Here is a 115,343-nt window from a genome sequence, read left to right on the forward strand (position 1 = left end):
TCACCGGGAACGCCTCCACCTTCGCGGCCGGCCGACTGTCGTACTGGCTCGGCCTGAACGGCCCCAGCCTGTCCGTCGACACCGCCTGCTCCTCCTCCCTGGTCGGCGTGCATCTGGCATGCCGGAGCCTGCGCTCGGGGGAGACCGGCCTGGCCCTGGCCGGCGGCGTGAACGTGCTGCTGGCGCCGGAGTGGTTCGTCGTCGCCTCCAAAGCGCACATGCTCGCGGCGGACGGCCGGTGCAAGACGTTCGACGCGAGCGCGGACGGCTACGTACGCAGTGAGGGCTGCGGCATCGTCGTACTGAAGCGGCTGTCCGACGCCCGCGCGGCCGGGGACCGGATCCTCGCCGTGATCCGGGGCTCCGCCGTCAACCAGGACGGACGCAGCAGCGGCGTCACCGTCCCGAACTCCGCCGCGCAACAAGCAGTGATCCGTCAGGCCCTGCAGTCGGCGTCCGTCGAACCGGCCCAGGTCGGCTACGTCGAGGCGCACGGCACGGGCACGCCTCTCGGCGACCCGCTGGAGCTACGTGCCCTGGACGCCGTGCTCGGCGGGCGCGGGGAGGCGGGTCCGCTGCTCGTGGGGTCGGTCAAGACCAACGTCGGCCACCTGGAACCGGCCGCCGGTGTCGCCGGGCTGATCAAGGTCATCCTGTCCCTCCAGCACGAGCGCATACCCCCGCACCTCCACCTGTCCGAGGTCAATCCGGAGATAGGCATCGAGGACCTCGCCGTCGAGATCCCGGCCGAAGGCCGGCCCTGGCCGCGCGGAGCCGCGCCCCGGATCGCCGGTGTCAGCTCGTTCGGCGCCAGCGGAACCAACGCGCATCTGATCGTCGAGGAGGCCCCCGCGGAAGCCGGCCCCGACGTCACCGCCCCGGAGCGCACCGCACACCTGCTGACACTGTCCGCGAAGAACCCCGAGGCGCTCACCGCCCTTGCCGGGCGGTACCGCGACCGGCTCGCCGCGGCGACGGACGCCGAACTCGGCGACATCTGCTTCACCGCCGCCACCGGCCGGTCCCACTTCGCCCACCGGCTGGCCGTGACGGCCTCCTCCGCCACCGAGATGGGGCGGCGGCTGGCCGAGCACGCCGAGGGCGGGCGGCCCGCCGGCAGCCACCGGGGCCACGCGAGGGCCGGCACCCGCCCGCAGGTCGTGTTCCTGTTCACCGGCCAGGGAGCGCAGTACCCCGGCATGGCCCGCGCCCTCTACGCCACGGAGCCCGTGTTCCGCCAGGTCCTCGATGCGTGCGACGAGGTGCTGCGCCCGCTGACCGGACGCCCGCTGACGACCGTCCTCGACCCCGCGCCCGAGGACGCCGCGCTCCTCCACGACACCTCATGGACGCAGCCGGCCCTGTTCGCCGTCGAGTACGCGCTCGCCCAACTGTGGCGGTCCTGGGGCGTGGAGCCCGCGGCCGTGCTGGGGCACAGCGTCGGCGAGCTGGTGGCGGCCTGCGTGGCGGGAGCGATGGACCTCGCCGACGGCCTGCGGCTCGTCGCGCGGCGCGGGCGGCTCATGCACGACCTCACCGACGGGGGCGCCATGGCCGCGGTCTTCGCGTCCGAGGACCGCGTCGCGGCGCTGCTCGAGCGCCATGCCGCCGAGCTGTCCGTCGCGGCGGTCAACGGCCCGGAGAACATCGTCCTGTCGGGCAGCGAGAGCGCCCTGGACGCCGTCCTCGCCGAGCTGTCCGAGCAGGGGGTGCGCGCCAAGCGGATGACCGTGACGCGCGCCTTCCACTCACCGCTGATGGATCCCGCGCTCGACGCGTTCGAACGCGAGGCCGCCGGTGTGACGTTCCGGGCGCCCAGGATCCCCGTCGTCTCCAACCTCACCGGAGAGATCCTGACCGGAGAGGGGGCGTTCACCGCCCGCTCTCTGCGCGAGCACGCCCGCGAGGCCGTACGGTTCCACGAGGGCATGACCACGCTGTACCGGGAGGGGTACCGCGTCTTCCTCGAGGTGGGACCCGCTCCCACGCTGACGGGGCTGGCCAAGCGGTCCCTCACGGCCGACGCGGGGCCGGGAGAGCAGCCGGAGCCCGACGAGCAGCCGGTGTTCCTGCCGTCCCTGCGCCCCCGCCGCGACGACTGGCAGGTTCTCCTGGACAGCCTGGGCGCCCTCTACACGCGGGGCGTGGCCGTCGACTGGGAGCGGTACGACGCCGGCCGTGGCCGCCGTCGCACCGAACTGCCCACGTACGCCTTTCAGCGGGCCCGCCACTGGTTCCGGCCCAGCGCCCGGCCCGAAGCCACCGCCGAAACGGCACCCGCGGGCGGGCTGTCCCGTACGCTGCTCGGCGCGCGGGTCGCCTCTCCGCTTCCCACCGCGCAGTTCGCCGCCACGGTCGGCGCCGAGGCGCATCCCTGCCTGGGCGACTGCGTCATGGACGGGCTGCCGGTGGTCAACATCGGGGTCTACCTGGAGACCGCCCTGGAGGCGAGCCGGGAGCTGTACGGCGCCGGCCCGGTCCTGGTCGAGGACTGCACAGTCCTGCAGAGCATGGTCCTCGACCCGGGCGACCGCGCCGAGGTGCAGCTCCTGGTCGACGAGTCGACGGCGGGCCCGGGGCGCGGCGCCTTCCGCTACTTCGCCGCCCGCCCGGGCGACCACGACGACCAGGGCGCACCGCGCTGGACCCTGCACGCACAGGGCCGGGTCGGCCCGTCCTCCGCGGCCCCGTCGGCCGAGGACCTCGACGCCCTGCGGGCCCGGCTCACCACGAAGATCTCCGGCGACGAGTTCCACCGCGGCATGTGGCGGCGGAAGCTGTACCTCGGGCCCTCCGCGCAGTGGGTCGAGCACATCCACGCGGGCGAGGGCGAGGCGCTGGCCCGGATGCGCCCGGCGCGCCCCGAGGAGAGCGGCACCTACCTGCTGCACCCGGGCCTCACCGACGCGCTGTTCCAGACCCTGTTCGCGTGCCTGCCCCCGGACGGCCCGCCGGACGCCACGTACATGCTCGTCAGTATCGACCGCTTCCTGCTGCACGGTCCCGCCGGCGGCGCGACTCACTGCCGGGTACGGCTGCTTCCGTCCTCCGGCCCGGCCACGATGCTGCTGGCCGAGGCCCGGCTGTACGACGACCGGGGACGCACCCTGGTCGAGGCGGACGGGGTGTGCCTGCGACGGGCCGAACGCGAGCAGCTGCTGCGCGCGGAACCCCAGGACCCGGCCGTCACCCGCCGGGCCGTCGCCGCGCGGCCCGCCGATGCGGCCCCGGCAGCCGCAGTCCCGGCACCGCGTGACCCCGACGCCGTGCGGGACCTCCTGGCGCGCACCGTCGCCACGGCCCTCGGCAGCGACCGGGCCGGCCTGGATGTCCACGAGCCGCTGCAGAACCTCGGCCTGGACTCGCTCATGGCCCTGGAGGTCAAAGAGACCCTCGCCGCCCGGCTCGGCGTCTCCCTGCCTCTCGTGATCTTCCTCGACGGCCGCAGCGTGCACACGCTCGGCACGGAGATCCTCGGCCTGCTCGGGGCCGACGACGCCGGCGAGGAGCCCGGCACGGCCGGCGCGTCCCGGGTGGAGAGCGGCGCCCTGCCGGTCTTCCTGCCCGACGCCCAGGCACGCCACGAGCCGTTTCCGCTGACCGATCTCCAGCAGGCCTATCTGGTGGGCCGGTCCAGCGCCTTCGAACTCGGCAATGTCTCGACGTACTTCTTCATCGAGGTCGACGTGGAGGACGTGGACCTCACCCGCCTCACCGAGTCGCTGCGGCTGATGATCGCACGCCACGACATGCTGCGGGCCGTCATGACCGAGGACGGCCACCAGCGGGTGCTCGCCGATGTCCCGCCGTACGAGATCCGGACCACGGATCTGCGCGCGTGCGACGAGGGCGAACGGGACCGGCTGCTGCGGGACCTCCATGAGGAGGTGCGCGACCAGGTCTTCGACACCACGCGCTGGCCGCTGTTCGACGTGCGGGCCACGTTGCTCGACGAGCGGCACACCCGCCTGCACATCGGCCTGGACGCCCTGATCATCGATGCGTGGAGCACGTCCCTGCTGTTCAGCGAGTGGGCGGCGGCCTACCGCGGCGAAGCGGCCTCGCTTCCCGAACTGCCCTTGACCTACCGGGACTACGTCGTCACCGCCCGCTCCATCGAGGGCACCCCCCTGCACACCGCCTCGCTGGAGTACTGGCGCGGGCGCGTCGACTCGCTGCCGCCCGCCCCCGAGCTGCCGCTCGCCAAGAACCCGGCCTCGCTCGACCGCCCCGTGTTCACGCACCGCTCGCACCGTATCGAGGCGGAGGACTGGGCCCGGTTCAAGCAGCAGGCGGCCGCTCTCGGCGTCACGCCCTCGGCGGCCCTGTGTACCGCCTATGCCCAGGTGCTGGCCGCATGGAGCAAGTCCAGCCGGTTCACCCTCAACCTGCTGTTCTTCAACCGGCTGCCGTTGCACCCGGACGTCGGCAAGGTGGTCGGCAACTTCAGCGCCACCACCCTGCTGGAGATCGACAGTTCGGCCTTGGACGGCTTCGCCGTGCGCGCCGACCGCATCCAGAAGCAGTTGTGGAACGACCTGGAGCACAGCCACGTCAGCGGCGTCGAGGTCCTGCGCGAACTGCACCGGGCCCGTGGCGGAGGCGGCCGGGCCTCCATGCCCGTGGTCTTCGCCAGCACGGTCAACTTCGCCGCCAAGGAGGACTCCGCGGCGGCCACCGGCCTCGCCCAGCACCTGACCGCGCTCGGAAGCGCCGGCCGTGAGGTCTCCACCTCCATCCGCACTCCGCAGGTGTGGCTGGACCACCAGGTCGTCGAGGACGCGGGCGCCCTGATGGTGAACTGGGACGTCGTCGAGGAGATCTTCCCCGAGGGAATGATCGACGCGATGTTCGCGGCCTATGTGGACCTCCTGCGCGGCCTCTGCCACGACCCGCAGGCCTGGCACCGCCCCGCCCCGGTCCTGGTGCCGGACGCCGACCTGGCCGTGCGCCGCGAGGTCAACGCCACGGCCGCGCCGCTGCCCGCCGGGCTGCTGCACGAACCGTTCACGGAGCGTGCCGCGGCGCACCCCGACCGCACCGCGGTCATCGCGGCGGACCGCACCCTGACGTACGGCGAACTCGACGCCCGCACCGACCGGCTGGGCCGCCGGCTGCGCGAACACGGAGCACAGCCGGGCAGCTTGGTCGGCGTCGTGATGGAGAAAGGCTGGGAGCAGGTCGCCGCGACGATCGGCGTGCTGAAGTCCGGAGCGGCCTACGTGCCCATCGACGCGGCCGTCCCGCCCGAACGGCTGCGGCTGCTCATGGAGAAGGCCGGCATCTCACTCGTCCTGACACAGGCCCGCGTGGAGGAGCGCATCGCCTGGCCGGACGGTACCGTGCGGCTCAGCGTCGACACGACCACCGCCGAAGCGCCGGACGCCGCACCGCTGACGCCGTCCCCGGCCCGCCCCGACGACCTGGCGTACGTCATCTTCACCTCCGGGTCCACCGGCACGCCGAAGGGCGTGATGATCGAGCACACCGGTGCCCTGAACACCTGCCTCGACATCAACGAGCGCTTCGGCATCACCGAGGACGACCGGGTGCTCGCCCTGTCCGCACTCAACTTCGACCTCTCCGTCTACGACGTCTTCGGCGTCCTGGCCGCCGGCGGCGCGATCGTACTGCCGGAGCCGGGCGCACAGCGGGAACCGGCGCGCTGGGCGCACCTCGTCACCGAGCACGGCGTCACGCTGTGGAACAGCGTGCCCACGCTGATGGAGATGTTCACCGAACACGCCCTCGGCGAGGGCCTGGCCGGCACTCTCCCGCTGCGGACGGTGATGATGAGCGGCGACTGGATCCCGGTCACCCTCCCCGACCGCATCCGGGCACTGGTGCCCGACGCGGCCGTGTGGAGCCTGGGCGGAGCCACCGAGGCGTCGATCTGGTCGATCCTTCACCCCATCGGCGACGTCGATCCCGACTGGGCGAGCATCCCGTACGGCACGCCGATGCGCAGCCAGCAGTTCCATGTGCTGAACGACGCGATGCAGCCCTGCCCCGTGTGGGTGCCCGGCCGGCTCTGCATCGGCGGCGCTGGACTCGCCCGCGGCTACCTCGGCGACGAGGCCAAGACCCGGGCCGCCTTCCTGCGCCATCCGTCCACCGGGGAACGGCTCTACCGGACCGGTGACCTCGGCCGCTACCTGCCCGACGGGAGCATCGAGTTCCTGGGCCGCGAGGACTTCCAGGTGAAGGTCCAGGGCTACCGGATCGAGCTGGGAGAGATCGAGGCGGCCCTCGCACAGTGCGCCGGCGTGCGGGCCTCGGTGGTGTCCGCCGTGGGCGAGAGGCAGGGAGCCAAGCAACTCGTCGCGTACGCCGTGCTGGACGAGGGGCACGATCCCGCGGGCGCGCCCGAGCGACTGCGCGAGGCACTGGGCAAGACGCTGCCCGCGTACATGGTGCCGCACCACGTCCTCCTGATGGACGCGCTGCCTCTGACCGCCAACGGAAAGGTCGACCGGACGGCACTGCCGGTACCCGGCACCTACGCGGACGACGACGGTGCCGCGGTCGCTCCTCGCGACGAGGTCGAGGCGGAACTCGCCGCCATCTGGGCCGAGTTCTTCCCCGACGCCCATGTCGGCGTGCATACCGACTTCTTCGCGCTCGGCGGCAACTCGCTGCTCGCCGTCCGTCTCATGGCCGGGATAAGCGCGCGCCTGCACTGCTCGCTGCCCCTGTCCACCCTGTTCGCACAGCCGACGATCGCCTCGCTCGCGGAGGCCGTCCGGGACGCCGGCAGCGGCCTGAAGCGCACGGCGCTCGTCCCGGTCCGCACCGACGGCAACAGGCCCCCGCTGTTCTTCGTGCACCCCGTGGGCGGCGACGTGCTCTGCTACGCCGAACTCGCGTCGCTGCTCGGCGAGGAGCAGCCGTTCTACGCCCTCCAGGTGCCGGACGGCCCCGAGCTGACGACGGTCGCCGAACTGGCCGCCCACTACGCCGGGGCCATCACGGAGGCAAGCCCCGACGGCCCGTTGCGACTGGGTGGCTGGTCCATGGGCGGTGTGGTGGCCCTGGAGATCGCCCAGCAGCTCACCCGGGCCGGACGCACCGTGGAGAGCCTCGCGGTCGTCGACCTGCTGGAACCGCCGGGGCCGGCGGACCACGCGCACGTCGACGACGCCGTCCTGCTGTCCTGGTTCGCCCGTGACCTCGCAGGTCTCGCCGGCGAATCCTGGGCGCCCGAGCCGGACACCTTCCGCGGGGCCGGTGCCCTGCCCGACGCGCTGGGCGTGCTCCACACCGAGGCCCGCCGGCGATCGGTACTGCCGCCTGACCTGGACGCCGGGACCCTCGGCGCCATCTTCGACCGGTTCGCACGCAACTTCCGGGCCCTGCTGTCCTACGAGCCGCAGCCTTACGCGGGCCCGGTCCGCTTCTTCCGGGCGCGAGAAGGCGCCCCGGACGCGGTGGCGGCCGCCTGGCAGGCCCACTTCCCCAGCGACACGCAGGTCGTCGACCTGCCCGGCGACCACTACACCGTCATGCAGCAACCCCAACTGCGCCGCCTGGCGGACGAACTGACCACCTGGCTCGACGACTCCCGCCCGCAGTCACGACACGACAACGAAGGAAGCCAGCGATGACTCTCCGCTTCGGCGCTTTCATCCCGCCTTTCCATTCGCTCGACGAGGACCCCACCACCGCCTTCTGGCGCGACCTGGACCTCATCGACTGGCTGGACGTGCTCGGCATGGACGAGGCCTGGGTGGGCGAGCACCACTCCGGCGGCTGGTCCACCGTCAGCTCACCGGAACTCTTCCTGGCCGCCGCGGCCGAACGGACCCGCCGGATCAAGCTGGGCACCGGCGTCGTCAGCCTGCCGTACCACCACCCCCTCACCACCGCCAACCGCATCGTGCAACTGGACCACCAGAGCCGGGGGCGCGCCATGTTCGGCATGGGCGCCGGGGTCTCGCCGGCGGACGCCCACATGATGGGCATCGCCGCGGGCGACCAGCGGCGGATGATGGCCGAGTCGCTCGACGCCCTGGTGCGGCTGCTGCACGGGGACGAGCCAGTGACGGCCAAGACCGACTGGTTCGAACTGCGCGACGCACGCCCGCACCTGAAGCCCTGCACCAAGCCGTGCTTCGACATGGCCGTGGCCGGCGCGGGCTCGGAGCGGGGCATGCGCCTGGCAGGCCGGTACGGGCTGGACTCGCTGACCTTCGCCGGGCGGCCCGGCATGGAGGAGCCGCCGCTGGCGCGGCTGTGGGCGGCGGCGGAAGACGAAGCGGCCAAGCACGGCAAGACCGTGGACCGTTCGAAGTGGCGGGTCGCCATCTGCGTGCACGTCGCGGAGACACGGGAGGAGGCCCTGAGCCAGGTCCGGGACGGCATGACCCGCTGGTTCCGGGAGTACGTCCGGGACACGGTCGGCGCTCAGGCGAAGCTGCCCGAGGGGCGCGAGGCCGAGGTGGCGGTCGAGACGCGGACCGCCATCATCGGCTCGGTCGACGATGCCATAGCGGCGATCCAGCGCATGCTCGACGAGAGCGGAGGGTTCGGAACCCTGCTGGTCAACACCCAGGACTGGGCCACGCGGGAGCAGACCAAGCGCAGCTACGAACTGCTCGCCCGCTACGTGGCTCCGTACTTCACCGGTGCGCTGGAGAGCCGGCGCGCGTCGCAGCGATGGGTTGCGGAGCAAAGGGACGACTTCGCAGCCCAGGCGCGCGAGGCCGCCCGGCAGTCCTCGGCCGGCCGATAGCTCTCAGCGGGAGGTGCACCATGGTGAGCACACAGGTCGGAGACAGTCCGCCGGCTTCGGGCAGTACGGAGTTCCGCGAGGCGATGTCGTTCCTCGCGGCTCCACTGACCGTCATCACGGCACGGGACGCCGATGGGCGTTTGTGGGGGTTCACCGCCAGTTCCGTGACGTCCGTATCGCTGGAGCCCCCGCTTGTGCTCGTAGGGATAGCGCATACGTCCAGCTGCTTCGGGGCGCTGTCCGAGGTCACCGAATTCAGCATCAACATCCTCGGAAGCGACCATCGGGATCTGGCCCGGACCTTCGCCACCCGCGGGGTGGACCGGTTCTCCGGAGTGCGCCTGGCGGACTGGCCCGACTCGACCGTGCCGTACCTCGCTGACATCACCGTCGCTCTGCGGTGCGCTGTGACCAGTCGCATACCAGTCGGCGACCACACGCTGCTGATCGGGGAGCTTTCCGGAATGCACAGGCAAGGGACGGCGGCCTCACCCCTGGTGTGGTACCGGCGCGACTTCCGGACACCTCTGTGAACGGCTGGTAGACCCCTTCTCCCGGAACTTCCGGTTCGGTGCGCAGCCGCACCTTGACCCGGAAGGCGTACCTCTCCGCCGGACAGGACCCCCTGATGGAGGGGACCGGTCGCCGATCACGACTCGGCGGCCATGACGCCGCTGATCCCCGGCCGGGCTCCCTCCTATCCGAGGGGCCCGGCCGGGGGGGACAGGCAGCGCCTGCGTTACCGACTTCGGCTCGAAGTCCCTGACGGGCCCGGAGCGGTGCCCGTATCCCGTGGTGTGGGGCATGCGGAGGGAGACGGACTGACTCCTGCAAGGAGGCGACCTGGGCGGCCGAGGTAGCCGAGGTAAAAGAGTCCGGGCGGCCCGCGGAGGCTGCATCGGCTTCGAGGACGAAGCCGGGTCCCGCCGGCCGCCCACAGGACGCACCTGAGGTCGGTGCGGCCGTACCGCGATCGTGAGCGTCAGCGGCCGCCGCACAGGGCGCCTGTCGGTGACCGGACCGATAGCCGTGCGGCCCGGCTCCCGCACCCGGCTGTGCTCCCAGGCATGGGCGATGGACACCCGCTTCCGGCCTTCGACCGGAGCGGGTATTTGTCGTTGCGGTGCCTTACGCCTGGCTCCTTCCTCCGGTGGCGGTTCGGTGGGCTTCGGCCGGCTGACGGTGATCCTTTCCGCCTGGGCCGTGTCCGCGGTCAGGGTCCTGGTCGCGGGGTCGAGGAGGCCGTGGTCGGCGCGTTGGCGGTTTTGGACCTGCCGGCCGGCCCGACCTCTTGCGGCACCCGGCCGCGGGCCGGTGGGAGTACGCGGCGTGTGGGTGCCCCGTTTCCCTTTACGGGGTGCCTCGCAGGTGCCGCAGCAGCGTCTCGAAGACGGTCCAGCCCTGCGCCGACTCGCCGTCCCCCAACGGGTAGTAGTAGCCCGGTCTGGCCGCGGTGCCGAGTCGTACCGGGGTGGCGGGAAGCGGCGGGCGGGCGGCGAGGCCGGTGCCCGCCTCGGCGACTTCGGCGGGGCCCAGGGCGAAACCGAACGGCACGGGCGGCTTTTCGAAGTGCGGCGGCACGGTGAGGTCCGCGCGGGCCTCGCGCAGTCGCGCGAGAAGGGTGCGCAGGCCGTGCCGCGCGGTGAGCTCGGCGGCCAGGTCCGCGACAGCGGACACCGGCGGCTTCTCGCCATCGCGGAAGCCGACGGCGAGGGTGACGTCCTCCTCCACCCCCTCCGGCGTGCGCAGCACGCGCAAGGTGGCCAGGGCGGGCCGGTCGGCCGAGCCGACGACGACGGTCCAGGTGGGCCGGGGCGCGCGCTCGTACGCCAAGTCGGTGAGGCGGTGCCGCGACCACGGCAGGTTGGCCGGTTCGGCGGTGCCCCAGCCGGTGGGGGGTTCGCCGGCGAGGGCCTGCCAGGCGGCCTCCAGGGCGCCGCCGAGGACCAAGTGGGCGTCGGGCCGGTGGACCGTGCGGAAGCCGAGGAGGAGCTGGCGCTCCCCGGTGCGGGCGACGTCCGTGAAGGCGGGGGCGACCGGTGCCTCGCCGTCGGCGTCCTTGACGGCCTGGAAGGCGCCGTCCCGCCAGCGCAGGACGGCGCCGGTGAGGCCGTCGTAGTAGCCGCAGTCGGGGTCCTGGACGACCCAGCGCGTGGGCGGGCCGGTGAGCGCCGTGCTGGTGGGGAGGGAGAGCCGGCAGTGGCGCGGCGTGACGATCTGGAGGGCGCGTTCGCTCTCCAGGGCGGCGCGCAGGGCCTCGGAGAGCCAGCTGGTCATGCCGATGACCGGCCGGTCCTGGAGGACCACGGCGACCTTGTCGGTGAGCACGTCGACGGCGGGCTGTGCGGCGGCCGGGGTGGGAACGGCCGTGATGTCGGAGGTGTCGACGGGGTGGGCCGGGTCGTCGGCGCCGGGCGCGTCCGGCGGCCAGACGGTACCGCCGAGCAGGGTCGCAAGGCGCGCGGCGAAGACTCCCGCCAGCCGTTCGGCCCCGGGCACCGCGGTGGAGGCGCGGGCCTCGGTCCACCACTTCTGCTCGTCGACGGCACCCGTGGCGCCGAGCAGCCGCTGCGCCTCCCCCGGCACATGGAGCAGCAGCGGGGCCTCGATCGAGACCAGGGGGCGGCCCTGCGCGTCGCAGAGCTGGATGACCGCTCCTTCGGCGGCGGACCGCACATGGAGGTCGGGACCGCCGGCGAGGAGGCCGGCCAGAACGCTCCAGGCGTCCGGCATGCGGTCGGTCAGTGCGATCACGTCTTTGGTCATGCGGTGCCCCCGTGTCTTCCCCGTGGTCGGTCGTCGATTCTTTGGCCAGCGCCGCCCGGACGAGCCTGCTCACCTCGCTGCGACGGACGAGCGTGCTGCGGCCGGGCGGCCGTGCTCGCATGAACGCCGGATTGTCGAAGGAATCCCTCAGGGGCTTTGAGAGGGTGAATCACGCCGTAATCTCTCGAAGCCCCGCGAGCGGGTCCCGTCCATTCTCCTTTACGTATTCTTCCCAGTGGGAGGCGATATTTGTGGGGCGCGCCAGCGCGTAATAGTCCCAGAAGTCAAGCAGGACCGCCAACGTCGTGTCCAGTGGGAATTCACCCTGTACGTGCTCCACGAAGTTGTTTTCAATGGTCACGCCCTGGGGACTGAAGGTGGCGGTGTGGGCGTTTCCATCCATTTCCTCCGGAGGGAAATCCGGGTCGGCCTGCGCCATTCTTACCAGATCGATCGCTTCCAGAATAGAAAGCGCGGAGAGTTGGATGTCGGCAGTCACCCATTGCCCCAGAACCTTGAGCTCTGCAGGGCCATTGAAGCGCGGTGTCCTGAATTCGTCCTGTGTATAATACTTGGTGCGGATCACGCGCTGTTCTCCTTCTGGTGCTTACTCACGGGGCATGATCGGGTAGACGGTCGTCGCGTCACCCGTGACGGGGTCGAAATAGCCTTCAAAAGTGATTCCCTTGTATTCGCCTTTCCACATATGAGCTTCGGGGTCGATCACCCGGCTGTTCTCGAATGCTTTGACCATCGCCCGCCGAACTTCGCGCTCCGTCCACGTCGGCGGGAAGAAAGTCGACTTGGCCCGCTTCATCACCCAGATGCCAGTACGCGGGTCGCGCATCCACACGTTGCCTGTCGTCAGCCCCGTTTTGTGATCGATTTCAAGAATTTTCGGAACCTTTACGCCGTAGGGATCGCGACCGCCTGGACGGAAATGATATCCGACGACCCGGGGCTGGCCGTTCTTGCCATACTTCAGCTCTCCCTTGAGCACGTGGTCGAAGGTGTGCTCGGGGATGTGACCGCTCGGCTTAGGGGCGGGCGGTTCCTCGACGTGGTCCGTTGGCTGCTGGCCATGCTGGCCGTGGTGGAGATCTCCACCGCCGCCGTGCCCCGTTCCGGAATCGGCGGGGCCGTGGTAACCGCCGTGGCCTGCGGCGTCGTGGTCCCCGGACCCGTGGCCGGAGCCGTGGTCACCGCTGTTCGCGCCGTGTCCGGCGTCGCCTCCTGCGTGAGCGGCGCCGTGGGGTGACCCGGACAGGGCGCCGTGGCCACTCGCGTGGGAGGCGGCCTCGGCCCCGGTGCCGCCGCCCACATGCGTCGGCACCGGTTGGTCCGCGTGGGCCGGCGTGTGCGGCGGCGAGATCTCGTGCCGTGCCAGGCGGTCCGCGGCCGAGGACTCGACCGGAATGGGGTTCTGGTGCGGCTTGCCCTCCGGGGAGACCATGGTGCCGTCTTCGTGGAGGATCGAGCCGTCCGGGTAGCGGACGGACTTGTCCGAGACGGTGACGGGGGCGTGCGTGTCCGGGATCTCGGGCGAACCGGCGCCGTGGAGGAAGTCGTCGGCGGCACCGGAGTGGAGCCCCTTCAGGCCCGCCATCAGGTCGCCGACCTTGAGCTTGGCGAAGCTCGCGCCCTTGCCGACGTAGGTCATGGGGTCGACGAGCCGGCCCGCCTTGCCGAAGGCGTTCGCGACCTTGGCGACGCGGCTGACCGCAGAGGCCGCCCCGCCCGCCTCACCCGCCTCGCCGGCCTTGGCGGCCAAACCGGCCTTGCCGAGCTTGAGGAAGGCGCCGGAGCCGAGGGTGAGGAGGTTGAAGGCGGCGGTGCCGCCCGCGCGGGCGGGGTTCTCGCCCCACTCGTCGTAGGCGACGAGAGACTTGCCGAAATCGCGCAGGGCCTTCTTCTGGCGGTCGGTGTCGCTGTGGTCGGCCGGGCCGAACATCTTGTCCATGGCCCAGTCGTAGGGCGTCATGATGTACGCGCTGACACCGCCGAAGATGTCGCCGATGCCCTTCCACGTCTTCGTGAAGGTGTCCCAGTCGAAGACGTTGACCATGTGGCCGAGGCCCTTGAGGGCGCCCCAGACGCCGTCGACGAAGAAGCCCTCCTCGGCAGCGGTTTCCGGCCGAGGCCCCTGCAGGCGGTTTGAAATGAAGTGGCGTCGCTGGTGCCCTGTTGCTTGGATACCCGGCGTGACCTCTGCTGATTTTGACGATCACCCTGAGCGGGCATTGCTGGACCGGCTTGAGGACTACTACGACGCGGTTCCGCGCCACGGCGCCCGAGTCGAGGACCACGGGCCGCTGACTCTGTTCGTGCGAGAGGGCCAGGGCTGGCCGTTCTACGCACGTCCCGCACGGGGATGGACCGGACCGCTGGAGGCCACCGATGTGCAGAAGGTCCGTTCCCGCCAGCGGGAACTGGGGATCCCGGAGAGTTTCGAATGGGTCGCGGAGACCACGCCCACGTTGCGGGCAGCAGTCGAGGAGTCGGGACTCGTGGTCCGCGAACATCCGCTGATGGTGCTCGATCCCGGTACTCCCGCAGCGCCATTGGAGGGGTTGTCCGGCAACCTATCCGTGCGAATCGTAGGGGCGGACGATCCGATACTGCCCAGCGCGCTGGCCGTTCCTCACCTCGCCTTCGCCGAGCCTGGAACCCACGTCGGTCTCGCGGGAACACCACAACTGGCGGAAGCGATCGACGCTCGTGTCGCCGACGGATCGGTGGAACGCACGATCGTGCGTATCCGGGCAGGTCTGACGGCGGTCGCCGCAGCTGTCGAGCATGGATCAGCGCTGTCCGCGGGCCAGCACCAACCGCTCGCAGGAATCAGCGAGATCGTCGGCGTCGGAACGCTCCCCGCAGCTCGCCGTCGTGGTCTCGCACTCGCGGTCACCGCGGTACTGGTGGCCGACGCCCGATCGCGGGGTGCGGCAACCGTCTTTCTGTCGGCAAGTGACGACGACGTCGCGCGGGTCTACGCCCGACTCGGCTTCCGCAAGATCGGTACGGCGCTGATCGCCGAACCCGCCGAATAAGCCGGCCCCGTCCACTTCGCAGTGGTATCACTTCTCATCTCACCGACATTTTCGGGCTCTGGGATTGACGAATGGTGGCCGAACTCGGATACCGACGGTGTCCTTTTCGCCTACGAAGCCAGAGGTCCTGGGCCCCGTCGATGACGACGTGCCGACAGCATGACCCCCGCCCGGTCGGCAGGTCGGTGGCCTCCACGCAGGTGCCGAGGCAGGTGCGCAGCCCGTCCTCGGTGCTCCTTGGGGGTTTTCCGGTCCGCGTACGGGGCTGGTTGACTTCTTCCGCGCGGGCTGCCGGCGGCGGGCCTTCCAGCCGGGCGGTCCGTGCGCCGACAGACCGCTGGGACTCACTGAGGGAAGGGAACGTGGAGCAGTTCGCCGCGGGCAAGGTTCTGCGCAGCAGGTACCGGCTGGACCGGATTCTGGGCAGAGGGGCGATGGGACACGTCTGGCAGGGGACGGACGTGTATCTGGAGCGTCCCGTCGCGGTCAAGACCGTCGCCGCGGATCTTCTGGCCCTGCCCGACTGGCGCCCCACCGCCCTGGCACGTTTCGAGAGGGAGGCCAAGGCCGCCGCTCGTCTGGACCACCCCAACATCACCACCGTGTACGACGCGGCCGTCACCGAGGACGTCTGCTGCCTGGTGATGCAGCTCGTCGACGGGACGACCCTCGACAACGTCATCGACGGCGCCGACGAAGGACGCCTGCCCGTGCCCGCCGCGGTCTCCGTGGCCGCGCAACTGTGCTCGGGGCTGTCCGCCGCGCACGCGGCCGGCCTCGTGCACCGTGACCTGAAACCCCAGAACGTCATGGTCCGCACCAGCGGTCTGGTGAAGATCCTCGACTTCGGTCTGGTGAAGGTCCTCTCGGACACGGACCCGCAGCTCACCATGACGGGCGAGACACTCGGCAACGTGGCCTACGCCTCGCCCGAACTCCTGGCCGGCGAGAAGCCGCTGGACGGCCGCAGCGACCTGTACGCGGTGGGGTGCCTGCTGCACCACATGCTCACCGGCCGCCCTCCCTTCCACGGTGAGAGCCCCGCCGAACTGGTGACCCGGCACCTCACCGCGCCCCCGCCCCGGCCGGCCGACCACGGTGCCGATGTCCCGGCCGCGCTCCAGGAACTGCTGCACGCGCTGCTCGCCAAGCGCCGCGAGGACCGTCCCGGCAGTGCGGCGGAGGTGTACGCGGCCCTCGCCCCGTACCTGCCGGCCCCCGATCCGGCCCTCGCGACCCGCAGGATGCCGCCGGAGGATCCCCGGCGGCCGTTCCTCGTGCCCCAAGGGCCGGTGGTGCCGCGCTAGAAGGCTCGTGAAGATCCGGGGCGCACCGCGGCACGATGCCGGCGGCCGCTCATGCCGCGACCGGCGGCCGGACTTTGATCAGTTCCTTGAGGAACGGGCTCGGCTCCCCGTGCCAGAAGATGTCCAGGCTGTCCCGGGCGCGGGTGGCCGCCACGAAGAGCAGGGACCGGGCGCGCTGCATCTCCGTCCGGTAGCGGGCCGGGTCCGTGGTCCGCCGCTGCCGGACGCTCGCACGCGGCACCAGGCCGTCGGTCACCCCGGCGATGATCATGCGCTGGTACTCGAGCCCCTTGAAACGGAACATCGTGCCGACGTGGACGCCGCTGTCGCCGCGGGGGCCGTCCGGCCCGATCTCCAGCGCCCGGATGCCGTGCTGGGCCAGAGTCTTCATGACCTCGCTCACCATCAGGTTGGTCGGCACGGCGATGGCGATCTGCTCGTGCGGCATCTGGCCCCAGGACTCGATCAGCGCGGCGATCGCCTCGCGCTCCTCCTCCCAGTCGTTCAGCCTGTGCAGGTCCGGGACGGCCCCGCTGAGCACGGACCGGTACCCGGCCAGCGTCTCGGAGCTGCCGTCGAGGTCGTCGTACGTCTCGTCGCCGAGCAGGGTCAGCGCGGAGCGCAGGATCTGCCGGGTGGTGCGGTAGCTCAGCGACAGCTTCGACGACCGGCCGCGGATGTTGATGCCGAGGCTGCCGAGGGTCACCTGGTTCTTGTAGATGCGCTGGTGGGTGTCACCGACCAGGAAGAGGTCGTTGCGGTCCGGGGCGGTCATCGCGCGCAGCATCTTCCAGTGTGCGGGCCGCAGGTCCTGGGCCTCGTCGACGACGATGTGCCGGTACCGGTAGCGCAGCCAGCCTCCCGAACCGTCGGCCACGTGGATGTTGTCCAGGCCGCCCGCTTCCTCCCGCCGGCGGTCGAGGGCCTGGATGCGCCGGGCGCGTGCCACCTCCAACTGCGCCGCGCGCTCCGCGATCTGGTCCCACGTCTGGACTCCGAGCCGGTCCAGCCGCTGGGTGAACCGCTCGACGAGCTGCCAGATCTCGGCGCGCTCGGCACGGGTGACCGTGCCTCCGCGTCCGGCGCGGCGCGCCCGGAAGTATTCCGTGCGGGAGGTGACGGCCTGTCCGAGGATCACCTGCGTCCACTCGTCGTTCAGGAACTCCGCGTCCCAGCGGTCCTCGCCGAGTTCGTCCAGGAGCGAGCGCCATTCGCGCACCGCCTGCGCCTCGTCGATGATCCGCTTGCGGTTGCCCGGCTCCGCCTCGCGGACGGTGCGCAGCGCGAGCTGGTCGACGTGGCTGATCTCGACGCGGGACAGCAGCGTCTCGCCGCCCAGGGCGAGCAGCCGCGACCGCAGGTCCGCAGCGAGGTTCTTGTTGTACGTGGTCAGCAGAACCGGCTTGTTCCGGCCGGCCGGGAGCCGCTCGACCAGGTGCTTGACCCGGTGCAGCGCCACGATTGTCTTGCCGGTGCCGGGTCCGCCGCCCACGCGCGCCGGACCGCTGTAGTCCCGCGTGACCAGCTTGGCCTGGGTGGGGTGCAGGAACACCTTCCAGCGGCCGAAGTCCTCGCCCTCCAGCGCCTCGCGCAGTGCTTCGTCGGTCGTGGTGACGATGGTGGCGGGACGTTCGGCGGCGGCCCGGAAGTCCTCGGGGTCCACGGGTTCCGGCGCCGCGACGGGGGCGGTGACCTGCTCGAGGACGTCGTCGTACGCCTTGCCGTCGTACAGGGCCAGCAGCACCTCACCGGTGAGCTGGGGGGCGTACTCGACGAGTCCGAGGAGCTGGTCCTCGGTGGTCAGCGCGGCGACGACCGGGATCAGGGACGGGGCCACACCCAGGTCGGTGAGCTGTTGTTCCGACCACTTCGCGAACAGCGGCTCCGGGGCGGCCGGTTCGGCGGGACGGGCGGGCTCGACCGGCTCGGCGGGAGCGGCGGGCTCGGCGGGAGCGGCGGGCTCGGCGGGAGCGGCGGCCCGCGAGACCGGGGAGTTGAGCACTTCCTCCTGCACGACCTGCAGGTCCACGTACTCGATGCCGCCGGTGACGCGGTTGACCGAGTAGGTGAGCCGGTCCAGGTGCGCGTATACGTCCTTGCGGTGCTTGACCGAGACGATCAGCCAGTCGTCGTCGGCCAGGCGCAGCAGCAGCGCCCGGTACTCGTCGTTGACGCGTGCCGAGTACAGCTTGTCGTGCCCCTGCAACTGCTTGAGGCGCAGGCCGGCGGAGTCGGGGTTGGTCTTGAACTTGTGCTGGAAGTCGTAGATCGCGCCCTTGACCGGGCGGGGGAGCTTGAGGATCTCCCGGTCCGCCTTGTCGAGCAGGCGCAGCGTCACGTTCTTGCCGGTCACGGTTGCTCTTTCTCCCCGTTCTCCGTGGTGGTGCCGTCGGGCAGGTCACGATGCCGCCGGTCGCCGGACGGCGGTGCGCCGTTCAGGCGGGCCATGATCTCCTCCGCGGTCCAGGCGGCGGCGGGCCGTACCTCCCAGCCGGCCGCGGCGAACGCGCGGTCGCGGTCGGCGGCCTCGGGGTCCTCGTCCTCGCCCTCCGGCGGGCGGGGGGCGAGAACGACACCGACGCGTGCCTCCCGCCACGCCAGTTCGGCCAGCCAGCCGTTCTCGTCGAGCTCGTAGCCGTCCTCGGGGACCGGGGCACCGCGCGCGGCGAGGGTCTCGGCGAGCGCGAGCAGGCCGGGCTCGTCCGGGTCGAGATACTCGATGACCCGGTCCCACGCGGGGTTTCGGACAGGCGTGGCGGCGCCCGCCGCGGGCTCCTCCGCGGCGGCCGGGGCCTGCGGCGCAGGAGCGACGATCCCGGTCGGCGCCGGCGTGCCGCCGGCGGGCACGGTGGTGGCGAGCGTGGCGCGGACGCTCTCCAGGCGGACGCTCTCCAGGACGCCGCCCCCGCCCGTGACCGCGAGGGTCTCGACGGGGAATGCGTCGAGACGGCTGGTCGTGAGCTGGACGGCGTCACCGCCGCCGCTGTCCAGGAACTGCAGCAGGTTGGACCAGTACAGCCAGGCCCGCCAACGGCGCTTGTGCGCCTCCTCCTGGGCGTGGACGCCGGGCGCGTCGTCGAGGAGGGCGATGCCGGTCCACACCGGGGGCCTGGCCCGGCCGTCCGCGGCGAGGACCAGCGGCAGCCCCGAGCCGTCGGTGACCGTGAACAGCTGCACCGGGCCGCGGGGCCCCGCGGGCGCCGTGCCGCGCAGTGCCGCCGTGATCTGCTCGCCGAGCACCTCCGGCGCCAGCGCGACGGGGCGGGCCCCGGCGCCCATGAAGCCGGCCAGGGCTGCCTCCGCCCGCCACTGCCAGCGCTTCGCGTCCGGCAGGCGCAGGTACTCGACGAGCTGCACGGCCGGGTTGACCCACACCGTCTCCGCGAGTTCACCGGGCAGGGCGCTTCGCACCTTGGCGTAGTAGTCGCGGGCCTTGCCGCGGGCCTGGTCGCCGTACGGCTCCCACACCGGGCGGGCCGGGCCGGCGCCCGCGTGGCCGGTGTCCCGGACGCGGCGCTGCCACTCCTTGACGTCGCCGTAGGTGAGCTGGAAGACCCGCAGCCCTTCCGCGCGCAGCCGGGTGCGCTTGTCGGCGTCGTCGCCGGCCCGGTTGTGCTCGCGGCCGGCGTGGAACTCGTAGCCGTCCAGGTAGACCGCCACGCGCGGGCCGGGCGCGTCGACCCGTTCGAACAGGACGTCGGGGCGGGTGCCGTCCAGGGCGCGCTGCTGCGACACCCGCCAGCTCAGCGTGGTGCCGTCGGCCGCGGTCAGCCGCAGGTCCAGCGCGTGGGTGCCGGCCGGCGTGATGTAGGCGTCGCCGCTGGCACGGCTCTCCGGGAGGGCCGCCCACTCGCGCAGCGTGTCGATGAACAGCACCTCGAGGTCGCTCTCGGCCTGCCGGTGCATCGGGATGTGCTGGGTGGTGGCGACGGGCGAGGTGCGCCAGCGCTCGCCGTCCGCGCCGAGCAGCTCGTCGAGCATCTGCCGGACCTCGTTGCGGCTGACCTTGTCGTAGTCGGCCGGCGGCACGCGGAGCAGCAGGCAGCGGTGGCAGCCGTCGAGCCCTTTCCTCAGGCAGTCGCAGTTCTCGATCACCTCGCGGGCCTTCAGCAGGACCTCGCGGAAGCCGTCGGAGGTCGCCAGGCGGTGCAGGTACCCGGTGCCGCCGGGCAGCCGGTCGTACACCACGAGGAACCGGCGCGGCCATTCGCGGTCCTCGCCGTCCGGCATGGAGGCGGCGGTGATGTCGATGTGGTCGGGGTCGCCGCCGTAGCGGGCCGCTATGCCCGCGAACAACGCGGCGGTGAACGAGGCGAGCCGCTCCTTGGCACGCGCCACGGACGCCGGCAGCAGGATGCGCACGGCCTCCGTCGTCAGCTCGTGCGCCAGCAGCAGCGGTACGTCCAGTCCGGCGCCCTGCTCCTCCCCGCTGCCGCGCAGCCGCCGGCGCGGGCACCACAGCTGGTGGTGGGCGCTGGCGCGGGTGGAGCGGGCGAGCGAGGCGGTGAGGGCGTGCTGCGACTGGTCGACGACCGGCTGCCCGTCGGCCGTCGCCCCGCCGCAACTGGCGCACACGTAGAACGGGTTCAGGCGCACGTCGGCCCCGGCCAGCGGGACCGTGCTGCTGCCGTCCTGCCGGTCGATCCCCAGGTTCAGGGTGCGGACGACGGCCTTGCGGGTGAAGTCGGCGCCGAAGACCGCGGTGTCGTGCCGCCACGATCCGGCCGCCAGGTGCGCCGGGGCGATGTCGACGGTGGTGAGGACCGCGTACCGCTTCCGGTCCCGTTCCTCGCGGTCGTCCCGCACCCGGGCGTCGTCCCGTTTGTCCCGGGACATCACCCGCCGGGGCTTCAGCACGCGGTGCACGCAGCCCGCGTCGGCGATCTCCCGCGAACCGCACCGCGGGCACGGCGAGGTGTCGTGCTGCGGGTCGCCGTGCGTGCGCGCGTACCCGCAGGCCGGGCAGAGGCGCCACACCTCCCAGGCGCGCCGCTCGGGGCTGCCGATGTCCAGGGCGCGCACGACGTGCCGGTAGCCGTTGACGTAGAAGCTGTTGCCGGGCGCGAGTTCGGTCAGGGCCAGTTTGCGGGAGCGGTCGTAGTCGCGCACCTCGCTGCGGTACACCCAGTCCCGGCGCTCGTCGTCGCCCTCCGGGGCCGGGGCGTCCTCGTCGTCCCCGGGCGCCTCCTTCCAGTAGAGGGTGGCCTCCAGCGAGGTGGTGGTGTCGGTGAGGCTGTAGTTGGGCAGCAGGCCCAGTTCGACGAGGGCGTTGTGCGCGCTGGTCTGGCTCAGCTCGCGCAGCAGCTCGACCGTGGCGCGCCGCTCCGCGAGCAGTTCGCGCCGCTCCGCGCCCTGTTCGCGGTCCTCGGCGAGCAGCCCGTCCACGGCGGTGTCGATGGCGGCGATGCGGCGGCGCAGCTCCTCGCGGCGCGCCGTCCACTCCTCCTCGGCCTCCTGCAGGGCGCGCGCGATGCCGCCGGTGGCGTACGCGCGCAGCTCGTCCGCGGCGTGCGCGGACACCCCCCGGTCGTCGTCCGGGCCGCCGCCGGCCTGCGGGAACAGCGCCAGGAACTCCTCCACCAGCCGCGCCCCGTGGGTGAGCGCCGCGTCGGCCAGGTCCTGGCACCAGCCGGTCGTGCCGAACAGCGCCGACGACAGGCGCGGCACCGGCATGAGCGGCTCGCCGTCGGAGGTGGTCAGCTCGCCGCGGGCCGCCCGGTCCAGCAGGTGCGCCGTGTACTGGCGGCGCAGGATCTCGACGGCCGACAGGTAGCAGCCCGGCGGCACGATGTCACCGGCGATCATCTCGGTCGGGTCGTCCAGGTAGTACCGGTCGCGCGCCCGGCGCCCGCCGAAGGCGACCACCAGGGCGTTGCCGGTCCGGCGCCCGGCCCGCCCGGCCCGCTGCACGTAGTTCGCCGGGCCGCCGGGCAGCGAGCCGAGCAGCACCGCGGAGAGGTCGCCGATGTCGATGCCCAGTTCCAGGGTGGGCGTGCAGGACAGCACGTTGGGGTCGGTGTAGTGGGCGCCCTGCCGGAACGCCCGCTCCACGCGCTCGCGTTCGGGCCGGGTCAGCATGCCGGTGTGCTCGGCCGTGACGACCCGGTAGGTGCCGCCGGTCAGGTACAGGCGGCGGTAGTAGTCGGCGCGGTAGTCGCGTTCGAGCCTTCCGCCGAAACCGTCGCCGCCCGCCCCGGCCGAGGAGGTGTCGTGCTGCGGCGGGGTGAGGATGCCGGTGCAGCGCCAGCGCGGGCAGGGGTGCCCGTACCAGCGGGTGCGCCGCTCGGGCGGCACCACCTGCTGCCAGCCGCACTCCTCGCAGGCCACGAACGCCTTGTTGACCAGGTCGTCGGTGAGCAGCCGCACGTGGATATGGCCCGGCTGCAGCCCGTAGACGCGCGTCGTGCGGTCCTTGGCGGTGCGCACCGACAGCACGCCCTCGTCCGCGAGGACCGGCAGCAGCCTGCGCAGGTACTCGGTCGCCTGCGCCGCGTCCAGGCCGAGGCAGCGCCGCGTCCAGTCCTGGTACCAGTTGTTCCGGCCGGTGATGGTGTCGAACTTCGTCTTCTCCTTGGGCCCGTCGAGCAGGAACCTCGGCGGCGCCACCCGCCCTTCGGGGAAGGCGGGCATCCCCTCCGGGCGCCGGCCGGAGATCAGGTACTGGTTGACGCCGGCTTCCCTGATCCAGGTGTCCAGCCACCGGTGCCGCACGCCGCCGCGCAGCCGCAGCCGCTCCAGCAGCCCCCGCACGTACGCCAGGTACCGGTCGGGCGTGGGCAGGCCGCCGTCCAGCCCCAGCTGCCCGGGCAGCGCGAGGTGGAGGTCGCGGGCGAGCGCGGCGATCCGGTCCGGGTCGGCGATCACCACCTCCGCGGCCGTGGTCCGGGTCAGCTCCAGGGTGCGCCCGAGCCGGGAGCGCAGCCCGAACTCCATGACGGTGGCGAAGGCGAGCCGTTCCCCGATGAGTTTCCAGGTCCGCGCGTCCCCGGTGCCGCGCCCCGACAGCAGCCGGTCCACGCCCGGTTCGTCGTGCAGGTCCGGCGGCACGACCGCGGCCAGCGTCTGCGGGTCGTCCACGGAGTCCAGGACGTCGCCGATGAGGTCGTTGAGCGGCAGCGGCGCGCCGGTGTCGTCCAGTTGGTGCGCCAGCAGCGAGCGCAGCGAGAACTTGTAGGAGGCGTTGGCGACGTACCCGGCCCGGTGCGCGGCGTCCTGCGTGGAGTCGTTGAACAGCAGCGTCTTGCGTTCCTCCGGCGCCAGCGCGATCTCGTGGCCGCCGGTGAAGAGCTGGGTGACCGTGGCGGAGGCCAGCGCGGCGAGCGCGGTGCCGAGGAACCTGATGCCGTTGTCGGTGTTGCACGCCGGGCAGGTGTCGTCCAGGGCGGCCTGGTCGGCGGTCTTCTTGTCCAGGACGGCCCGCGCGAACCAGGCGTCCTGCAGCCCGTCGGCGTCCTCGGCGACGGGCATGCGGTAGGTGCCCTGCGCCCCGTCCAGCACCACCACGGACTGCGGGTCGACGCCGCCCGCCTGCTTCGGCGCGGTGCCGGTGAGCGCGGCGAGGGCGTCCCGCGCCTCGGCGGGCGTCGCCGAGATGAAGTACCGCAGCCGCCGCTTGTCCCGTCCCACGGAGGCCTGCCAGATCCGCGTCGGGCTGGTCTCCAGCTTCTGCGGGTCGGCCTCCGGGGACAGGGCCGCCCAGCCCGAGCGGCCGCACACGCGGCAGTAGACCGCGGGCAGGTGGGCCTGGGCCGGCCGCTGCACGGTGTCCGCGCCGGGCAGCGCCTCGGGCCGCCGGGAGTCCGCCGTGGGCCACGCGTCGTCGTCGGCCGGGTCCTCGGACGCGGACGCCGCGGTGAGCGCGGAGCGCCGCGCGACGGTCCGCTCGTCCTCGTACCAGCGGAACTCCGGCCGGGCGCCCACCCCGCTCAGGATCCGTCCCACCGGCCGGATCCACAGGTGCGCCTCGATGTGCAGCAGCGGGCGCGGCCGGCGCTCGTCGGAGGCCGGATCCCGCGCGGACGACAGCAGCGCCACGAACCGCGACAGCGCCTCCAGCGCGAGCCGCGGGTTCTCCCGCGCGGTGCGCGCCCACGCGTACCCGAAGCGGGCCATGCGGTCCCGCAGCCCCCACTCGTCGAGCGGCTCGCCGTTGAGCAGCGCGAGCACGCCGTGGGTGAAGTCGTGCTTCTTCAGCAGCCGGCCGATCTGGAAGGCGTCCAGGCCGCGCCGCCCCAGCAGCCGCTCGGCGAGCCCGTCCAGGTCGAGCCGGTCCGGGTCGGACTCCACGCCCGGTCCGCCCGAGACGTCGATGACCTCCTTGGGGCTCGGGGGTTCGGGCAGCTCGTAGTCGATGTCGCCGACGAATTCGTCGGCGCTCAGCCGCTCCTCGCCGATCACCGCGTCCGGACCGAACGGCACGCCGAACACCTGCTCGGCGACGGTGAGGATGCCCCCGGTGTCGCCCCCGCCCTCGCCGAGGGTCGCCGAGGTCGCCACCGGGCAGATCGAGCCCAGCGGCCGCCCCGGCTTCGCGGCGCCCACGGCCGCCGCCAGCCGCCGCAGCAGCATCGCCACGTCGGTGCCCTGCGCGCCGTCGTAGGTGTGGAACTCGTCCAGCACGACGTACGCCGGGTCCGCGCCCTCCCACAGGGGCCGGTCCTCGCCCCGCTGCAGCAGCAGGTCCAGCATCTTGTAGTTGGTGATCAGCACGTCCGGGGGCGACTGGCGCATCTCCTCGCGCCGCGTCATCACCCGCCGGAAGTCCGTGTCCGGTTTGTCGCCGATGTAGAGGCCGGCCGTCACCTGGGCCAGTTCCGGCTGGGCCAGGTAGTCGCCGATGCGGCCGGCCTGGTCGGTGGCGAGCGCGTTCATCGGGTACAGCAGCACGGCCTTCACCCCGCGCCGGCCCATCGCCTTCTGCCTGCGGCAGTGGTCGAGCACGGGGATCAGGAACGACTCGGTCTTGCCGGACCCGGTGCCGGTCGTCACAAGCGTCGGCTCGGCCGGCCCGTTGAAGGTGCTCAGCCGCTCCCAGGCCTTCGCCTGGTGCCGCCACGGCGTGAACGACGGATGCCATTCGAGCGCCGACCGCCACCCGTCGCCGGCGGGGTGGAACGGCGTCCTGATCCGCAGGTACGGCCCCCGGAAGATGCCCGTCTCCGGATCCCCGAGGAACCGCTCCAGCGCGAGCCGCGTGTCCTCGTCGGCCAGCGCGTACGTCGTCGTGAGGTACTGCGTCAGACTGCCGCGGAGCTGCGCGGCGGCCAGGGTGGGCTTCACGAGGACCTTTCGGGCAGGACGGGTACCGGAACCGCCCGGTGCGCAGCGCCGTGACAGCCGGCGAGGGCACCGTGACGATCAGCGTCAAAAATAGCGCCCACCTCGGACATTGGTACCCGCGCGGCCGGATCCCGGACTCCGGCCGCGCGGTGCGGACGAGACTCGGGTGCCCGGTGATGTCCGTGGCCGACATCGTCTGCCCGCCGGTTGCCCTCCTCGGGGCCGTCGTCGGCCTCGCGGAAGCGCGCGGATAGGATCACTCAGGATCACTGCGCGCACGAGCTTGTCACGCTGAGGTCACGGGGGCAGAGATAAGAGCAGTGGGCGTACGTGGTGCAGGCGCGGGCCGGGAGGGCGGCGCCGATCTGAGGGTGTCGAGTCAGGACCTCGCCAAACTGGCTGATGACCTCCACGCCATGCAGGACTACCTGAACAAGCAGGTCAGGCGGATGGACGCGATCGTCGACCGTATCGAAGCGGGGTGGCGAGGACCGGCGGCGACGGCGTACCGCGCCTTCCACCGGGCGGCGGCCGAGGACGCCGTGCGCATCCGTGAAGTGATCCGGCACCTCGAGCAGGCCGTGCGCCTGAGCCGGGACGGCTTCACGGAACGGGAACTGGATGTGGTGGCCCGGCTGCAGAGCGTTCCGGTGGACGTCGACAGCGAGGTCGACAAGTTGTCGACATCGCATCCGGAGACGGCCGGGCCCGCCCGTCCGCGCAGCAGCCTCGACTCCCTCTGACGACCTCTCCGAGGCTGCCTGCCGCCACCGCGACGACACCTACGGAACGGGGAACCATGCCGAACGGGAGCACGGACGACGGCCGCATAACCGTCTCCTTCGCCACCCTCCGCGAACTCGCCACCGAACTGGAGGACATCCTCAAGAAGCTCAACGGCAGTCTGGACGACCTCCGCGACCGGGTCGTGCCGGTCGTGCTGTCCTGGGAGGGGGAGGCCCGCGAGGTCTTCGTCGAGAAGCTCGACGAGTGGGACCGCTCGGCCCAGGACCTCCAGGCGGCCCAGAAGTGGTTGCATGAGTGCGCGACCACGAGCCACCTCAACTACGCGGCGGCGCACCAGGCCGTGCTGCGCGGCTGGGGGGTCGGCTGATGGGGACGCCACCGCCGGGTCAGGGCGGCACCATCGACGTCAAGCCGACCGACCTTTACCGAGTCTCCGGCGGTGTGGCGAGTCAGCAGACGGTGATGGACAAGGGCGCCAGGACCCTGCTCGAGGATCTGCACAAGTACCCGGACGCCGGTGGTTACGGCACCTCGCCCCAGGCGTTCGCGACGTCGTACGCCAAGGTGGGCAATCGCTTCCTCGAGGTGTGGGCCAAGAGCGTCGTCAGCATCGGGGGCGCGGCGGTCGGCTTCACCTCGACGGCCAACACCTACGCGAAGGCGGAGGCGGCCAACGACCCCACGGGGAAGACGAAGCCGGTCGTCCAGCCGTTGCCGGAGGTCATCGAGAAGCCGCCCGCCTACGGTTCCGTGCCGAACCTGAAGTGGGGCGACGACGACGGCGGCGACGACTTCGTCCGCAGGCTCCTCGAGTGGGTGCCCGAGCCGGTCCGGGACGTGCTGAGACCGGTGGTGAAGCACGCCTTCCGGATGGGCAAGGTCGCCGAGGTCTATCCGTTTCCACAGCAGCACTACCTGAACTCGCTGTCCAAGGCGTGGATGGCGACGACCACCACGCTCTCCACGGTGGAGAGCGGGCTGTCCGGGAACATCAGCAGCATCACGCAGCAGACCAACAGCGAGTGGTACGACGCGATGCGCCAGTTCTGCAGTTCGCTGTGGGGCACGACGGCGTGGGGCGGGAACCGCGAGAACTACAACTGGAAACACGACCGCGCCTCCTCGCAGACCGCCACCCATCCCGTGATGACCGTGCTGTTCGACACGGCCCGGAAGGTCAGTGATCTCCTCTACGATTTCGCGGAGGCGGCCGTCTACCTCAACGGCGAGGTCTGGAACGTCTACATCGAGGCCGTGCGCGACGCGATCCCCAAGGTGGAGATCGACCTCAAGGACGGCGTCGGTATGGACGACGTCAAGGGCCTGCTGAAAGGCGTGGCCAAGGGGGTCGCCAAGGGCGCGAGCCAGCTGGGCTGGGGCATCGTCCTGAACATGGACACCGCCAGGCTGAACGCGATCGTCACCGAGTACAACCGACGGGTCGACGCGCTCGTCCCGCAGCTCGACGCGCTCATGGGGCCGTTGGACGAGGCGTACCTGAGCGCCCCGAAGTTCGAGGCCCAGGAGGCGCGGGCGGAGGGCTTCGGCATGAGGTCCCTGGAGGAGTTCAAGGACTCGCAGGTCTGGCTGAGGGTCGACTCGGCCGGCAAGTACGATCTCAACCTCGCCGCCAACGAGTACCTGGAGAACGGTCACACCCTGGACAAGCACGTCGGCAAGACGGACGAGCAGTTGGCGCAGCGCCTGCGCGACCAGCAGACGAACCCGAACCCGACCACGGCCTGGCCGTACGGCAAGCCGTACCCCGGCGCCGCGTCCGCCTTCCCGAACTACCGGCGGGCAGAGGAACTGACCGAGTACAACCTCAACCGGAACAAGGCCGCCATCGAGGCGTGGATCAAAGGCCCGCCGCCGCCGGAAGAAGGAAGCGTCAAGGACTTTCATTCGGTCGCGCCGAATGGCGAGACCAGCGGCCGCAGCGTGTTCAAGCAGCCGGTGGACCCGAACGATCCGCTGTCCGGGTACAAACAGGGTGGCATGAACGCCAAGGCGTACGACGTGCACGGCATCGACACGCGGATCCGGTATGACAGCAGCCGGACCCCGCCGTTCACCGTCATGACGTCGATGCCCTCCCGGTCCTAGCGCCCGTTGAGAAAGGCCAGCACCACATGTCCGTCGACCAGACGTCCTGGGAAGCCGCGGTACGTCACCTGTTCGAGGACGCGTACCCGTACGACGCCACGGGTCCGCGGCGCCACGAGGACTGGGTCCTCGACGTCATCGCCTTGATGGCCCGGGCCGTCCCGGACCCCCGGGGCTGGAACGGCCTCGACGACGCGGCACAGAGCCCGGAGCACGACGGGTCCCCCACGTTCCCGTTCGCCGTCCACCCCCCGGAGTACATCGCGCAGCGTCTCCACGAGATCGACCGGGCCAGCGCCGAGAACCTGCTTCTGGCCCTCACGGATGATCGCTGCACCCTGTCCAACCTGAAGCGTTTCACGGAGAGCGAGGAGGAACTGCGAGCGATGGCACGCACGGTCCTCGCGCGGTACGGGGACGAGGCCACCTATCACACGAACGTCGACAGGCCCGGCACTGTGCCCGGCACACTCGACTTCACGACATCGCACTGGGGCTACGCCCCTCTGAGCGACGTCTACTCGGAGGATTGCGGCCTGATCGTCGTCTCGGACACCGAGGTGGGCATGTTCTGGAACTTCTCCGACTATTGATCCGTCAGAGCACAGCTTCTGACCGGATGATCTGATTTGAGAGGATGCTCCCGTGCTGACCCGTTCCGCCTCCTACCCCGACCGGGAGACCGCCCACTGGGCCACCCAGCAGGTGGTGACCGCCAACGAGCAGGTCATCCACCGCTGGCTCGCCCAGGGCACCCGGGCCCGTCTCACCATTGAGGCCGCCTGGCCGTCCCGCGAGGAGCCCGTGGGCCGGGTCCAGCTGGAGGGTGACCTGCTGGCCGGGCGCGGGCCCGTCGACGTCCGTGCGGCGCGCGTAGTGCTGCGTCGTGAGCCGTCGCGCCCGCACGGTTTCGTCGTCCACACGACCCTTCCGTTCTACCTGTAGGAGCCGCCCGCACGTGTCCATGAAGCCCCTCGAACACGACCGCCGGTACGGCGAGCTGGACCAGGTGATGCGCGCCTACCTGGGGCAGCCGGCCGACGACACCCCGGAGCGGCGCAGCCGCGCGCTGGACGCGTACCTCCGCCACACCTGGCACACCCGCCCCTGGGCCATCGCGGAGGCGGAGCGCCAGCTGCGCGAGTACAGCCGCAACCCTCCCGGCCGCATCCGGCAGCAGCTGGGCGAGTTCTACGCGATCCCGGACACCGGGATGCCCGAGTCCAGGATCGGCGACTGGCTGCTGGTACTGGCCGACCACCTGAGGAGGAGTGTCGAGGAAGGCGACGTCCCGGAACCGTCGTCCCCGCAGACGCACTGGGAGTGGCACGCGCGCTTCCCGGAAACGGCGCAACTGCTGGGCGGTTGGTTCTCGCAGGACATCGTCGACGAGTTCCCCGACCACGATGCCGCCGTCGCCGACTACGCCGCCACCACCGACCCCCACCTGGTCGCACGCCTCGTGGGCGAACTCCACGAGCTGCTCGCCCTCCCCCTGGACGAGGGGGACTACGCCTTGGCGGCCGCCGAACTCGGCATGGAGGTCGGCCCGCCCGAGCCGTTCTCCTACGGCGCCTGGTTCCGGTCACTGGCGACGACGCTGTCCGGTGTCTGATCCGCCCCCGGCCCGCCGTTCGTCGTTCCGGCGCCATGGTCGGAGCAGCCGCCGCTGCCCTGGCGACACCATGATCGGAGATGATCACCAGAGATCTGCCGACGAGCGGCGGCCTGGCGGAGTCGGAACGGGGACGGCCTGGTGGTCGGCCCGAGCGGGTGCCGAGGCCGGTCGGCTTCGGACTCTTCGACGGTCTCCTTCACCTCGTCGCCGCCGTCCGAGGGGCCGAGCCGGGGAAGCGTGGACAGGCCGCTGCTCAGCCGCCGGATGCCGAAGCTGCCGCTGTCCTCGCTCTGGCCGGCCCGCACGTCGAGGATGCGCGCTTCCTCACCCGAGATGGTGATGCGCCTGCCGCGTCCCTGCCTGCGTTTGAACGCGAAGCTCTCCTCGCGGGAGAGGGTGTACGCCATCGGTTCACCGGTCCGCTTGTAGCGCAGGGAGCGGCGCCGGATGGTGAGGCTGTACTCGTCCGGCGCGTTGAGGGTGGAGTTGGTCGTCCAGGTCGCCTTGAGCTGGATGCGCAGGAAGGTCGGCGGCCTATTGCCGCCCCAGAAGGCCACCTCGTCGAATCCGCCACGCGTGTCGAGCGCCGGCTGGAGGTCGGTGCGGATGATGTCGGCGAGGAAGTCGAACACCTTCAGCACGTTGGACTTGCCCGCCCCGTTCGGGCCCACTCACACCGTGAGCGGACCGAGCGGCACGGTCACGTCGCGCAGACTGCGGAAGTTCTCGACGTGGAGTTCGAGGAGACGGCCAGGCATGGTACGCAACCTATCGGCTCGATGATCGAGGTGTGGGGAGAGTGGGCCGAATGCGGTGCGCGCGCTGCTGCGTCCTTCCTCCGGTCCGCGCGGTTCCCGGTGCGAGATGAACGGGCGCGGGGAGCAGATCAGGTCGGGTCACTGACATCGCGCCCGGGCTCGCGACCTCCGGTGCACCGACGATTCGAGGGCCCGGCCGTCACCCCGCGGTGTCGAAAGCGGTCGTGCCTCGTGTTCGGGAGTGGACAAGACCGTACTGCGAGGGGACGGGACGTCAATTGCCGCCTAACCGAAGGCCGTCGAACCGTAGACTTCGCCGGCGAACGCCGACGACGCATGGTCGTTGCGCGCCCTCGTGGGGAGGAAACCGAATGCAGGCCCCTTCGGAATCGACAGAGATCGCCGAGCCCGAGCGGAACGGCCGGAGCAATGCCGCCGATTCACCTGGTGTGGACGAGCCGGCACCCGAGTCGGACATCGACTCGACGGGGGTATCGACGGTCCTGGCGGAGGTGCTCCCAGGGGTCGCCGTCGTCCTCGGCGAGGTCCCGGCGGAGCTCGAGCCCCATCTGGTCGACTTCGGGCTCGTGTCGGCCGCCGACCGTGAGCAGCTCTCCGCAGCCCTCGCCTCGGTCGGAAACACGGCGACCGCGGCCGGCAACCTCGCGAACGCGTTCGCCGGCGTGCAGGGGCTCTACCGGATCAACAGCGCGACACAGGCCCTGCTGAAGGCAGGCGGAACGCTCGCCGTCAAGGACGGTGCAAACCTCGGAGCGGTGTTCGTCAACGGCAAGATCGTCGCTCAGGCCCGCTTCATCCCCGTGACGTCGGTGAGCGCGGCGCAGACCGCGGCAGCGCTCGGGCCGGCGCTGGCCATGGTTGCCCTGCAGATGCAGCTGAGTGAGATCACGGGCCTCGTGAGGACCAACATCGCGCTGACGAGCCAGGTGCTCGCCACCCTCCGCAACGAGCAGTGGGCCGAACTGACAGGGCTCGTCACGACCGTGGATCGCGCAGTCGGGCAGGCACGGGAAGTCGGATCGGTCCCCGCCTCCTTGTGGGAGAACGTCGCGGGCAACGAGGCGTCGCTGCGCAAGCAGCTCGACCTGTACCGGCGGAACGTCCGCGGCCACATCGAGCAGATCGATCAGCCCGACACGCGTCGCCTCCGCGAGTATCTTCAGACGAACGCCGAGGCGATGATCTTCGACGCCCACGCCCTCCTGTCCTCCCTCAAGGCCTGGACCGGATACCAGGCGCTCCGCGCCGGGAAGGCAAGGACCGCCGGACGTGAAGACGCCGACGAAGCACGGCTCGTCGACGTCATCGCGCGCGACACGCGCACAGAACTCGACTCCGCTCTCGCCGAGACGACGCGCCTCGTCGACGCGCTGACGCGGGAGCTGCGCATCATCGCCGAACTTCCCGGAGGCGGGACACTGCCCCAGTCACTGCCGGGCAAGCGGAAGGATGCGAAGGCGGCCCGCCAGACCTCCGCCCGTCTTCTGGAGGCGATCGAGCCTCTTGCCGATGCTCTTCGTCCGCCGGCCCCTCCGCTCGGGACCCCGGACGTCGTCTGCGCACCCGAAGCGCTGGATCCCAAGCCGTACCTGCGCATCCTGCGATGGTTCGTCGAGGACGGGGAGACCCTTCGTGTCCTCGGCTTCGCCGACCAACTCGATGCCCTCGGCCCGATTTCCGCGATCATCGGCGGAGCGAAGGAGAAGCTGGCGGCAGCGAGGGACAAGGCTGCGGCGAAGACACTGGTCGCCGTCACGGACCGCCGCATCATCACCACCAGGACGAACGCGTTCCTTGAGCGGGGCGAGATTCGTCAGGTAATCCCGATCGACCGCGTGCGATACGTGCGAGCAGCGATCACACAGGACAGGGGCGCGCGTTCGACGATCGACCTCATCACGCGCGACGAGAACATCCGGTGGCTCTTCCACTCCGACATCGACACTGCTCAGGTGAACGCGCTCGCCGCCGTGCTCGCCGAGTCGATGAGGATTCCGGACGAGGAGCGCAATGAGCTGCAACGGCGGCGTCACCTCCCCATCGATGCGGGAAGGAAGAGCGAGAGCACCGGCAGGACGTCTGCGGAGCCGACTGGATCCGAGGCCACGAGCTATGAGGCCGGGTAGGCCTGGAGTCCATTGACGCGGGCCGCCCGACCGTGCGTACCGAGCTCGGTCATGTGCGAGGGCAGACACGAGCGCCCGATGGCTCGGCGGCAGGCCGAAGGGGCGCCGCAGTGGGTGTGCGTGCCCGCTGAGGGGCGTCGGGTCGACTGCTCGACGCGGTGTGCAGCACCGCCCACACCGTCTTGCCGGGACCGGGGCGGCGGTCGGTGACGCCCCAGTCGTCGGCCAGGGCGGCGACGAGGAGGAGGCCGCGGCCGGACTCGGACTCGGCATCGGGGGCCACGGGGGTGGTGACGGCGGGCCGGCGTTCCGCGCGGGTGTCGGAGACCTCCAAGCGCAGCTGCTTGCCGTCGGCTTCGGCGGACAGCCGGACGTGGAAGTCCCGTCCGGGAACGCGGCCGTGCCGTACGGCGTTGGCGCACAGTTCGGCGGTGATCAGGGCCAGCGTCTCGTTGACGTCGCTGTCGTAGGGGTGACCCCAGGAGTCCAGGCAGTGCGCGACGAACAGCCGGGCCAGGCGGGCACCGCGCGGGGTGGAGGTGAAGGACAGGGCGAATTCCGTCGGGGTCGCGGGTGCGGCGGGCGGGCAGGACCGGGATGAGGATGCGCTCATGCCGTCAGCGTCCCGACTGTGATCGGCGTGTCACCAGAGGTGACGTCTGTACGGCGGGCTGCTGTACGCGATGGGGAGCCCCCGTACACGGTCGGGTCATACGCCGGAGGGGACACCGCGGGCCGGGTGTGCTGTATCGGTCAGCCCAGGTCCGCACTGATGTAGGCCTGCGTTCCCCGGAACATCCGGCACCCGGCGAGGTGACGGGTGTTGTGCTCACCGCCGTCGTGCTCGAAACAACGCCACGCGCCCACGTCGGCGACAGCGCTGGTGTGGGCCGGGGGCGGGGACTGGTCCAGCCGGGCGAGGAAGTCGCCGGCGATCTGCCGGGCCGTTCCGCACGGCGTTGAGGTGTTCATGACGGTGATCACCGCCTTGCCGCCGTTCTTCCGGCGGATCGCGTCCGGGCAGGTGACCGCGCGCGGTGTGCCCACAGGGGATGGTGTGAACGATCGCGACCATGTGCGCGGTACGTCGCGGCAGGGGTGGGCGGCCTGTGCCCCGGGCAGTGCCGTCACCGTCCCCGCGCCGCTGAGAGCGCGCTCCGGGAGGCGCTGGTCGGGCAGCGCGCGAAAGGGGCCCACCACTGTCCTGCCCGTGCGGCCGTTGGCACGCCACATGATGGTGAGGCGCCAGTCCACGGCCTCGTCGCCGCATGCCAGCGGCATCACTGTCCAACTGTCGTCGGTCAACGGCAGACTTCCGGACGGGGCGCGGACGGTCGCTCTGCCTCCGCTGAAGGTCACCCAGGCATCGGCGTCGGAGCCCAGCCAACTCAGCGGGTCGGCACCGACCGGACAGGACGAGTTGTCCAACAGGTAGGTGCCGTCCTCCCGATAGGAGGGATAGGACGCGACGATCGAGGACTGACAGTGTGGATGTGATGACCTCGGACGGCCGGAGTCGCCTGCTGTCGGGCAGCGCCAGGCAACTCCGGCCACAACACACCGGTTATGGCGCGACCAGCTGGTGTTCCGGTCCGATGCCGGACGCATTGCCCTCGGTGTACAGGCTCAGCTCACCGTCGGACCAGCGGACGAGTGTGTCGTCCGGCCACGGGTTCTCGCTGAAGTCCCCGCCTGTCACGAGCATGGCGTGCTCCCACAGGTCGTTGGGGGCCTTCCACTTGTGCTCTCCCCAGGTGTCACCGGTGCCGGTGAAGTCGTCGTAGAGAGTGAGCTCTCCGTCGGACCAGCGCACCACGAGATCCCACGTGTCGCCCTGTGTGTAGTCGCCGGAGCCGATCTCGACGGCGTGGGTCCACAAGCGGTTCGGGTTGACGACCTTGATCTCCTTGCCAAGACTGGTGCCCGTGTTCTGGTACACGGTCAGTTCTCCGTCGGACCAGCGCACCACGAGGTCGTCCTGCCACTTGTTCCCGCCGTAACGGCCGGCGGTCATCGCCTCGGCGTGCTTCCACGTCGGGTTCGGTGCGAGGATCTGCTTCTCGCCGTGGAAGCCGTTCTCGTCCACCGACGGGTACAGCGTGACTTCGCCGTCCGACCAGAGCACGATGAGGTCGGAACCGTTGTCACCGGTGAAGTCACCGGCGACGACCTGCACGGCGTGATCCGCCCAGAGCTTGTTGGGCTTTTGGACCCTGATCTCCTTGTCGAAGTAGTTCAGGCTCTTGTCCGCTCCGCGATAGATCGTCAGCTCGCCGTCCGACCAGAGGACGAACATGTCCATGCGGTCTTCGGAGACGGGCCCGTCCAGTGCGAAGTAGCCGGAGGCGATGTCCTTGGCGTGCTTCCACGTCGAGGCGGCCGGCAGGACGATGGGGGCGGGCTTCCTCCCTGCCACCGCAGCGTCGTAAATCCGCTTGAGGTCGCTGTCGAAGTATGAGGAGTAGGACGTGTCGTCGCTGTGGCCGCCGGTCTGCCAGCCGCCTGTCACGCCGATGACCTTGGGATCGTCCCCGCCGATGATGAAGGGGCCGCCCGAGGTGCCACGTACGTAACCCTTGCAGTCGATCTGCGAGAAGGTTCCGCCCTTCCAGCCGCCGGAGGTGCCGGTGACGAACTTCTTCATCGGGGAGGTGCAGTCCAGCGGATCCTGGTGGGGCTTGTACTTGCCGTCGTCGTCCGGCAGCCACGGGTAGCCGATCACCCGGGTCTTGGGATGGTCGAAGCCCGTGCCGTAGCCGATCGGGATGGCTCCCACCACGTCCTGGACCTTCTTGCCGTCCGATCGTGGTTCGGTCTTCAGCAGGGCGAAGTCCAGATCGGTGTAGTCGTGGTCACCGCCCTTGCGCAGGTAGCGGGGGTCGGCATAGATCTGTCCGACGTTGATCGGGAAGAGACCGTACGGCTTGGGATCGGCCTGGTGGTGCTTGGGGACGAAGACCAGCTTCTTCCTCTGGTCGGTGCTGTCGAAGCAGTGCGCTGCGGTCAGTACCAGGTCCTTGTCCGGCGAAGGGACAACGGTGCCGGCGCAGAACCGGTACTTCAGATCGCTGTCCTGCCAGAAGAATGTGCCCACCTCCTTGATGCCCTCGAACGTGTGCGAGGGCGAAGTCCGGGCGACGGACCTGCTGCTCCCGGAAGCGGCCGTCTGTTCCGGCAGGGGCTGATCCTCCTGGACCGGGATGGCCTGTGCCATGCGCTCCGGGGTCCAGAACCTGTCCAGCTCCGTCGCCGGTTCCGTGTCCGCGGTGGTCGCGCTCGCGCCGGGGGACGTGCCGGGCGTGCCTTGCGCTCCGGACGCGGACGGCGAGGCCGTGGTGGCCTGCGGACTCGTGGAGGGCCTCGCCGATCCGTCCGGAGTGGTGGGTGACGCCTTGCTCGAAGGGGAGGCGGATGGTGAGGGGCTGAACGATGAGCTGGTCGGCCCCACCGTTCCCGAAGGTGTGGAATCGGCCCAAGCAGTCGTCGGGATGAAGGTAGCCGCTATCGCGGTGGCAGCGGCCAGGCTGTGTCTCAGCCTCAAAATTCCCCCTTGTTCAGATGTGCATGGGTCGATGGTCAGTTCGACCCGGTCTGTTGCGATCTTGGACCCTACCCTCATCCTCCTTGGGCGTAAAGGACGATCAATGAGGCAACCAAGGGATCGCGAAACCCCTCTAACCGGCTGGACAGCCAAGGCATCAAGAGGGGAAACGGGGCATGCGTGCACCCGCACAGAGGCGGCCGCTCAGGCTTGCCCTCACGGCGGCCTTGCTCGGCCTGATCACCGTGTCCTGCGGCAGCGGCGGCAGCGCCACACCGAAGTCACCCTCGCCCCGTACCACTGCTGAACCTGACTACAAAGCGGCGTACGACGCCGGATGGCGTGAAGGCAAACAGCTGTTCAAGGACGGTGGAAAGGGCGCTGCGATTCGCGAGGTGGTGTGGGGAGGTTGTGTCCGCCGGTCGCTCAAGGCGGAGCCGCGGGACGTCGTGGAGAAGGACCGCGGTGCCTGGGTGCTGGGCTGCAAGCAGGCCGTGGGATCGGGAACGGACCGCCATCCGCCGACCGGACGGGTGACACGCCGCGAACCGGACCCGGACCTTCTCGCCCGGTTCCGGTCCTGGGCCGCTGCGCACGGGGCGAAGCAGCTCATGCGGCATGCCAGTCAGGTGATCCTCGTCCACCTCGGAGAGTCCGACTACGACGTCGAACTCCTCACCGCCTACACCGACACCAGCGCGAAAGCCGAAGTGAAGCAGCTGGCCGACACCTTCGTGACCTGGTGGGACGCCGACGACGGCGACGATGCCAGGGCATGGAACCTCATCGTCCGCGCCCGGGACGGCAAGAAGATCATCACCCGCAGCCTCTGACAGCCGAGAGACCGACCTCGTTCGACCGAGTCCCTGCCGAACCGCTCCGGATGCGGCAGGGACTCAGTCCTCTCAAATGATCGAGCCTCCACCGAACCGGAGCGGTTCACATCGGCTCACCGATCCGCCACGGTCTCCTCCGCCGAGCGCCGGCCGCCTTGAGCGAAGCCCAGACGGTTTTGCCCGGTCCGCTACGGCAGTCCATGACGCCCCAGTCGTCGGCCAGGGCGGTGACGAGGAGCAGGCCGCGGCCGGGGGAGTGGCGGGCGCGCGATGGCGCAGGACGGCGTCAGCCCCGGCGGCACCGCTGCCGAAGCTCCGCGAGGACCGCCTTCTCACGGGAGTTGAGGTCACCGTCCACGGTGGCGACCCGCTCCGCCGCGTCGACGATGTCGCCGAGATCGCCCGGCTCGGCGTCCACGCGCCGCCACACCTCGGCCGGGTCGATGTCGACGACGTGCGCGAGCTGCTCGTCGGCCACCTCGTGCCGTTCCCGGACCAGCCGCACCAGGTGCCGCATCAGCAGCGCCTCGTCGTCGCTGATCCCGCCGTCCGCCATGATGACGAGCCACGCGACCCACAGCATCAGTTGCGGGTGCCGGCTGCGCCTGCTCAGCCCCTCGGCGAGCTCGATCACCCGCGCCTCGTTCCGGAACACGGCCCGCGCGTGCCGGCCGGCGAGCAGCGTGGTGTAGCGGTTCAGCAGGACGGCGAGGGGGACGCCGACCAGGGGAATGCCGATCTTGATGACGTTGCGCTGGAGGAGGTGTTTCCCGACGACGGGGAGCGCCTTCCCGGCGGTGAGCGCCGATCCGGAGTAGAAGCGCTTGACCAGCGGTCGCACCATGACCGGGACCGCTTTGACCACGGTCTTGTTGGCCGCTTCCCTGCTCTTGATGGTGAACGCCACGCGGATGAGCTTCCACAGGTCCTCGGGGTCGTGCACGTCGAGCGGGACCCGGTAGAGCACGGAGATGTCGTAGGCCAGGCGGAGCTGGAGCCGGGTGATGAACGCGACGTCGGCCATCATGGTCGCCACGGCCGCGGGGACGGTCGCCGGCGAGGCGCCCCCGAGGCTCCCGATGGTGGCGGCGACGGTCGCCGTGTAGGCCCCGGCGGAGAGCCCGCCTTCGAGCGCGGCGTACCGGGCCGCCATCTTGATCCGCTGATCCACGACGGCGTCCGCGGGCACGCCCGCGTACCGGTCCTGGAAGTACTGCCAGTCGACCTTCTCGGTGTACGCGTTCATGGCATGGGCGGCGAACTTGGTGAACCAGTTGCCCGACTTGATGTCGTCCGCGCTCAGGCTCTTGACGAAGTCCTTGATCTCGGCCTGCTCCTGCTCGACGACCTTCCGGTCGGCGGCGTCGCCGGCTTCGTCCGCGTCGATGTGGGCGGCGTCCGCGGGCGCGTCGGTCATGGTGAGTCCCCCCAGGCTGTTCCGCGAGTGACCGAGGTACGGGCGCGGACACCCCTGCTTCCCCGTCTCCGCGCGGTGATTCGGTGAGCGGCGCAACGGCCGCTCGATGTCCTCCCCTTGAGGCACAACTTGAGGCACAACTTGAGGCGCAACCCTAGCGTGTCGTCGGGCGGTCGGTGCCCTGGTGGGACACGCGGGTGCGGGTGTACAGGCGGGGGCTGTACGCGGGAGGGCGGGCGCTCGTACGGGGGAAGCGGGGCCAAGCGGCGGGAAAGCGACGAAGAGTGTCCCTACAGTGAGCCGTGAGTAACGGACGGGTGCGGCGCCTGCGGCGGGACGAGGAGCGGGCGCCTCCCTGAGGGCGGGTGAGGTGAGGGCACCATGGCGGCGCACGGGGAGAGCGAGACGGGCATCCTGCGGTGCTTCGGGCAGCAGGTGCGGTTGCTGCGGACGAGCCGGGGGCTGACGCGGGCGGAGTTGGGCGCGAAGCTCGGGTACAGCGAGGACATGATCGCCTCGGTGGAGCTGGGACGGCGCATTCCGAGACCCGAGTTCATCGACCGGGCGGATGAGGTGCTGGGGGCCGGCGGACTGCTGGTGGTGATGAAGGAGGAGGTGGCGCGGGCCAGGTATCCAGCCTTCTTCCGGGACGCGGCGAAGCTGGAGGCGGAGGCGGTCGAGCTGCATGTGTATGCCAACCAGGCGGTGCCGGGGTTGTTGCAGGTCGAGGAGTACGCACGGGTGGTGTTCGAGATGTGGCGCCCCCTGCTGGACGAGGAGACCGTGAACCAGCGCGTAGCCGCTCGGCTGGCCCGCCAGGAGCTGTTCTCACGCAGGCCCATGCCGACGATCAGCTTCGTCATCGAGGAGAGCACGCTGCGTCGGCCCCTCGGTGGGAGTGCGGTGATGCGCGCCCAGTTGGAGCAGATCCTTCTTTACGGTCAGCTGCGCAACGTCGAGATCCAGGTCATGCCGACCGACCGTCGCCAACATGCCGGAATGGGTGGCCCGTTCACCTTGATGGAGACGAGCAAGGCGCAGAGGATCGCCTACGTGGAGGTGAACGAGCACAGCCACCTCTACAGTGAGCGGCCGGTGGTCCGGGGGTTCGAGGAGCGGTACGGCATCCTGCGAGCGCAAGGCCTCACACCGTCGGAGTCACTGGCCTTCGTTCAGAAGCTGTTGGGAGACCTATGAACACGGAAGACGCGCGCTGCCGGCCCAGCTCAGAGCTGCACTGGTTCAAGAGCAGCTACAGCAGCGGCGCCGGCGGCGAGTGCGTTGAAGTCGCTGTTACGGCTGCGGGTGTGCATGTGCGTGACTCGAAGCGGGTCGCGCAGGGCGGTCCTGTGCTGAAGGTGGGCTCGGCGGCGTGGATAGCGCTGCTTGAGGCAGTCTGAGCTGAAGGATTTGCAATGGTGGGCGCTCCTCGCGGGGGAGCGCCCACCATCACTGCTGGGCACATGCATCAGCGCTTCGGCGGAGTCCAGCGCCCGGCAGTGATCTCCTCCTCCAAGCGAGCTTGGAAGTGCGCGTGCGCGGCGCGCATCTCCGCCTCGCGGTCCGCCTTGTAGAAGGGGGCCTTATAACCGGTCGGGGGTGGGGTGGTCTCCGGGCTCTCAAGGTGGGCCATGAGGTCGATGTAGTCCTGCTTGGTCTGGCCGTGTCCGTAGGTGTTGTGGTTCGCGGCGATCTTGCGGCCGTTGGCGTCGAAGTACATCTCCGATTCGTAGTCGGACAAGACCGGATAGCGGGACTTGTAGATTGCGACGAGCTGGTCAGCAGTGATACCGAGCCAGACGGAGACAAGCGCGTCAAGCTCGACGAGCGCGGCCCGACGTTCATACTCGGTGCGAAGGGGAGTTTCGTGTTCCCAAGTAGCGGTGAGCCCGGCGGCGAGAGGTTTCAGTAGCGGCCAGTCAGGATTGGCCCAATCCTCGTAGCCTGCCCAGCGAGGATCGTAGAGTTCCTCCCAGAGGGGGGAGTAGTGGATGGTAAGGGCGTTCAAGCGGAGGGTGCGGAGGAGGAGGGCGGAGGCAAGGGGATGGTCTGAACTGGCGGCGGGCATCCCAGTTACATCAGTGGAGTGGAGGTTCGCGCGACCCGTGATACGAAGGAGGTAGTCCAAAGGAAGGGATGCCCAAAATCCCGCGTTGAGTGTAGTGGCGCGATTGTCTGCCAGTGACATCGAAAAGACAGAGTCAATGTGAGCGGGGCCGGGCGGAATCAGCGCGGCAAAAAGACTCCGTTCAGTATCGAAGGGAATCATTTTTCGCCAGGCCAAGCGGAAGTAGTCCGTGTAGCGGAGTTCCTTGGCCTCGTCCCAAACGTCCTGCGCGGCGCGGTAGTCGGTCTCGGAACAGGCGCGGACATAGTTCGTGCGGGGGACGGCGTGCGCCGGGAGAACGCGTAGGTCTATGGCGGACCAGTCGCGGTTGGTTCGACAAGGATTGTTGGGTTGCTTGTTGAAGGGAAGCCCCACGCCTAGATGTGGTCCTTGAAGGATGAGATCTCGAGGATCGTTCAGATCTGATGTGTCCCAGCGATATAGACCGAGTTTCTTCGTCGCAAGATTCTCGAACATGCCCACGGTGATGTGCGGCCGGAATCGCTCCTCAGCGAGACGGCTGGGAAACGTGGAGAGCGCATTGATAGCTCCCTGCTCAGCGGATGTCACCGGATACAACATGGGGGCTTCTGCGTCCGGTATGTTGCTCTCGCCGGACAACCGGTTCCACTCGGCAAGACGAGATGCATCGACGTTGACGAGACGGGCACGGTGGGGACGGGTGTCCCACTTGCCATTGTGTTTGATGCCGGGCAATGGCCCCTTGCCGTCGTGATGGAGGGAAGCGGTGAGTGTGTCAGGCGAGAAGAGCCAACTCAAGTGGGTGAAGTCAACCGCAGACGGTGCGCCGTAGATGTTCACGCTGAACTCGGTGTTCGCGTGGATGTCGGGAAAGATGCCGGTGCGGTTATGGAAGTGGGCGTGGACCCGTAGGTGCCGGTAAGCCGCCCCGCGTAGCGGTCCTTCCTTTACGCCCCCGAAGTGTGTGTCCGGATGGATGAGCCCTGCCGTGCCCATCATGTTCGTGTGGCGCCAGACTTGGGTCATGAACGCGCGGTAGAGGTCCGGCCGGGTCTTGTTCAGTAGGGGGTACGTCGACTGAGAACTGAGCAATTCAGCCGTGGCGGTGATGCCTGCTAGATTATCTAGGACGAAGGCGACTGCCGCCTGGTCTTCCATGGCTTCAGACTTGCGTAGACGCCACTCTTGAGCGCTCGGCTTCTCCGACAGTTTGAACCATGGCTTAAGCTCAGCCAGTACAACATCCTCATTCCAGTCCGGCCGCACCCAAGGCGGATTCCCCACCTGCAAGTCAAACCCGCCCGCAGCGGCGAAAACGTGCCCGAACTCCAACTCCCAGTGGAAGAACCCCTGCCGCTCGGCCACATCCCGCGCGACCGCCGCCCACGGATACCGGGACTCCAGCGAGTAGAACCGCTCCATGCCCATCCACTCGGGCAGTTCGTCCTCGTACCGCTCCAGCTCATCGAGCGTGTCGAACTGGGCCACCAGGGAGTCCGCCGGCACGTCGTGCGTGCCCAGCAGGGATTCGGCGAAGTCGAGCCAGTCGTCCAGGGAGGCCAGCGGGATCACCGGGCGGCGTTCGCCCTTGATCCGCTCCTTGCGGCTGCCGCCCCGCGTGCCCTTGGACTTGACCTCGACGACCTGGACGTCGCCGAACAGGTCCGCCGCCTCGTACGTCTCCCGCGCAGGCGCGCCCGACTGGGCCGGGACCGGAGCCGAAGCCGAGGCCGAGGCCGGAGCCGAGGCCGGGGTCGTCGACACGACCCACTCGCCCGACTGCGAGGCGACCTGTGCCGCCCGCGCGTACGCCTCGTGGGAGCCGTCCAGCAGCGCGGCCTCCTGCACGGGCCAGAACCACAGGGCGCACCACGCGTCCATCAGCGTCTTCAGCCGCCAGTACGGGGTGTCGACAGCTTCCAGGTCGGCCTTGACCTTCTCCCTCGGCACGGCGACCTCGGGGGAGCGCAGCCAGCCGTTCTCCGCGCCCCACACGTCGATCCGCCGCGAGATCTCCCGCTCGGAGATCTCCAGCCGGCGCACGACCAGCCCCCACAGGTACTCGGCCCGCCGCGCGAGTCCTTGGAGCCGCTTGGTCTGGGTGGCGTTGGGGGACTTGGTGATCGCCTTGCGCCAGGCGGCGAGGGCCTTGGCCTCCTCCGGGGCCAGGGCTTTGGCCTCCTTCTCGGCGGCGACCGCGCCCCACTCCTTCGCCGGGAGGAGGAAGTGGTGCACCGCGCCCTCGGGGAGCGGGGCGCCGGACAGGGCCTCCGACAGGGGGAAGCGTTCCGGGGTGGTGCCCAGCCAGCCGCCCTTCTTCAGCTTCTCCGCCGGGTAGATCTCCCGCCGGCCGCCGATGAGGGAGTTGCCGCGCCGCAGGTGCAGGCCGAACCAGGGGGCCTCCATGCCGGGGTGCATGGTGTTCAGCCACAGCGACACCTCCGCCAGCTCCACGGCGGTGTCGTTGAGGTCGACGCCGTAGGAGTTGTGCAGGGCGATGTACGCCTTGACCTTCTGGAGTTCGACCGCGTACTTCTCGGTGTCGATGGCGGTGCCGAGTTCCTCCTGGCGGCGGCGCAGGTACTCCGCGGCGACCTGGTTGATCGCCTCGTTGAGGAACGCGCCCGAGCCGAGCGCCGGCTCGCAGATCTTCCACTCCAGCAGCTCGCGCGCCTCGGTCTTCGTGCCGTCCTGGTCCAGGCGGTGCTGCAGGGCGAGCTGGACCGTGACGCGGGTCAGGGACTCCGGCGTGTAGTAGGAGGCCGAGGTCTGGCGGTCGCGGCCCGACAGGCGGTACACGAACTGGCCCGGCGCGTACCGCACGCGCCGCTCCTCGCCGGTGTCCTCGTCCCTGTGCCGGACGAACACCTCGTCGGGGTACTCGTCGGCCTTGGACGCCGGGATCAGCCAGGAGCCGTCCTTCGGGTCGCCGTTCTTCGCGACCTCGTACAGCTCCTCGCCCGCGACGAAGCCGGTGTAGGACATCAGGCCCTCGTACACGGCGCCGAGCTGGTTGATGCCGAGCTGGGCGTAGGAGATGAAGCCGCCGCGCTCGCGCCTCTTGCCGCGGGTCAGCATCAGCAGGCGCAGCACCCGGTACAGGGTCTCGTTGCGCAGGCGGGTGTCGATGAAGCGCTCCCCGCCCTCGGCGCCGGCCTCGCCGTCGGCACCGGTGCCGTCCTCGGTGTCGACGCGCGGGTCGGGGACGGCGTAGCGGCCGATCAGCCGGATCGCGTCCGGTTCGAACAGCTTGGAGCGCAGCGGCTCGAAGCGCAGGCCCACGTCCTCGGACGTCTTGCCCGCCGCGGCGTCGGCCGGCTCCGCGTCCGCGCCGTGCGTGCGGCGCGGGCGGTGGCCCTCCTGGACCTTGCGGAACAGCAGGTCCAGCGACTCGTAGAGGTAGAAGCCCTTGCGGGACTTCTCGTCGACGAGGTCGCGCTCGGCGATCAGCTCGCCGAGGCGGCCCAGGCCGTAGCCCATCTGGTACTCGGGGTAGTCCGAGGGCAGGATGCCCAGTTCGGGGCGGGCCTCGGCGTACAGCAGGAACAGGATGCGGTACAGGTAGCGCAGCGACTCGCGGGTCAGCTGGCGGCCCAGTTCGGGGAGCTCCTTGACCTGCTCGGGGCGGACGCCGGCCTCGCGCAGCCGGTCCAGGACCTCGTTGGCGATCAGTTCGACGCTCAGCCGCAGGCCGTCGCGCAGCTCGCTGGAGACGCCCACCGCGTGCTTGGTCGACTTGTCCAGGAGCGCGGCGAGGGGGTTCTCGCCGCCCTCCTCGGGGGTGCGCAGCGAGTCGGCGCCGAACAGGGCGGCCACCGTGTCGAGTTCGCCGCCCGCCTTGGTGTCGTTGCGTTCCAGCGCCGTGTCCAGCGACACCGCCAGGTAGCGGCCCTCGCCCCAGGCGGCCCGGTCGGCGAGCACGACGACACCGCCGACCAGCAGCAGGACGTAGCGGGGGGCGTCCTCGCAGGCGAACAGGAAGGAGGCGAGCTTGGAGCCGGTGGTGATCGTGTGCTGCCCGTCCAGGCGCACCTCGTCCAGGAGGCGTCCGGCGCCGTCGGGGTCCAGGGCGTCGTCGGGCTCGGCGGACCAGCCGCAGTCCAGGGCGACGAGGTCCTTCTCCGCGTGCGCGACCGGCACCTCGTAGGACTGGTCGGCGCGCACGACGGTGAGCGTGCCCGGCTTGGCGTCGAAGCCGAGGGCGCGCAGCACCTGCGCGTTGAGCGCGCGGACGCGGTCGCGCCACTCGGGGGCGTCGTACGTCACGGCGTCGTCGCCGGTCGCCGCCTGCTCCTCGGCCATCGTGAAGTAGGAGCGGGCCGCGAAGTAGGGGCGGCGCAGCGCCCGCAGACCCGCGCGCGGGGTGACCGGCAGCGCGCCCTCGGGCCGCTCGGTGCCGGCGGCGTCCTCCTCGCGCTGCTTCCACTCGGCGAGCAGACCGGACTTGAGGTCCTTGGGGAGGACCTCGGCGAGGTAGTGCGCGGAGAAGTAGTCGCCGCGGTTGACCAGGCTGTCGTACGTCATCTTCAAGAACCTCTGGGGGATGCGGTCAGGCGGCGTGGGCCGTGGCGGGGGCCAGGACGGCGAGCAGGCGCAGCATCGGGCGGCCGGTGGTGAGCAGGGAGTCCGCGAGGGAGGCGAGGCGTTCGCGGGTGCCGGTGGACGCGCCGCCACCGCCGTCCGTCAGCGTCGGCTGCTCCCACGCGCCCAGGCGGGCCTTGTACTCCTCGATGGGCTTCCTGAGCGGTTCGTCCCACGCCTCGCGGTGGAGCTCCAGGAACGCCTCCGCGGTGTCCAGGACGCCGGGGATCGCCTCGGCGAGGCGGGCCGTGTCGTGGGCGAGGCCCGGGTTCGCCATCGTCGGGCCGACCTTCGCGCGGCGCAGTACCGCCACCATGTCGTCGTCGACCTCGCCGTCCGTGGTGACCGCCATCCACTTGACGACGGTCGGGCGGCCCAGCGCGTTGGAGTAGATGCCCTGCACGAGGTAGGTGGGCTGCGGCACGTCGGCGGTCAGCACCGGCGCCTCCTGGCGGTCCAGGCGGACCAGGACCTTGTCGGTGAGCCACTCCATGACCGGGTGCAGGTCGGTCAGCAGCGAGATGTCGGGCCAGCTCGAGGTCGCCGAGGCGCGGGCGCGCTGGAGGCTGTGCTCGGCCAGCCGCCGGTTGAAGGTGACCTTCAGGCGGTCGCGCAGGCCCTGCTCGCGGACGTAGTCCGGGGGCAGCGCCTTGAGGCGGTGCACCAGGTCGGGGGGCGGCACGAAGGAGAGCAGGCCGGTCTCGGGGTCGACGGACAGATCCAGCCGGTCGTGGGCGTCCGGGTAGACCTCGCGCAGCGCCTCGTCGAGGAACTCGCGGGCGGAGGCGAACAGCCGGGGCACGTGCGCCCTGGGCACCGTTCCGGTGCCGTCGCCGCCGCCCGCGTCCGTGGTGGCGGCGTCCTCCTCCGGGTCGTCGTGCACGGCGCCGAAGAAGTCGGCGAGGAAGTCGTCCATGCCGTCGTCGGCACCGTCGCCGTCGCCGGCGCCGGGGGTGCGCCGGGCGTCCAGGGACTCGTCCACGGTGCGGCCCCGCAGCAGGTCCTGGATGAGGGACTTCTCCTCGGCCTCCGCCCGGTACAGGCCGGACACCGCCTCCGCCGTGCCCAGCGCCCGGTGGGCCTGGGCCTCGCGCTCCAGCAGGCGCTCCGCGACGAGCGTGTCGTCCTTGGCGCCGTCGACGGAGCTGGTGAGGATCAGCGCCCGGAACTGCGGCTGGTGCGCCTGCCCGTAGCGGTCGATGCGGCCGTTGCGCTGCTCGATGCGGATCAGCGACCAGGGCACGTCGTAGTGGATGAGCTGGTGGCACTGGCGGTGCAGGTTGACGCCCTCGGAGGCCACGTCGCCGGTGAACAGGATGCGCACGGGCGTGTCCGCGAGACCGAAGTCCTCCACGCACTGCATCTGCTGCTCGTCCGACAGGCCGCCGTGCATGACCCGGGCCGCCTCCTGGGCGGCCTTCCCCTTGAAGCCGAGGGCCTGCGGCACGGTCCGCGCCAGCCACTCCAGGGTCTGCACCCGCTCGGAGAAGACCACCACCCGGGTGTCGGACCCCGGCCCGACCCCGATCTCCCGCAACTGCTCCAGCAGCGCGCCGAACTTGCCCGAGTCCTTCTCCGTCATGCCCGACGCCAGCTCCAGCAGCCGGTGCAGGGCCGCGAGCTCGGCGGCCGTCGCCCGGGGGTCGTCCTTCTTCTCCAGGGTCTTGATGCGCGTGGTGACCGTGGCCTTCAGCGCCGCGTGGGAGGAGAGGAAGGACTTCAGCAGCGTGTACGGGAACAGGGGGACGTCGCTGACCGACTTCGCACCGTCGGACGGCAGCCACACCGCGGCCAGCTCCTCGAAGATCCTCTCCTCGGCGGGCGTGGCCGCCACCCGGATCGAACGGGAGGGGCCGCGGTCCGCCCACTGCCCCTTCATCTGCTCCCGCACCTCGGGGCTGACCTTGGTGCGCCGGATGAACAGGTGCTTGATGTCCTCGGCGCGGTAGTGCTCCGGGTCGCGGATCGCGGCCGGGTCCAGCAGGGAGATCAACTCGGCGAAGGAGCGGGCGTCGCCGTTGTGCGGGGTCGCGGAGGCCAGCAGCAGGGCGTCCGTGTGCGGGGCCAGCGTACGGGCCAACTGGTTGCGCAGGGACCCCTTGTTGATGAGGTTGTGCGACTCGTCGATGACGACCGCGTCCCAGGTGATCCGCTCCAGGTGGTGCTTGTACTGGTCGGTGTTCTTCAGGGTGTCGATGGAGACGATGACGCGCTTGAAGTACGTGAACGGGTTGCGGCCCGCCGGGATCTCCCGCTGGATCCGCTCGATACCCACCGAGTCCAGGCGCACCAGCGGGATCGCGAACCGCGTCCACAACTCGTGCTGGAACTGCTCCAGGACGTGCTGCGGGGTGACGACCAGGATGCGCTCGCCGCGGCCGCGGCGGATCAGCTCGGCGAGGATGAGGCCGATCTCCAGGGTCTTGCCGAGGCCGACGACGTCCGCGATGAGCATGCGAGGGCGCAGGTTACGGCCCGACAGAGCCAGTTGCGCGGGGCGCTGCTGGTAGGGGAGCGGGTCCAGGAGGAAGGAGTCCGCGAGCGCCAGGCCCCGCTCGGACTGCGGCAGCGGCGTCTTGCGCAGCACCGCCTCCAGGAACAGGCGCGAGCGGCGGAAGTTCGGCGAGTCGTCCCGCACCAGGCGGGTCCGCCTCGGGTCGAGCAGTTCGATCCGGTCCAGAGCGGTGAAGAACACCGCCTCCTGGTCGCGCACGAAGTCCGACGCGCCCACCGCCTCGACCCGGATGCCGTCGTGCTCGGTCCGCGTCGCGTTGCGGACCAGCCACACCTCGTCCCGTACGAGGATCTGGGCGCCCGGCGGGAACAGGGCCTCCTCACCGCTCGTCGCGGGGGCGGTGCTCAAGTCGGCGGTCACGCGGATGCCTCCTGGGCTTTCGTGTCGGTGGACTGGGATGCGTCCTGTCGCTGTCGCCGGCGCTGTCGTCGGCGCTGTCGCCGGCGGTCGGCGGTCGGCGGTGGCGCCGGCGGAACGGCGGGACGCGTGGTCAGGGGGAGGGGTGGCCGTGCGGCTCGGCGCGCGCGGCGGCCGAGTTCCGGTGGGCCGGGTTTCAGAAGGGAGCCCCCGCCGCATACGCGGCGCGGAGGCGCTCCGCGGTCCTGCGGGCCTGCACGGAGTGCCGCAGCGTGGGCGTTCCCTCCTTGGGCCGCCGGGACGCCGCGGGCGGGCGGCCCGGCGCCGGCTGCTCGCGACGGGAACCGTCGGAGGAGTCCGGCCGGGCGGGGGGCGTGGGACCGGGGGAGTCCTGAACCGCCGGTCCGGTGGGGCCGGGGGCGGTCTCGGCCACGGTGGGGGAGGGTGCCGGGGAGCCGGGGCCGGGGCCGGAGCCGGGAGTGGCCGGGGACTCCTGGGCGGCCGGGGCGGTCTTCGCCTCCGGGGCGGTTTCCGTGTAGGGGACGGTCTTCGTGGCCGGGACGGTCTCCGCGCCCGGGGCGTCGCCCGCGGAGGCGGGCCAGGGGAAGGCGGGGGAGTCGTCGGCGGGCGCGGCCTGGTGCCGTTGCCCCGCGGTGTACGCGGTGAGCCTGCGACGCGCCTGGGCGATCCGCATGCCCTGGGCCTCGATCACCGAACGGCACCGCTGCACCACCTCGGTCAGCGAGGGCCGGTCCTCGGCGTCGTGGGCGAGCATGCCGGTCAGGAGCGGCACCAGCTCCTCGGGCGCACCGGACAGGTCCGGGGCCGTGTCCGGGTCGGTGACGAGGTGGAACACCATGTACGGGGTCGCCGCCTCGTGCGGGTAGTGACCTGTCGCGGCGAAGAGCAGCAGCGCGCCCAGCGCGTACACGTCCACGGCCGCCGTCAGCGGCTTCACGCCGGCGGCCTGCTCGGGAGCCATGCAGATCGGGGTGCCGACGACCTGGTGGGGGGCGGTGAGGGAGACGGTCGACTCGGTGAAGGCGGCCAGACCGAAGTCGATGATCTTCGGGCCGTTCGGTCCGAGCAGGACGTTGGCCGGCTTCAGGTCGCGGTGGAGCAGACCTTGCGTGTGCACGGCCGACAGCGCCTCGGCGAGGACCGCGCCGAGCGCCGCGGTCAGGACGGACGGCAGCGGTCCGTGCCGCTTCACGTGCCGGGCGAGGTCCGGACCGTCCACGTACTCGGTGGCCAGCCACGGCTGCTCCGCCTCCGCGTCGGCCCCCAGGAACGCCGCGATGCGCGGACCCCAGATGGTCTTGAGGACCTCGATCTCCTGCGCGAACCGCCGACGGGACGCGGAGTCCACGACCGACGGCTTGATCACCTTCACCGCGGCGGGCTCACCGCCGAGCGACTCTCCCAGGTAGACCTGGCCCATGCCTCCCTGGCCGATCCGGCCGAGAAGTTCGAAGTCGCCCAGCGAGGGCGGGTCCTCGGGGTTCAGGGGCGTGATCTGCACGTGTGTCCTCGAAATTCGGTCGTGGCGAGCGTCTGATCAGCGGCGATGCGCGCCTGGAGACACGGTAGTGGATGCGGTCGGGACGGGAACGGGGGTTGCGAAATGGAAATATCAGCCCCTTGGGACGGAAAACATGGGGCGGGTTCCGGCCGGGTGCGGGTCGGCGCGGCCAGGACGTCCGTCGTCTCCGCGTGAGGTCCACCGGGCCACTGGGAGTGGGCGCGCCTCGCCGCCCTCGTACGGCTGCTGCTCACCGAGGGGCTCCCCGGGTTCCTCCCGTGAGCGTTCGGCTCCTGTCGCGCGCCGTCGGCCGCACACATGTACCCCCCAAGTAGTGATGTGACGATACGCTGCCCTATATGGGCGAATTGTCGCCTGATGGCTGCGAAGTCACGTTCCGCGCGGCAGCAATTGGCCGCCCGTGAGTCCGCCCGACAGCAGCCGTGCCGTCTCCTCGGCCAAGTCCCGTGCGCGCCGCGCCTGTTCACGCAGCGTCTCGACGTGCCGGAAGGCCTCGCCGTACCGCCGCTGCTCCGCCAGCGGCAGCAGCGGTACGCGCAGCCGCCCCGGGCTGAGGTGGAGCGTGGAGCTGCCGGTCGAGGCGCCGGCCAGGTTGGCCTCGGAGCTGAGGAAGCCGAGGAGGAACCAGGAGTCCAGCCGCGCCGGGTCCGGCCGGAACAGGTGGACGCCGGCCCCCAGCAGGGCGCCGGCCTCCGCCTCGCCCGCGACCCGGGCCACGGCGCCGGCGCCGCCGACCAGGTTGCGGACCAGGACGTCGCCCACGGCGATCTCCGGCATCTGCTCGGCCCGCGCGTCCAGGACCTGCCCCGTCGGCCCGGTCCCGCCGGCGATGTCGTCGCCCGTCAGAACAGGCCGGCGTTCCCCGCCGTCGGCGCCCGCCTCCGCGTCCTCCGCCTCGGCGGCCATCGCCCGCGGTGGGACCGGGGCCGCGCGCAGCACCTTCAGCGCCCCGCCCCGGGCCAGGTCCGACACCGTGGCCGTGCGCCACTCGCGGGCCGAGGCCCCCGCGACGTCCCACGAGGCCGTGCCGGCCAGTTCGGCCACCGTCCGCACCGCCGCCGCCAGTTCTTCGCGGGCCGCCGCGGCCTCGCGGGCCAGTTCCCGCGGGTCGACGTCCGCCTGGGAGGCCCGGACCTGCCGGGCCGGGGTCACGTCGACCACCTCGTCGAGCAGGTCGACCACGCTCACCGCCCGCGCCACACCGGCCTGTGCCTCGAACCCGTCCGGGTCCTCGGCGTACGCCGTCCACGCGGAGAGGATCCGCTCGGTCACCCGCGCCCAGTCCACCGCGCCGGCACGGCTCCCGCCGCGCCCCGCAGGCGTGGGCTCGCCCGCGGTGTCGACGAAGAGCACCGTCTGGTACGCCGGCCGGGTCGGCTCCGGGCGCTGCAGCACCCACACCTGCAGGCCGATGTGGAGCGGGATCGCCGCACCCGGCGGCAGGGCCGCCACCGCCCGCAACGCGCCGCTGCGGATCAGCTCGGCGCGGATGCGGCGGCCGGAGGAGCGGGACGCCGTGGCCGGCGGGAGGAGCAGCACGGCGTGGCCGCCCGGTTCGAGGTGGGCCAGCGCGTGCTGGACCCAGGCCAGTTCGGACTCGGCGCGGGGCGGGAAGCCGTACGCCCAGCGCGGGTCGTAGGCCAGTTCGTCGTGGCCCCAGTCCCGGTCGCCGTAGGGCGGATTGCACAGCACGGCGTCGACGGTGAGGTCCGGGAAGGCGTCGGCGCGCAGGCTGTCGCCCGTGCGCACGGTGACGTCCGCGCCCTCCCCGGCCGTCAGGGTCAGGCCGACCGCGGTGCGCCGCGCCTGGACGGGAAGGCTGTCCTGCCCGTACAGCTCGCGCGCGCCGCGCGCCGCGGCGGCCGACAGCAGGGTGCCGCTGCCGCAGGCGGGGTCGAGGACGCGGGCGGGGGAGCCCGGGATCAGGCGGGCCAGCAGGTCGGCGAGCGGGGCCGGGGTGCGGTAGGCGCCGCTGGCGGCGCTGTCCTCCAGCTCCCGCTCCGCCAGTACGCCCAGCGCCGTCTGCGCGCCCTCGTCGCGGACGCAGAGCAGCAGGGCGCGCAGGACCGCGGCGTCGGCGGCGGTGAACCGGACGGACTCCGTGTCCGGCACCACGTCCGCGACCCCGGCGGCCGCGTCGTTCGCCTGCTTCACCAGGTCGTCGTCGGGCAGCGCGAGCAGGCCGGTGAGGCCGTCGGCGGGGCGGCGGGCGGCTGCCAGGACCAGCAGGAGCAGGTCGGACGCGCCGGCGCCGGCCGGTTCGCGCAGGCGCAGGGTGGTGCGCAGCTCCCCGCTGGGTGTGGCCGCGGTGCGCTGTCCGCGTGAGGCGAGCCAGGCGCGGACCTCCTCCAGGTCGTACAGCGGGCTGCTGTCCGTGCCGCCCGAGGGTGCGGGGAAGTCGTCGTGCCGGCGGCGCCAGTTGCTGACGGTGGCGCGCGTGACGCCCGCGATGCGGGAGATCTCGGCGGCTGTCACCTGGGCGGAGGGTGCGGGGGGCTGCGGCATGGGTGTGGTCCTGGCTCCGATGGTCGGCGTAGTCACACCCTACAGCGGGAGTCAACTCCTGAAAACTGTTGGACAGTGCTTTCACTGTCATGCTTTCATGTATTCGCTTCCGCTAGTGAGCGTCGCTCACCGGCGTGAAGTGTCGCTTCTCTTGCCACAGCCCTGTCCTCGAGCGCCCAGCCCCTCGTCCTGTCCCGATCTCTTTCTGCGGGATGCCGGGGGACAGGCGGCGCCTCGGGACCGGGCGATGGCCGGTCAACACCACCCAGGGGGGAATCCATGCGCCTGACCATGCCGAGCGGCACCCCGGAGGGAATCCCGCTCACCGTCATGCCGTTCCGCGAGGACGCGGTCATCGGCACCATGTCCCTCGCGACGCTGGTACGTCTCGTGCCGTCGCCGCGTCAGGAGGAGGACCCGCGCGCCCTCAAGACGGCGTCCGGGCACGACCGGCGCCACGCCGAGCTGCGCGCGACCGTGCAGCGGACGCTGAAGTCCCAGAAGGGCAAGAACATCCCGGACTACGCCGAGTACATCGCCGCCGGCATCCTCGGCAAGCACGGCTCCGCCTGGTCCACGCCCCCGATCACGCTCTGGCACGCGGGCGGGATCGCCGCGATGAGCGAGGAGCTGATCCCCGGCTCGGGCCTGCGGACGCTGACCGTCGCCCCGGACGCCATGGTGATCGCCATCGACGGCGAAACCCAGACCACCGCCTGGCACGACATCTACCAGGACCCGGAGTCCTTCGGCCTCACCTACACCGAGCTCGGCCGGCGGGTCCGCATCCCCTTCGAGCTCTACCTGGGGATCTCCCCGGCGGACGCGCGGCAGATCTTCTACGACCGCAACGTCAAGGGCGTCGACGTCGCCAAGAACCTGGCCATGTCCATGGACCAGCGCGACCTCGCCACCCGCCTCGCCCACACCGTCGGCGAGAAGCTCGAGGTCGAGTCGGACGGGCAGCGGATGCCGTTCGGCAAGCTGGTCAACGTCGGCAAGCGGCAGCTCACCAGGACCGACAAGGAGGTCGTGACGCTGTCCGCGCTGCGGGCGCTGATCGTCACCACCGTCTTCGGCGGCAAGGGGGTGCAGTACTCGGCGGCCACCGTCCACGAGGGCGACCTGCCGCCCCACACCGACGCCGACGAGGTGGAGACGGTCGTCGTCCGTCTGGTGTCCCGGCTGATCGAGGGCCACTTCCCCGACTTCGCCCGGCGCGGCGCGATCACCGCCCCGGCCGTGATGGCGGGCCTCGGCATCCTGCTGCACCGCGCGACCCCCTGGTGCGCCCCCGGCGACGCCATGAGCTACGAGACGGTCGAGCACCTGCTCGCCGACGTCCGCTGGGAACGCGAACCCGCCTACTGGGACGGAGTCTGCGCCAACGTCGGCTCCACCGGCCGGCTCAACTTCAGCGGCGGCGTGAAGGACTCCGCCGGCCGCGTCGCGGGCGCGCTCCTCGACCCGCACAGCGAGTTGGGCCGGAAGATCCGGGGGAGGCGGAGCTGAAGAAGTGCGCGGCGCGGGTTCTCCGACGCCGAGACCTTCTCAGCCGAACGTCCCTTCCCCGGACGAGATCCCACCCGCGGGTACGGCCCACGGCTCCCGCACTCGCGTGGCCGTGGCGTCCGAGCCGCGATGCCGCACCCGGGGGCGGCTCTGTCCGGCTCTGTCCGGCTCGGTCTTGCCGGTCCGGACCCGGGCGCGGCGGGGCGGCTTCGCCTCCGTCCGCTTCCGTCCGCATGCGCGCCCCCTCCTTCCGCCACCCGTCAGGCCCTTCCCTTGTCCCTCCACCTCCGTACAAGTCCCGTCATATCCGTATAAGGAGCGGTCTCATGAGCTACCCGAACATCTCCGGCACGCCGTCCTCCCCCTCCCCCTCCCCGTCCCCCTCCCCGTCGGCCGGGAGGAAGCCGTCGTGGCGCGCGGCGCGGCCCGCCCGCGGCGCCTCGACGCTCCTCGCGCCGATCGCGGCGCCCCCGACCCGCCCGCGCAGAACCGTCCTCGCCGTGGCCGCGACCGTCGTGGGCTGCTCCCTGGGCGCCTGCTCCACCACCGGCGGCACCCAGACCGACACCGCGCCGCCGGCGGCCACCGTGACCGCCTCGCGGGACACCCGGAACGCCGAGGACGCGCAGAACACCCAGGACGACTCCGACAGTTCCGACAGTGACACCTTCACCGTCGCGCTGGACAAGACCGCCACGTGGAAGAACGGCGTCAAGGCGCACCTGAGCGGCTTCAGCCGGGGCACCTCCGGCGAGTACGCCAGCCCGTCCGGCAAGGCCTACCTGGCCTTCTCCGTCACTCTGCAGAACGGCTCCAAGTCCGCGATCGACCTGAGCATGGTCGGCCTGTCCTGCCCGGACGGCGCCGAGGAGGTCTTCGACACGGACGCGGGCTTCGACGGCGCGCCGGACACGCACCTGCTGCCGGGCAAGTCCCAGACCTGGAAGGCGGCCTGCGTGTTCCCCAGGACGGCCAGGAACGTCCAGATCGAGATCACGCCGACCGACACCTCCGGCTCCGGCTGGTACCGCACGGCCATCTTCACCGGCCAGGTGCAGTAGCCCGGACCGCGGACGGGACCCTGCCGGGCGCCGCCGTCGTCTCCGTCGTCTCCGCACGGCGGCGGCTCACACCTCCGCTGGCCTCGGGCGCACCCCCGGCGCCCGGACCACGAGCCCGCCCGCACCCCCACCCGATCACCCACCCGTCGGCCCCGCCCACCACCACCCGCGACCTGGAAGGCCACCGTGACGATCACCGAGCACACCGAGCTGGTCCGCCGCCTCGCCGACGACTTCACCGCCCTGCAGGAGGCCGTCCTCGCCCGCATGAACGGGATCTGCGCCCCGGAGATCGCCGCGGCCCTGGACCACGCCTCGCTCACCGGTCCCCTCACCGTCGTCCTCGCCCACGCCGACGTCCTGGCGCGCGGGGCCGTCCGGCGCGCGGAACTCTCGGCTCGGCTCCCCGAGCGGCTGCGGCACCTGCGCGCCCACGCGCGCAAGGTGCGACGGGCCCGCTCGCAGGCGGAGTCCGTGTACAAGGAGCAGCGTGCCCGCCGCCTCGCCGGCCGCTCCCGGCCGGTGGACACGCTGGAGCTGAGGGTGGCGCGCAGGGCATTCCCGGCGGCCTACGCCGAGGCCCTGCGGCAGGAACTCCGCGCCAGAGGACTGCCGGACGGCACACCGCAGGCGCCGGAGAGCGACCTCGCCCGCTGGGCCTGGGAGCGGAAAACGGCCGGCGACGAACTGCCGGCACCGGTGCGTGCCCTGCGGGACTGCGACGACGACGCCTTCGTGCAGGCCCTCCTGCGCGACGCCCGGGAGGAAGAGAACCCGTACCTCCCGCACGACGCGGTGGTCGAACGGTGGAGCCGCCACGCCCGTGTCGCGCTGGCCTGGGGCCGCTACGCGATCGGCCAGGCCGAACGGGACGCACTCGCCTGCTCTCCCGCCGCGCGGCGCACCCGGCTCGACGCTCTGGACGACGCCTACCAGGACACCGCGGTGCTCGCCGCCCGCGCACGCGAAGCCCTGCTCCGGGCCACGGAACTCCACGACCGGATGCAGGCCTGCCTGACCGCGGGGCCTTTCGCGGAACTCATCGCGCAGTGCCGCGCCGCGGCTCTGGCGCGCTTCGCCGACACCGAGCCGGAGTTGTGGCACGGCGTGCGTGAGCTGACCGTGAGGCACCAGGCGCACTGCCGTGAACAGGCCGACGGCTGCCCGCGCTGTCACCGCGCTCTCGCGGCCGCCCTCGCCGACGCCCATCCCGCCGACGCGGACGAGGACGGGGACGCAGACGGGGACGGCGACGGGTACGGGGACGGCGACCGTCCGACGGCAACGGTTCCGGCCGACGGGGACCGCTACGCCGTGCTCGCCGACCTTCCCGACACCGCCGTGGTGGCCGTCGCCGACGCCGCCGTCGGTGACGAGTCCGCACTGTGCGGCTACGGCTGGGCTGCCGAGGACGGGACCACCGGATACGGCGACTCCCTGGCCTCGAGCAGCGGTGAAGCCGAAGCCATCGGCATCTGCGCGGCCGCCCTCAGCCTCCTCGAGCACCACGAGGATGCGCCCGTGGTCCTCCTGTGCGACAGCACCGAGGCAGTCGACGCGGTCGACACGGCCCTGCGCTCCGCCGACCCGGCAGCCGCCCACCGCACCCTCCTCTTCCCGGAGAGCCGGCGGCTGATGGACCGCCTGGTGCGCCACCGCCACCGCGTCCAGGTCCGCTGGCTGAAAGGCCACATCGGACACGACCTCAACGAAACCGCCGACGCCTTCGCCCGCCTCGCCCTCCGCCGCGCCGGCGGCCGGATCCCTCCCTCCGCCGCCCGGAGGGAAGAGGCGCGGATCCTGCGCTCGCTCGGCTCCGGAGCCGGACCCCTCTCGGCCGCTGCCTGAGCCCATGGTCCGAGGCGGCAGCCGCCGAGTCTCACGGCCTCCTTCGTCTTCGTATCTGCACATCGACACGGATCGATGACGGCCCGGCGGTTGGTGGAGTGCCCGCAGTTCCCGGACCGCTCGGCGACGGTACGGTCGCGGGCGAGCCCCCCGTGGTCCGGCGGCCGGCGCATCGCCCCGCCCCGGATCAGGACGGGCCCGGTGCCGTCGGCTGCCGGTCCCGGCCCCGGAAGGGGTGGGGGAGGTGGTGGTCGAGCAGCCAGTGCCCGAACAGCGCGCCCCCGTAGACCACGAACCCCACGCCGATCAGCCACGACTCCACGACGAGCACGACGCCGACCGCGCCGTAGCTGACGGCGTTGGTCACCACCAGCGGTGCGAAGACGAAGTAGGAGAACACGCGCAGACCGCCCAGGCCCGCCATGGTGCACATCGCGCCAGGCAGCAGGTCCCGCCACCGGACCTGGCCGCCCAGCAGGAACCACTGACCCCACCAGAAGAACAGCACGCCGGTCGCCGAGCTCAGCGCGATCCGTCCCACTCCGGGCAGCGCGGAGCGGGACCGCACCTCCTGGTACAGGTACACGGTCAGCACGATCAGCCACACGGCCTGCCGCCACACCCGGTGTCACGGTCCGGAGGGCACGCCCCAGATCCGCTCGTAGCCGTTCTGCACACTCCCGCCGAACGGCACACCGAACACGGCGAGCGCCACACCGCTCCACACGCTGGTCGTGTTGATGACGCTGTGCGGCGGACTGATGACGTCCGTGAGCTCCTTCGCGGACCGCCCCGACAGCCCCATGCCGTCGGCCAGCCAGGGCGCGAAGCCGCCCCGGCCCAGCGGATCGGCGGCGGCGACCACGATCAGCAGCGGCGCCAGCGTCACCAGGGCCAGGGTGGCGAACCCCAGCGCCCGGTGCATCAGCTCCAGATCGCGGCCCCGCCGCACGAGGGTGCGGGCGCCCAGTTGCTCCCACCCGTGGCGGAGTGCCTGCGGGAGCCGGTTCACCGCGGTCTCCGCGCGTGTCTGGTGACGACCATCTTCCGTCTTCCGTCGGAGTGCCGAACTCCTGTGTTGAACCCCTCTGCCGAATCCCCCTGTCGAACCTCTCTGCCGAGCCTCTCTGTCGAGCCTCTCTGTCGAGCCTCTCTGTCGAGCCTCTCTGTCGAGCCTCTCTGTCGAGCCTCTCTGTCGAGCCTCTCTGCCGAGCCTCTCTGTCGAACACCTCCTCCATGGTCGCCGACGGACGACCGGGTGACTGCCCGGAGTCGGCAAACGGAGGCGGGCCGGTCTCACGAAGACGCGCAGGGGCCTTTCGCGTGCCCCGTTCCCGGTTGCGGGGAACTGCCGACGGCAGGTCAATGACTGTTCGGGACCGGCTACCGCAAACACCGCAAAAACTACAAAAACTGTAGAAAGTAGTAGAAAAAAGAGGGGACGTCCGGATGTCTGTGAAGCACTTCCACGAGCAACAGGACGAAGGCAGGGATCTGGAGCTGAACCCCCTGTTCAGCCGTGAGCCCGTGCACGTGCCGCGGTACGTCCTCCCGGACGGGGAGATGGAGCCGGACACCGTCTACCAGATCGTGCACGACGAGCTGATGCTCGACGGGAATGCCCGGCAGAACCTGGCGACGTTCGTCTCCACCTGGGCCGAACCGCAGGCCCTGCGCCTCATGGCCGAGTGCGCGCAGAAGAACATGATCGACAAGGACGAGTACCCGCAGACCGCGGAGCTCGAGACCCGGTGCGTCCACATGCTCGCCCGGCTGTGGCACGCCGAGCGTCCGCACCGCGCGATCGGCTGTTCGACGACCGGCTCGAGCGAGGCGGCGATGCTCGGCGGGCTCGCGCTCAAACGGCGCTGGCAGCGCCGGCGCCGCGCCGAGGGCGGGTCCACCGACCGGCCCAACCTGGTCATGGGCATCAACGTGCAGGTCTGCTGGGAGAAGTTCGCCGACTACTTCGAGGTGGAGCCGCGCTACGTGCCGATGGAGGGCGATCGCTACCACCTGAGCCCCGAGAAGGCGGTCGAGCTGTGCGACGAGAACACCATCGGCGTCGTCGCGGTCCTGGGCTCGACGTTCGACGGCAGCTACGAGCCGGTCGCCGGCATCGCCGCTGCCCTGGACGACCTGCAGGCCCGGACGGGACTGGACGTGCCGATCCACGTCGACGGCGCGTCGGGGGCGATGATCGCCCCGTTCCTCGACCAGGACCTGGTCTGGGACTTCAGGCTGCCCCGGGTCGCCTCCATCAACACCTCCGGCCACAAGTACGGCCTGGTCATGCCCGGCGTCGGCTGGGCGCTGTGGCGCGACGAGGAGGCCCTGCCCGAGGACCTCGTCTTCCACGTCAACTACCTCGGCGGGGACATGCCGACGTTCGCGCTGAACTTCTCCCGGCCGGGTGCGCAGGTCGTGGCCCAGTACTACACGTTCCTCCGGCTCGGCTTCGACGGCTACCGGCGGGTGCAGCAGACGTGCCGCGACGTCGCCACCCGCCTGGCCGCCGAGATCACAAAGCTCGGGCCGTTCGAGCTGATCACCGACGGCACCCGGCTCCCGGTCTTCGCCTTCCGCGTCCGGGACGGCATCGACAACTTCACCGTCTTCGACGTGTCGGCGGCGCTGCGCGAGCGCGGCTGGCTGGTCCCCGCCTACACCTTCCCCGAGCACCGCACCGACCTGGCCGTCCTACGCGTCGTGGTGCGCAACGGCTTCAGCCACGACCTGGCCGACCTGCTCCTGGAGGACCTGCGCCGGGCGCTGCCCCGCCTGAGCCGGCAGGGGGAGGCGCAGCACCACGCGGACGACGCCGACGGCTTCGCCCACGGCGCGGAGACCAAGAACCCCCGCCGTCCGGGCCGTCACTGACCGGGCCGCCGCCGGCCGGGCTGCCACTCCGGACCGCCACTGGTCGGGCCGACCCGGTGCCGGCCGCCTCGTCACACCGTCGGCCCGTGCGAGACGTGCGTGCCCCTCCCACCGCCCCGATCCCGTCCGAGGAGGAATCCGATGTGCCGCCTGTTCGGCCTGAGCAGTGGACCGCGGCCCGCGCGGGCCACCTTCTGGCTGCTCGACGCCCCCGACAGTCTCGACCGCCAAAGCCACCGCGAACCCGACGGGACGGGCCTGGCGTACTTCGCCGACGACGGGACGCCGGAACTGCACAAGGCGCCGATCGCCGCCTACCGGGACCGCGCGTTCGCGCAGGAGGCCAGGCAGGCGCGGTCCACGACGTTCCTCGCCCACATCCGCTACGCCTCCACCGGAGGTCTGGAACTCCGCAACACCCACCCCTTCGAGCAGCGCGGCCGGTTCTTCGCCCACAACGGTGTCATCGAGGACCTCGACCGTCTTGAGGCCCACCTCGGACCGGACCTCTCCCTCGTCCGGGGCGACACCGACTCCGAACGCTTCTTCGCCCTCGTCACCCGGGAGACGCAGCGCCACGGCGGCGATCTGGGCGCCGGGATCGAGCACGCCGCCCGGTGGGTGGCGCGGAACCTGGCCGTGTACGCCCTCAACTTCGTCCTGATCACACCGGACGAGCTCTGGGCCCTGCGCTACCCGGACACCCACGAGCTGTACGTGCTGCGGCGCCCGGCCGGCGGCCACCACGGCACCCGGCACCTGGACCACAGCGGCAGCCACGGGCACCTGCGGGTCCACTCCGAGCACCTGGCCGCCCACCCCGCGGTCGTGGTCGCCGGCGAGCGCATGGACGATCACCCCGAGTGGCGCCTGATGGACGCCGGGGAACTGCTGCGCGTCGGCCCGGACCTGGACGTCGCCCGCCGCGTCGTCCTGCCCGAGCCGCCTGCCCGCCGGCTCACCCTGGAGGACCTGCGCCCGGAAGCCGCCGCGTCGCAGAGGGCGGCGTGAGGCATACGCGTCGCCCGTCCGGTCCCGCGGGCCGGCGCGGGCCTCACCGACCGCGGCGGGCTCCGCCGGACCGCCGGCGGATCCGGTGCTCGGTCGGCGACCGGCGGGGCCGTCCGGGCCACGGCGACGCCGAAACAGCCGCGCGGCAGCACGCGAAGGCACGAAGGCACCGTGCACGACACGCCGGGACATACATCGGGACGTACATCGGGACATACGCCGGGACATACATCGGGACATACGCCGGGACATACACCGGGAGCCATACCGGGGAGCACGCCGGAGAACGCGTCGGGAACACGCCGGTAGGCGGCACGCGGGGGTGCCTCGGCATTCCGGTGCGGTACGCGCCGGTGAGCGGGGAAGGCGCCAGACTGGGAGGGCCGACGGGAGGAGTCGGCGTCCGCCGGAACCGGGCCCGGCCCCGGACAGGGAGTGGCTACGTGGAGCGGCTGGTGGCAGCACAGGCAGGCGACGGCGGCGGTGAGGCGCCGCGGGCGGCCGTCCGGCGTCCCGGCGAGGACGGGGACGGGAGCAGGGACGGGAGCAGGGACGGGGGCGGGGGCGGGCGCCGCAGGATCCCCCGCACCGACGTCCTGCTGCGCGATCCGCGCCTCGAGGCCGCGGCGCGCCGGCTGGGTGCGGGCCTGGTGAAGGCGGCCGTGCGGCAGGCGCAGGAGCGGGCGCGCGCCGGGAGGATCGCGCCGGAGGAGGTGGCGGACGCGGCGGCCGCGTTGCTGCCGCGCACGGCGGGCGGACTGCGCCCGGTCATCAACGCCACCGGCGTGCTGCTGCACACCAACCTCGGCCGGGCGCCGCTGTCCGCGGCGGCCCGGCAGGCGGTGCAGGACGCCGCGGGACCCACCGATGTGGAGCTGGACCTGCGTACCGGTGTCCGGGCCCGGCGCGGCCGCACCGCCCTGCGCGCCCTGCGCGACCGCGTGCCCTCGGCCGCCGCCGCGCACGTGGTGAACAACGGCGCCGCCGCCCTGGTCCTGGCGGCGACCGCGCTCGCCGCCGGCCGGGAGATCGTCATCAGCCGCGGCGAGATGGTCGAGATCGGCGACGGGTTCCGGCTGCCGGACCTGCTGGTCTCCACCGGGGCCCGGCTGCGCGAGGTGGGCACCACCAACCGCACCACCGCCGCCGACTACGCCGCCGCCCTCGGCCCCGACACGGCGTTCGTGCTGAAGGTGCATCCCTCCAACTTCCGCATCACCGGCTTCACCCGCTCCGCCGGGGTCGCCGAGCTGGCGGCGCTGGACGTGCCGGTGGTCGTCGACATCGGCTCCGGGCTGCTCGCGCCGCACCCGCGGCTGCCGGACGAACCCGACGCCGAGACCCAGCTGCGGGCCGGCGCCGCCCTCGTCACCGCCAGCGGCGACAAGCTCCTCGGCGGTCCCCAGTGCGGTCTGCTCCTCGGCGAGGAGGACCTGGTCCGCCGGCTCGCCCGGCACCCGCTCGCCCGCGCCCTGCGCGTGGACAAGCTCACCCTCGCCGCGCTGGAGGCGACGCTCACCGGGCCGGACACGCCGACCGCCGCCGCGCTGGCCGCCGACCCGGAGCAGCTGATGCGCCGCGCCGGGCGGCTCGCCGCCGACCTGGGCGCCGACGGCATCGACGTACGGGCCGTGCCCAGCGAGGCGACGGTGGGCGGCGGCGGCGCGCCCGGGGTCGCCCTGCCCAGCGCCGCGCTGTCCCTGCCCGAGCCGTACGCCGCCCGCCTGCGCACGGGCGCAACGCCCGTGGTGGGGCGCCTGGAGGCGGGCCGGTGCCTGCTCGACCTGCGGGCGGTGCCGCCGGAGGACGACGAACGGCTGGCCGGGGCCGTCCGGTCGGCCGCGGGGAGGTGAGCCGCCGTGCGGGTGGTGGCCACCGCCGGGCACGTCGACCACGGTAAGTCCGCCCTGGTGCGCGCCCTGACCGGGATGGAGCCCGACCGGTACGAGGAGGAGCGGCGCCGCGGGCTCACCCTCGACCTGGGCTTCGTGTGGACCCGGCTGGAAGCCGATGGCGCCGGCGATGGCGACGTCGACGGTGACGGTGACGGCGGGGAGCACCTGGCCTTCGTGGACGTGCCGGGACACGAGCGGTTCGTCGCCACCATGCTGGCCGGGGTGGGCCCCGTGCCCGCCGTGCTGTTCGTGGTCGCCGCCGACCAGGGGTGGCAGCCGCAGTCGGAGGAACACCTGGCGATCCTCGACGCCCTCGGCGTGCGGCACGCGGTGCTCGCGGTGACCCGCAGCGACCTCGCCGACCCCGAGCCGGTGCGCGCGGACGCCGTCGAGCGCATGGCCGCGACCTCGCTGGGCGCGGTGCCGTCCGTCGCGGTGAGCGCGGTGACCGGCGCCGGACTGGACGAACTGCGCGCCGAACTGGCCCGGATGGCCCGCGCGCTGCCCGTCCCGCCGGCCGACGCGGACGTACGGCTGTGGCTCGACCGCGCCTTCACGGTGCGCGGCCACGGCACCGTCGTCACCGGCACGCTCGGCGCGGGCACCCTGCGCGTCGGCGACCGGCTGGTCACCGCCGACGGCGCGCAGCCGCTGCGGGTGCGCGGGCTGCAGTGCCTGCAGCGGGACGTGGACGCGGTCGGCGGGGTGGCGCGCGTCGCGGTCAACGTGCACGGCGCCGCCGACGACCGCCTGCGCCGCGGGCAGGTCCTGCTCACGCCGGGCCGCTGGCTGACGGCCGACGTGGTCGACGTCCGCGTCGCCCCGGTGCCGGCCGCCGACCTGCCCCGCGAGGTCACCCTGCACATCGGCACCGCCGCCGTGCCGGTGACCGTCCGCCCGCTCGGGCCGGACACCGCCCGGCTGACCCTGCGCCGCGCCCTGCCGCTGCGCGTCGGCGACCGCGCCGTGCTGCGCGAACCCGGCGGCTCCCGCACGCCGTGCGGCGTCACCGTCCTGGACGTGCGCCCGCCCCGGCTCGCCCGGCGCGGCGCGGCACGGGCGCGGGCCGCGGAACTCGCGGCCCTGACCGGCCGCCCGGACGGCGCGGCCGAACTGCGCCGGCGCCGGCTGGTCCGCCGCCCCGACCTGCTGGCGATGGGGGTGCCGCCGCCCGCCGGTCCCGTCGCGGGCGACTGGCTGGCCGACCCGGACCACTGGACGGGACTGCGCGAACGCCTGGCCGTGGAGGTGCGGCGGTACGCCGAGCGGCACCCGCTGGAGCCGGGCCTGCCCACCGAGGCCGCCCGCCGCCTGCTCGGCCTGCCCGACCGGTGCCTGGTCGACGCCCTCGCCGCCGCGCCCGGCACGGTGCCGCTGCGGCAGCACCAGGGCCGCCTGTACGGTCCCGGCGCCGCCCGGCCCGTGCTGCCGCCGCCGGTGCGGGCGGCCGTCGACGCCGTCCTCGGGGACCTGGCCCGCGCCCCGTTCCGCGCCCCGGAGGCCGACCGCCTCGCCGAACTGGGCCTGAACCGCAAGGCCCTGGCCGCCGCCGTCGCGGCCGGCGAACTGCTGCGGGTCGGCGACGGCATCGTGCTGCCGCCCGGCGCCGACGCGCGGGCCGCCGCCGTGCTGCGCCGGCTGCCCCAGCCGTTCACGCTCAGCGAGGCCCGCCGGGCCCTGGACACCACGCGCCGGGTCGCCGTGCCGCTGCTGGAGTTCCTCGACGCCCGCGGGTACACGGAGCGGGTGGACGACCGGCGCCGCCGCTGCCGGCCGGCCGCGCACCCGGCGACGGAGACACACCCGGCGACGCGGGGGAGGGCGGAGTCCCGGAGGAGAACGGAGACACGGGGGAGAGCGGAGACGGAGGCGTAGGGGAATCGAACCCCCCTGCCCGAGATCCTCGGGCACCGCGGTTTTGAAGACCGGGAGGGCCACCAGGCACCCGCACGCCTCCACGCGGGAGGCTACCCGAAAGGCGGAAGACCATGACCTCGACGCGCGAAACCCCCGTACGGCTCACGCAGTTCGCCCACGGCGGCGGCTGCGCCTGCAAGATCCCGCCCGGTGAACTGGAGGACGTGCTGGGCGCGCTGACCGCGCCCAGGCCGGCCGCGGGCGACGTCCCGCTCCTGGTCGGGCTGGCCACCGGCGACGACGCCGCCGTGGCCCGGCTGCCCTCCCCGGCGGGCGCGCCGGCCCAGGCCGTGGTGTCCACCGCCGACTTCTTCACCCCCGTCGTCGACGACCCCTACGACTGGGGGCGGATCGCCGCGGCCAACGCGCTGTCCGACGTCTACGCCATGGGCGGCCGCCCCGTCCTCGCCGTGAACCTGCTGGCCTGGCCACGGGACGTGCTGCCGTTCGACCTGGCCCGCGAGGTGCTGCGCGGCGGGCTCGACATCGCCACCGAGGCGGGCTGCCACGTGGGCGGCGGCCACAGCGTCGACGACCCGGAACCCAAGTACGGCATGGCCGTCACCGGCCTGGCCGACCCCACCCGGCTGCTGCGCAACGACGCCGGCCGGCCCGGCATGCCGCTGTCGCTCACCAAGCCGCTCGGCCTCGGCGTGCTCAACAACCGGCACAAGGCCACCGGCGAACGCTTCGAGCAGGCGATCGCCACGATGGTGACCCTCAACCGGGACGCGGCCGCCGCCGCCCTGGCCGCCGGCGCCACCTGCGCCACCGACGTCACCGGCTTCGGCTTCCTGGGCCACCTGTACAAGCTGACCCGCGCCTCCGACGTCACCGCCGTGATCGACACCGCCGCCGTGCCCTACCTGGAGGGGGCCCGGGAGGCGGTGCGCGACGGGTACGTCAGCGGCGGCACCCGGCGCAACCTGGAGTGGGTGACGCCGCACACCGACTTCGGCGGCACGGACACCGACACCCGACTGCTGCTCGCGGACGCCCAGACCTCCGGCGGGCTGCTGGTGGCCGGCGAGGTGCCGGGGGCGCCCGTGGTGGGGGAGCTGATGCCGCGCGGGCCGCGCGCGGTGCTGCTCAGGTAGCGGCTGCCCGGCCGTAGGTAGATGGCCGGCCGGCCGCCGGCGGATGGCCGCCGGACCGTGAGCAGCGACCGCCCGTCCGCCGGCGGATGGCCGCCCGGCTCGCCGCCGCTCGCTGTGCCGGAGGATCACCGCGGCGGTCGGCGGGTACCTCGGGCTGACGCGGTCTGCCTCACAGGCACCGGCCTCTTCCCCCGTACGCACTTGTACGTACGTGTCGGCATCCGTTCCGTACGCGTCGGCGCCCCGCGAAACGCGCGCGGCGGTCTGCGGCCAGGGCGTGCGGGGTACGCGGGACGTCCGGCGTGCGCGGGGCATGCGGGGTGTGCGGGGCGTCCGGCCCGTCGCCTCACCCGCCGATGGTGGTCAGGCCGGCGATGCCGACGGCGTACAGCACCACGACGGCGATGCTGTCCGGGCCCAGGCGCAGGTACTGACGCCTGGGCCGGAAGACCAGCCCGGTGATGTAGACGACGGTCAGCACGATACCGAGGGCCGTCAGGTAGATGTCGGTGTGGTGCGCGGTGGGCAGGACCGGCCTGCCGGAGATGACGGTCGCCAGGAGGAACAGCACCGGCAGGAAGGCGTTGCCGCCGAAGATGTCGCTCATGGCCAGCTGGTAGTCGCCCAGCCTGGTGGAGGTCAGGCCGGTACTGATCTCCGGCAGGGCGGTGGCGGCGGCCAGCACGGTGGCGCCGAACAGGATGCCGCTCAGGCCCTGGCGGCCGAAGAACTCCTCACCGCTGCGTTCGATGACGACCCCCGCTACGAGCGTCGCCGCGGCCGCCGCGGTGAAGACCAGCGCCGCGCGCCGGGTGCTGACCCCTTTGTCGGTGGCGGCCTTCTCCTTCTTGCCCTTGGAGTGGCCGCGCGGCTCCGGCTGCGCGCCGGGCGCGTCCCCGCCCTCCCGCCAGGGCAGCCCCTTGCCGGCGCGGTCGAGGAGCACCAGCCCGATCACCCAGAAGGCGGTGATGACCACCGCCGCCGGGCTGAGCCGGGCGAAGGACAGGTCGCCGGGGAGCTGGGTGCCCATGACGACGACCGCGAGCACCGCGACGACCAGGACGCCCTCCAGAACCAGGACGAGGCTTGCGGCCAGGCGCGTCAGCGGCGCGCGCGGCCGCACCCCCGCCGCGTCCAGGACCGCCAGGACGACGGTCTGGACGGCGATGCCCCCGAGGATGTTGCCCACGGCGACGCCGAGCTGACCGGCCAGGGCGGCACTGGCGGTGATCGCGATCTCCGGCAGGTTGGTGGCGATCGCCAGCAGGATCAGCCCGCCGAGGGCGCTGCCCAGACGCAGCCGCTCGGAGAGCACGTCGGTGGTGTCGGACAGCTTGATTCCCGCGTACCAGATCACCGCCGCGCTCGCGAGGAACAGCACCAGCAGCACAGGTGAGCTCAAAGATCCCATGCCGCAGTGAGTACCCGCCGCGGCCGGGAATCCCGAGCAGCCCGGTACGGCCTGGTCGCCCGGTACGGCCTGGTCGCCCGGTACGGCCCGGTGGCCCGGTACGGCCTGGTCGCCCGGCGCGGCCCGGCCGACGGGGGTGCGCGGCGCCGGATCCGTGGCGGACCGGATCCGTGGCGGACCGGATCCGCGGCGGGAAGCCGGACCGGACACCGCGTGAGAGCGTAAAGAAGGACAGATAGGGTATTCCGGGTGGCTAGAGCTCGCGGGGGCAAGGACGGGGCAAACAGGTAGGGCTGCGATGGTCTACTTCTTCGGCCTGGCCTCCGCGTGCATGCTGGGCGTCGGTTTCGTGCTTCAGCAGCACGCCGCCGAGCGGGCGCCCATGAGTGACCTGCTGCGGTTCCGCCTGCTGTGGGACCTGGCCCACAGCCGTCTGTGGCTCGGTGGTATCGCCTGCATGGTGGTGGGCCAGGTGCTCGGCACGGTGGCGCTCGCCGCGGGTGACCTGTCCCAGGTGGAACCGCTGCTGGTCACCAACCTGCTGTTCGCCATGGCGCTGGCCCGAAGGCTCAGCGGGCAGCGGCTGGGGGCGTCGGGGTGGGCGGGCGTCCTGGTGCTCAGCGGGGGAGTGGCGGCGTTCAGCCTGGCCGGACGGCCCAGCGGCGGAGCCGCGGACGCCGACCCCTTCAGACGCTGGCTCGTCATCGGCCTGGTCGTCGGCCTGGCCCTGATCCTGGTGATCTTCGCCCGTCACCTCCCGCTCTTCGAGGAGCCTCCCCTCCTGGCCGCCGCGGCGGGCGCGCTGTACGGGCTGCAGGACGCCCTGACCCGGGTGTCCAGCGGCATCTTCGGCCGTGCGGGGATCACCGGCCTGCTGGTCCACTGGGAGCCCTACGCCCTGGTGGCGCTGGCCGTCACCGGTCTGATGCTGGTGCAGAGCGCCTTCGAGGCCGGGCCGCTGCGCATGTCGCTGCCGACGCTGACGGCTACCGAGCCCCTGGTGGGGATCGGCTGCGGCATCGGGTTCCTCGGTGACCGGCTGGAGACCGGAGCGGTCGCGCTGACCTGGGAGGCCGTCGGTCTGGTCGCCATCGTGACCGGGGTGTTCCTGCTGGCCCGCCACCCGGCGATGCCGGGATGCGCGGACGTGGAGAAACAGCCGGGACCGGCCGACCGCAGCCGCGGGGGAATCAGCCCCGAGGAGAGCAGCCGGCCCTAGCGAGGACTGTCGCGGAAAGCCGCGTTTCCCCTGCCGGGACGCCGGGCGACCGGAGTTCCGGGGCGGCACGGCGCGATGCGGCGCGGCGCGGTTCGGGCGGGGCGGCATGGACGCGGTCGATCCGGTTTATGAGGCCGGCCCATGAGGCCGGCCCGCACCACGTGTGCCGACCTCCACGGAGATGCCGTCGACCCACCCGTGACGACGCACCGCCGCGGCGTTCACCAGGGTGTCCGGTCGCCCCGTCCGCCGTGATCCGCAGCCTGCCGCCCGGCTCTCCGCCCGATTCTCCGCCCGGCTCTCCGCGTGGCACTGCTCCGGCGGGGGAGGGAGAATCGGGGAGAGGCGCGCGGTCCGCCCGGATGCGCGGCGGCGCAAGAGGAGTCCCGATGTTGATGGCCCATCCCGCGGTGCTGAGGGATCTCGTCGAGCAGTACGAGACCCTCGCCGCGCTGCACGCGTCCGAGTCGGAGAGCACGCAGGTGCGGCAGCGGATGGAGGACGTCGCCTACACCCTGTGCGTGTCCACCGGCACCCGGGAGGTGGAGACGGCTCTGGCCGTCGCCCGCGACCAGTTGCGCGGTGCCGGGATCCGTACCGTGCCGCCCCGGCGGTGAAGGCCGGACGCCTCGCCGAACGCGTCCGGCCCGGCCGGAACCGGGGCCGCCCGGTTCCCGGTCCGGTCGTTTCCACCGGCCGGGTTTCCGCGGCTTCCTCTTCGCCGACGCCACCGCGCTCGCCCACGCCCCGGACCTCGGCGAAGCCCTGCGCCAGGTCCACCAGCACGTCGCGCGGATCCTCGCCGACCTGCTGTGTCGCGGCCGGGCGGCCGGGGACGTGCGCACCGACATCGACGCCGGTACCGCCGCCTGGTGGCTCGTGTCGCTCCTGGCGGGCCGCTCCTTCCGCGCGGCCGTCGTGCCCGACCGGGAACGCGTGGAGGCCGAACTGACGGAGCCGGCCCTGCGCTCACTGCGGCCGGCGCGGGGGGAGTGACGGGGTCCCAGGCGGTCGCAGGCATCGGGGGTGACGAGGGTGACGAGGGTGACGGGGCACCGGGTTCCCAGCGGGCCGGTTCGAGCCGCGGTCGCCCCCGGGGTCTGCGCGCCCGGACGGCACGCGTTTCGGTGGCACGGGCGGCACGCGTTTCGGTGGCGTGCGCCTCGGCGGTGCGCACTTCGGCGGTATGCACTGCGGTGGCATGCGCCCCGGCGGTACGCGGCGGCGCATGGGCACGTGAAGGTCACCGAATCTTCACGCCAACGGCCCGATCGGCGGGTGGCCGGCAGGGCACCCGGCATGTGCCGTCTGCCACGAGGGAGGCAGGAAGTGATCGTGCTCATCGCATCCCTGCTGCTGCCGGTGGCGGGACTGCTGCTGTTCGGCATGGACCACATCGAGGACCGCCTGTTCAGCGGGCCGAGCTCCCCTAGGGCGAGCTCTCCTCGCCATGCCCGTGCCCGCCGCCACCTGCGTCTGATCCGCGGAGGCGGAGCAGGCGCCCCCGCCCGGCCGGAGGCCGGGAGCCGGGAGCGGCGTCTCGACGCGGCCTAGCGCCGACGCGTCCCGGACCGCTCCGGGAGGCGTCGGCGCCGCGCCGTCGACCGGCGTCGCACCGCCTGTGCCGCGCCCGGCACCAGAGGACGGGCGCGGCACAGGCGCGTCCGGGCACAGGCGAGGCGTTCCCAGGTGCGCCCCCGACGTTCGCGTCCGCCCGCGGTGCTCACTCGCATCGGTGGCGCTCACCCGCATCCATGGTGTTCACCTGCATCCGCAGTGCTCACGTACGTTCGCAGTATTCACATGCATTTGTGCTTATTTGTCGATTTCGACGAGGGTGGGGCGGGCGCCGTCGAACGCGTGGACTAGCCTGGGGGCGGCCCAGGGGCAGCGGGACGCTTCCGGGTGGAGGGAGGAGGTCCATGCCGCAGCAGGCGTCAGCACACCACGGGGTGTCCGGCAGGGTGAACGGCCCGGCACCGGCGCGGGCCGCCTCGGCTCCGTCCCCGTCCCCGTACCCGGGCCCGGGCCCGGATCCGGAGGTGGAGTCCGGCAGGCTTGCCGCGGTACGCCGCTACGAGATCCTCGACACTCCGCCGGACGGCGCCTTCGACCGGATCGCGGGGCTCGCGGCCCGGCTGTTCGACGTGCCGGTGGCGACCGTGGCGATCGTCGACGTGGACCGGGTGTGGTTCAAGGCGGTGCACGGCCTGGAGGGCGTCACGCAGATCGGCCGGGGCCCGGGCCTGTGCGCCTCCACGGTGCTGCGGGACGAGGCCCTGGTGATCCCCGACACCCTCCTCGACCCGCTCGCCAGCACCAACCCGCTGGTCACCGGCCCGATGGGGGTCCGCTTCTACGCGGCCGCACCCATCGTCACCTCCGACGGGTACCGGCTGGGCACCGTCAACATCCTCGACACCCGCCCGCGGGTGCTCACCGAGGAGGACGTGGCCACCCTCACCGACCTCGCGGGCATCGTCATGGACGAGCTGGAGCTGCGGCTGTCGGCGATCCGCACGGTGCGCGACGAGCGGGAGCGCCGCGAGGCCGAACGCCGGCACGCCGAGCAGGAGCGGCGCCGCGCCGAGCGGGAGCGGGCCGCACGGGAACGGGAACGGGCCGAGCGGGAGCGCGAGCAGGCCGCACGGGAGCGGGCCGAGCGCGACCGGGCCGCCCTGGCGTCGTTCGCCTCCACCCTGCAGCGCACCCTGCTGCCGCCCGCCCTGCCGGCCGTCCCCGGCCTGGAGCTGGCCTGCCACTACCACGCGGCCTCCGCGGACGACGTCGGCGGCGACTTCTACGACGTCTTCCCCGTCGACGACACTCGCTGGGCGTTCTTCCTCGGCGACGTGTGCGGCAAGGGCGTGCAGGCGGCCACGGTCACCTCGCTGGCCCGCAACACGCTGCGCGCCGCGGCCCACCACGACGCCGACCCGCTGGCCGTGCTGGGCATGCTCAACACCGCGCTGCTGGCCGACGTGTGGGCCGGCCGCCGGTACTGCACCGCCCTGTTCGGCCTGCTCACCCCTGACGGGGACGGCACGTTCAGCGTCACGCTGGCCTCCGGCGGGCACCCGCCCGCCTACCGCCTCCGGCCCGACGGCGGCCACGGCGGCGTACGCGTCGACGCCGTACGGCCCGAGGGCGGCATGCTCATCGGCGCGCTGCCCGAGGCGCGGTTCGCCGCCACCGCCTTCCGGCTGCGGCCCGGCGACGGGCTGCTGCTCTACAGCGACGGCCTCACCGAGGCCGCCACCGGGCCGGGCACCCTGCTGGGCGAGGAGGGCCTGGCCGCCTTCCTCGCCGGGCGCGCAGCCCCGGTCGGTGCCGCGGAGCTCGTCCGGGACACCGTCGGCCTGCTGCACTCCCTGCCCGAGGGGCCCCGCGACGACGTCGCGCTGCTGGCCCTTTCCGTACCCTTGCCGGGAGCGGCGCCTCACGGAACGGAGGCCGCCGCCCCGACCACCGCCGCACGAGAAACCGACGACGGCGAGGAGCACGACCGCCGTGACCGATGACTTCGACCTGACCGTGGAACACGCCCGCGACGGGGACCGCACCGTCGTCCGTGTCGCCGGCGACGTCGACCTGACCACGGCGCCCGGCCTGCGCGCCGGCGTCATCGACCTCATCGAGGCCGGCCACCGGGACGTCGTCATGGATATGTCCAAGGTGCGCTTCTGTGACTCCACCGGCCTCAGCGCCCTCATCGGCATCTGGCACCACGCCCGCCAGGCGGGCGGCGCCCTCGGCCTGGCCGTCGTACCCGGCCGGCTGCAGCGGATGCTGTCGATGACCGGCCTGGACACGGTCCTGCCGACCTACCCGGCGGACGCGGCGGGCTCGCGGGGCTGAGCACCCCGGCGCCGCGGTCGCCGCCGCATCCGTACGGACTCCGCGGGACCGGAAACGCGGTTGCCCGCCGGATGCCGGCCGCCCTACCGTGGGCAGCACTCCGACGAGACGCTCTCCCGAAGGACGCCGCAGCGCGGGAGCGTCCCACCCCGCTCGGGCGGGGCGGCGGAGGGGCGGCAACCGTCCTTGCCGTTCCTTCCACCGGAGGTGTTCTCCGTGCACTCCGCCCCTGCCGCACGCACCGTGCACGTCGGTGTCGGCCTGCCCACCGGCGACCCGGCGGCCCTGCTCACCTGGGCCCGCCGCGCCGAGGCCGGTCCCTTCCGCACCATCGGCCTGCTCGACCGGGTCGTGTACGACAACCCCGAGCCGCTCGTGGCCCTCGCCGTCCTGGCGGGTGCCACCTCCCGCGTCCGCGTCCAGACGGAGGTGCTGCTCGCGCCGCTGCGCGACACCGCCCTGCTGGCCAAGCAGGCCGCCACCCTGGACCGGATGACCGGCGGCCGGCTGGTGCTCGGCCTGGGCGTCGGCGGCCGCGCCGACGACCACCGCGCCACCGGCACCGACCTGCACACCCGCGGCCGGCGCCTGGACCGGCAACTGCCGCTGCTGCGCCGCCTGTGGGCGGGCGAGCCCTACGGCGACGACGTCGGCCCCGTCGGGCCCGCGCCCGCCCGCCCCGGCGGACCGGAGATCCTCTTCGGCGGCTTCCGCCCGCCCGCGCTGCGCCGCGCCGCCCGCTGGGGCGACGGCTTCCTCGCGGCGGCGCCGCCCTCCTGGGCGCAGGACCTGTTCGCCACCGTGAGGCGCCACTGGCGGGAGTACGGGCGTCCCGGCGAGCCCCGCATCGTCGCCCAGGTGAACGTCGCCCTCGGACCGGACGACGTGATCGACGACGCCCGTGCCCGCATGCACGCCTACTACGCCTTCACCGGCATGGCCGACCGGATGACGGCCGGCCTGCTCACCACTCCGGCCGCGATCCGCTCCGCGCTCACCGCGTTCGGCGACCTCGGGGCCGACGAGGTCGTGTGCTACTGCCACGGCCTCGACCCGGACCAGGTGGACCGCCTGGCCGACCTGCTGTAGCGCCCCGCAGGACTGTGGCACCCCGTGGGCCGGTAGTACCCCGTACGCCGGTCACTCGCGGAGCCAGAAACCGGACCGTTCCAGCCAGAGATCGAGCAGGTGCGCGTCGCCGTGGACCTCGATGCCCTCGTCGCCGACGGCCCGCCGCCGGTACAGCAGCAGAACGAGGTCGGTCGGCGAGGCACGCACGGCGACCGCGGCCTTCTCGTGCGCGCGGCGCCAGACGACGGCGTCGCCGGTCAGGTCGACCAGCCACTCCGCCGCGGCCCCGGGCGCGGTACCGGTCGCGTGGAAGTGCAGCGTACGGCCGGGGCCGAGCAGCGGGGGCACTCCGGGCCGGGGCTCGACGAGCTCCGGCGCGGAGCCGAACCCCATCCACTCGTCGACGGCGTCGAGGGCCACGTCCTCCTCGACGGTGAACTCCTCCCCGACCGCCCAGGTCGCGTCGGCCCGGTGGACGACGGCCTCGTGCAGCATGCGCCGGGCCCAGAACACCGCGGTGCCTCCCGGGCCCGGCGTCCACACCCGCGCCTCGGGCCCGGCGGCGCGCAACGCGTCCGTCAGCCGTGCCGCGCCCTCGGCGAGCCAGGCGTCCAGCACGTCGGGCCGCTCGTCGGCGTACCCGGCGACGTCGTTGACCAGGTCGTCCGGTACGGGCTTCGCCGCCCGGGTCCGTACGACCGTCTCCCCCCAGCGGTGCGTACCGCCGACGTGCCGCAGCAACTGGCTGAGATTCCAGCCGGGGCAGGTGGGCACGGGGGCCGTCAGGTCCGCACCCTTGACCCGCGACCTCAACAGATCGGTCTGCGTGACGATTTCCGCACAGCAGCGGTCGTAGCTCAGGACAGTCATGGCCGCACGGTAGACCGCCGGTGGCGGGGGACGCCCGCGATGTGCGCGGGGAGCGGCTTCCGCGGCCGGCCTCTACCGGGATCAGCTTCCGCCGGGATCAGCCGGTCGCCAATCAGGCACCGCCTGGGTGCGGCGTGCCGTCCGCCGGCAGTGCCAGTTCGGCTGTGATCCGCTTGCCCCGCCCCCAGGGGGCGACCGTCACCGTACGGCTGATCGCCTGGACGATCTCCAGGCCGTGGCCGCCCACCCGCCTGCCGTCCGGCGGCCGCGGCCGCGGCGGCGCCGGGGAGGTGTCCCAGACGGAGATGCGCAGCCGGTCGCCGGCGGCCGGCAACTCCAGGCCGAGCCCGCAGGGGCCGGGCGCGTGCCGCACGACGTTCGCGACGAGTTCGCTGACCACCAGGTGCGCGTCCTGCGCGACGTGGTCGGGTACGGGAACGCGGGTGGAGGCGCGGACACGAGCGAGGAAGTCGCCGACTGCCGCGCGTGCTTCGGCGGCGGTCACCGTGCCGCTGTCCCACGTGGCGTTCCAGCGCAGCGCGACACGCCTGTCCCGGTCCGGCCCATCCGACGCCTGCTGCCTAAGCGGGATGGCCATGAGGTATGCCTTGAACTGTTGCAGATGTCACAGGGGGTTACTGCTCTTCCGGTGCTGCGTTTACCCGCTCTCGCACCGGATAAGGCGGCTTGTCGGGTGGCCCGCGTCTCACCGCGGTGCGTCACCCGGCCGCCACGCACCGCACCGGACGCAGGTCGGCGCGCCGGGCAGGGGACCGGCCGGGCGGCAGGAGGAGGACCGGCCGGCACGCCGGGCAGGGGACCGGATACAGCGGCGGACGGAAAACCGGATACAGCGGCGCACGGAAAACCGGATGCCCCCGCCTCCCGCTCCTCCCTACACTCGCCACGCCGCCCCGGAAGAGGACGGCGAAGTCGCAAGACGACGAACGACGAACGACGACACCGAGGGGAGCCGCGCCGTGGGTGACCGCACCGCCGTCGCCGTTCCCCGTTCCCGTTCCGAGGTGATCCTGGTGTCCTCGTCGCCCCGGTGCCCGCTGCGCGGCCGGCACCGGAATCCGTGACGTGCGACGGACCCCTTTCGCCTCCTTCTGTTTCCTCTGCTTCCCGGCTTTCCTCTGCTTCCCGGCTTTCCTCTGCTTCCCGGCTCCTCGCCGTACCGGCGCCGGGCGCCGGCCGGCCGGTCGCCGCCGGCGCAGAGCGCACCGGGTCCGTCCCGCCGCGGTGAATCGCGCAGTCCCACTGGAGACCGACCGAAAGGCCATGGGCCGTGCGCAACGACCTTCCCTCCCTCGCCGCCGTCCGCAACCTGGGCATCCTCGCCCACGTCGACGCGGGCAAGACCACCGTCACCGAGCGGATCCTGTACCTGACCGGTGCCACGCACCGGCGCGGCGAGGTGCACGACGGCACCACCGTCACCGACTTCGACCCGCAGGAGCGGGACCGCGGCATCACGATCTTCGCGGCGGCCGTGAGCTGCGCGTGGGACGGGCACCGGATCAACCTCATCGACACGCCGGGCCACGTCGACTTCGCCGACGAGGTGGAGCGTTCCCTGCGCGTACTGGACGGCGCGGTCGCGGTGTTCGACGCGGTGGCGGGCGTGGAACCGCAGAGCGAGTCGGTGTGGCGGCAGGCGGACCGGCACGGGGTGCCGCGGATCGCGTTCGTCAACAAGATGGACCGCGCGGGCGCCGACCTCGACACGGCGGTCGCGTCGATCCGCGAGCGGCTGCATCCGGTGCCGCTCGTGGTGCAGTTGCCGATCGGCCGCGAGGCCGGCTTCACCGGCGTCGTGGACCTGGTGCGGATGCGGGCGCTGGTGTGGGCGGACGGCGGCGGCCCGGTCGTGGAGCGGCCGGTTCCGGACGAGCTGCGGCAGGAGGCGCTGCGGCGGCGCGGGCTGCTGGCGGAGGCGGTGGCCGAACGGCACCCGGCCGCCCTGGAGGAGTACTGCGCCACCGGCACGCTCGGCGCGGCCGGACTCACCGCCGCCCTGCGGGACTTGACCCGCGGCGGCGACGGTGTGGTGGTGCTGTGCGGCTCCGCCTACCGCGACCGCGGCATCGAACCGCTGCTGGACGCCGTCACCGCCTACCTGCCCTCCCCGCTGGACGTGCCGCCGGTCCGCGGCACTTGGGAGGGCGGCCGGCAGGAGCGGGCCGCGGACCCGCGGGCGCCGTTCGCGGCTCTGGCGTTCAAGGTGACCGCCACCGCGACCGGGCGGCTGACGTACCTGCGGGTGTACTCGGGAACGATCGGGAAGGGAGAGGCCGTGTGGGACGCGGTCACGCGCACCGCCGAGCGCGTCGGGCGCGTCCTGCGCGTGCGGGCGGACCGGCACACGCCGTTGGAGCGGGCGGTGGCCGGGGACATCGTCGCCGTGACTGGCCTGAAGTCCGCCCGCGCCGGTACGACCCTGTGCGCGCCGGACGCGCCGCTGGTCCTGGAACCGCCCGTCACCGCCGAACCGGTGGTCTCCGTCGCCGTCGGCGCGCGCCGTCCCGGCGACGCCGACCGCCTGGCGCCGCTGCTCGCGCAACTCGCCGAGGAGGACCCCTCGCTGACGGTGCGCACCGACCCGGAGACCGGGCAGACGGTGCTGTCCGGCATGGGCGAACTGCACCTGGAGGTCGCGGTGGAGAAGCTGCGCCGCACCCGCGGCCTGGACCTCGCCGTGGGCCGGCCCCGGGTGGCCCACCGCGAGACCGTCGTGCGCGGCGTGACCGGCGCCGTGTACCGGCACGTCAAACAGGACGGCGGGGCGGGGCAGTTCGCCCACGTGGTGCTGGACGTCGAGCCGCTGGAGGGTGGGGCGGGCACCACCGGCTTCGCGTTCCGCTCGACGGTGACCGGCGGCCGGGTGCCGCAGGAGTACGTGCGGGCCGTGGAGGCCGGCTGCCGGGACGCCCTGGCCGACGGTCCGCTCGGCGGGCATCCGGTGACCGGTCTGCGCGTCACCCTGACGGACGGGGCGACCCATCCGAAGGACTCCTCCGAGCTCGCGTTCCGCACCGCCGGCCGGCTCGGGCTGCGTCAGGCCCTGCGCGGCTGCGCCATGGCCCTGCTCGAACCGGTCGCGGAGGTCACGGTGACCGTCCCCGAGGACGCCGTGGGCGGTGTCCTCGGCGATCTCGCCGCCCGCCGCGCCCGCGTCACCGGCCAGGAGACGCACGGCGGGACGGCGGTGGTCACGGCCACCGTCCCGCTCGCCGAACTCTTCGGCTACGCGACCCGGTTGCGCGGCCGCACCCGGGGCCGCGGCACGTTCACGGCCCGCCCGGCGGGCTACGCCCCGGCTCCGGCCGCCACCGCACCGGCCCGGTGACGGCGGGCGCGGTAGCGCGGCGGCGGACGCGCTACCGCGGTGCCCGGGCCGGGGACGCCGGCCCCTCCCACGGCGGAGGGGCCGGCGCCTCCCGGCCGCCCGGACCGGTCACCGGAACCGGTCGCCTGGACCGGCCGCCTGAGCCGATCACCGGGACCGACCGTCCGGACCGGTCACCGGAACCGGTCGCCTGGACCGGCCGCCTGAGCCGATCACCGAAACCGGCAGCCCGAACCGGCCACCGGAACCGGCCGCCCGGACCGCTCAGGGATACGACACCACCGTCGACGGCGTCGTCGACGTGCCCGAGGTCGGCGCGCCCGTGTCGTTGATGACGTGCGCGTACTGGCCGTTGCCGCCCAGCGACACCACCAGCAGGTCGTGGAAGCGCACGCCCGGCCGGACCGGGGCGGCGAAGCCGTGGTCCTGCACGATGGTCGGGGCGACGTTGTAGTAGCAGTAGCTGCCCAGGCCCCAGCCCTCGTGGCTGGTGACGTTGTCGCCGACCTTGTAGGCGGCGTAGCCGCGGACCGGGCCGTCCTGCACGGCGGCCTGGTCGGGCGCGTCGTACGCCTTCTCGTTCTGGAAGAAGATGGTGCGGCCGCGCTGGCCGTACCACTGCACGTCGTACTTGTTGAAGTGCTCCACGAACAGGCCGGTGGCGAGCACGTCGTCGCCGTTGACGACGATGCCGTAGTCGGCGCGGTTGGTCTCCCAGCCGACGCCCGTGCCGTGGTCGGCGCGCCACACCCAGGTGTGGTCGACGAGGGTGTGGCGGCTGTTGATCACCATGCTGGTGGTGGCCCGGCCGGCGCCCGCGCCGCCGATGCGGACGAACACGTCCTGGACGGTGGTGGGGTTGGCGGAGTGGTCCTTGGCCGCGCCGGGCGGGCCGATCTCCAGCAGGGTCGCGGAGTTGACCGGTCCGGCGTCGACGAGGAACCCGGCCAGCCGTACGCCGTCGACGTCGGCGACCTGCACGGCCGTCACGCCGTTGTCCGGGACCAGGGTGGCGTAGCCCAGGCCGAGGACGACGGTGTTGGGCCGGTCGATCCGGATCGGCTGGTCGAGGTGGTAGATGCCCGGCGTGAGCAGCAGGTGCAGGCCCTGCGCGAGCGCCTGGTTGAGGGTCGCCGCGCTCACTCCGGGCCGGACGACGTAGAACTGCGTGAGCGGCAGCGACGTGCCGCGCGGGGTGCCGCTGCCCCAGGTCACGCCGCGGGCGTTGGTGCGCTTCTCGGGCAAAAAGACGCGGAACTCGCTGCCGTTGACGTACAGGAACGGCTTCTCGCGGGAGACGGGGGTGGTGCCGAGCGTGGTGTACGGCGGGTTGGGGAAGCTCTGCGCGGGTGCTCCCTCGACGCCGGAGAACACCATGTTCCACACGCCGTTGAGCCAGCCGCCGATCGCGCTGTCGCGGGTGTACCACTGCTGCTGGGAGTACGGGCCGACCTGGCCGTCGATGCGGCTGTCGGCGATGTAGCCGCCGCTGGCCCAACCGTAGCCGCTGGGCGCGAGGTCGAGGCCGCCGTGCACGTGCATGCGGCGGAACGGGGCGGCCTGGGCGACGGCCCAGCGGTTGGTGCCGTTCGCGGGGTACAGGGCGAGGTTCTCCGCCGAACGCCAGAAGTTCTGCGTGGCGTTGCCGTTGAACCAGCCGGCGTCGACCGTGACGTCCCCGTGGAGGGTGGTGTCGTCGGGGGAGAGGCCGAGGCCGGCGATGGAGGTGTAGAAGCCGATCTGGGCGTTGAGGCCCCGGTAGGTGCCGGGCTTGAACAGCAGGGCCCAGCGGCCGGTGCCGAACTGCGCCGACTCCTGCTGCCGGAACACCTCGTCCAGCTTGGCCTGGATGTTCGGGGTGGCCGGGTCGAAGACCAGGACGTTGGGGCCGAGGTCGCCGCCGCCGGCCAGGGGGCGCGGTCGGCGGCGGGTGCCCGGTGCGGCGGCCCGCGCGGGGGCCGGGGAGGAGGCCCGCGCGGGGGCCGCGGCGGCGGACGTGCCGGGGGTGAGGGCGACGGCGGCGGCAGCGGCCGCACCGGTGGCGGCGCCGAGGACGGCTCTGCGGCCGAGCGCGGCGCGTGAACGGCCGGAGGGGTGTGGGGAGTCGAAGAGGTGCGAGGACTCGGAGGGGTGCGAGGACTCGGAGGGGTGCGAGGACTCGGAGGGGTGTGGGGAGTCGGGAACCATGGCGGCTCTCCTGGTTCGGGAAGTGAACGGTGGGGTGGTCAGGGAGCGCTCTCTCGCCGGGGAATGCTTCATCCGTGTAAACGGATGCGTCAAGGGGTGCGCGCAGAGTTCGACAAACGCTGTGAAAGTCCTTGACGGCCAAGCCGGTTGGGTCTTAACTCACGGCCTGAATTAAGTCGTGAGGGAGTTCGTCCGCCGAACGGGGCGCGCGGTGCAAGCCGTCCGGTCCCCGGGTTCCCGACTCCCGGAAGGGACACCAGAGCCATGCGCAGCACGCGAGCCGCGGCCGTCGGCGCCGCCACCCTGTCACTCGCCCTCGCCGTCTCGGCCTGCGGCGGCGGCACTTCCACGGGCGGCGGATCGGACGCCTCCCCGAAGACCCTCACGTACTGGGCCTCCAACCAGGGCGCGAGCATCGCCGTCGACAAGCAGGTCCTGCAGCCGGAGCTGGAGAAGTTCCAGCGGCAGACCGGCATCAAGGTCAAGCTGGAGGTGGTTCCCTGGTCCGACCTGCTCAACCGGATCCTGACCGCCGCCACCTCCGGGCAGGGCCCGGACGTGCTGAACATCGGCAACACCTGGAGCGCCTCCCTGCAGGCCACCGGCGCGCTGCTGCCGTGGGACGCGAAGAACTTCGCGAGGATCGGCGGCAAGGACCGCTTCGCCGCCTCCGCGCTGGCCTCCACCGGCGCGCCCGGCAAGGACCCGGCCGCGGTGCCGCTGTACTCGATGGCGTACGCCCTCTACTACAACAAGAAGATCTTCGCCGACGCCGGCCTCACGCGACCCCCCGCCACCTGGGCCGAGTTGGTGGCCGACGGCAGGAAGATCCGGCAGCGGGGCAAGCAGGCGCTGGGCGCCGAGGGCTCCAACCCCTCGGAGAACATCCACCACGTCTTCGTCCTCGCCAAACAGCACGGCGCCGACTTCTTCACCCCCGACGGCAGGCCCGACTTCACCAACGACGGCGCGGTCGCCGCGGTGAAGCAGTACGTCGACCTGATGGCCAAGGACAAGGTCGTCCCGCCCGGCAACGCCGAGTACGCGCAGAACCAGTCGGTGAGCGACTTCGCCAAGGGCCGCACCGCGATGCTGCTGTGGCAGTCCGCCGCCGCCAACCTCAAGTCCCAGGGCATGAAGGAGTCCGACTACGGCGTCGCCCCCGTGCCCGTGCAGTCCGGCAGCCCCGGCACCGGCACCCAGGTCAACTCCATGGCCGCCGGCATCAACATCGCGGTGTTCAAGAACACCCACAACCTCGACGGCGCCACCAGGTTCGTGAAGTTCATGACCGGCGACGCCGAGCAGAAGATCCTCAACAAGGCCTACAGCTCCATCCCGCCGGTCACCTCCGCCCAGTCCGACCCGGCGTTCGCCGCCCCGGCCACCGCCGTGCTGAGGGACACCCTCGCCAGGAGCGCCGCCGCGCTGCCGCAGGTCGTGGACGAGTCGCAGTTCGAGACGGCCGTCGGCACCGCCGTCAAGGAGCTGTTCGCCGACGCCGCCGCCGGCCGCGCGGTGACCACCGCCTCGGTGAAGGCCAGGCTCCAGAAGGCCCAGCAGCAGATGCCGGCGAAGTGACGCCGATGACGACCACCGTGGAAACCGGCAAGTCCGCGGTCTCCCACAGCTCCCCCGGTGCGGCGGCGCCCGGCCCCCGCCGCACCGGCCGGCTGCGCCGCGGCTCGCTGCCCTACCTGCTGCTCCTGCCCGCCCTCGCCCTGGAACTCCTGGTCCACCTGGTGCCGATGGTCATCGGCATCACCATGAGCTTCAAGGAACTCACCCAGTTCTACCTGCGCGACTGGGGCGCCGCCCCCTGGTCCGGCATCGGCAACTACCGCGTGTCGGTGGACTTCGACGCCCCCGTCGGCCGCGCCCTGCTCCACTCCTTCCTCGTCACCTGCGGCTTCACCGTGCTGTCGGTCGGCCTGTGCTGGCTGATCGGCACGGCCGCGGCGATCTGCATGCAGGACGCCTTCCGCGGCCGCGGCCTGCTGCGCGCACTGTTCCTGGTGCCGTACGCGCTGCCGGTCTACGCGGCCGTCATCACCTGGGTGTTCATGTTCCAGCACGACAACGGCCTGGTGAACCACGTCCTGCACGACCAGCTCCACCTCACCGGCAAACCGTCGTTCTGGCTCATCGGCGACAACAGCTTCGTGGCGCTGCTGGTGGTGTCGGTGTGGAAGGGCTGGCCGTTCGCCTTCCTCATCGTCATGGCCGGCCTGCAGACCATCCCGCGCGAGCTGTACGAGGCGGCCGCCCTGGACGGCGCCGGGGTGTGGCAGCAGATCCGCCGCATCACCCTGCCGTCGCTGCGCAGCGTCAACCAGGTGCTGGTCCTGGTGCTGTTCCTGTGGACCTTCAACGACTTCAACACGCCGTACGTGATGTTCGGCAAGGCCGCGCCCGAGGCCGCCGACCTCATCTCGGTCCACATCTACCAGGCGTCGTTCGTCACCTGGAACTTCGGCACCGGCTCGGCCATGTCCGTCCTGCTGCTGCTGTTCCTGCTGGTCGTCACCGGCGTCTACCTCGCGCTCACCTCACGCGGACGGAGGGCCGCCGATGCCTAGGTCCCCGATGGCCGCGCCGCGCTCCTTCCTGTGGACGCGCCGCGTCCTGCTCACCCTGCTCACCGGCTTCGTCCTGCTGCCGGTGTACGTCATGGTCTCCAGCTCCCTGAAGCCGCTCGCGGACGTCTCCGGCTCGTTCCGCTGGCTGCCCAGCGGCCTGACGGTCCGCCCCTACATCGACATCTGGTCGACGGTGCCGCTGGCGAAGTACTTCGTCAACTCGCTGATCGTGTCGGTCAGCGCGACGCTGTGCTCGGTCGCCGTGGCGGTCTTCGCGGCCTACGCGGTCAGCCGCCACGACTTCCGCGGCAAGCGCGTCTTCACGGTCACCGTGCTGTCGACGCAGATGTTCCCCGGCATCCTCTTCCTGCTGCCGCTGTTCCTGCTCTACGTCAACATCGGCAACGCCACCGGCATCGCCCTGTTCGGCTCCCGCGGCGGCCTGATCCTGACGTACCTGACCTTCTCCCTGCCGTTCTCGATCTGGATGCTGATCGGCTACTTCGACTCGGTGCCGCGCGACCTGGACGAGGCGGCACTGGTGGACGGCTGCGGTCCGCTCGGCGCGCTGCTGCGGATCGTCGTGCCGGCCGCCGTGCCCGGCATCGTCGCCGTCGCCGTCTACGCTTTCATGACCGCCTGGGGCGAGGTGCTGTTCGCGTCGGTGATGACCAACGACACCACCCGCACCCTCGCCGTGGGCCTGCAGGGCTACTCCACCCTCTACGACGTCTACTGGAACCAGATCATGGCCGCCTCCCTCGTGGTCAGCGTTCCCGTGGTCGCCGGCTTCCTGCTGCTGCAGCGCTATCTCGTCACCGGGCTCACCGCCGGGGCGGTGAAGTGACCAACCCGTCCGTCTTTGAAGGGACTTACGTGTCCGACGCCATCGATCTCGCCGCCCTCCCGCACGACTTCCTGTGGGGCACGGCCACCTCGGCGTACCAGATCGAGGGAGCCGTCGCCGAGGACGGCCGCTCCCCGTCCATCTGGGACACCTTCTCGCACACCCCCGGCAAGACCGACAACGGTGACCACGGCGACGTCGCCTGCGACCACTACCATCGCTGGCGCCAGGACATCGACCTGATGCGGCAGTTGGGCACCAACGCCTACCGCCTGTCCGTGGCCTGGCCGCGCGTCGTACCCGGCGGCGACGGCCCGGTCAACCCCAAGGGCCTTGACTTCTACGACCAGTTGATCGACGGACTGCTGGAGGCCGGCATCACCCCGTCCGTCACGCTCTACCACTGGGACCTGCCGCAGGTGCTGCAGGACCGCGGCGGCTGGCCCGAGCGCGCCACCGCCGAGCACTTCGCCGCGTACGCCGCCGCCGTCGCCGCCCGCCTCGGCGACCGGGTCACCCACTGGGCCACCCTCAACGAACCCCTGTGCTCGGCCTGGATCGGCCACCTGGAGGGCCTGATGGCCCCCGGCCTGACCGACCTGACGGCCGCGGTGCGCGCCTCCTACCACCTCCTCCTCGGCCACGGCCTGGCCGCCCAGGCCGTCCGCGCCGAGGCCCCCGGCGCCCAGGTCGGCATCGTCAACAACCTCTCCACCGTCCATCCCGCCACCGACCGCCCCGAGGACGCCGCCGCCGCCCGCCGGATGGACGGCCACACCAACCGCTGGTGGCTCGACCCGGTGCACGGCCGCGGCTTCCCCGCCGACATGCGCGAGGTCTACGGCGTAGAACTCCCCGAGCGGCCGGGCGACTTGGAGACCATCGCACAGCCGCTGGACTGGCTCGGCCTGAACTACTACTTCCCGGCCACCGTCGCCGACGACCCCGCCGGCCCCGTCCCCCACGCCCGCACCGTGCGCCGCCTCGGCGCCCCCCGCACCGGCATGGACTGGGAGATCGACGCGAGCGGCATCGAGACGCTGCTGCTGCGCCTCACCCACGAGTACGGCGCCCGCCGCCTCTACGTCACCGAGAACGGCTCCGCCTTCCCCGACGTGGTACGCCCCGACGGCACCGTCGACGACCCCGAACGCCGCGACTACCTCGTCGCCCACCTCGCCGCCTGCGCCTCCGCCGCCCGCAAGGGCGCCCCGCTCGCCGGCTACTTCGCCTGGTCGCTGCTGGACAACTTCGAGTGGGCGTACGGCTACGACAAGCGCTTCGGCCTGGTCCACGTCGATTACCGCACCCAGGTCCGCACCATCAAGGGCTCCGGACACCGGTACGCGGACATCATCCGCGCGCACCGGGGGCGGGGGCGACAGGCGGCCTGAGACCGGGCCGCGGCCCGAGGCGGGCTGCGGCCCGGACCGGCCGCGGCTCGAGACCGGCCGAGGCCCGAGGTGGGGGCGCGTGCGGCGGGCGCGGGAGCGGGAGCCCGGGCCCGCCGCACCACCCCCAGGAATGACATGTCCATGACTTTCGCCAAGGTGTGCCACCCCACGGCGTACCACCGCACCCCGCACCACCGCACCTCGTACCACCGCACGGCACTGGCACCCTCACCCTCCCCAAGGAGAGCCGCATGCCATCCTCATCCCGCACCCCTCGCACCCCTCGCACCCCACGCGCTGCCCGCGCCTCCCGTACCCCCCGCACCCTGCTGACGGCCCTCGCGGCCCTGGCCCTGCTGCCCGCGGGCCCCCTCTTCGCCGCCCCGGCGACCGCGGCCCCGGCGACCGCAGCCCCGGCGACCGCGGCCCCCGCCCAGGCGCCCACCGCCGCGGCCGCCGCCTGGGACACCGACCGCGCCGCGGCCGCCTACGCCGCGAACCAGGCCGCCGTCACCGCCTCCGGCAGCGAGAGCGCCGGCACCGCCCCCGGCAACGCCTTCGACGGCAACCCCACCACCCGCTGGTCCAGCGACTTCGCCGACGACGCCTGGATCCGCGTCGACCTGGGCACCACGATCCGCATCGACCGTGTCGTCCTGGACTGGGAGGCGGCCTACGGCAAGAGGTACGTCCTGGAGGCCTCCCGCAACGGCACCGACTGGACCCCCTTCTACACGGAGACCGCCGGCACCGGAGGCGCCCTCACCGCGCACACGTACCCGCAGGAGGTCACGGGCCGCTACGTCCGCCTGCGTGGCCTGGAACGCGCCACCCCCTACGGCTACTCCCTCTACTCCTTCCGCGTCTACGGCGGCGAACCGGCGCCCGCGTCGACGACCCGCACCAACCTGGCCCTCCACCACCCGGCGTACACGAACTACTACCAGCACGCGGGCGTCTCCCCGGCGTTCGTCACCGACGGCGGCCGGCCCGCCGACCTGAAGGGCGACGTCTCCCGCTGGTCCAGCGACTGGAACGCGGACCGCTGGATCTCGGTGGACCTGGGCGCGACGTCCACGATCGACACCGTGGACCTGTACTGGGAGGCGGCCTACGCCGTCGACTACCAGCTCCAGGTCTCCGACGACAACCGCACCTGGCGCACGGTGTACCAGCCCACCGCCGCCGAGGTCGCCGCCCGCCGCGCCGACGTCAAGTCCCCCTCGGAGGCGGCCGGCCGGCACGACACCGTCAAGCTCTCCTCCCCGGCGACCGGCCGCTACGTGCGCATGCTCGGCAAGGAGCGCCGCTCCTTCTACAACCCCGCCCCCGCCACCGCCCAGTTCGGCTACTCCCTCTACGAGTTCCAGGTCTGGGGCACCGGCGGCAGCGCGGCGGCGGCCTACCCGGCCCTGCCCGGCGACCAGGCGGGCACCTACCGGACGACCTTCTTCGACGACTTCACGGGCCCGGCCCTGGACCGCTCCAAGTGGCGGGTGGTGCGCACCGGCACCGACATGGGCCCGGTCAACGGCGAGTCCCAGGCCTACGTCGACTCCACCGACACCGTCCGCACCGAGAACGGCAACCTGATCCTCCAGGCCACGTACTGCAAGGGCTGCACCAGGGCGGGCGGCGGCACCTACGACTTCACCTCCGGCCGCGTCGACACCCACACCCACTTCGACTTCACCTACGGCAGGGTCAGCGCCCGCATGCGGCTGCCGGTCGGCGACGGCTTCTGGCCGGCCTTCTGGCTGCTGGGCAGCGACGTCGACGACCCGTCCGTGTCCTGGCCCGCCTCCGGCGAGACCGACATCATGGAGAACATCGGCTACCCCGACTGGACCAGCACCTCCCTGCACGGCCCCGGCTACTCCGCCGACGGCAACATCGGCGCCCGCCAGACCTACCCCGCCGGCGGCACCGCCGGCCAGTGGCACACCTACGCCGTCGAGTGGACCCCGACCGCCTTCCGCTTCTCCGTCGACGACCGCCTCGTCCAGGAGACGACCCGCGACAAGCTCGAATCGACGCGCGGGCAGTGGGTCTTCGGCCACCACCAGTACGTCATCCTCAACCTGGCCCTCGGCGGCGCCTACCCGGCCGGCTGGAACCAGGTCACCAGCCCCTACTGGGGCCTGCCCCAGTCCAGCGTCGACAAGATCGCCGGCGGAGGCGTACGGGCGGAGGTGGACTGGGTGAGGGTGGAGCAGAAGCGCTGATCATCCATTTTTGTACATCGTGCGACTACTTAGCGTCGTGTTGGCGTCGTCAACGCCATGCTTCGTTGAAGGCGCGCACGGCGCTGTGTACGGTGGCAGACATGGCAGAAACCGCCGCTCAGCCCGCCCGCCCCCTGGTGACCGGCTCCGAGATCGCCCGGATCGCCGGCGTCACCCGCGCTGCGGTCTCCAACTGGAGGCGGCGGTACGACGACTTTCCGGCACCCGCCGGCGGCGGGGCGAACAGTCCGCTGTTCGACCTCGCCGAGGTCCGCGCCTGGCTGGACAAGCAACGCAAGGGACAGGACATCGCGGAGGAGGTCCAGCTCTGGCAGGCGCTGCGCGGCGTCTACCGCGACGACATGCTCGGCGCGCTCGCCGACATCGCCCAGGCGCTGGCCGAACCCGACGCGGAGACACCGGCCGGGCTTCCCGCGGAGGCGGTCCGGCTGGCCCGCCGGATGGCGGAGGACGGTTCCCCCGGCGAGGTGGTCAACGGCCTCGCCGAACGCTTCACCGACTCCGTCCGGCGGGCCGGCTCGGACCTGATCACCTCACCCCGCGTGGTGCGCGCCGTGCTCCACCACGCCGGCGAGGTCCCGCCCGACGCGGTCCTCTTCGACCCGGCCTGCGGCATCGGCACCCTCCTGCTCGCCGTCGGCCCCGCCGAGGGGCCCCGGCGGTACGGGCAGGAGGTCGACGCGCGCAGCGCCCGGCTGGCACAACTGCGGGCCGACCTCTCGGGACGGACCGAGGTCCGCATCACGACGGGGGACTCGCTGCGGGCCGACCGGTGGCCGGAGGTCAAGGCCGATCTGGTCGTCTGCGATCCGCCCACCGCCGACAACGACTGGGGCCGGGAGGAACTGCTCCTGGACCCGCGCTGGGAGCTCGGCACCCCGTCCCGTGCCGAGGGAGAACTGGCCTGGCTCCAGCACGCCTACGCCCACACGGCCCCCGGCGGCCGTGTCGTCATGGTCATGCCGCCTTCGGTCGCCTACCGGAAGGCGGGCCGCCGCATCCGCGCCGAACTCGTGCGCAGGGGCATCCTCACCCAGGTGACCGCCCTGCCCCCCGGCACGGCGGCCTCCCACGCCCTCCCGGTGCACCTGTGGCACCTGCGCCGCCCGCAGTCACCCGACGACGCGGCCACCGCGGTGCACATGGTCGACCTGACGGCGAACGATCCGGACGGCCCGCTCGACCCGCGGCCGGACCAGACCGCGCAGGTCGCCCCGGTCGACCTGCTCGACGACACCGTGGACCTCACCCCGGGCCGCCACGTCGAGGAGTCCCACCGCGACTACGCGGCCGAATACGGAGCCCTGCAACGCGAACTCGCGGAACACCTGCGGCACATGGCCGACCTGCTGCCGGCGCTCACCGCGGGCGAGGGACCGGGCGCGCTGGACGCCCCGAGCGTCAGCGTCGCCGATCTGGCCCGCGCCGGACTCGTCGAGTACGCCGACCCCGAACCGGTCTCGACCAGCGACCAGCTCGACACCGACTTCCTGCAGGGCTTCCTGCGCAGCGCCGCCAACACCCGCCGCTCCACCAGCGCCAGCGGCAGCTTCCGCCTGGACGGCAGGGGAGCGCGCGTCCCGCAGATGGACATCACCACGCAACGCCGCTACGGCGCGGCCTTCCGCGCGCTGCACGAGTTCGAGGAGCGGGCGCGCAGGGTGGCGGAACTGAGCCGGCAGACGGCCGCACTGGCCCGGGACGGACTCACCAACGGCGCGCTCGAACCCCGGGAGTGACGGCGCACCGCTTCCCGTGACGGACGGCGCACGGCGGCGCACCGCTTCCCGTGACGGACGGCGCACGGCGGCGCAGCGCTTCCCGTGATGGCCGGCCCGCCGCTTCCCGCGGCGGGCCGGCCATCACGCCTGACCCGGCAGGAACGGGCTGGCCTTCCCGCTCCACGACACGGAGAGCTCCTCCCGCGCACGGGTGCAGGCCACGAACAACAGGCACCGCTCCCGCAGCAGGTCCGACTCGTGCTGCAGCGCGTCCACTTCCGCCGGGGTCACCTCACGGGCGAACGGCACCGCGCCCGCCGTCACGCCCAGTACGGCCACGCACCGGAACTCCAGGCCCTTCATGGCGTGCATGGTGGCGAGCCGGACGCCCTCCACGTCCGCCGCCGGCTGGTCGCGCACCCGCACCACCGGCACCCCGGCCGCGTCGAGCTTGTCGTAGATCTTGTCCAGCAGCACGTTGAAGCGGGCGCACACACCGATCTCCGCCGGCCGGATGCCCTGCCCGATCCACTCCCGGACCCGTTCGACGAGGGCCGCGACCTCCTCCTGCTCCGAACCGTATCCGGCCACGTGCGGCCGTCGCCCGTGCAGCAGCGAGCGGTAGCCGACCAGCGTGTCGCTGCCGTCGCCACCGAGGTCGTCCACGGTCACCGGGCTCATGACGCCCGTGGACCAGGTCAGGGTCTCCTCCGTGCTGCGGTAGTTGAGCCGCAGCCGGTGCGTGCGCCCCGTCACCGGGATGCCGAGCGCGCCGAGGGAGACCCTGGCGTCGTAGATCCGCTGGTGCGGATCGCCCGTGATGAACAGGTCGTCCCTGCCGGGCGCCACTGCGGCGCGCAGCACCCGCCACTGCGCGGGGTGCAGGTCCTGCGCCTCGTCCACCACGACATGGTCGTGCGTGGGCCCGGAGGCGGCCAGCAGTTCGGCCGCCCGCGCGCACACCTTCAGGTGCGTGGTCGCCTTCTGCTCGCGCAGCATCGACTCGAACAACTCGACTGCGGGCCACAGCTGTTGGCGGCGTGCCGCGGACAGCGCGCTGCCGCGGCCGCGCCGCGAGGCGGCCAGGTAGGCCTCCAGCGTGCGCAGGTCCTGGGCGAGGATGACATGCCGGTACTCCTGCGCCAGGAACTGCTCCGTCCACGGCAGCCCCAGCTTCTTGGCGACCCGCTGCCACAGGCGGCGCTCCTCCCGGTCGCCGATGGGGGAGGGGATGTGCCCGTCGAGGCGGCCGACCACGCCGTGCGCGTAGGCGTTGACGGTGGTCACCTCCACGCGGTCGAGGAGGGCGGCGTCGTGGTCGAGGAGCAGGGCGAGGTTCTCCCGCAGGGAGGCGGCCAGCGCGTTGGTGTAGGTGGTGAGCAGGACGCGGCTGTCCGGGGAGCGGGACAGCAGGTGCTTGACCCGGTGCAGGGCGGCGACCGTCTTGCCCGTGCCCGGACCGCCGGTGACCTGGACCGGGCCGCTGTACGACGCCCGGTAGGCGACCCGCCGCTGCGAGGGGTGCAGGAAGATCCGCCAGGCAGCGAACGGCTTGCCGAGGATCTCGTCCAGCTCGTCGCGGTCGGTGACCAGCTTGATGCGGCCGGTGGTGTTGGCGATGGCGACCGCCAGGCTCTCGTCCGGGTCCGGGCCCGCGTCGGCGGGGCGGCGCACCGCGACGACGTCCCGGTACACCTCCTCGGGGCTGAAGTCGTCGGCGAGGAAGTACAGGACCTCGAACTGGTCCTCCGGCAGCAGCTTCTCGAAGGCCTGCAGCTGCGCCTTGTCCACGATGGTGCGCGCCGCGCGCAGCACCTGCTCGTCGATGCCGAGTTCCCGCAGCACGTGATCGGAGAACTTTGCGAACAGCAGTGAGTCGGCCGCGGCGGCCGCCTTCTCCAGCGCCGGGGTCAGCTGCTCGAGCGCGACCACGTTGCGGACCTCCAGGCCGCGGGTGGCCGCGTTCGTCGTGTACAGCCGCTTGGCCGCCCAGGTGTACGCCTCGTCGTGCGGAACGACGTTGACGAGCAGGAAGACGTCCGTGCCGTCGTCCGGGGCCAGGACGACTCCGCGCCAGAAGTCGTTGATGCGGATGGTCCGCATGCGCGGGTCGCGCGCGTTCTCCACGGACTCCAGGTGCAGCCCTTTGTCCGCCTGCAGCTCCGGAACGGTCAGCTGCTGGAACTTCTGCATCGCCTTGCGCACGCCCGCCTTGACGGGCTTCTCCAGGAGGTCGTAGCTCTCCCAGAAGCTGCTGGCGAACGCGAGCTGCGGCACGAGCCGGATCCCCCACCCCTGGTCGGACCTTCGTCGGTTGATCATACGCGCGGTGGACCGGCCGCTTACCCGTAGCCGACGTCCGGAAGGACCAGCCGCCGGGCGACCGCGGCGACGTCCGCGAGCAGCCCGGCCGGTTCCTGGTCGAGGTCGAGCGCGTGCTGGTGCAGCACGACGCCCGCGTGACGCACCCGGTGCGCCGTGTGCGGGGCGTTGCCCTTGGCGTAGACGAGATGCCCCTCGCGCAGGCCGAGGGCCGTGCAGTACGCCAGCATCTGGTACAGGTCGCCGTCCGGGAAGCCGCCGCGCTTCTCCGCCTTGTACTTGGCGTCCACCACCGCGCAGGGCCGGCCGTCCGGCCCGTACAGCACGAAGTCGGGCCTCATGCGGATCGCCGCGGCCTCGTCGAGGTGGTGCGGGTCCTGCAGGCGCGCGGTGTACGCCGAGTCGCCGAAGACCTCGCGCAGGGCGACGGTCACGAAGTCCTCGAAGAGCCGGTTCATGTCGAACAGGAACCCGTCGACGCGCAGCCCGCCCGGCGCGTGCTCGGCGGAGGAGTTCTCCAGGACGGCATGGGCCAGGCGCAGGGCGTGGTGGTAGCGGGAGTTCAGCCGGGTCGGCCGCCACCCGGGCAGCTCCTGACCGCGCCCGACGGGGGTGACGTCGGCCAGCCGGGCCCGCTGGTGCAGCAGCCGGCGCCGCACGTCGCGCGGAACGCCGGGCAGGCGCAGCAGACGCTCCACGGCCGTGCGCAGGATGCGGTTCTCGGCGATGTCGGTGGTGAACTCGTCGTACGCCACCTCCACCGGCAGCGTCGCGCCGAACCGCCGCCGTATCTGCTCCGCCTCGCGGATCCGGCCGCGCACCACCGGCGCGGTCTCCTCCGTCGCCCGGTAGCCCTGCAGCAGGCCCTGCCGCAACGCCCGGTCGATCTGCCGCTCCACGGCATGGGCGAACGCGGGCAGCAGGTCCCGGTGCCCGGCCACCCCCACCTCGCCGTCCCGCCGGCCGCCGGCGGGATCGAGGCTGTAGCCGACGAGGAAGAACAGACGCGCGACGGGCACCTTCGGAGTGATGCGCACGGTGACCGTCTCGTCCTGCCCGGGCACGGCGAACGTGACCGCGCCCACCGTGCTGCCCGCCCGCAGCGACCAGCGCCCCGGCACGTACGGGTCCGGCGCGGCGTCCACGATCCGCCCCGCGGCCAGCGCCCGCCCCACCGCGTCCGGCAGCGGAACGCTCACCGCGGGCCCGTGCTCGACGAGTTCGACGACGCACGTCACCCGAGCGACTCCCGCAGCGCGGCCAGCCCGTACCGCTTCTCGACGTCCACGCCCTCTCCGTAGTGGTGCTCCTCCAGCAGCGGCAGGATCTTCGTCCGCCACGTCCGCTCCAGTCCGCCCTCCCGGTAGACCCCCTTCTTCATCAGGTACGACGGCCCGATGCGGAAGTCGGGGTCGTCGATGCGGGAGTTGAGCGCGTCGAGCAGGTCGGCGGGCTCGGCGTCCTTTCCCTCCCTCGCCAGCCAGCGGCGCAGCAGGCCGGCCGTGGGCTCGGTGCGCGGCGAGAGCTCGACGAAGGCGAAGCGGCGGCGCATCGCCGCGTCGACCAGCGCGATGGAACGGTCCGCGGTGTTCATGGTGCCGATCACGAACAGGTTGGGCGGGAGCGCGAAGTCGTCGCCGGAGTAGGTCAGCCGCACCGACTTGTTGCGGTACTCCAGCAGGAAGTACAGCTCACCGAACACCTTCGCCAGGTTGGCCCGGTTGATCTCGTCGATGATCAGGAAGTGCGGGATGTGCCGGTTGCCCTCGCGGGAGGCCAGGTCGGCGAGTTCGCGCAGCGGGCCCGCGGTCAGGCGGAAGGCGACCTCGCGGGTCTCGGGGTCCTCCTGCGGCCGGAACCCCTCGAAGAAGTCCTCGTAGGAGTAGGAGGGGTGGAACTGCACCAGCTTGACCTGCTCGGGCCCGCCCCCGAGGAACTCGGCGAGCTTCAGGGCGAGATACGTCTTCCCGGTGCCCGGCGGGCCGTACAGCACCAGCTGCCGTTCGTCCCAGAGCAGGTCGCGCAGTTCGCGCAGCCAGGCGATGTCGTGGACGAGCAGTTCAGCGGCCAACTCGTCCGTCGGTTCGGGCAGCTCCAGCTCCCGGCGGGCGGTGAGGGCGGGAAGTTCGACGCTGGGATCGCGGTCGGCGGCCTCGGCCTCCTCGATCAGGTCCTCATCACTGATGCCCAGGCCGTCGATGAGGTCCTTCACCGCGGTGAGGTCCACCACGTCGTGCTGCGCGGAGAGCCGCTGCTGGAGCTCCTCCGGCAGGTCCTCGTACGGATGCCCCCGGTCGGACCACTCCACCGGCCGGCGCAGGTTGGACCGCCCGTCCTCGGAGTCGACCTGCTGCGCGGCACCGGCGATCGTGCCGACGTAGAGCTTTCCGCCGGAGATGGTGCACATCGTGTCGCCGGGCCGCATCCGCGACAGGAACGCGTGCACCTCCTCCACCAGTTGCACCTTCTGGCTGTACGTCGCCGTGGACCCGTAGTCCTCCTCGACGGCGGCGCGCAGCCGGTCCTTGCTGACGCCCTGCCCGATCCCCTGCCGCAGGTGCCGCGCCGCGAGGGTCACCAGGCCCTGCGGCAGCCACAGCCGCTGCACGAGGTCGAGACCGGAGACGTGGGAACCGCGCACCAGCCAGGCGCGGTTGGGACCCCACCACACCTGGTCGAGGTAGTCGGAGAGCGGATGGCCGTCGGCCGACTTCCACTCCGTCCATCCGTTGGCGCTGCGGCCGACCAGGATCTCGGCGGCCGCGGAGGGCGAGTTGCACTCGACGTCCCGGGTCGTCTCCAGCCATCCGGGCCAGCGGGCCGAGGGAACCAGGACGCCTTCCTCGATCAGACGCCGGCGCAGCCGGTACGACGACGGCATCCGGACCGGGAACGACGGCACCACCTCCGAACGGCCCGGGGAGCCCGCCAGGACCACGAACTTCTGGCTCCCGTTGGTGCCCTTCTCCGCCAGCAGCCGCCCCCGCGCCTCGGGCCCGCCGTTGGGCAGGCGCAGCCGGAACTCCGGGTAGGCGGCGGTGCCGGAAGGGGGTTTGTACTGCTCGCTCACACACGCTCCTCACGTGGGGAGTTTCTTGGCGATTACCCTATGCGCCGCTCTGCGGACCGCCCCGTTCGGCGCAGGAAGAGGGGCGTGCCCACTCCGCGGCAGGGTCGCTCGCGTGCCCGCGAAAAGCACCGCTGAGCCTGAGCGGCCGGTCGGTAACCGGCCGCCGGGGGTCATGGAGCCGTGCCGGGACCGGCGTGCAGGGCCGCCACAAGGGCGGTGACCTCGACCAGTCGGGCGTGGATCTCAGCCGGGGCCGGAGGCAGTTCCTGCGCGCGGTAGTGGCATGCGGCGCTGAGTGCCAACCAGGTGGTGCGGCAACGGCGGGCGGTGTCGCGGCCCGCGTACCACTCCAGGCACAGCATCCGGTGCTTGCCGATCCGCGTCATCGACGGATGGACACGCGCCCAGTAGGCGTCCAGGGCCTGGTCGAGCGCCATGCGGAGCAGAACCGCGGCGGCACGGGCGCGCAGCCCCGGAGCCAGGGAGGCCACGGCTCCCGACGGATTCAGCAGACGGTCGGCGGCGCTGACGAGCGCCTGTGCGGACGCGGTCATCGGGCGCCTCCGGTGCTGTCCGCGGCACCGATGCCCCCGGTGCGTCGGATCGCCTGAGCGAGCGCCGCGGTCCTGGCCACGAGCCTCTTACGGTCGTCGACGCCCGGCAGCGGCGCGTGCGCACCGGAGTTGAAGGCCTCCACCAGCCTCCAGCCGCCCGGGCAGATCCGCTCCACGGCGTCGCGGGCATTCTGCCGCCCGTCCCCGAGCAGGGCGAGCGCCACGTACGTCTTGGTGCGGTCCAGGGACGCGACGCGCTCTTCGACCGCCCTCAGGCCGAACCCGTGCTCGTCGCGGAGTCGGCGCCGCGCGGTCTCCAGGCAGGCCGCCTCCACCGCCACCCGGCACATGGCGGGCAGCACGTGGTCGGCCACGTCCTGCGGCAGGCCCGGGTCCAGGGAGACGGCCCGCGCCTCGGCGAGCGCCTGTTCCACCGGGTCGGTGAGAGTCTCCACGCTTACCACGGAGTTACTTTGACGCGTCACGCGCAGGACGGTGGCCTGGATGCCCAAGTGGGCGACGGCCTGCTGGAGCCGGGTGTCGTGGGTGAAGACGATCACCTGCCGGTCCCGGGCGCACGCGTCCAGGACCCGGGCCAGTCCCTCGACCTTGTCCGGGTCCATGGACTGCACGGGGTCGTCGATGACGAGGAACCCGAACGGGCTGGCCGGGTGCGTGGCGCGCGGCAGGAACAGGGAGAGCGCGAGGGAGTGCAGCTCGCCCTGGCTCATCACGCTGTAGGCGGGTGCCGACCGGTCGTCCACGGAGACGTCCAGGACGACCCGGCCGCGCCCCGGCGTGCCCGCCAGGGTGACGGAACCGAGCGTGACACTGCTGTGCTCGCACAGCCTCTGCCACACCTCCTGCGACTGGTGGGCGAAAGGACGCAGCCGCTCCTCGCGCAGTTCGTCGATGATCGGGCGCAGCCAGGTGCGGGCCTTGCGCGCGTGCCGGCGACGCTCGGCCGCGGCCTCGGCCGCCTGCGCCGCGGCCAGCCATTCGGCGAGCCGCACGGCTGTCGGCTGCCAGGCGTCGTCGTACTCGGCCAGCCGCCCGGCGGCCTCGTCCCGCACCTGCCGGCAGGCTTCGTCCAGAGCCGCCGCGGCGCGCTCCACGCGGTCCGCCAGCTCCCGGGGATGCGTGACGTCCCGGCACCACGCCCACTCCTGCCACAGCGCGGCGAGCCCGGACGTCTCGCCGCGCAACCACACCGGGACGGGCTGCACGAGGTCGTGCACGGCACGTACGGCGACCGACACCGCCTGCCGGGCGGCCTCGGCGTCGGCGGCCTGAGCCTGGAGCCGCTCCACCTCGGCCCGTGCCCGCTCGGACCAGGCCCGGTCGAGCCGGTCCTCGCTGCCGCACACCGGGCAGTGCGCGCTCCGGGAGCGGCGGCGGTGCTCCAGCGCCGCCTCCAGGAGCCGGGCCAGTCGCCGGGCGTCCTCGGCGCTGCCGTAGCGCGCCTCCTCCGCGGTGGCGGCGGCGTCCCGCAGCCGGGCGACGGCGCCCGCCGTCTCCCGCAGGTCGGGGCCGGTCAGACCGGCGTACTGCCGCAGCCGCGCCAGTTCGGCCTCGGCGGCGGGGGTACGGCTTTCCAGCAGGGCCCGGATCCGGCCGAGGTCGGGCTTGGTGCCCGACAGGGCCTGGGCGGCCTCGCGGGCCCGGGGGTCGTCGAGCCCGGAAAGTTCGTCCAGCAGCTTTGCGGTGAGCGTGTCCCGCTGCTTGATCGTCTGACTGCACTCGGTGTCGACGTCCTTGACGCGCGCGTCGAACTCGGCGAGCAGCTCCAGCCCGAGAAGCCGGAAGAAGGCGTCGTGCAGCGAGCCGAGGGTGCCGTTGATCATCGAGCCGAGCTCGCTGTACGGCAGGAAGGGCCGGGCGAGATCCAGCGCCTTGGCGTCGATGACCTCCTCCCACTTCCGCTCCGCGCCGTCCGGCCCCATGACCTGCGTCCGTGTCTCGTCCACCTTCGTCCCGTACCAGGTGCGCCGTACGGTGACGGGCTCGCCCCGCTCGCCGACGGACAGTTCGACGCAGACCTCGGGGGTGACGCCGTCGGGCGTGTGCAGGTTGCGCCAGCCGCCCTGCCAGTCGCGGGCCCGTCTGCCCTCCCACCGGGAGTTGCGCCCGGTGATCGCGGTCTCGGCGGCCTCCGCGAAGCTCGACTTGCCGGAGCCGTTGGGCCCCGCGACGATCACCAGGCCGGGGCCCGGCGGGAGTTCGAGAGTGGTCCGCGGTCCGATGCCGCGCCAGCCGGCGGCGGTGATGGACCGCAGCTGGACGGTTCCCTCGGGACTGCCGCCGCTGCCGCCCGTCTGCTCGTCCGGAAGCAGCTCGCGCAGCAGTTCCCTGGTCTCGGGGGCCAGACCGGAGGCGGAGTCGAGCCGGGCGAGGAGAAGCTCGCGCAGGCTGCCGACCGAGCCAGAGGCGTCAGGCGCGTAGGGGTCGTGCGCGGTGAGCGGGTGGGAAGACTCCGGAGGCTGTTCGGCCATGCTCGTGTGCCGCCTTTCGAGTTCTGGGACGTGCGCGCCTGAAGAGTGGGATGGGGCGATCGGGACGCAGCGTATTCTCGTTGAGCATGACGGAAGTGCGTTAATGGCGTCAACAAGCTTTCGCGCTCTATAGATCTCGAATTTGTGTACGAATGAGCGAACTTTTGCACCGTTAACTGGGTGCAGGTGAAGGCCGCCAGGGGGCGAGGGGTATCGGAAGAAGACCGGAACTAAGTCCCTGAAGGGCCGGAGAGCGCTTTGACCTGAGGTTGGGCGGAGTCGGAGCCTTCAGCAACCCGTAGAGGGCGTCGTTGTTCGCGTGAACGTCGGAGTTGGCCCCTTCCGCGCGATCGCGCGGGCGTCATGGTCCCCGCCTTCGGGCAGAAGGGCCAGGATCGGGGGCTGGTAGCCCATGACGGGAAGTGCGCTGTGCGCAGGGGCGAGCGCGGGGGCGGTGTTCACGCGAGTGTTCCCCTTGCTTGCTGGTGATGTGCGCTTGGTCGACGCGGACGCGCAGCGGCAAACCGGCTGCGGCCTGCGGGCTTCAGTGGCGGGTTGTGGTGTGCCGCGAGTCGCTGTGGGCCGGTTCCGGCTCGTGCTGCGGCATGTGGTTGCGGCGGGGGAGCAGGAGCGGGGTGGTCAGGATGAGCAGTCCCGCGACTGTGAGGGCGGTGCGTGGGCTGGTGAGGTCGGCGAGCAACCCGGCGAGCGTGGTGAGGAGGGCGATGGACGCCTGCTGGCCGATCGACCAGGCCGACAGGGTGCGGGCGACGAGGTGCTTGGGGGTGTGCTCGAGCCGGTAGGTGGCGAGCACCGGGGTGTACAGGCTCATGTTGATGATGATCGCCAGTTCGACGGCCATCACGGTGACGAGGCCGACGATGCCGGGACGGACGAAGGCCAGGCCGATCAGCCAGACGGCGCGCAGGGTACCGACGGTCCGGAAGACCGCCTGCCGGCCGTAGCGGGCCACGACGCGGCGGGCCAGTCGGGAGCCGATGAGTCCGCCGGCACAGGGGGCGGCGAAGACGAGGCCGTACTGCCAGGGCGGGAAGCCGAGTTGACGCAGGAGAAGGACGGCCAGCAGCGGCTCGGTGGCCATGATCAGACCGGCGACGAGTATCTGGTTGAGGTAGAGCGCACGCAACCCGGGATGGCCCATGATGTGTCGCCAGCCGCCGAGCAACGTGCCCACCCGGGCTGGTGGTTCGCCGGTTCTGCGCGGTGCTTCCTCTCGGCTGCGAATCGCGGCGATGCCCAGCGCGGAGAACAGGTAGCTGAGCGCGTCGGCCACCACGGTGGTGACCGGCCCGAACAGACTGATCGCCGCCCCGCCCAGTGGTGGCCCGACCGCGAGGGAGCTCCAGTTCGTGGACTCGAACCGTGCGTTGGCCACGAGCAGGTCGTCCGGCCGGACGAGGGCCTTGAGATAAGCGCCGACGGCCGCATTGAAGGCGATCTTGGCCGCGGCGACCAGGGCCGAGACCACGAGCAGATGAACGAAACTGAGCCAGCCGAAGGCGTAGGCGACCGGGATGGTCGCCATGAGCGCGAACCGGGCCAGATCCATCGCGATCATGACCGGGCGCTTGCGCCGGAACTCCACCCACGGTGCGAGTGGTACCGCGACCAGCGCGCCCACCGCAGGCCCCACCGCGGACAGCGCGGACACCTCGGCAGGGCCGGCATGCAACGCCAGCACGGCGATCAGGGGGAACGCCCCGAACCCCAGCCCCGACCCATAGGCGCTGACCGCGTATGCCGCCCACAGCCAGCCGAACTGCCGGCCCAGCGGTCTTCTGCCCACCATGCTCAGCACGCCCCCTCGATGTCCCACCCGAACACACTGACGTCGACCGGTGAGAGCTAAGCGAGCAGCACAACAGCAGGTCAAACAACTGCCCTGTCGGCGCTTCACAACCATCTGTTGTTCACTAAGGGGGATCGGCGTGGATCTCGAAGCCGTCCGCACCTTCGTCGCCGTTGCGGAAGCGGGCCAGTTCCAGGAAGCCGCCGTCGGCCTGTCGATCACCCAGCAGGCCGTCTCCAAGCGCATCGCCGCGCTGGAGAAAGATTTGGCGGTGCGGCTGTTCACCCGCACCGCCCGCGGCGCCCGGCTCACCATCGACGGCCAGGCATTCCTGCCCCACGCCCGTGAACTTCTCCGGGTGGCGGAGCGGGCTGATGCGTCCGTCCGCCCCGGCCGGCGCGCTCTGCGCGTCGATGTCGTCAACCGGCGGATCGTGACAGCGGGGCTTGTCCAGGACTTCTACCGCGTGCATCCGGAGATCGAACTGGATGTCGTGACGCTGGACGCCGACGTCGACGACGCAGTCGCCGCCGTCGAAGCCGGGACGATCGACGCCACTTTCCACGCGGTTCCCCCGCAGCAGCACCTACCGGATGCGATCAGCACTGTTCGCGTGGTCGACGAGCCGCACCAGCTCCTCGTCGGACCGCGCCATCCGCTCGCCCACGCCCGTGCCGTCACGCCGGGGCAACTCGCCGGGCACCGCATCTGGATGCCCGGCCTGGATGCCCGTGGTGAGGTGGCCGTCTACTACGACGAACTCGCCACCACCTTCGGCATCACGATCGACGTGGTAGGACCCGTCTTCGGGAATGAGGCACTGCTGGCCGAGATCGCCGACTCCGCAGACCTGGCGACCCTGGTCGATGAAGGATCGCGGTATCTGTGGCCGGACAGCTACGACCTGCGGCGCATACCGGTACGTGACCCGGCACCGGTCTACCCCATGTCACTGATCTGGCGCGAGGACAACCCCCATCCCGCGCTCGTCGAACTTCGCCGCTACCTCGACTCCAGACGAACGGACCCACCCGATGCCAATGTCTGGGTGCCGACGTGGGAACAGTGAGCGGCCCCGAGGCCATGAGCAAGGGGCACATGTCACCGTCTTCCTGCGCTCGCGAGTCGGCGGCACCGACAATCTCCCTCCCCGCCCGGCACCAGCCGCACGCGAGGAGGTGTGCCCGGCCATGCTTGTCATACCCCCACCGAGGCAAGGTGAGGATCTGTACAGTCATGCCATGACCAGGACAATCATGTGGCTTCTGGCGTGCATCGGGGCCGGTGTGATCCTGTGGCTGCTGACCAGCGCGCCGGACATCAGCTCGGGTTATCCCCAGTCGGAGTGCTACTCCGCCCTCGGCACCGAGTGGACCTCTGCGCACGGGTCGATGGAGCGTAGCGTGGAGGCGACGTGCACCTCCCTTCAGACACGGCGCCTGGGCTGGGCGGTGGTGGTGTCGGTGCCGACGGTGGTGCTCGCGTCCGCGGCCATGCGCAGCCGACGCGCCTGAAGCCGCCGCGGCGGTCCGGAGGGTCCGCCTACGGCAGGCGTCGTCCACCCTGCCGCAAGCGGACATCGGCCTGGTGGGTACGTCGCTGAGGCTGCTGCTGCGTCCCTACGGCTTCGGCGCCGGGGGCTTGGCGACAGCCCTCAAGCGTGGCCCCGCATCCTTCGGCAGCAGGGCGAACGCCTGGTTCATCCAGTGGGCTCCCGCCTCCTGCTCGCCCGCGTCGGCGAGTTTGAGCCCGTAGTCCATCATCACCACGAAGGCCACTTCCCCCCGCAGCCCGTCGGTGGGCCAGTCGTCGCGCTGCTGGATCGTCGCGAGCTCCTGGTACTCGGCCCGCACGGCGGGGTCGGCGAAGTCGCTCTTGTGCAGCCGTATGCCCCACAGCCGCAGGGCCTCCCAGAGCAGAGGCAGACGCGGGGAGTGGTGCTCGGTAAGCCGCAGCAGGCGGCGGACCGCCTCGACGAGCACGGCACGGCCCTCCTGCGGCCGATCACAGGCGTACAGGCACTGCGAGTAGTTGATCAATGCCTGGGGGAGGCTGGGGTTCAGCGGGTCGGGATGGAGGCGTTCCTGCTCGCGGAACCCTTCCACCGATTCCTCGATCACGGCCAGGGCTTCGTCGTGGCGGCCGAGGTCGCTGAGCCGATTGGCCAGATTCATGAGGGTGATGGGCAGGTACGCGCGGACCGCGGGACTGTGCCGGGTCTCCGTCCGCCACTCCTCGACGGCCTTGACCATGGCCTTGTAGGCCTTTTCGGGCCGCTTCAGGCCCTTGAGCACGCTGGAACGGACCCACCAGATCTGGGCCCGCGTGAACCAGTCGTCCGCTTCGCAGTGGCGTTCGGCCGCGGCGAACGCCTGGGCGCACATCTCGAGTGCCTCTCGGTGGTGACCGCAATTGGTCAGCTGCACGGCATAGTTGCTGAGCACCCTGACGTACTCACCGCCGTATCGGTCCGGCTCGTCGTGGGCCAGGCCGCGGTAGAGGTCGGCGGCCGTGCGCAGTGATTCCAGGGCCTCCTCGAACCGGTTGGCGGAGACCAGCCCGTCGGCGAGTGAGGCGTGCAGTTCCGCCTCGGCCGGGATGTTCCGCTCCGCCGCCCGGTAGCGGCGCAGAGCCTGCTCGGCGGCCGCGATCTTCAGGTCGCAGTTGCGGTGGGAGTGCGGCATGGTCTGGACGGCGCCCAGCAGGAACGCCGGATCGCCGACGGTTCCGACGGAGTCGGTCAGCGCCGGCTGCAGCAGGTCCGGGCGTGGCAGGTACGAGGCCACCATCGCTCCCGCGAGCCACAGGCTGTCCGAGCCGTTCGCGAGGATTTCGGGGAAGGCTTCCCGCACCGCCGGGAACCGCGCGGCGGTGCGGGCCAGCACCGTCCACAAAGTCCCCTGCTGGTGGGGGGCGTGCGCGGCCCGGCCCAACGCCGCGGTCAGTTCGGGCTGCTGGGCCAGCGCGTCCGCCACCAGCCGCTCTGCGAGCGGATCGGGCTCCAGCGGGTTCAGCCAGTGCTCGCCCGGGTGGAGCTGATGGGCCCAGTCCGCGTACTGGCCCAGGACTCGGCGGTGCTCACCGGTCAGGTCGGGCACGCATTCCATGAGCCGCACGGCTTCGTCCCGGTCGGCGGCACCGCAGCAGGTGACGGCCGTCATCGCCGCCCGCAGCGTCCTTGGGCGGTGGTCCGGGAGACCGGCGGCGCGGGCCGTCGCCGACCAGTACCGCTGCTCGTGGTCCAGCACGCGCCCGGCCGCGTCGCGGAACGTCTCGGACGCCGGGAGCGACTCGTCACGGTCCAGCAGTGCGGCAAGCGCCGCCATGTGGAGGGCGAGAGCGGAGGAGAAGCGGTCCTCCACCAACTCCTCGAAGGGTTCCACTCCTTCCGTGGGGTAGCCGCCCGCCTCGGCGAACCTCCGTACCGCCTCCCGGAACATCAGCGGCCTGTCCTCCGCGGCGCCGAACAGCGCCGGCAGCTCGTACTCCGCGTCGTACATCAGCGCGGCGGCACGGTCGGGAGCGGTGACACGCGCCTGCGTCCACCACTCCCCGGAGCTGCGGGCCAGGAGCAGCAACCGCAGCCGCCCGAGGCCCGCCGGCCGCTCCCCGGCCGCCGTCAGCAGCGACGCCAGCAGTTCGGGCCGGGCCTCGGCGTAGTCCACGACGGCCAGCGCGTCCCCGGGCAGGGCGCACAGCTCCCGCAGCGTCCGCTCGTCGCAGTCGGTGCGCAGCCGCCCGGCCGTCCACTTTCGCCCCTCCGCCCAGCCGATCATCTCCAGTGCCAGCCGGGTCTTGCCCTGCCCTCCCGGTCCGGTCACCAGGCGGAGTCCGATCTCCTCCTCGTCCTCGCACCAGGCCACCAGGTCAGCCAGCTCCTGCCGCCGTCCATGGAAGGGAACGACCTTGTAGTCGCTGCGCAGCAGGAAGCTGGGCGGGAACTTCCCCTTCTCCGGCAGGCGCGACTCGGCCAGGAACGCACGGCGGGGGAGCGGGGCGGACGCCGGCTCCTGCGCCGTACGCGCGTTCATGTGCAGTGTGCCGACGTTCATTTGATGGATGTAGCCGCTGTTGGCAAACGCGTCCGGCGCGGCGGCGATCGCAGGTCCGGTCCCGCTCACCCGCACCCCGGCCCAGTCCGAGCCGGCCTCCGAAACAGGGCCGCGGTAGCCGGAGTTGGCGGTTCCGCCGGAGGCCGCCTGCGCCTCCCCGGACTGCGTGACCGAGATCTGCTCACCACCGGTGCGCGCCTCGGGACCGTTCCCGCGCCGGCTCCGCCCGCGTCGACCGCGCATGCTTGTCTCCCCCTTCTCCCCGCGGTCACGGTTCGGTCAAGTGGTGCCGCGGTGGTGTGGTCAGCCGTAGTCGATTCCCGTGTTCGCGCTGCTGCCGGGGGCGTCGGCGGTCGCGTCCCCGGTCTGCTCGGCCCGGGCGGACCCGCTTCCCGCACCGCGCGGTCGCCGGATGCCGGTCGACGCGCTGCCTCCGGCGACGGCCCGGGCCCGTCCCGTGCCGACGGCCGTGTCCACCGTCCCGGATTCCGAAGCGGCCGGCGAGGCGAACAGCGCCAGGACCACGGCGGCCACCCCGGTGAGCCCCTGGACACAGGCGGCGACCAGTTGGCCGGTGTCCGGATCGCCCAGCACCCAGAAGAGCGGCGTCGAAACGACCAGTGCGCCACCGACCACCAACGTCGGGATCTTCCAGCGTCGCGGCACCCTCACCGCCCCCTTCGGCAGCCGGCCGACGGTATGTCACATCAGCGGGAACGCCTGCCGGCGGCCGACGGTTCCGCGGGAGGAGCAGCACCGGCCGCGGTCGGCATCCCCGCCCGCATCCGCTCGGATCTCCCCAGTCTCGCTTGGGTGTTGCGGTCACCGTCACCGGGCGAGCCGTCCGGCTTCTCGTCGGCGAACCGCCTGTCGGCCCGTGGCTCCGTACGGTTGCTCAGCGGTCGCCGAGCAGGTGCCCGGTGCTCTGTGAGAGGTCTTTCCGGGCGGGAAGCGGCGTGCCGGGCCCGCCGACGCCCAGTGGCAGAGCCGACCGCATCCAGGCGACCGCCTGAGCCGGAGGCGTACGGGTGTCGACTCCGAGGACGTGGAGGACACCGAGCACACCTGCGGGGCCCTCGACCCGGGCGACACGTTGGGCGTGCCCTCCCGGTTGCGGGTGCACGATCACAGCGTCGGGGGCGTCGGCCGGGGCGTACCCGGCGCAGTAGGTGAGCAGTTGGTGGATGTCCGCCGCACCGACGCGGTGGCGGTCGTAACGCTTGTACTTGGCGTCCACCGGCAGCAGTACGCGCCGAGCCGGATCCCGGCCGGGCAGGCTGAGCAGGAGGTCTGGCCGGAACGTGGAAGTGCTGCCGAGGTCGTCGAGGATGGTGATGTCGGCCTTGCCGGTGCTGGGGACGGCGCGGCCGCCGTGCCCGGCGGCGGCCTCCGCGGCGAGGCGGCGGACAACCGCCTCCCAGAGCGCGGGCATGGGCAGCAGAAGACCGTCCGCGCTGATGCCGCGGTCGGCGAGCAAGTCGGTCACGCCGCCACCGCGCAGCAGCAGGCGGGCCCACGTATGGGCCGCGCGATAGCGGGAGTTCAGGCGGGTGTATTGGACGCGGTCCAGTGCGCGGAGCGCGGCGGCCGGGGTCGGCGCCTGCGGGAACGCCTCGGCGATGCCCTTCAGGTCGCGGGCGAGGCCGGAGTCGGCGGCCAGGGCGAGCGCGACGCGCAGCGCGGTCCCGAGGACGCGGTTGTCCCAGATGTCCGTCTCCCGGTCGAACGTGCGGAGATGCAACTGGTCCAGTCGGCCGTAACGGCGGGTCACCTGGGCAGCGGTGTCCAGGCGCCCGCGGAGCACCGGTTCGAGGCTGTGGCGGGGAACGTAGTCGCAGCGCAGCCCGTCCCTCACCAGCTTTTCGCACTGTTCGAGCAGGGCCGCGGCCACGAGGTCGGCGTAGCCGTCCGCAGCGGTGGTCCAGCGCCGGGCCGCCGTGGGCGTGGGGGTGCCGAGCGCGTAGGCGAGCCAGGCCATGAGCTGTTCGCCCGGGATGGCGAGCTTGGGCTCGATGACGAGGCGCACACGGTCCAGGGCGAGCACGCCGACGGTCGCGTCGGCGGTGAGGCGCCAGCTGGCGCGATCTGGCCGCAGGGTGAGGCAGCCGCGTGCTTGAATGGCGTGCAGGCGGGTGACGTCCCGCGGGGTGAGCTGCTCGGCGTCCAGCGTGCGGGACTCGTACTCGCCGAGTCTGATCTCGGCGCGGTCAGGCATCGGAGCCGGGAGTGCCGCCGCTGGTGAACTCGGTCGCCAGGGCGTCGGGCAGGTCCTGCGGGGACATGAGTACGGGACGCCCGGTGTCCGCGTCGACCAGGTCGCCGAGGATGCGGTGCAGCAGGTCGGCCCGGCCGAGGCAGTAGTCCTCCAGCAGAGGGATCACCTCGTGGCGGAAGGCGGCGGCCAGGTCCTCCTCCGTGGCGATCGGCTTGCCGTCGCGCAGCAGGTAGGCGTGGCCGATCTGGTGATCGGTGTCGAGGTGGCGGGCTATGCGCGCGTTGAGGGACTCGAGGAACGCGGCCAGGTCCAGGGGGCCGACCGTCGCGGACACGGCGTCGGGGTCGGGATCCACGGGCAGGAAGGCGAACCGGCGGCGCACCGCGGCGTCCAGGTGGCTGATGCTGCGGTCGGCGGTGTTCATCGTGCCGATGATCCGGACGTTCGGCGGCACGGAGAACTTCCGCCTGCTGACGGGCAGGGTGACCGGCAGGCCGCGCTTGTCGAGTTCGAGGAGCGTGATCAGCTCACCGAAGACGCGCGGCAGATCACCCCGGTTGATCTCGTCGACGATCAGCAGGAACGTCTGCTCCGGCCGGGCAGCGGCCCGAGTGCACAGGTCGTGGAACAGACCGTCCCTGAGGGTGAGGGTGAGCCCGGGGCCGGTGGCGCTCATGTCCGGCTTGAAGCCTTCGACGAAGTCTTCGTACCCATACGAGGGGTGGAAGGTGACCATGCCCACGCGGTCACCGTGCAGCATCTCGGCCTGGGCCTGGGCGCGCCGGTCCGGCTCGGCGCCGAGCACGTCCGCGCGGCCCGTCAGCGCGAGGGCGGCGCGGAGCGCGAGCCGTGTCTTTCCCGTGCCGGGCGGCCCGTGCAGGATCACCTGCCCCTTGCGGTCCACAGCGTCCACGACGGCCTGCACGTCCTCGGGCAGTGTCACCGGCGCGCCGTCCTCCCGCGCCCGGGCCGTCCCCGCGGCGTTTCCGTCGCGGGCTGCCGTGAGCCGGGCGAACAGGGCCGGGTCGACCTTGGCGAAGGTGGACTGCCAGCCGTGCTGCGGCTCGGCCAGTTTCCGCGCGTGGGAGGTGTCCCACGCCACGGGGACGACGTGCCGGAACTCCACCCGCTCCGCGGCGAACCGGTAGCCGCCGGTGACCGTGCCGGTGGCGAGGACCTCGTCCTTGCCGCGGTTGGCGACGATCCGGTCTCCCGCCTCGAGGTCCCGGAAGGCCAGCAGCCGGCGAGCGAGGGTCAGACTGCCGCCGCGGCTGCCGGGCGAGTTCAAGTCGAGGGCCGCCTTGAGTTCGGTGTCGCTCTGGTATTGGCCGAGGTCTCCGACCTCGTCCCAGCCCACGCAGATGAACCCGCCGTCGCGGCACTCGTCCCAGAGACGGCCGCGCTCACCGGGGGCGATCTTCCAGATCGTGCGTTGCCGGGGGCGCGGATCGAAGTTCCGGTAGAGGAAGCGCATCACCTCGAGGCCGCTCCACCCCTCGAACTCGGGCCGCTGCCGCACCAGATGGAGGAGCCTGCGGTTGCTGCGCCAGGCCGGGGAGTCCGCCTCGGCTGTCCCGCCCAGCCGGAGAAGGAACGTGCGCAGGTGCTCGGTGGAGTAGACGGGCAGGAAGTGCTCGGGGAAATAGGCGGTCAGTGACTTGGTCACCAGGGCCGGGCCGAACCGCAGCAGGTTGAGGTCGTCCAGCGTTTCGAAGTCCTGCCGGGCCACCGCGTCGAAGGCCTGGACGAACTGGCCGCGCAACCGCGCCCACGCCTGAGCCGGTTCCAGTCCGCGCAGGGGCGCGGCCAGCCGCCATTCGCCGGAGCGGTGGCGGTAGATGATGTGCTTGGCCGCGCTGCCACCCCTGATGCTTCCGAGGTGCGGCGTGCCGAACTCCAGCAGTCGGCAGTACGTCGCCCCGTCCTCGCCCACGCCGGACCGGGGCGTGTCGGAGAACCCGCTCTCCACCGACGTGTCCAGTCCCAGGGCGTAACGCTCGAGCGGCAGTTCAGCCCACTGCTCCAAGGGGAACCGGGTGATGATGCGCCGGCGTTCCTCCTCGGCCCTGGCCTCGTCGACGGCCACAGTGCCGCGGTCGAACGCGGCCGCGGCCTCCCCGATGCCCACCCTATCGTTCATGATGGTCATCATCTCGCACGCGCCAGGGCCCGACGCCGTGGGCGGCTCCCACCGGCCTGGGAGATTACGGGCTGCGCAAGGCTTCGATGCCTGACATGATGAGCCGCCCGGACACTCGCGCGGGGCGGGTGCGGTGGCCGAGGGGAAAACGTGGCGGACTGGATATACATCCTCAACCCGGACAGAGACACGCTGGACGGAGAGCCTCTCGACAAGGAGGAGATGCACCGGCTGGCGGAGGAGGAACCCGAACTGGAGCTGTGGCTCAGCCGGCGCTACACCATGAAGCCCGGCGACCGCCTCTGGTTCTTCATCACCCGACCGGAGGCGGCGGTCGCCGCGGTGGCCGAGGTCGACAAGGAACCGTGGGAGGAGCCGGGCGCCCCCTACCTCGTGGCGGCGACCCTGCTGCCCGAGGCGACCAAGGCGCTGTACCGCGACCCCGTGGGCCGGGACGAGCTCGGGCTCGGGCAGGTGCGCTCGGTCCAGAAGGTGAAGCCGCACGCGCTGCCGGCGCTGCTGGCGCGGGCGGGCCTCTGAGGGCCGCCCGCGGCGGGCCGGACGGCCGGAGCCTCGGTAAGGTGATCGGCATGTCGTCCGCGCACTTGCTGATCATCGGGGACCGGGCCGCTCTGAGCTGGGTGGTGACCGAGCAGCGGATGGCGTTCCCGGCCGGGCGGACCAAGCTGGCGCGCACCTTGGAAGCGGGCGACGAGATCTTCCTCTACACCACGCGCGGCTGCTTCCGGAACCCGACCCGCGACCTGGGCCGCGTGATCGCCCGCGCCTCGGTCGCCACTCCCGTACGCGCGCTGGACGAGCCGGTCGTCTTCGGCGACCGCTCCTTCACGGAGGGCTGCCGCCTGCGCATCTCCGGCCTGGCGCCCTTCCGCCAAGGGCTCGTCCTGCGCGACCTGGTGCCCCGGCTGTCGGTCTTCCCCGACCCGGCGACGTGGAGCGTCCGCATGCGCCGGGCGTCCCTGGCGCTGCCACCGGGCGACGCGGACCTGCTGCGCGCCGAACTGGAGCCGCTGCTGCGGCCGTACGACGAGACCGCCGGCGCCTACCGCTGGGAGCCGGCGCCGGCCTGAGCCGGTACGGGTACGGCTCCCGCGACGGCGCCGGACCGGGAGCGGACCGGGACCGGCAGGCTCTTCCCGAGCGAGCCCGCCCGCCCGGCACCGCCGGACCCCGACACCCGAGTCCCGTTCCCCGGCAGAGAGGTGTGCCGCCTTGCCCCACGCGAAGGACCACCAAAGGGAGCTTTTCGCCCGGCAGTCCCGCGTCCGCGGAATGATGCTCGGCCTGGCGCTCGGAGACACGGTGGGAGGGGCCCGGGGCAGGCTGCCGGCCGGGGGTCCGCTGCGGGCCGGTGTCAGCACACAGCTCGCCTGCTTCACCGCCGAGGGCGTCATCCGCGCCCAGGTGCGCGGACACCACAAGGGGATGTGCTACGTACCGGGCGTGATCCTGCACGCCTACTGCCGGTGGGCCTACTTGCAGGGCATCGAGCAGGAGAAGATGCGGCGCCGCTGGGCCCCCTCGTACAGCAACGCGGTGTGGCCGGACGGCTGGCTCGCTCGCGTGCCCGTGCTGGCCGAGCGGCGCGGCAGCGCACCGGCGACGGTGACGACCCTGTCCCGGATCGAGGACGGCGACAAGCGGATGCCCGCCCCCACCCCCAGCCGGGGCTGCCACGCACTGACCCGGAGCCTTCCCGTCGCGGTCGCCGGGGCCGGGGGTGTCGCCCAGGTCGGCTCACTGGCCGCGCTCACGCACGGCGACCCGGCCGCGCAGGCCGCCACGGTCCACGCGACCGTGCTGGCCCACCACTGCCTGACCCACCCCGTGCCGGCGTGCGACCCGTCCTCCTGGCCCGGCGCGTCCGCCCAGGTGGTGCGGGAAGCGCTGCACGCGGGCCTCACCGCCCTGCCGTCGACGGGCCGGCCCGTCACCGGTGACGAGCAGGACCGCCTGGTGGCGGCGTTCCGGTCCGCGGTCGACGAGCCGCCGGACGCGGGACGCCTGGCACGGCTCGCGCCGGACGCCACCGCGCCCTCGGCCCTGCTGGGCGGTCTCTACACGGCGGCCGCGTTCCCCGCGCCCGCCGATTTCCGGACCGCGCTGGAGTTCGCGGCGGGCGCTCCGGACGGCGACTCGGTCGCCTGCGTCACCGGCGCGCTGCTCGGCGCCGTCCACGGGGTCGAGGCGCTGCCGGTCGACCTGGTCAGCCGGCACGAACTGGCCTGGGTCCTGGACACCTTGGCCCGCGACTTGGTGCTGGAGTTCGACGACTCGCCCAGCGGCAGCGAGTACATCCGGGGCTGGGACCCGCATTGGTGGAACCGCTATCCCGGCTGGTGACGCCCATCATCGGATCGCCCACCGGTCCACCCGCCGACCGGGCCCGGCCCTCCCCTCCCGGGCGGAAGCCGCGTCCTGTCAGGAGTAGGTCCAGCGCCAACCGCCCCCGCTGTAGGCGCACTTGATCCGAGCGCCGCTCGCGGTCGTGGTCACGGCCCCGTGGTCGCTGTTCCGGCAGTACTGCCCCGCCTGGTAGCAGTTGCCCGCGTTGGAGACTATGGAACACGTGCCGCTGCCGCCACCACTGCTGCCGCCGCCGCTGCCGGAGTCGGCCGCCTGAGCGGCTCTGGTGACGGTGACGGTGGGGCCGGGCCGCGTGACCGTCTTCGTCTTGGTGACCGTGGGAGCGGGTTCGGGCTTGGCGCTGACAGTGGCCGTGGCGGTCACGGTGGCCGTGGCGGTCACGGTCGGCGTGGGCCGCGCGGCGAGCGTGTGGGCGGCGTTCGCGTCGTCCTGACCGGCCTGGCCGCCGATCACCCCGAGAGCGAACAGGGCCGCGCCCGCGGCCCACACCCTCTTGCGCTTGCGCAGCGGTCGGAAGTCGGCCGGGTGCGGCGGACGGTTGTGCGGGTTCACGGTTCCCCCTCGAATTCCGAGTGTTCACAGGGACGCTCCTGCCGACGCACCGACCGCTCCTGGCGCCTTCCTTGAACTTGAAGCTCAGGAGCCAGGACGGGCGCTACGGGCGGGGGTCGGAACACCGTCGGCAGGTGATGACGTCAACGGGAGCATGACCCATTCCTGTTAGCTATGTCAACATACTTCCATCACTGCTTGGCTGCGTTACTGTGTACGATCGGTTGTGCGGGTCTCGGTGAGCCAGTGGCGATACCGACCGGCCGTCGAGCCCCGCACGCACGGGAGCCGGCAGACCCTCCGCCGCAGCGCAGGAGCCGAAACCGATGGACGTCTTCGGCGGCCTGCAAGGAACTGCGCTCCCGGTGCCACACCCGGAGCGGTCGGCGGTCCGGGCCTGTCGGAATGAACCATCCGAGCCGCCCCAACCGCCCGACGCCCCACCCGCCCGGCTCCTCAGCCGGCAGGCCCGGCCGCTTCCCGAAACGGCCGGGTGTGCGAGGGCTCCTGCCTCAGCAGCGCCCACACCGTCTTGCCCGAGGGCGGGAACGGGTCCGTGCCCCAGTGGTCGGCGAGCGCGGCAATCAGGAGCAGGCCCCGGCCCGACTCGGTGTCCGCAGGCGTGGTCAGGTCCGTCACGGGGGAGGGGAGCCGGTCGCCGCGCGCGTCGGTCACCGCGATCCGCAGCACACCCGCGGCCGGGTCGAAGCGCAGCGCGAGACGGAAGTCGCGGCCCGGCACCCGGCCGTGCAGCGCCGCGTTGGCCGCCAGCTCCGCCACGATCTGCTCCGCGCGCTCGGCCACGGACGGTGACACCTGCCAGGCGTGCAGCTCCGCCGCCGTGAGCAGACGCGCGAGGCGCGCACCGCGGCGCGTGGACGACAACTGCTGCGCGAACGTCCTGACGGCCGTGGGCGGATGGGGTGTGGTCACGTTCATGAGGTCAGAGTGGCGGGCGCGCGGGGGCGCGTTCCAGGCGCGATCCCCGTACGGTGCGTCAGCGTACGGAGACGTTCCGTAGACGGTACGGCCCGCCTGCCGTCACGCTGGGTGTTGTGCCGTCGGGAGTGGGGTGCCGGAAGACCCGGACGGCTGCGCACGGACGTGAGGGCAAACGGAGGGTGGCGCACATGGCGGACGCCGACATCATCGGTACCCGGGACGAACTGGCCGTCTGCGAGGGGGAGAAGGAACCGGACCCGTCCGACAGCCTGCGGACCTTCGGCGCCGTCGTCCAGGCCCTGCGGGAGAACGCGGGACTGAGCCGGGCCGAGTTCGGGGAGCTGGTGCGCTACTCCAAGCACACCGTGGAGTCGGTGGAGTTGGGCCGCCGCATGCCGGACGAGTCCTTCGTGGAGCGGGCGGAGGAGGTGCTGGGCAACACCGGTGCGCTGCGCAGGTCGGCCCGCTTCCTGACCCGAGGGGAGGCGGGTCTGGCGGCGTGGTTCCGGCGGTGGGCCCGGCTGGAGCGGGTGGCGGTGAGCCTGTGGACGTATGAATGCCGGTTGGTGCCTGGGTTGTTGCAGTCGGAGGGGTACGTCAGAGCTCTTTGTGACAACGACATCCCACCCCTCACGGATGACGTGGTGGAGACCACGGTGCAGGCTCGCCTGGAGCGCCAGCGTTTGCTTCGTGACAGGCCCGGCACCACGTTCGACTTCATCGTGGAGGAAAGCGTCCTGATGCGCCGTCTGGGAGGAACGCAGGTCGCTGCCGAGCAGTTGGACCACATCATCCAACTGACTTCGCTGCGAAACGTGACCTTCCAGATCATGCCTGCGAACAGTGAGCAACACGCTTGCCTCGCCGGGCCGGTTCGGCTCCTGCAGACGTCGGACGGCCGCTGGCGCGCCTATTCCGAGGGGCAGGGGACCGGTCGCCTGATCACTGACCAGAAAGAGGTGAGCAGGATCCACATGCGCTATGCGAGACTGCGCTCGCAGGCCCTCTCCCCGAAGGACTCCGCGAGCCTGCTGGTGCGGATAAGAGGAGCGCTATGAGCAAGCCGGAACTGGCCTGGTTCAAGTCCAGCTACAGCAGCGCGCAGGGCGACGACTGCGTAGAGGTCGCCGTCACCGAACAAGCCATCCACGTACGCGACTCCAAGGACCCGAACCGCCCCCACTTCACCGTGGACCGTGAGCAGTGGACGCGTTTCGTGGGGTACGTCATCGGCGGGTGAGCGCCGCCGCCGGTCGTCGGCCGTGCGGCGGCCGGCGTTCCAACTCCTGGGCACGATGCCCGGTCGGTGCCCCGCGGTTCATGCCAGGGTGACGTGCACGCCGCCCCCGGCCAGGACGTCAAGGGCCTCGGCGAACAGGTCGTAGGGCCGGCCGTCCGGTGTCAGGGCCCGGGACAGGTGCTCGCGTGCGGTCGTGGCGTCCCGCCACAGCAAGGTGGCGGGGGCGGTGTGGCCGAAGGTGCCGCGCAGGCAGTCGGCGAGGGCGTCCAGGCAGCCGCCGAAGTAGCCGCCCGGCCCGTTCACCGCCTCGCCGAGCGCCAGGTAGAGGCCCGGTTCGTCGGTGATGTGCCGCCCGTCGAGTTCGTAGACCTGGCCGGCGGGCCGGTCACGGCGGGTGTGCCGGCAGGCCCGGTCCCGGACGAGGTCGAGCCAGGCCCCGCGGCGCCGGGTGTCGAGGTCGGCCCAGGCACCCGCGGTGTCCGGCGGCCCGGCGAGCCACCACTCCCAGACGGGCCGGGCGTGTCCGGGAACGGGCGTGCAGAACTCCCCGTCGAGCTCCAGGTCGATCAGATCCGCCCCGTGGGAGGACGGGCGCCAAGCGCTGATTTCGGCCCACAGCGGGCATTCGGTGAGCGGCTCGCCCCGGCCGTCCCGTATCTCCAGGGCGGCCTGCCCCAGATCCAGCGCCCGCCGGGTTCCCTTCGCCAGCGCCGCCCGCAGTCGCTCGCCCGGGGCGAGCCCTCGCAGGACGAGCGGGGGCGCCGGCCGCTCGGGCGGCAGGACGCGGGCGAACTCCCGGCAGGAGCCCAGCCACCGGTGCCCGTCGTGCACGCGAACGCGGCTCCGGTACCCCTCGGGCGGGCCCTCGTAGTCGTCCAGGCCGGTGAGCACCAGGCCGTCCGTCCCGGGGAGCCGCACCGGACTCTCCGCGTCCTCCAGCAGCCAGGGGCCGAGTGTCTCGTCGTCCGGCACCAGCCACACCCGGCTGCCGATCCAGCCGCGCGCCTCGGCGCCTTCCGGGACCCAGCCGAACAGTTCGTACGTCCCGCGCCGGGACTGTTCGAAGAGTCCGTCCACCGCGGCGCACTCACCCCAGACGTGGCCGTGTTCCGTATCCGTCGTATCCGTCAGCCTGTACCGCCCGTGTCCGTGATGGCCCCTGTCCTCCCGCACAGCGGGAATCATGCCCGGGCCGGGCTTTCACCACGAAACCCTTTTCCCGTACTCGGCTGCACGGAGCGGGGGCGCGTCGGTGGCGGGAGATCCGGCTCGGGGCGCGCGGGCGGCGGATCGGGCGTGGACGGAGCGGGCGTGGACGGAGCGGAAGCGATGAGTGAGCCGTCCGGCGCGGCTCAGCCCGGCACGTCCATGCGCTGGGTGCCGACGACCGACAGCAGCCGCAGGGCCTCCTCGGAGGACGAGCCGGGCGTGGCGGTGTAGAGCACGACCCGCTGGTCCCGTTCGGTGATGTCGAGGACGTCACAGTTGACGGTCACCGGGCCCACCAGCGGATGCCGGAACGTCTTGCACAGGGTGGGCTCCGCGGTCACGTCGTGGGAGGCCCACAGCCGGCGGAACTCCTCGCTCCCGGCGAGGAGTTCGGCCACCAGCCCGGTCACTTCCGGGTCGCCGGGGTAGCGGGCGGCGGTGGCGCGCAGGCGCTGCGCCGCGCCGCGGGCGAACACGTCCGCGTCCGACACCCCGTACAGCCGGCGCCCCTGGGGGTGCGGACCGAGGAAGGCCCGGCGCAGGAGGTTGCGGTCGCGGCGCGGCAGGGCGGAGAAGTCCTCCATGAGGGCGGCCGCCAGGTCGTTCCAGGCCAGCACCTCGTACGTCGCCGACACCACCAACCCCGCGGTCTGCGACAGCCGGCGCAGCAGGTCGAGGATGCTCTGCCGCACCTCGCGCGGCGGACCGGGCGGCGGGCCCGGCGGCGCCCCGGCGAGGTGGTGCAGGTGGTCGCGCTCGGCGTCCGACAGGCGCAGCGCCCGCACCAGCCCCGCCAGCACCTCGCGGGACGGGCGCGGGCCGCGGGCCTGCTCCAGCCGCGTGTAGTACTCGGTCGAGATGAACGCCAGCTGCGCCACCTCCTCGCGGCGCAGCCCCGGGGTGCGGCGCGGCCCGGTGGGCAGCCCCGCGTCGGCGGGCGTGATCCGCTCGCGTCTGCTGCGCAGGAAGGCCGCCAGCTCCTGTCTGTCCACACGTCCAGTGTGCGCGGCGGCGCGGGGCCCAGCCAGGTACTGCCGGTGCCTGGATGGGGCCGACGATCCGGCGCAGGCTCGCTGCCATGGACAACGCATCGACGAACCCCACATCCACCGCGGACGCTGCGCCCGCCCCGGGCCTGCTGGCCGGCAAGGTCGTCTTCGTCAGCGGCGCCGGACGCGGCATCGGCGCCGCCGCGGCCCGGCTGTTCGCCCGGGAGGGCGCGAAGGTGCTGCTCGCGGCCCGGACCGAGACCCAGCTGAAGGCGGTGACCGAGGAGATCCGGGCGGCGGGCGGCACCGCCGACCACGTGGTGTGCGACCTGGCCGACACGGACAGCGTGCGCGCCGCCGTGAATTGCGCCGTGGACCTGCACGGCCGCCTCGACGCCGCCTTCAACAACGGCGCGACCCTCCAGAAGCCCGGCCCGCTGGACCGGATGCCGGAGGCCGACTTCGACCACGTCTACACCGTGAACCTCAAGGGAGTCTGGCTGGCCATGGTCGCCGAGGTGGAGGCGATCCGGGCCACCGCCGGCACGGGCGCCATCGTCAACAACTCGTCCGTCGGCAGCTTCCTGAGCAACCCCGAACTGCCCGCCTACGGCGCGATGAAACGCGCCGTGAACAGCCTCACCGAGTCGGCCGCCGTCACCTACGGCCCCGAAGGCATCCGCGTCAACGCGATCGCCCCCGGCAACACGCTCACCGAGATGATCCGCGCCTGGGAGGCGGAATCCCCCGGTCTGCAGGAGCGGCTCACGGCGCAGACACCGCTGCGCCGCGGGGCCGACCCGGCCGAGATCGCCGAGGCCGCCGCCTGGCTGCTGAGCGACCGCGCCTCCTTCGTGACCGGCGCGATCCTGCGGGTCGACGGCGGGGCACGGGTCTGAGCCGCTCCCCGGTCGCGCTCATCCGGCCTGTGCAGGCACACCGCCCTCGTGGAGAACGCCGCCCTCGTGGAGAACGCCGCCGGGTCCGGCATCGGCGGGGCCGCCGCCCGCGCCCGCGTACCTCGCGTACGCGGCGCCGCCATTCCGGGTGCGTGCGCAGGCGGGCGGGGCGGGCGTGGACCTGTACGGCGCGGGCGGGACGCTGTCACACGATGGGGTGAGCTTCGGCCGCGTGGGCACGGGCCGCGGGGGCCGCTCGTTCGACGCGGTGACGGGATCCCTCCGAGGGCGGGCTCACGTCACGGACCCACGGGAAGAGCCGGCGAGTCCGTCTGTGTCGAGGCGTCGGGACATCAAGGCATCAAGGCTCGAGGCGTCAAGACATCGAGGCCTCGACACAACGGCACATCGACGCGGGACGGGGCCGGGGAGCGAGGTTCGGGACAGCGAAAGGGGTGCGTGATGGGACTGTACTTCCACCGCAATGACGACGGCACGACGACAGGGCGGAACGAGGACACGGGGTTCACCGTGACCCTCGCCGACGAGGAGGAGGTCAAGCGGCGCCTGTACGAGGACGCCGGGTGGGAGTACACGCCT

At 72.2% G+C, this 115,343-nt stretch carries 77 protein-coding genes, 1 tRNA gene and 3 pseudogenes (2 of these 81 cut by a window edge); 47 read left to right on the forward strand and 34 right to left on the reverse strand.

From position 1 onward, the window contains the following. From IE225_RS00530 to IE225_RS34200, 4 genes and pseudogenes are all read left to right on the forward strand, one after another. On the forward strand, window positions 1–7,604 hold the 3' portion of the coding sequence (locus tag IE225_RS00530; protein WP_190055242.1) for a hybrid non-ribosomal peptide synthetase/type I polyketide synthase. It extends 535 nt beyond the left edge of the window; only the last 7,604 of its 8,139 coding nucleotides appear in the window; its start codon lies off the left edge, out of view; it ends in the stop codon at window positions 7,602–7,604. Further along, window positions 7,601–8,731, forward strand: a complete 1,131-nt coding sequence (locus IE225_RS00535) for an LLM class flavin-dependent oxidoreductase (protein WP_190055243.1) — start codon at window positions 7,601–7,603, stop codon at window positions 8,729–8,731. Before IE225_RS00530 ends, IE225_RS00535 begins: the two co-directional genes overlap by 4 nt. Before the next feature lie 20 nt (window positions 8,732–8,751). Continuing rightward, complete coding sequence (locus IE225_RS00540; protein ID WP_190055244.1) at window positions 8,752–9,264, forward strand: flavin reductase family protein; 513 nt, start codon at window positions 8,752–8,754, stop codon at window positions 9,262–9,264. A gap of 299 nt (window positions 9,265–9,563) precedes the next feature. Further along, window positions 9,564–9,787 (forward strand): annotated as a pseudogene (locus tag IE225_RS34200) (IS630 family transposase); the annotation flags it as partial. Between the two features lie 294 nt (window positions 9,788–10,081). Here the strand turns inward: IE225_RS34200 and IE225_RS00545 are convergent. From IE225_RS00545 to IE225_RS00555, 3 genes are all read right to left on the reverse strand, one after another. Continuing rightward, window positions 10,082–11,497 (reverse strand): DUF6177 family protein, encoded by a 1,416-nt coding sequence (locus tag IE225_RS00545; protein ID WP_190055245.1) that lies wholly within the window; start codon window positions 11,495–11,497, stop codon window positions 10,082–10,084. Window positions 11,498–11,666: 169 nt separating this feature from the next. After that, window positions 11,667–12,083 (reverse strand): hypothetical protein, encoded by a 417-nt coding sequence (locus IE225_RS00550; protein ID WP_190055246.1) that lies wholly within the window; start codon window positions 12,081–12,083, stop codon window positions 11,667–11,669. Between the two features lie 21 nt (window positions 12,084–12,104). Further along, window positions 12,105–13,562, reverse strand: a complete 1,458-nt coding sequence (locus IE225_RS00555) for an EndoU domain-containing protein (protein WP_190055247.1) — start codon at window positions 13,560–13,562, stop codon at window positions 12,105–12,107. A 136-nt stretch (window positions 13,563–13,698) separates the two neighbouring features. Between IE225_RS00555 and IE225_RS00560 the strand changes: the two genes are divergently transcribed. After that, on the forward strand, window positions 13,699–14,547 hold the full coding sequence (locus tag IE225_RS00560) for a GNAT family N-acetyltransferase (protein WP_229879095.1): 849 nt from the start codon (window positions 13,699–13,701) through the stop codon (window positions 14,545–14,547). Between the two features lie 362 nt (window positions 14,548–14,909). Further along, complete coding sequence (locus IE225_RS00565; RefSeq protein WP_190055249.1) at window positions 14,910–15,854, forward strand: serine/threonine-protein kinase; 945 nt, start codon at window positions 14,910–14,912, stop codon at window positions 15,852–15,854. A gap of 49 nt (window positions 15,855–15,903) precedes the next feature. Here the strand turns inward: IE225_RS00565 and IE225_RS00570 are convergent, their stop codons facing one another. Both IE225_RS00570 and IE225_RS00575 read right to left on the reverse strand, forming a co-directional pair. Next, window positions 15,904–18,207 (reverse strand): UvrD-helicase domain-containing protein, encoded by a 2,304-nt coding sequence (locus IE225_RS00570; protein WP_190055250.1) that lies wholly within the window; start codon window positions 18,205–18,207, stop codon window positions 15,904–15,906. After that, window positions 18,204–25,133: a DEAD/DEAH box helicase gene (locus tag IE225_RS00575; RefSeq protein ID WP_190055251.1), complete on the reverse strand. Its 6,930-nt coding sequence runs from the start codon at window positions 25,131–25,133 to the stop codon at window positions 18,204–18,206. The genes IE225_RS00570 and IE225_RS00575 overlap by 4 nt, the downstream gene beginning before the upstream one ends. Before the next feature lie 371 nt (window positions 25,134–25,504). On the opposite strand from IE225_RS00575, the gene IE225_RS00580 reads away from it, so the two are divergent. The 6 genes from IE225_RS00580 to IE225_RS00605 are packed head-to-tail and all read left to right on the forward strand — an operon-like array spanning window position 25,505 to window position 29,601. Then, window positions 25,505–25,876: a WXG100 family type VII secretion target gene (locus IE225_RS00580; RefSeq protein ID WP_190055252.1), complete on the forward strand. Its 372-nt coding sequence runs from the start codon at window positions 25,505–25,507 to the stop codon at window positions 25,874–25,876. A gap of 56 nt (window positions 25,877–25,932) precedes the next feature. After that, window positions 25,933–26,247, forward strand: coding sequence for a WXG100 family type VII secretion target (locus tag IE225_RS00585; protein ID WP_190055253.1), 315 nt, complete (start codon window positions 25,933–25,935; stop codon window positions 26,245–26,247). Then, window positions 26,247–27,986 (forward strand): RNase A-like domain-containing protein, encoded by a 1,740-nt coding sequence (locus IE225_RS00590; protein ID WP_190055254.1) that lies wholly within the window; start codon window positions 26,247–26,249, stop codon window positions 27,984–27,986. Before IE225_RS00585 ends, IE225_RS00590 begins: the two co-directional genes overlap by 1 nt. Before the next feature lie 26 nt (window positions 27,987–28,012). Continuing rightward, window positions 28,013–28,579 (forward strand): hypothetical protein, encoded by a 567-nt coding sequence (locus tag IE225_RS00595; protein ID WP_190055255.1) that lies wholly within the window; start codon window positions 28,013–28,015, stop codon window positions 28,577–28,579. 52 nt (window positions 28,580–28,631) lie between these two features. Continuing rightward, window positions 28,632–28,931: an RNase A-like domain-containing protein gene (locus tag IE225_RS00600; RefSeq protein ID WP_190055256.1), complete on the forward strand. Its 300-nt coding sequence runs from the start codon at window positions 28,632–28,634 to the stop codon at window positions 28,929–28,931. 13 nt (window positions 28,932–28,944) lie between these two features. Further along, window positions 28,945–29,601, forward strand: coding sequence for a contact-dependent growth inhibition system immunity protein (locus IE225_RS00605; RefSeq protein ID WP_190055257.1), 657 nt, complete (start codon window positions 28,945–28,947; stop codon window positions 29,599–29,601). A 167-nt stretch (window positions 29,602–29,768) separates the two neighbouring features. On the opposite strand, the pseudogene IE225_RS00610 reads toward IE225_RS00605, so the two are convergent. After that, window positions 29,769–30,275 (reverse strand): annotated as a pseudogene (locus IE225_RS00610) (AAA family ATPase); the annotation flags it as partial. 458 nt (window positions 30,276–30,733) lie between these two features. Here IE225_RS00610 and IE225_RS00615 point away from each other — a divergent pair. After that, on the forward strand, window positions 30,734–32,509 hold the full coding sequence (locus IE225_RS00615) for a hypothetical protein (RefSeq protein WP_190055258.1): 1,776 nt from the start codon (window positions 30,734–30,736) through the stop codon (window positions 32,507–32,509). A gap of 49 nt (window positions 32,510–32,558) precedes the next feature. Here IE225_RS00615 and IE225_RS00620 read toward each other — a convergent pair whose 3' ends face one another. The 3 genes from IE225_RS00620 to IE225_RS00630 form a co-directional block, all read right to left on the reverse strand. Then, window positions 32,559–33,122 carry an ATP-binding protein gene (locus IE225_RS00620; protein WP_190055259.1) on the reverse strand — a complete coding sequence of 188 codons (564 nt, stop codon included), beginning with the start codon at window positions 33,120–33,122 and terminating at the stop codon, window positions 32,559–32,561. A 140-nt stretch (window positions 33,123–33,262) separates the two neighbouring features. Beyond that, window positions 33,263–33,790, reverse strand: coding sequence for a hypothetical protein (locus IE225_RS00625; RefSeq protein WP_190055260.1), 528 nt, complete (start codon window positions 33,788–33,790; stop codon window positions 33,263–33,265). 283 nt (window positions 33,791–34,073) lie between these two features. Continuing rightward, on the reverse strand, window positions 34,074–35,723 hold the full coding sequence (locus IE225_RS00630; RefSeq protein WP_190055261.1) for a trypsin-like serine peptidase: 1,650 nt from the start codon (window positions 35,721–35,723) through the stop codon (window positions 34,074–34,076). A gap of 503 nt (window positions 35,724–36,226) precedes the next feature. On the opposite strand from IE225_RS00630, the gene IE225_RS00635 reads away from it, so the two are divergent. Then, a complete protein-coding gene (locus IE225_RS00635; RefSeq protein WP_190055262.1) occupies window positions 36,227–36,883 on the forward strand; it encodes a hypothetical protein in 657 nt (218 codons plus the stop codon). A 289-nt stretch (window positions 36,884–37,172) separates the two neighbouring features. Here the strand turns inward: IE225_RS00635 and IE225_RS00640 are convergent, their stop codons facing one another. Then, a complete protein-coding gene (locus IE225_RS00640) occupies window positions 37,173–38,303 on the reverse strand; it encodes a hypothetical protein (protein ID WP_190055263.1) in 1,131 nt (376 codons plus the stop codon). Between the two features lie 381 nt (window positions 38,304–38,684). Here IE225_RS00640 and IE225_RS00645 point away from each other — a divergent pair, with 381 nt between their 5' ends. Then, window positions 38,685–39,500 (forward strand): helix-turn-helix domain-containing protein, encoded by an 816-nt coding sequence (locus IE225_RS00645; protein WP_190055264.1) that lies wholly within the window; start codon window positions 38,685–38,687, stop codon window positions 39,498–39,500. Then, the gene (locus tag IE225_RS00650; RefSeq protein ID WP_190055265.1) at window positions 39,497–39,703 is read left to right on the forward strand and encodes a DUF397 domain-containing protein; all 207 of its coding nucleotides are present in this window, start codon (window positions 39,497–39,499) and stop codon (window positions 39,701–39,703) included. Before IE225_RS00645 ends, IE225_RS00650 begins: the two co-directional genes overlap by 4 nt. A gap of 68 nt (window positions 39,704–39,771) precedes the next feature. Here IE225_RS00650 and IE225_RS00655 read toward each other — a convergent pair whose 3' ends face one another. From IE225_RS00655 to IE225_RS00670, 4 genes are all read right to left on the reverse strand, one after another. Then, window positions 39,772–44,916 carry a class I SAM-dependent DNA methyltransferase gene (locus tag IE225_RS00655; protein WP_190055266.1) on the reverse strand — a complete coding sequence of 1,715 codons (5,145 nt, stop codon included), beginning with the start codon at window positions 44,914–44,916 and terminating at the stop codon, window positions 39,772–39,774. A 25-nt stretch (window positions 44,917–44,941) separates the two neighbouring features. Further along, the gene (locus tag IE225_RS00660) at window positions 44,942–47,848 is read right to left on the reverse strand and encodes a DEAD/DEAH box helicase (protein ID WP_190055267.1); all 2,907 of its coding nucleotides are present in this window, start codon (window positions 47,846–47,848) and stop codon (window positions 44,942–44,944) included. A gap of 193 nt (window positions 47,849–48,041) precedes the next feature. Beyond that, window positions 48,042–49,367, reverse strand: coding sequence for a serine/threonine-protein kinase (locus IE225_RS00665; RefSeq protein ID WP_190055268.1), 1,326 nt, complete (start codon window positions 49,365–49,367; stop codon window positions 48,042–48,044). Window positions 49,368–49,757: 390 nt separating this feature from the next. Then, window positions 49,758–51,893 carry an N-6 DNA methylase gene (locus IE225_RS00670; RefSeq protein WP_229879098.1) on the reverse strand — a complete coding sequence of 712 codons (2,136 nt, stop codon included), beginning with the start codon at window positions 51,891–51,893 and terminating at the stop codon, window positions 49,758–49,760. Window positions 51,894–52,172: 279 nt separating this feature from the next. On the opposite strand from IE225_RS00670, the gene IE225_RS00675 reads away from it, so the two are divergent. The 3 genes from IE225_RS00675 (at window position 52,173) to IE225_RS00685 (ending at window position 56,314) form a co-directional block, all read left to right on the forward strand. Further along, complete coding sequence (locus IE225_RS00675) at window positions 52,173–53,405, forward strand: DNA sulfur modification protein DndB (protein ID WP_190055269.1); 1,233 nt, start codon at window positions 52,173–52,175, stop codon at window positions 53,403–53,405. Between the two features lie 326 nt (window positions 53,406–53,731). Then, entirely contained in the window at window positions 53,732–54,466 is a 735-nt protein-coding gene (locus tag IE225_RS00680; RefSeq protein ID WP_190055270.1) for a DUF4352 domain-containing protein, read from the forward strand. 186 nt (window positions 54,467–54,652) lie between these two features. Further along, window positions 54,653–56,314 (forward strand): RNase H family protein, encoded by a 1,662-nt coding sequence (locus IE225_RS00685; protein WP_190055271.1) that lies wholly within the window; start codon window positions 54,653–54,655, stop codon window positions 56,312–56,314. A gap of 187 nt (window positions 56,315–56,501) precedes the next feature. On the opposite strand, the pseudogene IE225_RS00690 reads toward IE225_RS00685, so the two are convergent. After that, a pseudogene (locus tag IE225_RS00690) lies at window positions 56,502–57,326 on the reverse strand (YhjD/YihY/BrkB family envelope integrity protein). Window positions 57,327–57,763: 437 nt separating this feature from the next. On the opposite strand from IE225_RS00690, the gene gad reads away from it, so the two are divergent. The 4 genes from gad to IE225_RS00710 all read left to right on the forward strand — a co-directional run bounded on the left by gad (window position 57,764) and on the right by IE225_RS00710 (window position 63,975). Continuing rightward, window positions 57,764–59,194 carry a glutamate decarboxylase gene (gad, locus tag IE225_RS00695; protein ID WP_190055272.1) on the forward strand — a complete coding sequence of 477 codons (1,431 nt, stop codon included), beginning with the start codon at window positions 57,764–57,766 and terminating at the stop codon, window positions 59,192–59,194. A 141-nt stretch (window positions 59,195–59,335) separates the two neighbouring features. Then, window positions 59,336–60,205 carry a class II glutamine amidotransferase gene (locus IE225_RS00700; RefSeq protein ID WP_190055273.1) on the forward strand — a complete coding sequence of 290 codons (870 nt, stop codon included), beginning with the start codon at window positions 59,336–59,338 and terminating at the stop codon, window positions 60,203–60,205. 578 nt (window positions 60,206–60,783) lie between these two features. Next, window positions 60,784–62,058, forward strand: a complete 1,275-nt coding sequence (gene selA, locus IE225_RS00705; RefSeq protein WP_229879175.1) for an L-seryl-tRNA(Sec) selenium transferase — start codon at window positions 60,784–60,786, stop codon at window positions 62,056–62,058. Window positions 62,059–62,064: 6 nt separating this feature from the next. Then, window positions 62,065–63,975, forward strand: coding sequence for a selenocysteine-specific translation elongation factor (locus IE225_RS00710; protein WP_190055275.1), 1,911 nt, complete (start codon window positions 62,065–62,067; stop codon window positions 63,973–63,975). On the opposite strand, the gene IE225_RS00715 is transcribed toward IE225_RS00710, so the two are convergent. Further along, window positions 63,965–64,057, reverse strand: a tRNA-Sec gene (locus IE225_RS00715). The genes IE225_RS00710 and IE225_RS00715 overlap by 11 nt on opposite strands. A 31-nt stretch (window positions 64,058–64,088) precedes the next feature. Here IE225_RS00715 and selD point away from each other — a divergent pair. Continuing rightward, window positions 64,089–65,114, forward strand: a complete 1,026-nt coding sequence (selD, locus tag IE225_RS00720; protein WP_190055276.1) for a selenide, water dikinase SelD — start codon at window positions 64,089–64,091, stop codon at window positions 65,112–65,114. Window positions 65,115–65,460: 346 nt separating this feature from the next. On the opposite strand, the gene IE225_RS00725 is transcribed toward selD, so the two are convergent. Then, complete coding sequence (locus tag IE225_RS00725) at window positions 65,461–66,525, reverse strand: calcium:cation antiporter family protein (protein WP_190055277.1); 1,065 nt, start codon at window positions 66,523–66,525, stop codon at window positions 65,461–65,463. A gap of 298 nt (window positions 66,526–66,823) precedes the next feature. Here IE225_RS00725 and IE225_RS00730 point away from each other — a divergent pair, with 298 nt between their 5' ends. The 7 genes from IE225_RS00730 (at window position 66,824) to IE225_RS00760 (ending at window position 72,691) form a co-directional block, all read left to right on the forward strand. Next, window positions 66,824–67,744, forward strand: a complete 921-nt coding sequence (locus IE225_RS00730; RefSeq protein WP_190055278.1) for a DMT family transporter — start codon at window positions 66,824–66,826, stop codon at window positions 67,742–67,744. Between the two features lie 389 nt (window positions 67,745–68,133). Next, window positions 68,134–68,361 carry a DUF5133 domain-containing protein gene (locus tag IE225_RS00735; RefSeq protein WP_190055279.1) on the forward strand — a complete coding sequence of 76 codons (228 nt, stop codon included), beginning with the start codon at window positions 68,134–68,136 and terminating at the stop codon, window positions 68,359–68,361. Beyond that, complete coding sequence (locus tag IE225_RS00740) at window positions 68,327–68,740, forward strand: SbtR family transcriptional regulator (protein ID WP_190055280.1); 414 nt, start codon at window positions 68,327–68,329, stop codon at window positions 68,738–68,740. Before IE225_RS00735 ends, IE225_RS00740 begins: the two co-directional genes overlap by 35 nt. Before the next feature lie 339 nt (window positions 68,741–69,079). Continuing rightward, entirely contained in the window at window positions 69,080–69,298 is a 219-nt protein-coding gene (locus tag IE225_RS00745; protein WP_229879100.1) for a hypothetical protein, read from the forward strand. Window positions 69,299–69,786: 488 nt separating this feature from the next. Then, on the forward strand, window positions 69,787–71,265 hold the full coding sequence (locus IE225_RS00750; RefSeq protein ID WP_229879102.1) for a PP2C family protein-serine/threonine phosphatase: 1,479 nt from the start codon (window positions 69,787–69,789) through the stop codon (window positions 71,263–71,265). Beyond that, window positions 71,255–71,602, forward strand: coding sequence for an STAS domain-containing protein (locus IE225_RS00755; protein ID WP_229879106.1), 348 nt, complete (start codon window positions 71,255–71,257; stop codon window positions 71,600–71,602). Before IE225_RS00750 ends, IE225_RS00755 begins: the two co-directional genes overlap by 11 nt. Before the next feature lie 243 nt (window positions 71,603–71,845). Continuing rightward, a complete protein-coding gene (locus IE225_RS00760) occupies window positions 71,846–72,691 on the forward strand; it encodes an LLM class flavin-dependent oxidoreductase (RefSeq protein WP_190055668.1) in 846 nt (281 codons plus the stop codon). Between the two features lie 51 nt (window positions 72,692–72,742). On the opposite strand, the gene IE225_RS00765 is transcribed toward IE225_RS00760, so the two are convergent. Continuing rightward, complete coding sequence (locus IE225_RS00765) at window positions 72,743–73,543, reverse strand: maleylpyruvate isomerase family mycothiol-dependent enzyme (protein ID WP_190055282.1); 801 nt, start codon at window positions 73,541–73,543, stop codon at window positions 72,743–72,745. 112 nt (window positions 73,544–73,655) lie between these two features. After that, window positions 73,656–74,141, reverse strand: coding sequence for an ATP-binding protein (locus IE225_RS00770; RefSeq protein ID WP_190055283.1), 486 nt, complete (start codon window positions 74,139–74,141; stop codon window positions 73,656–73,658). A gap of 693 nt (window positions 74,142–74,834) precedes the next feature. Between IE225_RS00770 and fusA the strand changes: the two genes are divergently transcribed. After that, window positions 74,835–76,895, forward strand: coding sequence for an elongation factor G (gene fusA, locus IE225_RS00775; RefSeq protein WP_190055284.1), 2,061 nt, complete (start codon window positions 74,835–74,837; stop codon window positions 76,893–76,895). Window positions 76,896–77,159: 264 nt separating this feature from the next. Here fusA and IE225_RS00780 read toward each other — a convergent pair whose 3' ends face one another. After that, the gene (locus tag IE225_RS00780; protein ID WP_190055285.1) at window positions 77,160–79,082 is read right to left on the reverse strand and encodes a pectate lyase-like domain-containing protein; all 1,923 of its coding nucleotides are present in this window, start codon (window positions 79,080–79,082) and stop codon (window positions 77,160–77,162) included. Between the two features lie 264 nt (window positions 79,083–79,346). Between IE225_RS00780 and IE225_RS00785 the strand changes: the two genes are divergently transcribed. From IE225_RS00785 to IE225_RS00810, 6 genes are all read left to right on the forward strand, one after another. Next, window positions 79,347–80,663, forward strand: coding sequence for an ABC transporter substrate-binding protein (locus IE225_RS00785; protein ID WP_190055286.1), 1,317 nt, complete (start codon window positions 79,347–79,349; stop codon window positions 80,661–80,663). 5 nt (window positions 80,664–80,668) lie between these two features. Beyond that, window positions 80,669–81,661 (forward strand): carbohydrate ABC transporter permease, encoded by a 993-nt coding sequence (locus IE225_RS00790; protein WP_190055287.1) that lies wholly within the window; start codon window positions 80,669–80,671, stop codon window positions 81,659–81,661. After that, entirely contained in the window at window positions 81,654–82,508 is an 855-nt protein-coding gene (locus tag IE225_RS00795; RefSeq protein WP_190055288.1) for a carbohydrate ABC transporter permease, read from the forward strand. Before IE225_RS00790 ends, IE225_RS00795 begins: the two co-directional genes overlap by 8 nt. A 29-nt stretch (window positions 82,509–82,537) precedes the next feature. Beyond that, entirely contained in the window at window positions 82,538–83,902 is a 1,365-nt protein-coding gene (locus tag IE225_RS00800; RefSeq protein ID WP_190055289.1) for a GH1 family beta-glucosidase, read from the forward strand. Between the two features lie 251 nt (window positions 83,903–84,153). Further along, the gene (locus IE225_RS00805; RefSeq protein ID WP_190055290.1) at window positions 84,154–86,127 is read left to right on the forward strand and encodes a discoidin domain-containing protein; all 1,974 of its coding nucleotides are present in this window, start codon (window positions 84,154–84,156) and stop codon (window positions 86,125–86,127) included. A 101-nt stretch (window positions 86,128–86,228) separates the two neighbouring features. Further along, window positions 86,229–87,887: an N-6 DNA methylase gene (locus IE225_RS00810; protein WP_190055291.1), complete on the forward strand. Its 1,659-nt coding sequence runs from the start codon at window positions 86,229–86,231 to the stop codon at window positions 87,885–87,887. A 123-nt stretch (window positions 87,888–88,010) separates the two neighbouring features. On the opposite strand, the gene IE225_RS00815 is transcribed toward IE225_RS00810, so the two are convergent. The 6 genes from IE225_RS00815 to IE225_RS00840 form a co-directional block, all read right to left on the reverse strand. Continuing rightward, window positions 88,011–90,146, reverse strand: coding sequence for a UvrD-helicase domain-containing protein (locus IE225_RS00815; protein ID WP_190055292.1), 2,136 nt, complete (start codon window positions 90,144–90,146; stop codon window positions 88,011–88,013). A gap of 65 nt (window positions 90,147–90,211) precedes the next feature. Beyond that, complete coding sequence (locus tag IE225_RS00820; protein ID WP_190055293.1) at window positions 90,212–91,429, reverse strand: McrC family protein; 1,218 nt, start codon at window positions 91,427–91,429, stop codon at window positions 90,212–90,214. Next, complete coding sequence (locus IE225_RS00825; RefSeq protein WP_190055294.1) at window positions 91,426–93,261, reverse strand: DUF4357 domain-containing protein; 1,836 nt, start codon at window positions 93,259–93,261, stop codon at window positions 91,426–91,428. The genes IE225_RS00820 and IE225_RS00825 overlap by 4 nt, the downstream gene beginning before the upstream one ends. A gap of 170 nt (window positions 93,262–93,431) precedes the next feature. Further along, window positions 93,432–93,815 carry a hypothetical protein gene (locus tag IE225_RS00830; RefSeq protein WP_190055295.1) on the reverse strand — a complete coding sequence of 128 codons (384 nt, stop codon included), beginning with the start codon at window positions 93,813–93,815 and terminating at the stop codon, window positions 93,432–93,434. Continuing rightward, window positions 93,812–96,307, reverse strand: coding sequence for an AAA family ATPase (locus tag IE225_RS00835; RefSeq protein WP_190055296.1), 2,496 nt, complete (start codon window positions 96,305–96,307; stop codon window positions 93,812–93,814). Before IE225_RS00835 ends, IE225_RS00830 begins: the two co-directional genes overlap by 4 nt. A gap of 544 nt (window positions 96,308–96,851) precedes the next feature. Next, entirely contained in the window at window positions 96,852–98,117 is a 1,266-nt protein-coding gene (locus IE225_RS00840) for an MFS transporter (protein WP_190055669.1), read from the reverse strand. Window positions 98,118–98,256: 139 nt separating this feature from the next. Here IE225_RS00840 and IE225_RS00845 point away from each other — a divergent pair, with 139 nt between their 5' ends. Both IE225_RS00845 and IE225_RS00850 read left to right on the forward strand, forming a co-directional pair. Next, window positions 98,257–99,186, forward strand: coding sequence for a LysR family transcriptional regulator (locus IE225_RS00845; RefSeq protein ID WP_190055297.1), 930 nt, complete (start codon window positions 98,257–98,259; stop codon window positions 99,184–99,186). 172 nt (window positions 99,187–99,358) lie between these two features. Beyond that, on the forward strand, window positions 99,359–99,631 hold the full coding sequence (locus tag IE225_RS00850; protein WP_190055298.1) for a hypothetical protein: 273 nt from the start codon (window positions 99,359–99,361) through the stop codon (window positions 99,629–99,631). 105 nt (window positions 99,632–99,736) lie between these two features. On the opposite strand, the gene IE225_RS00855 is transcribed toward IE225_RS00850, so the two are convergent. The 4 genes from IE225_RS00855 to IE225_RS00870 form a co-directional block, all read right to left on the reverse strand. Then, window positions 99,737–102,412, reverse strand: a complete 2,676-nt coding sequence (locus tag IE225_RS00855; protein ID WP_190055299.1) for a tetratricopeptide repeat protein — start codon at window positions 102,410–102,412, stop codon at window positions 99,737–99,739. A 60-nt stretch (window positions 102,413–102,472) separates the two neighbouring features. Beyond that, the gene (locus IE225_RS00860) at window positions 102,473–102,841 is read right to left on the reverse strand and encodes a hypothetical protein (protein ID WP_308432425.1); all 369 of its coding nucleotides are present in this window, start codon (window positions 102,839–102,841) and stop codon (window positions 102,473–102,475) included. Window positions 102,842–103,064: 223 nt separating this feature from the next. Further along, entirely contained in the window at window positions 103,065–104,384 is a 1,320-nt protein-coding gene (locus IE225_RS00865) for an McrC family protein (RefSeq protein ID WP_190055300.1), read from the reverse strand. After that, a complete protein-coding gene (locus IE225_RS00870) occupies window positions 104,377–106,524 on the reverse strand; it encodes a DUF8426 domain-containing protein (RefSeq protein WP_190055301.1) in 2,148 nt (715 codons plus the stop codon). Before IE225_RS00870 ends, IE225_RS00865 begins: the two co-directional genes overlap by 8 nt. 150 nt (window positions 106,525–106,674) lie before the next feature. Between IE225_RS00870 and IE225_RS00875 the strand changes: the two genes are divergently transcribed. The 3 genes from IE225_RS00875 (at window position 106,675) to IE225_RS00885 (ending at window position 108,888) form a co-directional block, all read left to right on the forward strand. Then, entirely contained in the window at window positions 106,675–107,064 is a 390-nt protein-coding gene (locus tag IE225_RS00875; protein WP_190055302.1) for a hypothetical protein, read from the forward strand. Window positions 107,065–107,114: 50 nt separating this feature from the next. Next, window positions 107,115–107,615 carry a hypothetical protein gene (locus IE225_RS00880; protein WP_190055303.1) on the forward strand — a complete coding sequence of 167 codons (501 nt, stop codon included), beginning with the start codon at window positions 107,115–107,117 and terminating at the stop codon, window positions 107,613–107,615. Window positions 107,616–107,757: 142 nt separating this feature from the next. Continuing rightward, window positions 107,758–108,888 (forward strand): ADP-ribosylglycohydrolase family protein, encoded by a 1,131-nt coding sequence (locus tag IE225_RS00885; protein WP_229879113.1) that lies wholly within the window; start codon window positions 107,758–107,760, stop codon window positions 108,886–108,888. A 78-nt stretch (window positions 108,889–108,966) separates the two neighbouring features. On the opposite strand, the gene IE225_RS00890 is transcribed toward IE225_RS00885, so the two are convergent. Beyond that, window positions 108,967–109,464, reverse strand: coding sequence for a hypothetical protein (locus IE225_RS00890; RefSeq protein WP_190055304.1), 498 nt, complete (start codon window positions 109,462–109,464; stop codon window positions 108,967–108,969). 456 nt (window positions 109,465–109,920) lie between these two features. Further along, window positions 109,921–110,403: an ATP-binding protein gene (locus IE225_RS00895; RefSeq protein WP_190055305.1), complete on the reverse strand. Its 483-nt coding sequence runs from the start codon at window positions 110,401–110,403 to the stop codon at window positions 109,921–109,923. Window positions 110,404–110,594: 191 nt separating this feature from the next. Here IE225_RS00895 and IE225_RS00900 point away from each other — a divergent pair, with 191 nt between their 5' ends. After that, window positions 110,595–111,464: a helix-turn-helix domain-containing protein gene (locus tag IE225_RS00900; protein ID WP_190055306.1), complete on the forward strand. Its 870-nt coding sequence runs from the start codon at window positions 110,595–110,597 to the stop codon at window positions 111,462–111,464. Next, the gene (locus tag IE225_RS00905; protein WP_190055307.1) at window positions 111,461–111,646 is read left to right on the forward strand and encodes a DUF397 domain-containing protein; all 186 of its coding nucleotides are present in this window, start codon (window positions 111,461–111,463) and stop codon (window positions 111,644–111,646) included. The genes IE225_RS00900 and IE225_RS00905 overlap by 4 nt, the downstream gene beginning before the upstream one ends. A 78-nt stretch (window positions 111,647–111,724) precedes the next feature. Here the strand turns inward: IE225_RS00905 and IE225_RS00910 are convergent, their stop codons facing one another. Both IE225_RS00910 and IE225_RS00915 read right to left on the reverse strand, forming a co-directional pair. Next, entirely contained in the window at window positions 111,725–112,831 is a 1,107-nt protein-coding gene (locus IE225_RS00910) for a barstar family protein (RefSeq protein ID WP_190055308.1), read from the reverse strand. Between the two features lie 167 nt (window positions 112,832–112,998). Next, entirely contained in the window at window positions 112,999–113,847 is an 849-nt protein-coding gene (locus tag IE225_RS00915) for a helix-turn-helix transcriptional regulator (protein WP_190055309.1), read from the reverse strand. 86 nt (window positions 113,848–113,933) lie between these two features. On the opposite strand from IE225_RS00915, the gene IE225_RS00920 reads away from it, so the two are divergent. Continuing rightward, window positions 113,934–114,743, forward strand: a complete 810-nt coding sequence (locus IE225_RS00920; RefSeq protein WP_229879115.1) for an SDR family NAD(P)-dependent oxidoreductase — start codon at window positions 113,934–113,936, stop codon at window positions 114,741–114,743. A gap of 462 nt (window positions 114,744–115,205) precedes the next feature. Then, window positions 115,206–115,343, forward strand: the start of a protein-coding gene (locus tag IE225_RS00925) for a hypothetical protein (protein ID WP_190055311.1). The gene runs 402 nt beyond the window's last position; the window shows 138 of its 540 coding nt (coding positions 1–138); it begins with the start codon at window positions 115,206–115,208; its stop codon lies off the right edge, out of view.

This window comes from Streptomyces echinoruber (genome assembly GCF_014651135.1).
Classification (GTDB): domain Bacteria; phylum Actinomycetota; class Actinomycetes; order Streptomycetales; family Streptomycetaceae; genus Streptomyces; species Streptomyces echinoruber.

What these genes read in the sequence shown, in the direction of transcription:
- IE225_RS00905 (WP_190055307.1), top strand. Translation starts at nt 111,461, where the DNA reads ATGAGCAAGCCGGAACTGGCCTGGTTCAAGTCCAGCTACAGCAGCGCG.
- IE225_RS00880 (WP_190055303.1), top strand. Translation starts at nt 107,115, where the DNA reads ATGTCGTCCGCGCACTTGCTGATCATCGGGGACCGGGCCGCTCTGAGC.
- IE225_RS00850 (WP_190055298.1), top strand. Translation starts at nt 99,359, where the DNA reads ATGACCAGGACAATCATGTGGCTTCTGGCGTGCATCGGGGCCGGTGTG.
- IE225_RS00735 (WP_190055279.1), top strand. Translation starts at nt 68,134, where the DNA reads ATGTTGATGGCCCATCCCGCGGTGCTGAGGGATCTCGTCGAGCAGTAC.
- IE225_RS00555 (WP_190055247.1), bottom strand. Translation starts at nt 13,562, where the DNA reads ATGGTCAACGTCTTCGACTGGGACACCTTCACGAAGACGTGGAAGGGC.
- IE225_RS00725 (WP_190055277.1), bottom strand. Translation starts at nt 66,525, where the DNA reads ATGGGATCTTTGAGCTCACCTGTGCTGCTGGTGCTGTTCCTCGCGAGC.
- selD (WP_190055276.1), top strand. Translation starts at nt 64,089, where the DNA reads ATGACCTCGACGCGCGAAACCCCCGTACGGCTCACGCAGTTCGCCCAC.
- IE225_RS00585 (WP_190055253.1), top strand. Translation starts at nt 25,933, where the DNA reads ATGCCGAACGGGAGCACGGACGACGGCCGCATAACCGTCTCCTTCGCC.
- IE225_RS00790 (WP_190055287.1), top strand. Translation starts at nt 80,669, where the DNA reads ATGACGACCACCGTGGAAACCGGCAAGTCCGCGGTCTCCCACAGCTCC.
- IE225_RS00900 (WP_190055306.1), top strand. Translation starts at nt 110,595, where the DNA reads ATGGCGGACGCCGACATCATCGGTACCCGGGACGAACTGGCCGTCTGC.
- IE225_RS00545 (WP_190055245.1), bottom strand. Translation starts at nt 11,497, where the DNA reads ATGACCAAAGACGTGATCGCACTGACCGACCGCATGCCGGACGCCTGG.
- IE225_RS00680 (WP_190055270.1), top strand. Translation starts at nt 53,732, where the DNA reads ATGAGCTACCCGAACATCTCCGGCACGCCGTCCTCCCCCTCCCCCTCC.
- IE225_RS00535 (WP_190055243.1), top strand. Translation starts at nt 7,601, where the DNA reads ATGACTCTCCGCTTCGGCGCTTTCATCCCGCCTTTCCATTCGCTCGAC.
- IE225_RS00795 (WP_190055288.1), top strand. Translation starts at nt 81,654, where the DNA reads ATGCCTAGGTCCCCGATGGCCGCGCCGCGCTCCTTCCTGTGGACGCGC.
- IE225_RS00870 (WP_190055301.1), bottom strand. Translation starts at nt 106,524, where the DNA reads ATGAACGATAGGGTGGGCATCGGGGAGGCCGCGGCCGCGTTCGACCGC.
- gad (WP_190055272.1), top strand. Translation starts at nt 57,764, where the DNA reads ATGTCTGTGAAGCACTTCCACGAGCAACAGGACGAAGGCAGGGATCTG.
- IE225_RS00770 (WP_190055283.1), bottom strand. Translation starts at nt 74,141, where the DNA reads ATGGCCATCCCGCTTAGGCAGCAGGCGTCGGATGGGCCGGACCGGGAC.
- IE225_RS00805 (WP_190055290.1), top strand. Translation starts at nt 84,154, where the DNA reads ATGCCATCCTCATCCCGCACCCCTCGCACCCCTCGCACCCCACGCGCT.
- IE225_RS00590 (WP_190055254.1), top strand. Translation starts at nt 26,247, where the DNA reads ATGGGGACGCCACCGCCGGGTCAGGGCGGCACCATCGACGTCAAGCCG.
- IE225_RS00765 (WP_190055282.1), bottom strand. Translation starts at nt 73,543, where the DNA reads ATGACTGTCCTGAGCTACGACCGCTGCTGTGCGGAAATCGTCACGCAG.
- IE225_RS00810 (WP_190055291.1), top strand. Translation starts at nt 86,229, where the DNA reads ATGGCAGAAACCGCCGCTCAGCCCGCCCGCCCCCTGGTGACCGGCTCC.
- IE225_RS00920 (WP_229879115.1), top strand. Translation starts at nt 113,934, where the DNA reads ATGGACAACGCATCGACGAACCCCACATCCACCGCGGACGCTGCGCCC.
- IE225_RS00910 (WP_190055308.1), bottom strand. Translation starts at nt 112,831, where the DNA reads ATGATTCCCGCTGTGCGGGAGGACAGGGGCCATCACGGACACGGGCGG.
- IE225_RS00615 (WP_190055258.1), top strand. Translation starts at nt 30,734, where the DNA reads ATGCAGGCCCCTTCGGAATCGACAGAGATCGCCGAGCCCGAGCGGAAC.
- IE225_RS00835 (WP_190055296.1), bottom strand. Translation starts at nt 96,307, where the DNA reads ATGGCCGAACAGCCTCCGGAGTCTTCCCACCCGCTCACCGCGCACGAC.
- IE225_RS00700 (WP_190055273.1), top strand. Translation starts at nt 59,336, where the DNA reads ATGTGCCGCCTGTTCGGCCTGAGCAGTGGACCGCGGCCCGCGCGGGCC.
- IE225_RS00640 (WP_190055263.1), bottom strand. Translation starts at nt 38,303, where the DNA reads ATGACCGACGCGCCCGCGGACGCCGCCCACATCGACGCGGACGAAGCC.
- IE225_RS00840 (WP_190055669.1), bottom strand. Translation starts at nt 98,117, where the DNA reads ATGGTGGGCAGAAGACCGCTGGGCCGGCAGTTCGGCTGGCTGTGGGCG.
- IE225_RS00730 (WP_190055278.1), top strand. Translation starts at nt 66,824, where the DNA reads ATGGTCTACTTCTTCGGCCTGGCCTCCGCGTGCATGCTGGGCGTCGGT.
- IE225_RS00780 (WP_190055285.1), bottom strand. Translation starts at nt 79,082, where the DNA reads ATGGTTCCCGACTCCCCACACCCCTCCGAGTCCTCGCACCCCTCCGAG.
- IE225_RS00650 (WP_190055265.1), top strand. Translation starts at nt 39,497, where the DNA reads ATGAACACGGAAGACGCGCGCTGCCGGCCCAGCTCAGAGCTGCACTGG.
- IE225_RS00540 (WP_190055244.1), top strand. Translation starts at nt 8,752, where the DNA reads ATGGTGAGCACACAGGTCGGAGACAGTCCGCCGGCTTCGGGCAGTACG.
- IE225_RS00625 (WP_190055260.1), bottom strand. Translation starts at nt 33,790, where the DNA reads ATGCCGCTGGCATGCGGCGACGAGGCCGTGGACTGGCGCCTCACCATC.
- IE225_RS00620 (WP_190055259.1), bottom strand. Translation starts at nt 33,122, where the DNA reads ATGAGCGCATCCTCATCCCGGTCCTGCCCGCCCGCCGCACCCGCGACC.
- IE225_RS00675 (WP_190055269.1), top strand. Translation starts at nt 52,173, where the DNA reads ATGCGCCTGACCATGCCGAGCGGCACCCCGGAGGGAATCCCGCTCACC.
- IE225_RS00895 (WP_190055305.1), bottom strand. Translation starts at nt 110,403, where the DNA reads ATGAACGTGACCACACCCCATCCGCCCACGGCCGTCAGGACGTTCGCG.
- IE225_RS00670 (WP_229879098.1), bottom strand. Translation starts at nt 51,893, where the DNA reads ATGCCGCAGCCCCCCGCACCCTCCGCCCAGGTGACAGCCGCCGAGATC.
- IE225_RS00855 (WP_190055299.1), bottom strand. Translation starts at nt 102,412, where the DNA reads ATGCGCGGTCGACGCGGGCGGAGCCGGCGCGGGAACGGTCCCGAGGCG.
- IE225_RS00645 (WP_190055264.1), top strand. Translation starts at nt 38,685, where the DNA reads ATGGCGGCGCACGGGGAGAGCGAGACGGGCATCCTGCGGTGCTTCGGG.
- IE225_RS00655 (WP_190055266.1), bottom strand. Translation starts at nt 44,916, where the DNA reads ATGACGTACGACAGCCTGGTCAACCGCGGCGACTACTTCTCCGCGCAC.
- IE225_RS00595 (WP_190055255.1), top strand. Translation starts at nt 28,013, where the DNA reads ATGTCCGTCGACCAGACGTCCTGGGAAGCCGCGGTACGTCACCTGTTC.
- IE225_RS00865 (WP_190055300.1), bottom strand. Translation starts at nt 104,384, where the DNA reads ATGCCTGACCGCGCCGAGATCAGACTCGGCGAGTACGAGTCCCGCACG.
- IE225_RS00635 (WP_190055262.1), top strand. Translation starts at nt 36,227, where the DNA reads ATGCGTGCACCCGCACAGAGGCGGCCGCTCAGGCTTGCCCTCACGGCG.
- IE225_RS00785 (WP_190055286.1), top strand. Translation starts at nt 79,347, where the DNA reads ATGCGCAGCACGCGAGCCGCGGCCGTCGGCGCCGCCACCCTGTCACTC.
- IE225_RS00630 (WP_190055261.1), bottom strand. Translation starts at nt 35,723, where the DNA reads ATGGCACAGGCCATCCCGGTCCAGGAGGATCAGCCCCTGCCGGAACAG.
- IE225_RS00830 (WP_190055295.1), bottom strand. Translation starts at nt 93,815, where the DNA reads ATGACCGCGTCCGCACAGGCGCTCGTCAGCGCCGCCGACCGTCTGCTG.